The sequence below is a fragment of the Inhella proteolytica genome (assembly GCF_016093275.1).
In the GTDB taxonomy this organism is placed as follows: Bacteria; Pseudomonadota; Gammaproteobacteria; order Burkholderiales; family Burkholderiaceae_C; genus Inhella; species Inhella proteolytica.
In genome coordinates this window covers 108,617-219,019 of the sequence record NZ_JAEDAK010000005.1, presented here as the reverse complement: position 1 = coordinate 219,019, position 110,403 = coordinate 108,617, and the positions used below count along the sequence as shown (strand labels likewise).

The window sequence follows — 110,403 nt, the reverse complement described above, 5'->3', positions numbered from 1 at the left end:
CGACCCTGGCATCAGCGCGGCTCGCGTGCAGGCCACAGCGCCAGGCCGCCGGCCACGCTCCAGGCCTGGCCGAAGCCCAGGCGGCGCAGCGCACGGGCGGCCAGGGCACTGCGGTTGCCGCTGCGGCAGATGAAGTACAGCGGCGTCTGGCGCGGCAGCTCGGCCAGCCAGTCGGGCAGCTCGGCGGCCAGTTCCGACCAGGGCAGCGCGCGCATCGGCACGCCGGCCGGCGCGGGCGCGGTGCCCAAGCGCTGCTCATAGGGTTCGCGCACATCCACCAGCAGGCCGCCGGGTTGGAGCGCGGCCGCAACCAGCTCCACGGGCTCGCTGCCCTGCGCGCAGTCCACGCGGGCGCCGCAGGCCAGGGTCTGGTACTCGGTGGGGCCGAGGTGCTGCTCCAGCTGGGCCTTGGCGCGGGCAAAGCCGGCGTCGTCCAGCTGGCCGCTCAGCACGCCGTCCAGTAGGGGCTGGGCAGCGCGCTCCACCGCCAGGGTGCAGGCCAGGCGGTGTTCGTAGTCGTGCCCGGGCAGCAGCAAGGTGTGCGGGCCCACGGCCTGCAGCAGGGTGCGCAGCGAGGTGCCGTAGGCCGCCGGGGCCGATTGGGCGAAATCGCTGCGGCCCAGGGCGCCGGGCAGCACGGTGTCGCCCACGCAGGCCAGGCGCAGGCCCTGGGGGCCATGCAGCAGGTAGGCGGTGGAATCCTCGGTGTGGCCGGGCAGGGGCAGGCGGGTGAGCCAGCTGGCGCCGAGCTCCAGCGCCTGCAGGCTCTGCGGCCAGCCCAGGGTATCGGCCGGCTGCAACAGCTCGGCCGGCAGGGCCTGGCGCAACTCGGCGGCGGAAGAGGCGTGATCGCCATGGCTGTGGGTGTCCAGCACGGCGAGCAGGCGCGCTTGGTGGGCGCGCAGCCAGGTCAGCAGACGCGGCGTGAGCTCGGGCAGGGGGTCGACGACGACGCAGCGGCGGCTGTCGGGGTCAGCCAGCACGTAGCAGCAGGCGCCGTCCACCACGAAGCGGGTGAGTGCAGGCAGGCGGCCGGGGGTGGCGGCGCCGGGCAGCTCGCCACAGGCCTGCAGCGCCTGGGCGCAGGCGGCCAGGCGGGAGCAGGCGGCGTCGATCAGGGCGGCGTCATCGGCCGCGCCAAAGGACAGGCGCACTGCCGCGGCGGTCTGCCAAGCCGGCAGGCCCATGGCTTGCAGCACATCGCTGGGCTGTGCGCGCGCAGCGCCGCAGGCCGAACCGCCGCTCAGGCGCAGGCCGGCGGCGTCGAACAGATCAAGCAGTTGGCGGGCGCTGAAGCCGGGCACGGAGAAGTTCAGCGTGGTGGGCAGGCTGAGTTCCAACGGGGCGTTGAGCACCAGGCCCGGAAAGGCGGCGCGCAGGGCCTGGGCCAGGCGTTCGCGCCGCGCCTGCAGCTCGGCCGCCGGGGCGAACACGCCGCCCTGCTCCAAGGCGCTCAGCACGGCACCCAGCGCGGCAATGCCGGCCATGTTCTCGGTGCCCGAGCGCAGCGAACCTTCCTGGCCGCCGCCGGCCATCAGCGGCGTGAAGGGCGCACCTTCGCGCACATAGAGCAGGCCCACGCCCTTGGGGGCGTAGAGCTTGTGGCCGGAAAAGGGCGCGTAGTCGATGCCGCGCTCCAGCAGGCGCAGGGGCAGCTTGCCCAGGGCTTGCACCCCGTCCACCAGCCAAAGCGCGCTGCTGCCGGCAAGCGCGGCGGCAATGCCGTCGAGGTCGGAGATGACGCCGGTCTCGTTGTTCGCCGCCATGGTGCAGACCAGGCCGGCCTGGGGCGCGTGGGCGCGCAGCCAGGCGAGGTCATGGCGGCCGTAGGGGCCGACCGGGATGGCGCGGACCTCCAGGCTCAGGCCGAGCAGCGCATTCCAGTGGCGCAGGGCCTCGGGCACGGCCTTGTGCTCGGTGGCGCCGTAGAGCAGCAGGGCGGGGATGGCTTCGCCGGCGGCGCGGCGCTCGCGCAGCGCGTTCAGGGCCGAGAGCACGGCGGTCTGGATGCCTTCGGTGGCGCCGCTGGTGAAGAGCAGCTGGCCGCTCGGCGCCTGCAGCACGCGGCGGGCGGTGGCGCGCACGCCATCCAGCAGGGCGCGCGCCTTCAGGCCGGCGCCATGGATGCTGCTGGGGTTGCCGAACGCCTCGGCCATGACGGCCAGCGCGGCGGCGCGGGCCTGGGGCAGGACGGGGGTGGTGGCGTTGGCGTCGAGGTAGATCTCCATGGGGCCGGAATTCTGTTCGCCGGGGTGGAGAAGCCGAGTGCAAACTCTCGCTTGATTTCCCGTATCAATGGAATTTGATTCCCATCAAGATGCCAAAGACGAAACTGGATTCCATAGACCGCAAGATCCTGGCCCTGCTGCAGGAAAACGCCGAGCTGCCGGTGGCCGAGCTGGCCGAGCAGGTGGGGCTGTCGCAAACGCCCTGCTGGCGGCGCGTGCAGCGCCTGAAGGAGCGCGGCGTGATCCGGCGCAGCGTGATGCTGGTGGACCCGCAGCAGGTGAACGTGGGGGTGACGGTGTTCGTGTCGATTCGCACCAGCACTCACTCCGAGGCCTGGTTCCAGCAGTTCAAAGCCGCGGTGGAGCTGATCCCCGAGGTGGTGGAGTTCTACCGGATGAGCGGCGAGGTGGACTACCTGCTGCGCGTGGTGGTGCCGGACATCGCCGCCTACGACAAGGTCTACAAGCGCCTGATTGCCGGCACGCAGCTGTTCGACGTGAGCTCGAGCTTCGCGATGGAGGAGATCAAGTTCACCACCGCGCTGCCGCTCGCTTATGCGGAGTGATCAGCGCAGTGTGAAGTCGGTCGCCGTCAGCCCCGGACGCAAGGCTTCCAGCAGGGGCAGCAGGGGCTTGAGCTCGCGGTAGCGCGCCGCCGTCTTGGTGGCGTAGGCCAGGAAGCGCGGCAGATCTTGCGCATAGGCGGGCTTGCCGTCGCGGATCTTGAGCCGGCAGAACAGGCCCAGGATCTTCAGATGGCGCTGCAGCGCGCACCACTCGATGGCGCGCCAGCATTCGCCGAAGTCGGCGTCCCAGGGGATGCCAGCCTTGCGCGCCTGCTCCCAGTAGCGCACCGCCCAGTCGAGCTCCTGCTCTTCGTCCCAGCTGATGAAGGCGTCGCGCAGCAGCGAGGCGATGTCGTAGCCGGCCGGGCCCTGCAGGGCGTCCTGGAAGTCCAGCAGGCCGGGCGCGCCGCCGGCTTGCGCGGGCTGCATCAGGTTGCGCGGCATGTAGTCGCGGTACACAAAGCCCTGCGGCTGCGTGGCAAAGGCGCCCACCAGGGCCTGGCAGACCGCGTCCCAGTACTTCTGCTGCTGGGTGGTCCAGGTTTGGCCGAACTCCTGACGCACGCACCATTCGGGGAAGAGCTCCAGCTCGCGGCGGATCAGCGCCTCGTCGTAGGGTGGCAGGCCGCTGTCATCCACCTTCGCCTGCAGCTGCACCAGGGTGGCGATGGCCGCGCGCATCAGGGCGTCGGCGTCCCCGGCCGCCGCGGCCTGGGCCTGCTGCAGCAGCGGCAGGTAGGTGGAGCGCCCCAGGTCCTCCAGCAGTAGGAAGCCCTGCGCCAGGTCTTGCGCATGGCAGGCCGGCGCGTGGCCGCCGGCAGCAAGCAGGCGCTGCTGCACATCCAGAAAGGGCTCCAGCCGGTTGTGGGCGGGCGGGGCGTCCATCACGATGAAGCTGCCCTGCGCACCCTGCACGCGCCAGTAGCGGCGCGCGCTGGCATCGGCCGCGGCGGGCTCCAGGGTGTCGGGGCGCAGGGCCAGGGGCAGGGTGGCCAGCCAGGCGCGGCAATGGGCCTCGCGCTCGGGCGCGAACCAGGAAGAAGAGGACATGGGGAGCAGCGGAGGCACAGTGCCCGGCGGGCGCTGGTGATAATGAATTCTAGAAAGCCCCATCCGAGTCAAAGCGGCACCGCCCGCGTCTGCGCCGTGCCGCGTTCCTCCGCCCTGCCCCCCTCGCTGCTCACCCCCCTGCTGCTGGCCCTGCTGGCCGGCCCGCTGCACGCCCAGACCACAGCGCCCGAGCTGCGCACCATCAAGACCCTCAGCGCCCGCGATGGCAACCGCGGTGCGATGGTGCTGCGCGCCCAGCGCATCGATGCCCTGCTCGGCCAGCGCCTGATGGCGCAGGGCGAGGTGGAGCTGCGCCACGCCGACACCCTGCTGCGCGCGCCCAGCCTGGTTTACGAAGAGGCCAAGGACGAGGTCAGCAGCCCCGGGCCGGTGGAGCTGGAGCACCTGGGCAACCAGGCGCGCGGCCATCACCTGCGCCTGCAGCTGGAGGCCTTCATCGGCGAGCTGCTGGAGCCGCAGTACCGCATCGCCCAGACCGGCGGCAGCGGCAAGGCCAGCCGGCTCGACTTCCTGGGCGACAAGCAGCTGCGCGCCGCCGATGCCAGCTACTCCAGCTGCCCGCGCGAAGAGAACGTCGAACCCGACTGGGAGCTGCAGACCCAGCGCCTGGAACTGAACCTGAAGGACAACGTGGGCGTGGCGCGCGGCGCCGTGCTGCGCTTCCTGGGCGTGCCCATCCTGGCCGCGCCGGGTTTCTCCTTTCCGCTGGGTGATGAACGCAAGTCCGGCTGGCTGCCCCCGCATGTGGGCGCGGACAACCGCAGCGGCATCGAGCTGGCCGTACCCTACTACTTCAACCTCGCGCCGAACTACGACGCCACGCTCACGCCCTTCGCGATGACGCGGCGCGGCTTCGGCGCCGACGGCGAGCTGCGCTGGCTGGGCGAGGACCTGAGCGCCGAGCTCTCCGGCAGCCTGCTGCCGCACGACCGCGCGCTGGGGCAGGAACGCTGGTCGGCCCAGCTGCGCGCGCGCGGCGAGCTGCTGCCCGGGCTGCGCACGCGCGTGGCCATGGAAACCGTCAGCGACGACGACTACTGGAAGGACCTGCGCCGCCGCATCAGCAGCCCGACGCCGCGCCTGCTGGCGCGCGAATGGCTGGCCGAGCGCAGCGGCCACTGGGGCACGCCCACTGCCGGCGCCAACTGGCAGGGCTATGCGCGCATGCAGGCCTGGCAGGTGCTGCAGACCGTCGAGACCGCCACCCGCATCACCGCTCCCTACCAGCGCGAGCCCCAGCTGGGCCTGCGCCTGCGCAGCGGCAGCGAGTTCGACCTCGGCCTGCTGCCGGCCCGCCAGCGCACGCGCCTGGAAGGCTCGCTGGAGCTGGAGTACAACCGCTTCACGCTGCCGCGTACCGCACAGGCCGGTCAGTTGGCCGGGGGCGAGCGCGTGCACCTGCTGGGCGACCTGAGCCTGCCGCTGGGCGACACCGCCTGGTGGTTCACGCCGCGGCTGCGCGTGAACAGCGCCGAGTACCGCGTCAGCCAGGCCCTGGCCGACGGCCGCCGCCGCGCCAGCCGCACGATTCCGAGCTTCTCCATCGACACCGGCCTGGCCTTCGAGCGCGACAGCAAACTGCTCGGCCGCCCGGTGCTGCAAAGCCTGGAGCCGCGCCTGCTCTATGTGCAGACGCCCTACCGCGCGCAGGACCAGCTGCCCAACTTCGATTCGGCGCCACGCGATTTCAACGTCGACTCGATCTACAGCGTCAACGAGTTCACCGGCATCGATCGCGTGGCCGACGCGCGCCAGCTCGCCTTCGGCGCGGTGAGCCGCTGGGTGGACGCCAACGACGGTGACGAGCGCCTGCGCCTGGGCCTGGTGCAGCGCTACCAGTTCCGCCCGCAGCGCATCACCGCCGAGGCCGACGGCGTGAACCGCCGCTTCTCCGACCTGCTGCTGGCCGGTGCCGCCCACCTCAGCAGCCCCTGGTGGGCAGATGCCGCCGTGCAATACGACCCCGACGGCCAGCGCAGCGTGCGCACCGTGCTGGCGGCGCGCTACCAGCCCGGGCCCTTCCGCACCGTCAGCCTGACTTACCGCCTGACGCGCGGCCAGAACGAGCAGATGGATCTGGCCTGGCAATGGCCGCTGTGGGGCCGCAGCCTGAAGAGCAACGGCAGCTGCCAGGGCGCCTGGTACAGCGCCGGCCGTGTGCAGTACAGCCTGAAGGACAGCCGTGTCACCGATTCCCTGCTCGGCGTGGAGTACGACGCCGGCTGCTGGGTGCTGCGCATGGGCGTGGAGCGGCTCTCCACCGGCCTGGCTGAATCCAGCACGCGATTCCTGCTGCAGCTGGAGCTCGTCGGCCTGTCCCGCTTCGGCTCCAATGCGCTGAAGGTCCTGAGGGACAATGTGCCCGGTTACCGCCCCCTGGCCAGCGACAAGGCCCCCTGAATTCACCCATGAATCCGTTTAGCTTGCGCGCCCTCGTGCTCGCGCTGTCGCTGGCCTTTGCCGCCAGCGCCCAGGCCCAACCCGCCAATGCCAAGCCGCCGCTGGACACCCGGGCAGGCCCGACCCAGGCCGCCGCCGCCGCCGAAGACGCCGCTGCGCGCGCGCGCCGCCAGCCGGGCGACCACATCGCCGTGGTGGTGAACCAGGACGTCGTGACGGCGGGCGAGATCGCCCAGCGCACTCAGCGCGCTCGCGAAGAGGCGCGCATGCGCGGCGAGCCCGTTCCCGATGCCGAGACTGCGCGCCAACAGGCGCTTGAGGCGCTGATCGAGGACCGCGTGCTCGTCACCTATGCGCGCGAATCGGGTGCCCGGGTCGACGAAGCTGAGCTGGACCGCGTGGTCGGCAATGTGGCGGCCCAGAACCGCCTCAATCTGGAGCAGCTCAAGGAGCGCCTGAAGGCCGACGGCGTGGACTTCAAGCGCTTCCGCGAGAACCTGCGCGACCAGATGCTGACCGAGCGTGTGCGTGAGCGCGAAGTCGTGGGCCGCATTCGCGTCACCGACGGCGAGATCGACAAGCACCTCGCCGAACGCGAAGCCGCCGCCGCGGCCAAGGCGCCGATCAACGTGGCGCAGATCCTGATTCCGGTGCCCAGCACCGCCAGCGAGACCGAGCGCAGCGCCCTGCGCCAGCGCGCCGAGCGGGCCCTGGCCCGTGTCAAGGGCGGCGAGGACTTCGCCGCGGTGGCCCGCGAGCTCAGCGAGGACGGCAACCGCGCCAAAGGGGGCGAGATCGGCCTGCGCCCGGCCGACCGTCTGCCCGATCTGTTCAGCCAGGCCGCCGCCAGCCTGAGCCCGGGCCAGATCACGCCGAATCTGCTGGTCTCGGAAGCCGGCTATCACGTGCTCAAGCTGCTGGAGCGCCAGGCTGGCGCCGCCGCCAACCAGGTCACGGAAACGCACGCCCGCCACATCCTGATCCGCGCCTCCGAAAAGGTGCCGCCGGAAATGGCCGTGACGCGGCTGCGCGAGATGAAGCGCCTGATCGAAAGCGGCCAGGTCAAGTTCGAAGAGCTGGCGCGCCAGTACTCCGAGGACGGCAGCGCGCCGCAGGGCGGCGACCTGGGCTGGGCCGCACCGGGCATGTTCGTGCCCGAGTTCGAAGAGGTGATGAACCGCCTGGACCTGAACGGCCTGTCCGAACCGCTGCAGTCGCGCTTCGGCTTCCACCTGATCCAGGTGCTGGAGCGCCGCACCAAGGAAATCGAGCCGCGCCAGCTGCGCGACCAGGCCCGTGCCCAGCTGCGTGAACGCAAGTTCGAGGAAGCCTACAAGGAGTGGGTCAAGGACCTGCGCGCCCGCGCCTTCATCGAGATGCGCGACAACAGCGGCAGCTGAGACCCGCCGCATGCAGCACCAGGCCCGCAAGCGCTTTGGCCAGCATTTCCTGACCGACAGCGGCGTCATCGACGCCATCGTGCGCGCCATCGCCCCGCGGCCCGGCGACGCCATGGTCGAGATCGGCCCCGGCCTGGCGGCCATGACCCAGCCCCTGGTCGAACGCCTGGGGCGGCTCACCGTCATCGAGCTGGACCGCGACCTCGCCGCGCGCCTGCGCCAGCACCCGCAGCTCGACGTGATCGAGAGCGATGTGCTCAAGGTCGATTTCGCCCAGTTGCCCGAGCGCCTGCGCATCGTGGGCAACCTGCCCTACAACATCAGTTCGCCCATCCTCTTCCACCTGCTGCCCTTTGCCGGCCGCGTGCTGGACCAGCACTTCATGCTGCAAAAGGAAGTGGTGGACCGCATGGCCGCCAGCCCGGGCCACAAAGACTACGGGCGCCTGTCGGTGATGCTGCAGTGGCGCTACGACATCGAGGCCCTGTTCGACGTGCCGCCCGAGGCCTTCGACCCGCCGCCGCGCGTGATGTCGGCGATCGTGCGCATGACGCCCTGGCCGCAGCCCGCCGCACTCGACCCGGCGCTGCTGGAGGAACTGGTGGCGGTGGCGTTCTCGCAGCGCCGCAAGCTGCTGCGCCACAGCCTGGGGCGCTGGCTGGAAGCGCGCGGCTTTGCCGGCGCCTTCGATCTGCAGCGCCGTGCCGAAGAGGTGCCGGTGGCCGAGTTCGTCACCCTGGCGCAAAGCCTGCAATGAAAAAGGCGCCCCGCAGGGCGCCTTGTTTCTTCTGGCAAAAGCCGGTTTAAGCGGCGCTTAGCCAGGCGGTGGTGTCGAAAGCCGAGCTCATCAGCGGCATGTTCAGGCCGAAGTTCGGGTTGCCGCCGGCCTTGTTGGCCGCGCTCTTGGGCAGGGGCTTTTCCAGCGGCGCCGTGGTTTCCAGCGTGCGCGATTCCCAGATGCCCGCTTCCTGCGCCGGGTATTGGCAGGAATAGAAGCAGCGGAACTGCACGCGGCGGTCGCTCCAGTAATCGGCGGCCTCGCGGAACACGTCCAACAACTGCTCGCGCGACTCGCGGTCGAACTTGGCGTTGTCGGGCAGGTGCTCCAGCACCACCACGAAGCCCGGCTGCGGACCCGACTTGTGCACCAGGTCGGTCATGCAGTCATATAGGGCGTCCAGGTTCTTGCCGAAGTGCTCGGGGAACAGGAAGGCGGCGGCGATGCGCTCAATCACCTCCTGCTTGGACGCTGCATCGGCCAGATGCGCATACAGGAAGTGCTGGCCGGATTCGGCCGCAGCCTGCTGCAAGTCCTCCACGCGGTAGGCGCGGATCGCCTGCACCACATTGGGGCGGATGCTCTGCAACAACATGCTCATGTCCTCGACAAATCAACAAAGAACGGGGTGGGATCGCTGCCAGCGTTGGCCGTTTCAGTGAACGATACGGCGGAAGCTGCTGTAGTGATCCTCGGTGTAATAGCAAACTTCAGGCTTTTCCGGGGGTATACCGCCACACACCAGACGCCGCGCACCTCGGTGGCGCAAACCGGGCGTCTTGACGGTGTATTCGCGGTAATGCCCGCGCGGCTTTTTGGGCAGCTGGCGCTCGCGGTTGCCGAACACGGTGCCGTCTTTGGCGTAGGGGAAGGGCCCCCCGGCCAGCACCAGTTCATGCGTCTTCTGCGCCTGCTTGGGCAGATCAGACAGGGCCACCACCGCCAAGTCGGACGCGCTGCTGTCGCGAGCCTGCACTGGCTGGGCAGCCAGCCAAGCTCCTATCAGCAACGCACCAGCGACCTTCACGCCTTTGCGCCACTGCAGAGCGGCCACCGCCTTCTCTACCATCAAAGCCACGGGTTTACCCTGAAATCGAGGCCGAAATGGTAGCGAAATTGGCCCGAAAGCTCAAGCCATCCGTTCCCCGGGAAAGTGGGCATAGGGCGTTAGTTAGCGTGCGCCCACATTCAAACTTGTCTTTGCAAATCAATGACTTGCAGCAATAAGCGGGGCGCGGGGCGAGCTACAAAGAATTTGAGTGCGCGCCCCGCTTTCTCTCCGGATAAACCCCCTTGGCATGGCTTTCGCATAGGGCGCAGCACTGCTGATTTGCTGCAGCGCGACAAACTTCCGCACGGCAGGTTCAGCGGCCGGCGTTGGCGTCTGCCACCGTCAGGGCCGTCAAATTGACGATGCGCCGCACCGTGGCCGAGGGCGTCAGGATGTGCACCGGCTTGGCCGCCCCCAGCAGCACCGGACCCACCGCAATGCCACCGCCGGCTGCCGTTTTGAGCAGGTTGTAGGCGATGTTGGCAGCATCAATGTTCGGCAGCACCAGCAGATTGGCCTCGCCGCTGAGCGTGCTGCGCGGCATCAGCTTGGCGCGGTAGGCAGCGTCCAGTGCGGTGTCGCCGTGCATCTCGCCGTCCACCTCCAGCCAGGGCGCGCGCTCCTGGATCAGGCCCAGAGCCTCTCGCATCTTCAGCGCCGAGGGCTGGTTGCTGGAGCCGAAGTTCGAATGGCTCAGCAGCGCCGCCTTGGGACGCAGGCCGAAGCGGCGCATTTCTTCGGCGGCCAGCAGGGTGATCTCGGCAATCTGCTCGGCCGTGGGGTCGTAGTTGACGTGCGTGTCCACCAGCATGATCTGCCGGTTCGGCAGGATCAGCCCGTTCATGCAGGCATAGGTCTTGACGCCCGGGCGCTTGCCGATGATCTGGTCGATGTAATTGAGGTGCGTGGTCGTCGTGCCCCAGGTGCCGCAGAGCATGCCGTCGGCATGGCCCTTGTGCAGCAGCATGCTGCTGACCAGCGTGAGGCGGCGGCGCATCTCGATCTTGGCCAGCTGCTCGGTCACGCCCTTGCGTTCGCCCAGCTGGTGGTAGGTCTGCCAGAAGTCGCGGTAGCGCGGGTCGTCCTCGATGTTGCAGACCTCGAAGTCCTTGCCCGGGCGCACGCGCAGGCCGAAGCGCTCGCAGCGGCGCGCGATCACAGCGGGGCGGCCGACCAGGATGGGATGTGCCAAGCCCTCATCGACCACCACTTGCACCGCGCGCATCACACGCTCGTCCTCGCCCTCGGCAAACACCACGCGCTTGTTCTTGGCGCGCTTGGCGACGTTGAAGATCGGCTTCATCGTCGTGCCGCTGGCGTAGACGAAGCTCTGCAGCTTCTCGCGGTAGGCGTCGAAATCGGCAATCGGCCGCTGCGCGACACCGCTGTCCATCGCCGCCTGGGCCACCGCCGGGGCGATGCGCTCCATCAGGCGCGGGTCGAAGGGCTTGGGGATCAGGTACTCGGGGCCGAAGGAGAGCGTCGCCCCGGCATAGGCCGCGGCCACCACCTCGCTCTGCTCGGCCTGGGCCAGCTCGGCAATCGCGTGCACCGCGGCCACTTCCATCTCGTCGGTGATGGTGGTGGCGCCGCAGTCCAGCGCACCGCGGAAGATGTAGGGGAAGCAGAGGACGTTGTTGACCTGGTTCGGGTAGTCGCTGCGGCCGGTGGCCATGATGGCGTCGTCGCGCACGGCCGCCACCTCTTCCGGGGTGATCTCCGGCGTCGGGTTGGCCAAGGCCAGGATCAGCGGCCGCGCCGCCATGGCCTTCACCATCTCGGGCTTGAGCACGCCGCCGGCGGAAAGCCCCAGGAACACGTCGGCGCCGCCGATCACCTCGGCCAGCTTGCGCGCCTCGGTCTTCTGGGCGAACTGGATCTTGTCCGGGTCCATCAGCTCGGTGCGGCCCTCGTAGACCACGCCGGCCAGGTCGGTGACCCAGATGTTCTTGCGCGGCACGCCGAGCTTTACCAGCAGGTTCAGGCAGGCCAGCGCCGCGGCGCCGGCGCCGCTGGTGACGAGCTTGATCTCGTCCAGCTTCTTGCCCAGCACCTTCAGGCCGTTCAGCAGCGCCGCGCCCACCACGATGGCGGTGCCATGCTGGTCGTCGTGGAAGACGGGAATCTTCATGCGCTCGCGCAGCGCGCGTTCGACCTCGAAGCAGTCCGGCGCCTTGATGTCTTCCAGATTGATGCCGCCGAAGGTGGGCTCGAGCGCGGCAATGATCTCGACCAGCTTCTTCGGGTCTTTTTCGCGCAGTTCGATGTCGAACACGTCGATGCCGGCGAACTTCTTGAACAGCACCGCCTTGCCTTCCATCACCGGCTTGGCGGCCTCGGGGCCGATGTCGCCCAGGCCCAGCACGGCGGTGCCGTTGGTGACGACGGCGACCAGATTGCCGCGCGCGGTGTAGCGAAAGATCGAGCTCGGGTCTTCAACGATGGCCTCGCAGGCCGCCGCCACGCCGGGCGAATAGGCCAGGGCCAGATCGCGCTGGTTCACCAGGCCCTTGGTGGCCATGATGGCCAGCTTGCCGGGGGTCGGGAACTCGTGGTACTCCAGGGCGGCCTGGCGGAGTTGGGCGCGTTGTTCTTCGGAAGTCGGCATGGCGCGGCGGGACAGCTGAGGGGGGTTGGGGAGTGTGCCGCAGCGCCTACGATCCCGCACCCCGGCGGCCCCCGCCCGTCATGCCGAGCCTGCATGTCCCTTGGTGAGTTTGATTTGATCCGGCGCTTCTTCCAGCGCCCCGGCGCCCAGCCCGGCGTGGCCGTTGGCATTGGCGACGACTGCGCGGTGCTGACCCCCACGCCCGGCCAGCAGTGGCTGGTTTCCAGCGACATGCTGGTGGAGGGCCGGCATTTCCTCCCCACCGTCAACCCGGCGCACCTGGGCCACAAGGCGCTGGCGGTGAACCTCAGCGATCTGGCCGCCTGCGGCGCCACGCCACGCGCCTTTTTCCTGGCGCTGGCGCTGCCGCGCGCCGATGCCGCCTGGTGCGAGACCTTCGCCCATGGGCTCTTCGAATTGGCGGATCGGCATGGCATTGCGCTGGCGGGGGGCGACACCACCGCCGGCCCTTTGAATATCTGCATCACCGTGATGGGCGAAGCGCCGACTGGCCAGGCGCTGTTGCGCAGTGGCGCCCAGGTGGGCGACGAGATCTGGGTCAGCGGCCAGCTGGGCGACGCACGCCTGGCGCTGGAAGCTTTCCGCGGCACGCTGAGCCTGCCGGGTGAAGGCTTCGCGCAGGCCCGGCAGGCAATGGAATGTCCGCAGCCGCGCGTGGCCCTGGGCCTGGCGCTGCGCGGCCTGGCCACGGCGGCCATCGATGTGTCGGACGGGTTCCTGGGCGACCTCGGTCATGTGCTGGCGGCCTCGGGCGTGGGCGCCACGCTGCAGGCCGAGGCCCTGCCGCGCAGCGCTTTGCTGGCCGCCCAGCCGCTGGCCCTGCAGCGCCTGTGCACGCTGGCGGGCGGCGACGACTACGAGCTCGTCTTCACCGCCCCGGCCGCGCGCCATGCGGCCGTGCGGGCGGCGGGCCAGTCGGCCGGGGTGACCGTCACGCCGGTGGGCCGCATCGAGGCCGAACCGGGGCTGCGCGTGCTCGATGCCGCCGGGCAGGCCTTCGAGCCCGGCCTGCAGTCCTTCGACCATTTCAAATGAGGCCGACTTTCCGCTTCATGGCCGCCCACCCGGCGCGCTGGATCGCGCTGGGCTTTGGCTCGGGCCTGGCGCCCAAGGCGCCCGGTACGGTGGGCACGCTGTGGGCCTGGGCGGTGTTCGTGGCCGTCGAGCGCCTTTTCGGCCCGCAGCCCTGGGGCTGGATCGTGCTGGCGGGCACGCTGGTGGGCGTGTGGGCCTGCACGCGCTGCGCCCAGCACATGGCGGTGGCCGATCCGGGCGCGATCGTCTGGGACGAGGTGCTGGCGTTCTGGCTGGTGCTGTGGCTGGTCTGGCCCGCCTCGCTGTGGCAGCAGGCCCTGCTGTTCGGCCTGTTCCGCTTCTTTGACGCCGCCAAGCCCGGCCCGGTGGCCTGGGCGGACGGGCTGTTCAAGGCGCGCCGGGAAGAGCCGATCGGTTGGCGCCAGGGTTTGGGGATCTTGCTGGATGACTTCGTCGCCGCCGGCTGTACCCTGCTGCTGTGGGCCCTGGGGGTGCGGGCCGTCCAATTGCTGGGGGTGTAGCCATGTTTGCCGACGAAACCGAACTGATCCAACGCATCGCCGTGGCGCTGATCCGCCGCAAGGAGCGCATGGGCGTGGCCGAGAGCTGCACCGGCGGCCTGATCGGCGCGGCCTGCACCTCGCTGTCCGGCAGCTCGCAGTGGTTCGAGCGCGGCGTGGTGAGCTACAGCGACCAGAGCAAGACCGAGCTGCTGGGCGTGCCGCCGGCGCTGATCACCCTGAACGGCTCGGTGAGCGAGGCGGTGGCCACGCACATGGCGCGCGGCCTGCTGGCCCACGCACCGCTGGATTGGGCCCTGGCCGTGACCGGCATCGCTGGCCCCACGGGCGGCAGCGAGGGCAAGCCGGTGGGCACGGTGTGGCTGGCCCTGGCGCATGGCTGCGAAATGGTGCGCGTCTGGCGCGAACAATTCCAAGGCGACCGCCATGCGGTGCGCCTGGCCACCGTGCACGCCGGCCTGGCCGCGCTGTGCGAGGCGGTGGAAGAACGAGAGAGCTGAGAGCCTGTGAACAAATCCTGCGCGCCCGCTCGTGCGCCCCAGCAGGCGCCTGCCGTCGTTGCAAATGCTCGCCATAGCCCGAGCTATGGCTGCGCTTTGCGCCTTGTCCGACACCTTCTGGAACGCCCGCTCGGGCGCGCCGGATTCATTCACAGGCTCTGATCCTTGATCCACCCCGCTTCCTGGCTGGTAGCCGCCAGCGCGCTGATCGTCGGCGCGCTGGGTGCCGCGCATCTGTTCTTCACCTTCCACGGCCCGGCCTTCCACCCGCGTGACCGCCAGCTGCTGGAGCGCCTGCAGCAGGTCGCGCCCGTGATCAGCAAGCAGACGACGATGTGGCGCGCCGGCCTGGGCTTTCATGCCAGCCACAGCCTGGGCGTGCTGCTGTTCGCCGCCTGCTTCGCCTACCTGGCGCTGGCCTGGCCGGGCGTGTTCTTCGGTTCGATGTTCCTGATGGGCCTGGGCCTGCTGGCGCTGACGGCCTACTTCCTGCTCGCGCGGGCCTATTGGTTCCGCGTGCCGCAGCTGGGCATCGCGCTGGCGCTGGCCCTGTATGGCGCGGCGCTGAGCTGGAGGGCGTTGGGATGAGCTACGCCGTCAAGGAATGCTTCTACACGCTGCAGGGCGAGGGCGCGCAGGCCGGGCGGCCGGCGGTGTTCCTGCGCTTTGCCGGCTGCAATCTGTGGAGCGGGCGCGAGCAGGACCGCGCGCAGGCGGTCTGCAATTTCTGCGACACCGATTTCGTCGGCACCGATGGTGCGGGTGGCGGCAAGTTCGCCACGCCCGAGGCGCTGGCGGAATGGGTGGCCTCGCGTTGGCCCGGGGGCGGCAAGCCCTATGTGGTGTGCACGGGCGGCGAGCCGCTGCTGCAGCTGGACGAACCCGCCATCGAGGCCTTGCACGCGAACGGCTTCGAGGTGGCGGTGGAAACCAATGGCACCCAACCGGCGCCGGCCGGGCTGGACTGGATCTGCGTCAGCCCCAAGGCCGATGCGCCGGTGGTGCTGACGAAAGGCCACGAGCTCAAGCTCGTCTACCCCCAGCCGCTGGCACCGCCGGAGCGCTTCGCCGGCCTGGAGTTCGAGCACTTCTTCCTGCAGCCGCTCGATGGCCTGCAGAAGAACAAGCACACGCGCGCAGCGATCGACTACTGCCTGGCCCACCCGCAGTGGCGGCTGAGCCTCCAGACCCACAAGCTGCTGGGCATTCCCTGAACGGAGGCACGCCATGGCCGGTTTCCGCATCCCCGGGCCCAGTGGTGCCGGCCCGCTGCTGGCGCAAGCCGCCGGCACCTTGGCGGGCGCGTTCTCCCTGCCCATTCCCGACCCGCTGGAGGCTGCCCGTAGCTGGGTGCGGCGTGAGCTGCGCCAGGGCCTGAGCAACCAGCTTGAGCGCGTGGGCGCACTGGCCGTGCAGGCGGCGGTGGAGGAGATCCGGGCGCTGGGGGACGACATCGGCCAGAAGCTGGCCTGGATCGCCGCCCTGCCCGACGGCATCCGCAACCAGGTGGCCTACGAGGTGTTCGCCGCCGGCTTCAGCCACTACCTGCCCAAGAAGCTGCTGCGCCAGTACATCTGGGGGCGCGGCGCGGGCCTGACGCTGAGCCTGCAGGAGATGATGGACTGCAACCCGCTCATCAATCTGCAGCGCTCGCGCGCCTTCATGACGCTGCTGGAAGGCGGGCAGACGAAGCTGGCCGACGACGACCGCCTGCCCCAGCACCAGCAGGACTTCGAGCTGCGCGTGCCGGCCGGCGCGCTCACCAACGGCACATTGGGTCAGTTCAGCGTGCTGGCCAAGGGCCAGCTGCTGCTGCGCCGCAATGGCGAGTGGACGGCCCAGGGCAAGATGAGCTTCTTCGACACCTGGGACTTCGACCCCAAGGACTTCACGACCGGCGGGCGCAGCCTGCAGGGCGAGCTCAAGACCCGCTTCGCCCACTACACGCTGCCCGGCCAGGCCTTCGACATCGACAGCGAGCAGACCGCCTTCAGCCAGACCCAGCTGGATCGCACGATCCAGTGGCAGGGCGGCGAGCCGAAGTCGACGCCGGACCGCATCGCCGCCCTGGACGTGGCCTTGAAGGAGGCCGACTGAAACCCGGGCGCCGCCGCGCCGCCTGGGCGGGTCTGGGCCTGCTGGTGGCCGGCGTGCTGGGCTGGAAGCCTATGAACCAACTCTGGGAAAAGCATCGCCTGCGCGCCCTGCTGGGCGAACCCGGGGCAGCGCTGCTGGAAGGGGCCGAGCTGCGCATCTGGCAGCCCGACCCCGACCATGCGCCCCAGGCCTACTACCTGCGCCGGCGCCTGGGCCCAGAGGGCCTGGCCGGTCTGGCCGCGCAAATTGGTATTCAACAGGGCCTGAAGCTGGGCCCGGCGCCCGCCGGGCCGCAGGGCGTGTGGCAGCTGCCGGCCGGGTTGAACTGGCCGGACTGGCAAGCCACGGCCCGCACGGGCGCACAGCAGGCGCAAGGGCAGCTGGGCACGCTGGGCGTGTGGCTGCGCGAGCAGGATGGCCACTTGCAGGCGGTGCTGCTGCCCTGAGCCGCGCGTGGCGATTGCCATCGTCTGGCCGGCGCGCTACTGTCAGCCATCGCGTCCGTGCGGGAGCTTGACCATGCGCACTGCGCTCCGCCACCTGCTGATCCGCTTGCTCGGCCTGGCCGCCCTGGCCTTGTGCATGGCCCCGGCGCAGGCGCAAGCCAGCAACTGCCGCAGCCTGGTGGCCTCCGGCAACCCACAGTACCCGCCCTATCTGTGGCGCGACCCCGAGAACGACAACCGGCTGATTGGCGCCAACGCCGAGTTGATGGAGTGGCTCGGCAACGAGATCGGCCTGACGATCGAGCTGCGCCACATCGGCAACTGGGCACGCGTGCAGGAGGAGATGCGCGCCGGCCGCATCGACCTGATCGCCGGCGCCTTCTTCACCCTGCCTCGCACCGAGTACATGGACTACGCGCACCTACCCTTCCGCGAGACGCGCTCCGTGGTCATCCAGCGCGAGGGCCAGACCTTCCCCTTCCAGCGCTGGGACGACCTGATCCCTAAGAAGGGCCTGACCGTCATCAACAACAGCTTCGGCCAGACCTTCGACCGCTTCGCCGCCGAGTCGCTCAGCCTCAGCAAGGTCGGCAGCCTGGACCAGGCGCTGCAGATGCTGGAACGCGGGCGCGCCGACTACCTCGTCTACGAGGACAGCCCGGCCGAGGCCTTCATTGCCCGCCTGGGCATCAAGGGCCTGCGCCTACTGCCCACGCCGATCGCCCAGGAGCAGCTCTACATCACGATCTCGCACCGCTCGGACTGCAACACGCCCGAGCTGCGCGGCGCCATCACGCGCGCGATGTTCAAGCTGCGCCAGAACAAGCTGATGAACAGCTTTGTCGACCACGCGGTCCAGCTCTGGAAGCAGCAGGAGCGCAAGGGGCCCTGAGCGGCGAGGCACCGGGTCACCCAGCCGTCACAGGCCCGACACCGCATCGCCCTAGGGTGCGCGGCGCGCGCAGCAGTTGCGCTGCGCACCACCTCAGGGACCCCCATGCGAACCAAACTTCTTCTGCTCGCCCTGCCGCTGCTGCTGCAGGCCTGCGGCGGCGGCAGCGATGCCCCGACTTTCAAGACCCTGGACGGCAAGGCGCCGCTCGTCATCGGCCACCGCGGTGCCAGCGGCGAGCGCCCCGAGCACACGCTGGAGGCCTACCAGCTCGCCATCGAACAGGGGGCCGACTTCATCGAACCCGACCTGGTGCTGAGCAAGGACGGCGTGCTGCTGGCGCGCCACGAGCCGATGCTGGACAGCACGACCGACGTGGCCAGCAAGTTCCCCGCGGCGCGCAAGAGCATGCGGCTGGTCGATGGTGAGTCGACCAGCGCCTACTTCGCCAGCGACTTCACGCTCGCCGAGCTCAAGACCCTGCGCGCCGTGCAGGCGCGCGCCGGGCGCTCCAAGGCCTTTGACGGGCAGTTCAGCATCCCGACGCTGGACGAGGTGATCGCGCTGGCCAAGGCGCAGTCCGCCAAGACCGGCCGCACGATCGGCATCTATCCCGAGATCAAGCACTCGACCTTCCACGCCGAACTGTTCGGCGCCCATGTGTTCGAGGACAAGCTGCTCGCCACCTTGCACGCGGCCTATGGCAATGCCGCCAGTGCACCGGTGTTCATCCAGTCCTTCGAGGTGGCGAACCTGCAGTACCTGGCCGGCAAGACGCAGATCCGCCGCGTGCAGTTGATCGACGCCGACGACGTCAAGGCGGATGGCTCGATGTCCCTCGTCGCCCCCTACCGCCAACCCTATGACTTCGTCGTCAAGGGCGATGCGCGCACCTTTGCCGACCTGCTCAGCCCCGCCGGGCTGGATTTCGTCAGGACCTATGCGCAGGCCATCGGTCCCTGGAAGCCCTACCTCGTCAAGACCGTGGACGACGGCGTCGAGCGCACCGGCGACAGCACGCGCACCGTGCACGACCGCCGCGTCGACGGCAGCACCGGCGTCATCGAGGCTGCGCATGCGCGCGGGCTGCTGGTGCATACCTGGACCTTCCGCGACGACGCCGGCACCCATGGCTTCAAGGATGGCAAGACCGAGTTGGCGTACTTCATGAAGCTGGGCATCGACGGGGTGTTCACCGACTTCCCGGCCACCGGCAGCGCCGCGCTCAAGACCTTGGAGTGAGCCGCAGCGCTTGACTTGAAGCCCGCTTCAAGTTGCACAGTGCGGGCCTTGTTATCTTCCAGGTCCGCATGTCTCCCACGGCTCCCACCCCACTTGATCCCGGCCAGCGCGCCGCCATTCTGGGCGCCCTGGCCCTGGTCTCGATGCTGGCCTTCGAGGCAGTGGCGGTGGCCGCCGCCATGCCGGCCATTGCCGCGGCGCTGGATGGCCTGAGTCAGTACGCGCTGGCCTTTGGCGGCACGCTGGCGCTCTCGGTGCTGGGCATGGTGTGGGCGGGGCCGGTGTGCGACCGCCAAGGCCCCTACCGCGCCAGTCTCTACGGCCTGCTGGTGTTCGGCGCCGGCCTGCTGGTGGCCGGGCTGGCGCCGGGCATGCTGTGGGTCAGCGCGGGCCGTGCCGTGCAGGGCCTGGGCGTGGGCATGCTGGGCGTAGCGCTCTATGTGGGCATGGGCCGCCTGCTGCCCGCCGCCCTGCACCCGCGCCTGTTCGCCTGGATGGCCGCCGCCTGGGTGCTGCCCGGACTGCTCGGCCCTTGGCTGGCGGCGCGCCTGGTGGAGCTGTGGGGCTGGCGCGCGGTATTCCTGGGCGTGGCCGCGCTGCTGCCGCCCACCGCCTTGCTGCTGCTGCCGGCCCTGCGCCGCCTACCTGCGCTGCCGGAGGGCGCGCGCGCCGGGGCACCACTGCTTTGGGCCGGCCTGGCCGCCGGTGCGGCGCTGGCCCTGCATGGCGCCGAACAGCTGGGCGCGCTGGCCTGGCTGGCCCTGCTGGCGCTGGCGCCGGCGGCGGCGCGCCTGCTGCCCGCCGGCAGCCTGGGAGCGCGGCCGGGCCTGCCGGCCGTCATCGCCCTGCGCGGGCTGATGGCGGCCTCGTTCTTCTGCACCGAGGCCTTCGTGCCCCTGTACCTGAACCGGGTGGCGGGCTGGAGCCTTTCGGAGGGCGGCCTGGCGCTGAGCGCCGCGGCGGTGAGCTGGAGCCTGGGCAGCGCCATCCAGGCACGCCTGCGCCACGAGGCCGCCCGCCGGCGCGGCCTGCAGGCCGGCCTCGCCCTGCTGCTGGCCGGGCAGCTGCTGCTGACCTGGCCGATGCTGGGCGGCGGCGCTCCGCATTGGGTGCTGGCCGGCTGGGCCTTGGCCGGTCTGGGCATCGGCCTGGCCTGGCCGATGCTCTCGGTGCTGACGCTGGCGCTCTCGGCCCCGGCCGAGCAGGGCCGCAATTCCTCGGCCCTGCAGCTGGCCGATGCCTTGGCCACCACCGTGGCGCTGGCCCTGGCCGGGGTGCTGTTCGCCGGTGGCCAGGCCGGCCCCCAGGCCTATGGCGCCGTGCTGGCCTGGACGCTCGGCCTGGCCCTCTTGGGTCTGCTGGTGACGGGCCGCGCCGCCGCGCCGGCGCGCTGACGGGCATCAAACCCAGCGCCGCGGGCTGCGGGCACACTGGCCTGCCTCGCCCGACCATGCGCCGCCTCACCGCCCTCGTCCTCACCGTGCTGCTCGCGCTGGGCCTGCCGGCCCGGGCCGAGCGCCTGCGCGTCTGCCTGGGCGATGTGGCCAACCCTCCGTACCGCCTGGCCGACGAGCAGGGCAAACTGCTGCGCCGCGGCCTGGACTTCCTCTTCTTGGACCTGCTGGCGCTGCGCACCGGGGTCGAGATGGAACCGGCCTTCCTGCCCGCCAAGCGCTGCCTGTTGGAACTGAAGAGCGGCCAGCTGGATGCGGTGCTGTCCATCAGCCATGTGCCGGAGCGCGAGGACTTCGGCCTGTACCCGATGCGCGACGGCCAGCCCGACCCCAGCCTGGCCCTGCGCACGCAGCGCTACTACTGGTATGTCCTGCGCGAATCCACGCTGCACTGGGACGGCCGGCAGCTCAGCGGCCTGCCCGAGCGCGTGCCAGTGGGCGCGCAGCTGGGCTACTCGATCGCCGGCGTGTTGCGCGAGCAGGGCTATGCGGTGGACGACGCCGTGCGCGCGGTGGAGGCCAATGTGGAAAAGCTGCTGCGCGCCCGCGTGGCGGCGCTGGCCCTGCAGAACAGCGAGGCCGAGGGCCTGCTGCAGCGCCGGCCCGAATGGGCGCCGCTGCTGCGCCGCCTGGAGCCCGCGCTGCAGGAGCGCCCCTATTACCTGGTGCTGGGCCGCCACCTGGCGCGCACCAGCCGCCTGAGCCCGGCACAGTGGTGGGCAGCGATGGCCGAGGTGCGCGACTCGACCGAGTACCGGCGCGCCGATCAGGCCGCGCACCCAGGGCCCTGAGCCCGCGCCACCGCGGGTGAACCCGCTGAGGATCTGCCCCAAGGGCGGCCCAAAGCCGCAAGGCCATGCCGCTTTGGCGCAAGCCCGGCCCTGGGAAGACCGGGGCGGCCTGCCTACGCTGACCGCACCCCCAGCCCTTCCGGAGCCCGCATGCGCCGTCTCACTGCCCTGCTCGTGTCTGCCTGCCTCGTCAGCCCCGCCTTTGCCGGCAAGCTCTACCTGATGGGCGGCGCCTACGGCGACACCAACACCGATCTGTTCGTCAACGGCCTGCGCAAGGCCACCGGCATCGACAGCGCCTTCACCCCGAACCTGGCCAGCACGCGCAACTGCGGCACCGACTGGGCCAGCACGCGCTGCCCGCGCATCGCCGTCGTCACCTCGGCCGCGGCCTCCTATGCCGTGGGCGCGGACGCCTTCCAGAACGACCTGCTGAACAGCGACGGCAGCCTGGCCAAGCGCGGCTACTACAACCTCTTCCAGACGCACGGCTTCTCGCCCAAGTTCATCACCGCCCACATCGACAACTACACGACGCATGCGCGTGCCGGCACGGCCGAGGGCAATGCCAACCTGACCATCCTGCAGCAGGCCGATGTGGTGTTCTTCGCTGGTGGCGACCAGGCCAAGCACGCCCGCACCTGGCTCAAGGACGACGGCAGCGACAGCGATCTGGCCGCCACCCTGCGCGCGCGCTGGAACGGCGGCGCCGGCAACCTGGTGGTGGCGGGCGATTCGGCCGGCAACCATTTGCTCAACGCCACCATGCACGGCGTGGGCATCAGCTACGGCTATCTGTACTACGGCGCCGACCTGCCCAGCCCCACCGCCATCCCGAACTACCTGAACTTCGGTGATGCCCGCGAGGGCACCAGCGCGCTGCGCTTCTTCGAGAACGGCGGCACCATGAAGGGCCTGGGCCTTCTGCCCACCGCGCTGCTGAGCGACACCCATTTCGACCGCCGCTCCGGCCGCCTGGGCCGCCTGGCCGCGGCGATGCGCGCGCTGAACATCCGCCAGGGCCTGGGCGTGGACGAGAACACCGGCGTGCTGGTGGACCCGGCCGCCAGCACCGCCCAGGTGTATGGCGCGGGCGTGCTGGTGGTGGTGGACAGCCAGGCCGCCACCGTGCAGGCGGCCAGCACCTACAAGGTCAGCAATCTGCGCGTCAGCCTGCTCTCGGCCGGCGACCGCTACCACTACGGCACCCGCACCGTCACCAGCGCGCGCGCGGCCATCGGCACGCGCTACTACAGCGGCGCCTACGACTCGGCCGATGTCTTCGGCGCGCTGGAAACCTCCAAGAGCCTGACCCGCCTGGTGGACCAGAGCGCCAGCTACAACCTGGGCAGCGCCCCGCGCCCGGTGTACGACAGCGGCCCGCAGTACCCCAGCAGCGCCCCCACGCTGCGCCTGCGCTTCACGCGCGACGCCAGCACCCGCGGCTACTACGGCAGCGGCCGCTACACGGTCGAGAAGGCGCGGGTGGACTTCGAATAGGGCGCGGGCGGATCAGCGCCCTGCCACGGTGGCGGTGCGCTGGCCGGCTTCGGCCACCAGCGCGCGCAGCGCCTCCAGGCCCTCGCCGCTCACCAGCGGCAGGTTGCCGTGGCCCTTGGCCGGGATGCGCAGGTAGCGCTTCCAGCCGGCCTTGCTGGCCTGGGCCAGCGAATCGCCGCACTGCACCGGCAGGGTCTCGTCGGCCTCGCCGTGCATCACCAGGGTGGGCGCCTGCACCTTGGGCATCTCGTCCACCGGCTGCGGGCGCTGCAGGAAGGCGGGGTCGAACTTCAGCTCGACGAAGGGCTTGGCGTACCAGGGCACCAGCTTGTCGAAGTGGCCGCGCGCTTCTTCGAAGCTGGAGATGCCGGCCGCCACCATCAGGCCTTCCACCGGGCGGTTGGCGGCCAGGTGCACGGCCGCCACGCTGCCCAGCGAGTAGCCGAGCACCAGCGTGGGCTGGCCGGGCTTGCGCTGCTGGTCGTAGATGCGCAGCGCGTCGGCGCGCATCGTTTCGAAGCGGGTCTGGCCGCCGCTGGCGCCGGTGCCGCGCACGTCAAAGCTCACCACATCCACTTCCAGCTTCTGCGCCAGCTCGTGCATCAGGCGGGCGTTGTCCCAGAGGTTGTTGCCGCCGCCGTAGAAGTAGATCAGCGTGGCCTTGGGTGCCGGGTGGTTCAGGCGCCAGCCCTTCAGGCTCTGGCCGGGCAGATCGGGCAGCGCCAGCTCCAGATTGCTGCGCGTGATGCGGTCGCTGACCCAGTCGCTCTTGCGACCGCGAAGGAACTGGTCCTCGGTGATGTCGACCGTCTTGAGCGCGCAGGCGCCCAGCAGCAGCGGCAGCAGGGCCAGGGAAAGGCGACGGAGCGAGGGACGGGCCATGGCAGGTTCGACAGCGCGGTTGAGAAGAAGGGCGCGATTCTGACCACCTGCCGCCCGCCCCCGGACGCCGCTGCGCCGAACTGAGGGCCGCGGGGGCTGAAGCGGCGCTGGCGAGGCGCCAACCGCCGCCGCGCCAACCGCAGTTCGCACCCCGGCGGCCGCAGAACGTCGCAAGTCCGGCCAGCACCACAGAGGGCTGCCCAGAATTTGCCCGCCCCGGCTTCTTCGTGCCCACCCATGCCTGCCACACCCCCCCCCGGCCTGCGCCGGCGCCAGCTGCTCGCCAGCCTGAGCGCCCCGCTGTTCAGCGCCTGCGCCCCCACCCTGCCGCCGGCCACCGCGGCCTCTTCGGCCGAAGCTCCGCTGCGCCTGCCGCCGCCGCGTGCCGGCCGCAGCCGGCCGCTGGTGGCTGTGCTGGGCGAGAACCGCTACACCGAGCTGACCGACTACGTGATTCCCTACGGCGTGCTGCAGGCCAGCGGCGTGGCCGATGTCGTGGCCCTGGGCACGCAGGCCGGGCCGATCCGCCTGTTCCCGGCGCTGCAGCTGCAGGCCCAGGCCAGCATCGCCGCGTTCGATGCCCGCCACCCCGAGGGCGCGGACCTGCTGGTGGTGCCCGCCGTGCACCATGACGACGACCCCAGCCTGCTGGCCTGGGTGCGCGCCCAGGCCGCCAAGGGCGCCACCGTGCTGGGCGTGTGCGACGGCGTCTGGGTGCTGGCGCGCGCCGGCCTGCTGCAGGGGCGCCAGGCGGTGGGCCATTGGTACGCGCGCGACGCGCTGGCCCGCAAGTTCCCGGACACCCGCTGGGTGGCCGACCGCCGCTACCTGGCCGATGGGCCCGTCATCACCACCACCGGCGTCACCGCCTCGCTGCCGGTCTCGCTGGCGCTGGTGCAGGCCATGGCCGGCCCGGCGGTGGCGCAGCCGCTCGCGGCGCGCCTGGGCCTGCCGGACTGGAGCGCCCGCCACCGCAGCGCCGATTTCCAGCTGCGCGCCCGCCACCTGGGCGCCGCCGCCGGCAACTGGCTGCGCCTGTGGGACCGCGAGCAGCTCGGCCTGGCGCTGCAACCCGGCCTGAACGAACTGGGCCTGGCCCTGCTGGCCGACGCCCACGCGCGCACCTGGTGCAGCGAGGTGCTGGGCCTGGCGGCCGGCCCGGTGCGCAGCCGCGGCGGCCTCGTCTTCCTGCCCGACCGCAGCGGCCCCGAGCCCGGCCTGCAAGCGCTGAACCTGGCGGCGGACCAGACCCCGGTGGCGGTGCTGCAGGCCGCGCTGGCGCGCATCCGCGCCCGCCATGGCGCCGCCACGGCGGAGTTCGTGGCGCTGCAGCTGGAGTACCCGGGCGCCTGAGCCGATCAGGTCAACGCGGCCAGCAGCTCCCGCTCACGCGCCGGCGCCAGCCCGGCCTTGTCGAAGACCTGCTGCGCCGCCGGCAGGGCCTGCCACCAGGCCAGGATGTCGCGCGCCGTCTCGGCCACCGGGCGCGTCCGCAGGCCCCAGGCCCGTGCACGGGCATTGCGGTTGCGCATGAAGTGCGCGTACTCGCCCTGCGCCGGCAGCCACAGCGGCAGCTCGCTCCAGGGCGTGACGCCGGCCGCCTGCAAGGCCTCGTCCGGCACCCAGACCCAACGCGGCTGGCGCTGCAGCGCGGCGGCCATCTCGTCCAGCACCGTGCCCAGGCGCAGTTCGTCGCCGCCCGTGTGCACGTTCACCGCGCCCTGGCGGCCATCTATCAAGGCCTGCAGCGTGAAGGCGGCCAGGTCGCGCGCATCGATCCACTGCACCGGCGTGTCCGGCCGGCCCGGCGCCAGCACCGGCTCGCCCGCCTGTGCGCGCGCCAGGCGCACCGGCCAGTAGGTGAAGCGCTGCGTCGGGTCCTGCGGGCCGATCACCAGGCCGGGCCGGATGCGCAGGCAGGCGTCCGCGCCCCAGGCCTGCAGCGCCGCCGCCTCCGCCATGGCCTTGAGCGGGCCGTAGCTGCGGCCGTTCACCGTGCCGCTGAGCAGGTCGGGGTCGTCCGCGGCCAGGCTGCCCAGCGGGCTGTCCTCGTCGTTCGGCTGCGCGAAGCTGGCGTAGGCCGAGACGCTGGATATGAGCACATAGCGGGCGGCACGGCCGTCCAGGGCCTGGGCCAGCTGCGTCACCTCGCCGGGCAGGTAGGCGCAGCAGTCCAGCACCGCGTCCCATTGCCCTTGGCGCAGCGCGCTGAGCTCGGACCGGCGGTCACCTACGCGCACTTCCACGCCAGCGGGCCAGGCGCTGCGGCTCTGGCCGCGGCTGAAGACGGTGACGGCATGGCCGGCGGCAAGCGCGGCTTCGAGCAGATGGTGGCCGACAAAGCGGCCACCGCCGATGAGCAGAAGGTTCATGGGCACGAGCCTAGGGGGGAGCCGGGAACGCGCCAGAAGTCAGCGCCCGCTTGCCGGCTATGCTGATCGCGCTCCCTCCCAACCCGGCGCATGCTGAAGATTTCCACCGATCAGATCGGCACCCTGGCCGCCCAACGCCTGCAAGGCCTGCAGGCGCGCGTGCTCACCCATGTGCGCCGCCACCTGCCCCAGGTGTGCGCGCAGTACGACCCCTACCAGCTCGAAACCCTGGTGGGGCAGTTGCTGCGCAGCGCGGCCGAACGCGGCATCCACAAGGAAGCCAACCAGGTGGTGCTGGTGGACGTGATGCTGTGCGCGGCGGTGCAGGGCAGCCCGGCGCTGAAGAGCCGGCTGATGCAGATCCTGGACGACCCCGCCCTGGGCAACGAGCAGGACCGCATCGAGGTGCTGCTGGGCGCCGCCCTGCGTGAACCCAAGGCCCGGGCCCAGGCCCCGACCCAGGCCAGAACCCCGGAGGCGCGCCATGGATGAGTTGGCCCTGGCCGCACAGGCCGCCCAAGAGGAATTCAGCGCCGCCAGCGAGGGCAGCCCGGTCAGCCCCTGCCCGGCCGAGAGCGAAGGCTTCTCGATCAATCGCGCGCTGGCCCAGGTGCGGCGCTGGCTGCTGGGCCACTTCACGCAGCAGAACAGCAACTCCTGCGTCGTGGCCTCGAGCCGCAACATGATCCACGAGCTCACCGGGGAGAACATCCCCGAAGAGGATCTGCAGCAGGAAGTGCGCGATCTGATGGGCAAGCCCGATCACGACTTCGAGACCACGCCGATCAACCCGGCCTATGCCGCCCAACTGCTGGAAAAGCACGGCGTCAAGACCCAGACACACCGCAACATCGCCTCCGAGGACCTGCCCGCCACGCTGGACGGCAAGCCCGCGCTGATCGGCTTCAAGGACCCCGGCCACCGCGTGATGCTGGAGGGCGTGGACATCGACGAGGACGGCAACCGCACCTACAAGGTGCGCGACCCCGACCCCGCCTACGGCGGCCGCACGCGCGAGATGTCGCAGGAAGAGTTCGACGCCAAGTACAACCCGCAGGCCATCGTCATCGTCTGCGAACGCGCCCCCTGACGAGAACCCCATGAGCACGCCTCCCAACTTGCCGCAGGGCCTGATCGACGCCGCCGCGCCCTACCTGCACCCCGAGCACACGCGCTGGTGGCGCCGCGACGTCACGCGCAGCTACGGCGGCGGCTGGCCCGTGAGCGGCTTCTACTGGCTGATCGACCAACAGAACCGCTCGCTGCACGTGATCGAGCAGGACGGGCGCTTCACCGCCCTGGCCGGCCCGCAGGCGCTCGGCCTGGCCAGCGAGCTGCTGCGCAGCCAGCCCGGCCTGCCCTGGGAACGCATGGGCCTGGCCGCCTTCGCCCGCACCCTGGTGGCCTGGCTGCGCGACCCGCGCGTGCAACTCACCGACGCTGCGTTCTACCGCCAGCCCGAGTTCATCCTGGAGAGCTGGCTGGCCGGGCCGACCTACGGCTTGGACGCGCTGCGCAAGCTGCAGCGCGAGCCCGAACTGCAAACCCATGCGGACGGCCGCTGGACCCTGCAGTTCACCGCGCTGAACCATGTGGGCGGTGCCGAGGCCTGGGAGGCGAGCGGCCAGCTGAGCCCCTTCAGCGTGAGCAGCCTGCAGCCGCGTGAGCTGGTGCCGGCGGGGGGGTTCTACTTTCCGGATGAGCTCTGAGGCGCTGAAGGTGCAAGCGGTTCAGGGCAGCCGGAACCCCGCCACCGCCTGCACCAGCTGGTTGGCCTGATCGCGCAGGCTGGCCGCCGCCGCCGCGCTCTGCTCCACCAGCGCGGCGTTCTGCTGCGTCGCCTGATCCATCTGGCTGAGGGACTGACCCACCAAGCCCACGCCCTCGCTCTGCTCGGCGCTGGCCACGCTGATCTCGCCCACGATGCCGGTGACGCGCTGGATGGCGGCCACCACTTCACCCATGGTGGCGCCGGCACGGTCCACCAGCTGCGTGCCCTGCTCCACGTGCTCCACGCTGGCGCTGATCAGGGTCTTGATCTCGCGCGCGGCCTCGGCGCTGCGCTGCGCCAGGCTGCGCACCTCGCTGGCCACCACCGCAAAGCCTCGCCCCGCCTCACCGGCGCGCGCGGCCTCCACGGCGGCGTTCAAGGCCAAGATGTTGGTCTGGAAGGCGATGCCGTCGATAACGCCAATGATGTCGGCGATGCGGCGCGAGCTGTCGTGGATGCCGCGCATGGTGGCCACCACCTCGCCCACCACCTGGCCGCCCCGCCCGGCCACGTCGGAAGCGCCTTGCGCGAGCTGGTTGGCCTGCGCCGCGTTGTCGGCGTTCTGACGCACGGTGGCACTCAGCTCATCGGTGGTGCTGGCGGTCTGCTGCAGATTGCTGGCGGTCTGCTCGGTGCGGCTGGAGAGGTCCATATTGCCGTCGGCCACCTCGCTGGCCGCCACCTGCACGCCATCGGCCGCCTGGCGCACTTCACGGATGAGCTCCAGCAGCTTGGCGCGCATGTGCTGCATCTGGCCGAGCAGATGACCGATCTCATCCCGCCCATCCGCTGCGATTTCCAGGCGAAGGTCGCCAGCGGCGATCGCGCTGGCCAGCTCGTCGGCCTTGGCAAAGCCGTTGCGAATGCGCCTGAGCAGGCTCAGGAACATCCAGGTGGCGGGCACACCCACCAGCAAGCCCAAGCCCATGAAGGCGACCAGGATGCGCTGGCTCAGCGTGCTGGCGGCTTGTGCGTGATCCTGCGCGAGCGCCTCCTGGTGCTGGCGCAGCTTCTCCAGGCCGTCGAACAGGGCCTGCCCCTCGCGCCGTCCGGCAGCCAAGAATGCGGCCATGGTGGGGGGCGAGAAGTCACCCGCACGCACGGCGCTGACCGTGGCATCGACCCGCTCCACCCAGGCCTTGCGCAGGCCCTCCAGCTCGGTGACGAGCCGGCGGACCTGGGGTTCCTCGCGCACGGCTTGGTACACCAGCGGCCACAGGGCCTGGTTGGCGCTGCGACGCTGGTCAAAGGTATCCAAGTGCAGCGCGAGTTCGTGGCCGTGGATGCTGAGCAAAGGGCTTTCAGGCGCGTGCTGGAACATCAGCAGCACCTCCAGCCGGTTGGCCTGGTTGGCCTTGATGATCTCGTTGATGCGGTTGATCGTCTGCATGCGCACGCCGGCCACTTCGTTGAGCTGGCGAGAAGTGCTGAACAGGCCCCAAAGGGCCACGCCCGCCATCAGCAGGAAGGCGACCCAGAACAGCGCCATCACGGTCAGAAAGCGCTGCGAGATGCGAACGTTGTTGAGCATGGTCAGCCGTCGAGGGGCACAAAGAGGACGGGCAGGCTAGCCCGACGAGCTGACACGAGGCTTGATACGAGGCCAGAGCGGCCGCCGGAGGGACCGGGGGCCTCAGCGCAGGGTCGTCCGCACCCGGCGCCGCGGGTCAGGGGCTGCGATCCGAGTCCAGCACCACCACCACCCCCAGGGCCCCCACGGACAACAGCCTGCCGTTCACCGTGGTGTACGAGGCCACGCCCAGCGAGTGGTAGCTCGACACGAAGGCCGCCACATCACCCAGGCGCAGCATGGCCGCAAGCTGGTTGCGTTCGGCCACGGCCTGCTTGATCTGAGTGCGGTGGCGCTCGGGCGACGGGTTGAACAGCACCGCGGCGGCCACCACGGCGACCAGGGTGGCCAAGGCGGCGAGACGAGAGGCAGAGGTACGCATGGCGTCATCATGCCCGCTCAGGGGCAGGGGGGCGCCCCGGCTCTCTGTCGCGGTCAACGCGGCACCGTCGAGCGCTCGCTCCAAGGCGCCTCGCGGACCGGCGCGGTGGCGATGCCCACCAGCGGACGGCGGTTCCAGTCGATCACGGAATCGTTGTGCAAGCGGCGAACCACCCACAGGAAGTAGATCGAGGCCGGCACCCCGAGCAGATCAAAGGGCAGCGCCGCGGCGTCGTGGTTCTTGGCCAGGGCGACGATCAGATGCATCGCGGCGCAGGTGGGAAACACCAGCCCCAGCGACAGACCGGACAGCGACCAGGTGCGCTCCAGCACGTAGCGGCGAACTTGGGTTGCCAGCAAATACCAGCCCACCAAACCATAGGCCACCGTCACGAACAGGTTGGCGAACAGGGTCAACGGGGCGAGCGCAGGGCTGGCGGCGCCATCGGCCAGGCGCACCAGGCCCTGCGGGGTGCAAATCTCCGCCTCTGGCAGCACCGGCGCGGGGCTGTGCAGGGACCAGCCCGCCAGCAGGCCCACTCCCCCGAGGCAGGCCGCTGCCACGGCGGCCATATGCACCGGGTTGACCACGAGGATGCGGTCGCCCAGGCCGCCCCGCATCGCCTCCAGGCGCAGCGCGCAGAACACCAGGCCCGCCGGCAGACCCAGCAGAGTGATCCCGAACAAGGCCGGCGAGACGCCGCCGCCCGTGAGCACGCACCAACCATGCACCAGGTGATGCGGCCCGCAGCTCGCCGCCATCAGCGAGAAACCCAGCCCGAAGCGTGACAGGCCGCGCGTGCGGTACTGGCTGTAGGCCTCCCAGGCACTCAGCAGGCCCAGGACGCTGTAGGCCAGGCCAACGAGCAGATTGCCAATGCCGACGACGAGCACCATCATCGTGCGGCTCCGGTCCGGCCGCCCATCGGGGCGCCGATGTGAAACAGGAATTCATCGATGAAGGCGCGGTGGGCACGCCGCGTGCGGCTGCCAGCGGCGGGTTGCAGGCGGGCCTTCCAGCCGCTGGGAGCTTGCCAAAGGGGCTGGCCAAGCAGGGCCGGGATCTCGCCCGCAGCCAACGGACGTGCAAACAGATAGCCCTGCGCCACCGGGCAGCCCATGTCACACAAGGCAAGCGCTTGCTCGACCGTCTCGACACCCTCGGCGATCACATGCTTGCCCATGGCATAGGCCAGACTCAAGATGGAGGAGACGATGGCCAGATCCCCCGTCTCGTCCGGCAGACCATCGATGAAAGCGCGGTCGATCTTGAGCACTTCGACCGGAAGCTCACGCAAGCGACTGAGCGAGGAATGCTCGGTGCCGAAGTCGTCCATTGCCACATACACCCCAAGCTGGCGCACCTGGGTGAGGATCTCCACGACGTCGCTGTTGCGGCGCATGAGCGCGCTCTCGGTCAACTCCAGACAGAGCGCCGTGGGCTCGGTGCCAGTTTGCGCCAGCAGATGCTGCAGCTCAGTCACGAAAGCCGGGTTGTCCAGCTGACGCGGCGAGAGGTTGACCGTCATCGACAGCGTTGGCTCCAAGACGCGCCAGGCCGCGAGCTGATGGCAGGCGCTGCGCAGCACCTGCCAGCCCAACTCGTCGACCAGGCGGCATTCTTCGGCAATGGGTATGAACTCGGCCGGGGACATGGCACCCAGCTCGGGATGCTGCCAACGGGCTAAGGCCTCCACGCCCACCACGCGCCCGGTCACCAGGCTGACCTGGGGTTGATAGTGCACATGCAGCTGCGCCTCACGCAGTGCGATGCGCAGGTCCGATTCGATGCGCAGCCGCCGCAGCACGCGCGCGTGCAGCTCCTCATTGAAGCGCTCCATGCGGTTGCGTCCGCGGCTCTTGGCGGCGTAGAGCGCGGTGTCGGCGTCACGCAGCAATTGCTCGGCCGGCTGCGACCCGGGACGGCACAGGGCCACTCCGATGCTGACCGTGCTGACGACTTCCCGCCCGTCCAGTCGCATGGGCTCGGCCATGGCCGCCAGTACGCAGTGACTGAGCTGGGTGACGGCGGCCACTTCGGTGTCAGGGAGCAACACCACCAGCTCGTCGCCCCCAAAGCGGCTGACGGTGCCGCAACCCGTGCTGCCGGCTTCGACGCAACGGCTGATGCGCCGGCACATTTCGCACAGCAGCTGGTCACCGGCTTCGTGTCCCAGCGAGTCGTTGACGAGCTTGAAGTTGTCGACATCGATGAAGAGCACCGCCACCTGGCCCCGACCGTCACGTGGCTGTGCCAAGGCAGCGGTCAGGCGGTTCAGCAGCACGCCACGTGTGGGCAGGCCAGTCAGCTGATCATGCGTGGCGGCATGCATCAACTCGGCCATCGCCGCCAAGGTTTGCTGCGGCGAGGCAGCCTGCGGATCCGCAGGATGCAGCAAGGCTTCCCCAAGGGCCAACAAGGAGTCGGTACGGCGGGCACTCAGGCGCCGCGCCGACAGGTCCAGGTTCTCGGAATCTGGCGCCTCAGCCATGTGACCGGTCCATGCACACCCTCCCTGCGGCTTCTCTCACCGGCAACGCGCGCCGGCCGGAAGCCTTTTTGTCCGCCGAGCCGGCGGGAGACAAGGGCTGAATGATTGCGGTCTTGGGCCCGGCGTGGCGCAGCAACCCTACGCTCACCATGGGCTTTGCCAGACGGGACGGGTGTGCGGTCGAGACCAAGACGGAGCTCCCTGCATCCTGTGCAGGGGCAAGCGTCCGCAGGTCAGCCCAGGGGTCGCTCAGGCCGATGGCCCGCTGGCCGTGCAGACCCACGGGCGCGCCGCGCCGGATGGTCCTTGCACTGGCAACCCCGCTATCGTGGCGCGGCCCGGGTGGGCCGGCGGTAGACCGGAGGCTTTGCGACCCCGGCTTTCGCACGGGTTTGCCCTTCTGCAATCGGTGGCGTCGATTGGTGCACGGACGGCTGCAGGGTGGCAAGCGGCCGGACGGCGGTGCAGGGCGGCGTTTCGTGAACTATTGACGGGGGCGAGAGCGATGCAGACCGTGCCTTGCGCACGGGGGGCTCCGGCCAGGCTCTGGCAGCCGCCCAGCCAGGCCGCGCGGGACGCGGCCTGTCGTTCAACCGAGGTCGGAAAGTCCTCAGGACCGAGGACTGCCATCCTCGGTGCGCCCCCAGCCACCGGCCTCGAGACGGCCGGTGTCGTTCGATGGGCGTCGGACCGTCCTCAGGACGGTCCTCGGTCCCATCTCACCCACGCTCGCGCTCGTAGGCGCTCGCGCTTCACAGGGCGTCGCGCTGTCCTCAGGACAGCGCTCGGTCCCTGTTCAGCCACACTGCCCCACGTAGCCGCAGGCGGTGCAGAAGTCGCAGCCGTCCTTGTGGATCAAGGTGGCATTGCCGCATTCCGGGCAGGGCCGGCCGGGTTGGACCTGCAGGCTGCCGGCCGGGCTCACCACGCCCTGCGGGGCCGGGGCTTGCAGCACGCCCATGTCGCGCAGCGGATAGCCCTGCTCGTCCAGCACGCCCAGCATGGCGTAGCGGTGAATGACCAGGCGGGCCAGGTAGGCCACGGTACTGGGCCAGGTCTTCTGGCGGCGCTCGCCCTTCAAAGAAGGCTCGAAGGCCATGAAGTCACCCAGGGGCTCGGCGTAGTTCAGGAGCTTCCTCAGCTTCATGCCGATCCAGGCCGGGTCGACGACGCGCATGTCCAGGCTCAGCGTGCGCGCCAGGCCGTCGAGTGCGCGTGGGTAGCGGCCCGAAAGGGCCATGGCGCAGGGCCGGGTGTGCAGCTGGCCGTCCGGGCCGGGCAGGGTGACTTCCTTGAGCGTGAGCGTGAAGTCCTCGTGCGTGGCGGGGTTGACCACGTCCACCGCCCAGGCCAGGGTGCCGTCGGCGCCGGTCTGCGGTTCGCTGCGGCTGAACAGGGCATCGAGCACCGGGGTGGGCTTGCCTTCCTGCAGCGAGCCGAGCTGCTCGCAGCGCCAGCGCAGCAGCGCGCCCAGCGCCGCCACCACGCCAGGGAAGCGGCGCGGCTGGCCATGTGGGGGGAAGGGCATGTCGAAGGCATGCTCCTCGGCCACGGTGGCGAGCTGCTCGAGCTTGAGCTGCAGCCAGCCGGCGTCGTCGGCGCGCAGGTCCATGCTCAGGGTCTTGGCCAGCGCGCCCAAGCCCCGTGGCTGCTCGGCGCCGTTGACCCAGACCTCGAACACGCGGTTGCGGCCGGCCTCATCGGGCCACTCGCCGATGAAGAGGGCGAAGGAGCCATGCGGGTGCCGCACCATGAAGGTCCAGCCCGGGTTGCCGGCGGGCAGATCGGGCCGGCCCGGCCAGCGCAGCGAGGCCAGCACGGGCTGGCTGCTGGCCTTGAGCACCAGGCGCTGATTCGGGTCGCTGACTTGCAGCGGCGCGGGCGGCGGCGTGGGCGTCGTCGACAGCACCGAACCCAGCACCGCATTGGGCCGGTAGGTGGCCAGGCCCTTCAGGCCCAGCTTCCAGGCTTGCAGGTACAGATCCTGGAAGTCGGCAAAGGGGTAGTCGGCCGGCACGTTCACCGTCTTGCTGATGGCCGTGTCGATGTAGGGCGCCACGGCGCCGACCATGGCGGCGTGGTCGGCGGCGCTGATTTCCAGCGCGCTGACGAAGGCCGGCGGCAGCGGCGTGTCGGCGCCGTGCAGGTGGCGGAACAGGCGGTAGGCGTGGTCCTCCACCGCGTATTCCTTGTGCGAGCCATCGGCCTGGCGCTTCTTGCGCTGGTAGGTCCAGCTGAAGGCGGGCTCGATGCCGTTGCTGGCGTTGTCGCAGAAGGCCAGGCTGATGGTGCCGGTGGGGGCGATGGCGAGCAGGTGCGAGTTGCGCAGGCCCACTTCACGGATGCGCTTCTTCAAGGCCTTGGGCAGGCGGTTGGCAAAGCGCTCGCCGGCCAGCATCAGGTCGGCATTGAAGAGCGGGAAGGCGCCACGCTCGGCGGCCAGATTGGCGGAGGCGCGGTAGCTGGCATCGCGCATGACCTCGGCGATGCGCGCGGCCTGGGTGCGGGCGGCCGGGCTGTCATAGCGCAGGCCCAGCATCACCAGGGCGTCGCCCAGGCCGGTGAAGCCCAGGCCGATGCGGCGCTTGGCCATGGCTTCCTCGCGCTGCTGCGGCAGCGGCCAGAGCGTCAGGTCGAGCACGTTGTCGAGCATGCGCACGGCCACGTCCACCACGGCGCTGAAGCGGTTCTCGTCGAAGGCGGCGTTGGGGCTGAAGGGGTCGACGACGAAGCGGGTCAGGTCGATCGAGCCCAGGCAGCAGCAGCCGTAGGGGGGCAGGGGCTCTTCGGCGCAGGGGTTCGTCGCCGTGATGGTCTCGCAGTAGCCGAGGTTGTTGTCCTTGTTGATGCTGTCCAGGAACAGCACGCCGGGCTCGGCGTGGTCGTAGGTGGACTGCATGATCTGATCCCACAGCAGGCGGGCGCGCAGGCGGCGGTAGACCCACTGGCCGTCTTCGCGGCGGTAGGCGCCGGCTTCCTTCAGGGTCTTGCCGGGCTCGGCCTTGTGCGTGAGCTCCACCTCGGCGTCGTCCACCACCGCCTGCATGAAGGCGTCGGTGACGCCGACCGAGAGGTTGAAGTTGCGCAGTTCGCCGCCGTCCTTGGCGTGGATGAAGGCCTCGATGTCGGGGTGGTCGCAGCGCAGCACGCCCATCTGCGCGCCGCGGCGTGCGCCGGCGCTTTCCACCGTCTCGCAGCTGCGGTCGAACACCTTGAGGTAGCTGACCGGGCCGCTGGCCGAGCTTTGCGTCGAACCCACCCAGGCGCCGGCCGGGCGGATGCGCGAGAAGTCATAACCCACGCCGCCGCCGCGGCGCATGGTCTCGGCGGCTTCGGCCAGGGCCTGGTAGATGCCGGGGAAGCCCTCCTCGGGCGTGCTGATGCTGTCGCCGATCGGCTGCACGAAGCAGTTCACCAGCGTGGCGGCCAGGCCGGCGCCGGCGGCGGACTGGATGCGCCCGGCCGGCACGAAGCCCTCGCGCAGCGCCTGCTCGAAGGCCGCGGCCCAGCGCGAACGTGCCTCGGGCGCTTCGGCCTGCGCCAGGGCGGCGGCCACGCGCGTCTGCACGGCTTCGATGCTCTGCTCGTCGCCCTTGGCGTACTTCTCCAGCAGCACCTCGCGGCTGATCGGCTGGGTCTGCAGTTCACTCAAGATGTTTTGGCTCATGACGCTATAGATAGTGTGAGGCGGGCAGCCTAGCCACCACATCTAGTGTCCGCAAGCCGCCCCGGCGGGCATTTGCGGAAACCTTGAAGCGCGTCAAGCGGGCTGCACCCGGCACCCCGCAGATTCCCGCAAGCCGGCCGCCCAGGCAAGGGGGGCGGTGATCCCCCCTGCGCCGGCGGGGGTGCTGCTGGCATGATCGCCGCACCCCCTTCCGCCCGCTTCGGGAGCTCGATGTGTTCCGCCTCCAAGCCGATCAACTGCAGCGTCTTGAGCAAGGCCTGGCGGCCCAATACAGCCAGGAGCTGCAGGCCCATGCGCGCGAATTCGCCCCAGCGCTGACCCAGCTGATGGGTGCGCCCGCCCTGGCCGCCGTGGTGGAGCGGGCGCAGCAGCGCGCCGCCGCCCATGGCCTGGATTGCCGCGGCGCCGTGCGCTTCTATCTGGAGCTGATGCTGCTGCTGGGTAGCGCCTTTGAGAACGACCCGCAGTACCAGGCCCTGCTGGGGCCCACGCTGGCCGACCGCGAAGAGGGCGCACTGGCGCGTGCCGACCGCCTGCACGAGATCCTGCTGGCCTACATCGACGCCGTCTCCGGCCCCACCCACGCGCTGGAGGCCGCGGCCGCCCAGGCCGGCCTGCAATGGGAGTTCGAGCGCCTGCAGGCGCTGGCCCAGCGCCCGCCCGGTGAATGGGTGGGCGCGCTGGCGGCGGCCTGGCCGGCCAAGGCCAAGGTGGTGGGCCCGGCCGCGCTGGAGGCCCTGGTGCGCGCCGCGCAGGCCCAGGCGGCCGAGTGGGCGCAGCAGCGGGGCCCGGCCTGGCACGCCGCCGGGCCCCTGCTGGCGGCGCTGATGCTGAGCTTTGGCCGGGGCTGGCTGCAGGACCCGCAGTTCGGCTGGCTCTCCCAAACCCTGCAGGGCCCGGTGGGCGAGGCCGCCGAGCCGGCGCTGCGCCGCCTGCACCGCCGCTACCTGGCATTCCTGCAGCAGACGCGCGACCTGCTCGCTGCAGCCTGACCACGAGGCGCCCCATGCCGATCTCCGGAAGCCCCCGCCCCGCCAAACCCAGCCAGACGCCCGGCGCCAAGGAGGCCCTGGGCAAGGCAGCCCAGACCTGCGCCAAGGCTGCCAAGCTGCCGCAGCTGATCGACGACGGCGCCAAGGCCCTGACCGGCTCGGACGCCTACAAGGGCTGCCCCCAGGCCGTGAAGGACGAGATCCTCAGCAAGGCCTTCACCGACGAGGAGAAGGGGCAGATCAACGAGGTGCTCGACAAGATGGGCGGGCTGATGGCCTGTGCCAACCACCCCATCAAGCACATCGGCCGCACGGCCAAGGCCATCAGCCGCGACGACAGCGGCTGCCAGGCCGAATCCAGCACCTACGGCGAATGGTTCGAGGACCAGGGCACTTTGATCCTGACCGACGTGGCCAGCAACCCGCTCGATTTCAAGGACAAGGCCACGCAGTTCAAGGGCACGCTGGCGCACGAGCTGACACATGGCCTGACGAACGGCTTCGACCCGCGCACCTGCACCGCCTACGACAACATGGCCGACAACCCGCTGATGCAGGAATGGGCCAAGGCCACCGGCTGGGACCCGACCCTGAGCAACCTGGCCGACCCGAGCAAGGCCCCGACCGACTACGCCCAGACCAATGCCGCCGAGGACCTCTCCGAGACGGTGATGATGTACCTGTACGCGCCCGACGAGCTGAAGAAGAAGTCCCCCGAGCGCGCCGCCTTTGCCAAGAAGCTGCTGGAGGGCGGGCCCTGAGGGGCGCACCGCGCGCGAGCATGGAGAACCGAATGGTGCTGACCGACAACCTGTGGCGCGGCCTCAAGCCCGGGCAGAGCAGCCAGGCCGAGCTGCTGGCCGTGCTGGGGCCGCCCGAGGCCCAGCATGCGAACGTGGCGTATGGCTCGCTGCAGGGCTTGGAGCGCCTGGACTACGGCGCCCAGGGCGGCTCCGCCTACCTGCACGCCGAACGCCTGCTGCTGCTGGCCCTGGCGCCCACGCGCGCCAATGGCCTGCAGGTGGCCATGGAGCCCTGGCGCCAGGCCCTGGGCCGGCCCGAGAACAGCCACATGCTGGCCAGCCGCATGGCCAAGAACGCGCGCATCGTGCTGCACAGCAGCCGCGGCCTGGCCCTGCATGTGCTGGCCGAGCGGGTGCGCCTGGTCGAGCTCTTCCCGGCTCTGACCGAGGCGCAGTACCTGGAGCGGCTCTACGCCCAGCCGCCCGTGTTCACGAAGTAGCAGACAAGCGGAACACCGCCACCGCCTGCACCAGCTGGCCGGCCTGGTTGCGCAGGCTCTCGGCCGCCGCGGCGGATTCCTCCACCAGCGCGGCGTTCTGCTGCGTCACCTGATCCATCTGGTTCACCGCCAGGCTGACCTGGCCGATGCCGCTGGCCTGCTCCGCGCTGGCGGTGCTGATCTCGGCCACGATGGCGCTGACGCGCTGGATGGACTGCACGATCTCGCTCATCGTCTGGCCGGCCTGGTCCACCAGGCTGCTGCCCTGCTCCACGCGTTCCACGCTGGCGCCGATCAGGGCCTTGATCTCGCGCGCCGCTTCGGCACTGCGCTGCGCCAGGCTGCGCACCTCGCCCGCCACCACCGCGAAGCCGCGGCCCTGCTCGCCGGCGCGCGCCGCTTCCACCGCGGCGTTCAGCGCCAGGATGTTGGTCTGGAAGGCGATGCCGTCGATGACGCCAATGATGTCGGCGATCTTGCGGCTGCTGGCCTGGATGCCTTGCATGGTGTCCACCACCCGGCCCACCACCGCGCCGCCCTGCTGCGCCACCGCGGAGGCGGTGTGCGCGAGCTGGTTGGCCTCACGCGCGTTCTCGGCGTTGTGGCGCACGGTGGCGCCCAGCTCATCCAGGGTGGCCGCAGTTTGCTGCAGCGCGCTGGCCTGTTCCTCGGTGCGCTGGCTGAGGTCCGCATTGCCCTGGGCGATCTGGGCGCTCGCGGTGGCCACGGATTCGGCATTGCCGCGCACCGTGGAGACGGTGCCGCCCAGCGTGGCCTGCATGTCGGCCAGCGCAGCCAGCAGGGGCGAGAACTCGTCGCGCTCGGGGTCGCGCACCGTCTGCGTCAGGTCGCCCGCGCGCACCGCCTCGGTCACGCGGCGGGCCAGCTGCATGCGGCGGCGCAGTGCGGCTGTCACCTGCCACACGCACAGGCCCAGGCCCAGCACGGCCAGGGCCACCAGGCCCACCACGGTCCAGAAGATCGCGATCGCATCGACGCGGATGCGCACCAGCTCCTGGGTGAGCATGCGGGTCTGGAACTCGACCGCAGCGGCAAGCTCGCGCAGCAGCGCATTGCGGGCCGGGATGGTGTGTTCCACCAGGTGCGCGAACGCCGCCTCGCGCTGCCCGGCGCGGATCAGCGCCAGCGTGCCCTCGCCCTGCTGCCAGAACGCCGCCAGCAGCGGCGGCGTGGCGGCGAATTGCTGGCGCCCGGCCTCGGTGAACAGGGCGGTGCGGTAGGCCTCCACCAGCTCGTCGATGGCCTTGCGCTTCTCGGCCACATCGGCCAGCGCGGTGTCACGCTCGTGGTCCGTGCGCGCCAGCATGGCATGGCGCAGCTGCAGGGACACCCGCGTCACCGCCAGCTCCAGGGCCGCAACCCGCTGCAGCTGCGGCACGCGGCTCTCACCCGTGCGGCCGGCCAGGCCGTTCACTTCCTGCACGGCCTGGGTCACAAAGTAGGCGGCGGCCAGCAGGGCCAGCGCCAACACGCCACTCAGGGCAAACAAGCGCTTGGCAATGCCCCAGCGTTTCCAAAAACTCATTCGCTACCTCCATGGGTCGGGCCTGCAGTGGCCACCCGAAAAAGGTAACGAAAGTTTGGGCCGCTGGGGCGTGGGTTTACGCCGATGCCGCCACAGGCATCGACAGCCTTTTCACCGCCTTCACGAAGCGCGCCAGCGTGGGCGACAGCTGCCCCGGCGCCAGGCGCACGTCCAGCAGCTGGAAGCTGCCGCGCCGCGCCACCGCATGCGCCAGGGCGGCGGCCAGCTCGCTGCGCGTGCGCACCACCTGGCCCTCGCCGCCCATGCCGGCGGCCATGTGGGCGAAGTCCCATTGGCCGAGGTCGTGGAAGCCGCCCTCGGGCATGAAGGTGCGCAGCATCTCCCAGCCGCCGTTGTTGAAGACGATGACGATCGGATCCAGCCCCAGGCGGCGCGCGTTGCCGAGCTCCCAGCCGGTCATCTGGAAGGCGCCGTCGCCCACCAGGATGATGGGGCGCTCGCCGGTGGCCGCCTGCAGGCCCAGGCCGGCCGGCACGCCATAGCCCATGGTGGCGTAGTAGCCCGGCGCGATCAGGCTGGCGGGCCCGACCTCCATGGCGGTGAACAGGCAGTCGCCCACATCGCTGGCCAGGGGCATGGGGCCTTGCTCGGCCATCAGGTCGTTCAGCGCCGCGGCCACGTCCTGCGGCTGCACGGGTTGCTCGTCCCAGGCCAGGTCGCGCGGGTAGCGCGGCGGGGCGGGCGGCGGGGCCACGGGTTTTTGTGCCTGCGGGTCCAGGCGCGCCAGCAGCGCCTCCACCAGCGCCGCCAGCGGCAGGCCGGGGTAGACGGCATGGCCCATGTGCACGGCGTCGTCGTAGGCGTGGATGGCGTGGCGGAAGTCGATGCGCTTGGCCGAAACGGCGAAGTTGGTGTCGCTGACGATGGCACCGAGCAGCAGCAGCGCGTCCGAACCCTCGACGCGGGCACTCAGGTCCGGATCGCCCGCCAGGCCGAGATACGTTCCCGCCAGCGGCACGCCCTGGCCCACCAGCAGGCCACGGCCCATGAAGGTGGTGACGACCGGCAGCGCCAGGCGGCGCGCCAGCTCGGCCACGCGGGCTTCCAGGCCAAAGCGGCGCACTTCCACGCCCACCACCAGCAGCGGGTCCTTGGCGGCGCGCAGGCGGGCCAGCAGTTCGTCGGCGCAGGCGGCGGCGCGCTCGGCGTCCCAGGCCTTGGGCTGGAAGGCCGGCACCGGGCCGCAGGGCAGGGCCGGGCAGTCGCGCGGGATCTCCAGGTACACCGGGCGCGACTGCTGCAGCGCCACGTCGAGCACGCGGGCGATCTCGGCCGGCGCGCGCTCGGGGTCGTCCAGGCGCGCCCGCGCCGCGGTCACTTCCTCGAACAGGCGCCACTGCGAATCCAGGCTCTTGACCTGGTGGTGCAGCAGCAAGCCGCTGCCGGCCTCGTGCGCGGCCGGCGCGCCCGAAAGCACCACCAGGGGCACGCGCTCGGCAAAGGCGCCGGCCACGGTGTTGACGAGATTGAAGGCCCCCGCGCCGTAGGTGACGGCGGCCACGCCCAAGCCACCACGGGCACGCGCCGCGCCATCGGCCGCGAAGCCCACGCCAGGCTCGTGCGAAAGCGTGCGCAGCGGCAGCCGGCCGTCGCGTTCGATCTCGCGGAACAGCGGCAGGGCGAAGTCGCCCGGGATGCCGAAGATTTCGGTGGCGCCGCGCGCCTTCAGGGCTTGCAGCAGCTGGGAAGTGATCGTGTCCATCAGGAAGGGCGGCGCGTCGCGCGCCAGATCAGCAGGGCGATGAAAAGCGCAATCGCCGCCACGCTGCCCCAGGCCCCGGCCTGGCGCAGCGCCTGCTCTGCGGCCGCATCACCGGCCAGGCGCAGGGCCAGGCTGGCGTGCAGCAGCACGAGTGGAAGGTATTGCGAGGGGTGAAAGGGCAGGCGGATGCGCAGCAGCGCCGGGCCGATCAAGGGCGCATGGCCGAACACCATGGCGAACACGAAGCCCAGCAGCAGGGCGTGCAGCGCGGCGTCGTACACCCAGGTGCCGGCCGGCAGGCCATGGCGGGCGATCAGCGCGCCGGCCAGCGCCAGCCAGGCGTAGCCCGAGAGCAGGCAGATGGCGACGTAACGCGTCAGGCCTGCCGTGCGCACGGTGTGGCGGGCGATGTCATGGCGCAGCAGCCAGACGGCCAAGCCGAGCAGGCTGGCGCCCAGCAGGGGCAGTGCCCAGGGCGCCTCAAACAGCGCCGCGGCGCAGCCCAGCGCGCAGGCGCTGGCCAGCCACCAGAAAGCCGCCTGCGCGGCCGGCCCGCGCGGGCGCAGGCGTGAAAGCTCCAGGCGCTCGGCGGCAATCGTCAGCACCAGAAAGCCCAGCCAGGCCGGCAGCGTGGCGCCGAAGACAAAGCCCAGCGCCCAGCCCAGGCTGCCGAGCAGCTGGCTGGCGGCGCCGGCCACCAGCAGCGCGGCATGGGGCTCGGGCTGGCGCGCCCACAACCAGGTGGTGAGCACCAGCATGCCGACGGCCGAGGCCGCGAACAGCGCCGGCGCCGGACCGCCGAGCAGCAGCGCGGCGCTGCCGGCCCCCGCCAGCAGCGGCACGGCATAGCCCCACAGCGCGCCCAGGGCCACCGCGCGCTCCAGGGCGATCAGCACGCCAAAGAAGCCCAGCAGCATCAGCGGCCCATGCGCACCGGCCGCGGCCGGCACCGGCGCGCCCAGGCCCAGGCGGGCCAGGCCGCCGCTCAGGCCCAGCACCAGGGCGATCAGGCCCAGCGCCAGCAGCGGCAGGCGCTGCCAGGCCACACCCGCACGGGCCGCGCGCGCGGGGGGGCGCGGGGTGGCGGGCAAGGGCAGCTTCAGTTCGTGGGCCATTGCAGCTGCGACCGCGCCTCGGGGCTCATGCGCTCCGGGCCCCAGGGCGGCTCCCACACCAGGTCCACCTCGGCTGGCGGCAAGCCGGGAAAGGCGGCGTCCAGCGCGTCCAGCGCCTGCTCGGCGATCCACTCGCCCATCGGGCAGGCGGCACTGGTCATGCTCAGGCGCACGCGCAGGCCCTCGGGCCGCCAGTCCAGGCCGTAGACCAGGCCGAGGTCGACGATGTTGATGCCGACCTCGGGGTCGATGACGGTGCGCAGGGCGGCGAGCGCGCGTTCGGTGTCCATGCGGCAAGCCTAGGCCGCCGGGGCCTGGCCCGCCTTGCAGGAGATCAAGCCCTCAGCAGGCCGCCACCTCCACTGCGCGGCCCTCGCGCACGCTGCGCAGCAGGGCCTCCACCAGGGCGATGGTGTCGTGCGTCTCGGCGTCGGTGGGCCAGAGCGGGTCGGCCGGCAGGCCGCGCACGCGCGCGGCAAAGGCCTCGGCTTCGAGCCGGAAGCCATCGCCGGGCGGCACGTTCTCGCGCCGGCCCAGGTAGTCGCCCTGGTCGATCACCTCGATCCAGGCCTTGTCCGCGCTCACATGGTTGTAAAAGCCGCAGCTCAGGCCGGCGCGCGCGCCATGGATGCGCACCTGGCGGTGTGGCGAACTATCGAAGCGACAGGCCAGGGTCGCGGTCAGGCCGTCGGCCCAGAGCAGGCTGGCGGCCAGGCCATGGTCCACGCCGCCCTGTTCATGGGCCAGGGCCTGCACGCGCAGCGGCTGGCGGCCGGCCAGGGCGCGCATCAGGCTCAGCGGGTAGACGCCCAGATCCCAAAGCGCGCCGCCCCCGCAGGCCCGGTCGTAGCGGTAGTTGCCGGGCAGATCGAGCGGCACGCCGAACTCGCCCGCGACATGGCGCAGCGGCCCCAGCGCGCCGGCGCGCACCCGGCGCAGCAGCTCCAGGGTCTGCGGCTGGAAGCGGTAGGGGAAGGCCTCCATCAGTACCCGGCCCGCCTGCCGCGCCGCCGCCTGCAGCTCGCGCACCTGGGCGGCGCCCAGGGTCAGCGGCTTTTCGCACAGCACATGCTTGCCCGCCGCCAGCGCGCGCAGGGTCCAGGGCTGGTGCAGGTCGTTGCTGAGCGGGATGTAGACGGCCTCGATGCCGGGGTCTGCCAGCAGAGCTTCGTAGTCCGGCGCCACCTTGGCCACGCCATGGGCGGCGGCAAAGGCCCGCGCACGCGCCGGGTCGCGCGCGGCGATGGCGGCCAGTTCGATGGCGGGCGAGGCGGCCACGCCGCGGGCGAATTCGTGGGCAATGCGGGCGGCGCCCAGGATGCCGAGTCGGAGTGCGGTGTTCATCGCGGCAGTCTCGCCGAGCGCGCCATCACCGCCGGGTGCCGCAGCGAGAGGCGCCCTCCTACCGGCGAACGGGCCCTTGTCCGACACCGCCGGGCGCACCGCCGCACCAGACTGGCCCATGCGGCGTTCGGCCCGCATGCGGACCCTCCATGGCCACCCCTCACTCCTCCGACCCCTGGCAAGAAGACCCGGACCTGCGCCGCCGCCGCGCGCGCGAACCCGGCGCCGGCCGGAGCACGCAGCCGCCCCGGCGCACGCCCGCCAGCCCCGGGTGGCGCCTGCCTCTGGTGCTGCTGCTGGCCCTGCTGCTGGGCTTGCTGTGGAGTCCGTTCGGCCGGCCCTTTCTGCCCTTCTGACCGCGCAGGCTAAACGGCGGGCCCTGCCGCCCCCGCCCGCTGGAAGCCCGGCTGGCCGCCTGTGATGACCTGTGCGCCGGGCGCTTCACGGCGGCCGACCTCTTGGCCGGTTACGCGCTGCTGCTGGCCGAGCGCTTCGGGCGGGGTCTGTGCAAGCCCGCTTAGGGCTTGCGCTTGCCCTCGGGGCAAGCTTGAGACTGGCGGCCAAGTCCTCCGCAAGAGCCCGCCAAAGCCCGCCATGCCCACCCCCTGCCCCTCAGCGCTGCATGCGCTCCACCTGTCCCATCAGCTCCACCACCCAGTCCACGAACACGCGCAGCCGCGTGCTGAGGTGGCGATTGGGCGGGAAGGCGATGTAGAGCGGGATGCGCTCCAGCTCCCAGTCGGGGAACAGGCGCACCAGCTGACCGCTGGCCAGCAGCGGTTCCACCATCACGCTGGCGCCCACCATCACCCCCAGGTCGGCCAGCGCGGCGGCCATGTAGGCGTCGCCGTCGTTGACGGCCAGACGCGCCTGGCCTCGCACCTCCACCACCTCCTCACCGCGACGCAGGGTGTCGGGGATGACCTGGCCGGTGCGGGCCGAGAAGTACTGCACCACCGGAAAGCGCGCCTCGTTGAGCTGCGCCGGGTGGGTGGGCGTGCCGTGGCGTTCCAGGTAGCGCGGCGTGGCGCAGACGAGCAGCTCGAACGCGCCGATGCGCCGCGCCACCAGGGTCGGGTCGCTGATCTCGCCGCCGCGCAGCACGCAGTCCACGCGCTCGGCCAGCAGGTCCACCGGCCGGTCGCTGACGCCCAGCTCCAGCTGGATGTCGGGGTAGCGGGCGTAGAAATCCGGCAGGGCCGGAATGATCATGCTGCGGCCGATGCTGCCGGGCAGATCCACGCGCAGCTTGCCGTGCGGCGTGCGGCCCTGGCGGTTCAGGCTGCCTTCCAGCTCGTCCAGCTCGGCCAGCAGGCGGCTGGCGCGCTCGTAGTAGAGCGCGCCGTCCGGCGTCACGCCCACGCGCCGCGTCGTGCGGTTCAGCAGCTGGGTGCGCAAATGGGCTTCCAGTTCCTGCACACCGCGGGTCAGCGTCGCCTTCGGCATGCCCAGCGCCTCGGCGGCCGCGGTGAAGCTGCCGGTGTCGACGACGCGGATGAAGGCCTGCATGGCAAGAACGCGGTCCATGGCGGGGGTCAGCTGGGGTTAGATGGCAGGATTGTTGGCCGCTTTGGAACAAAGCTGCCATGAATACGGTCTTTATTGATTCAACCCCGCCATCTATCGTTCAGCCCATCATGAACCTGCCCCCGTTCCCCCTGCTCAAGCCCGCCCTGCCGCTGGCCGGCAAGCCCTGGCTGCTGCTGAGCCTGGGGCCGAGCAGCTTCATCGAAGACCGCGACCCGCTGCCGCTGGCGCGGGCGCTGGCCGAGGCCGGCGCGCGGGTGCAGCCGGGCCGCTACCCGCTGGCGCCGGCTCACCCCTTCCCGGCCGCGCTGGACGCCGCCTGGGCCCAGCTGCAGCAACTGGCCGCCGCGCGGCCACGCGGTGCGCGCCTGGGCGTGGCCGGGGTGGAGTCCGGCGGCACCCTGGCCGCGGCCCTGGCCCTGCGCGCCCGCGACGAAGGCCTGCCGCTCGGCGCCCAGATCCTGGTCTCGCCCACGCTGGACCCGATGCTGGCCAGCGCCGCCGCGCGCGACGCGCATCTGGGCGATTGCCAATGCCCGCTGGCCGCCGGCTGGCGCGGCTACCTGGGCCCCTCCTGCGACGCCGCCCACCCCTACGCCACGCCGCTGAGCACCAGCCGCTTGCAGGGCCTGGCGCCGGCGCTTCTGATCACCGGCGGCGCGCGCGACCCGCTGCGCGACGACGCGCAACGCTATGCCGAGCGCCTGCGGGCGGCCGGCGTGGCGCAAGCGCTGATTCCCGTGGGCGGCAGCTGGCTGGCACGGGCCGGCTTCCCGCCCGATGAACAAGAAGACCCCGATGACGGCGTCGATGCCTGGACTCCCGTGAGCCAGGCCGTGCGCGACTTCCTTTCGTCCGCCTGAACTAGTTCCCCCCGTTCCCGCCTCTTGCAGATCGCGCCGATGCCCCCGGCGGCGAGGGGCCTCTCTTTGCCTGTTTCCAGGAGCCCGCCATGAACGCCCCGCTGAACTTCCCCTTGAACCCCCTGCCGGCCCCGCAGCGCCGGCGCCGCATTGCGCTGGCGCTGTCGCTGGCGCTCGGCACCACGCTGCTGGGCGGCTTCCTGGCCGCCTATCCGGGCACCGCGCCCCAGGCCATGGCCCAGGCTGCGCCGCAGGCCATGCCGGTGGCGGTGGCCACGGTGGGCGCACAGACCCTCCAGGCCTGGCAGGGCTTCAGCGGCCGGCTGGAGGCGGTCGAGCGCGTCGAGCTGCGGCCGCGCGTGGCCGGCACCGTGCACAAGGTGCACTTCCGCGAGGGCGCGCTGGTGAAGGCAGGCGATCTGCTGGTCTCGCTGGACCCCGCGCCCTATGCGGTGGAGGTGGCGCGCCAGCGCGCCCAGCTGGAAGCCAGCCGCGCCCGCGCCGCCCATGCCGAGCGCGAGACCGCGCGCGCCCAGACCCTGTGGACCGAGCGCGCGATTGCCCAGCGCGAGCTGGACGACCGCCTGCTGGCCCGCGCCGATGCCCAGGCCCAGGTGGCCGCCGCCCAGGCCGCGCTGGCCGCCGCGCAGCTGAACCTGGACTACACCCAGCTGCGCGCGCCGGTGGCCGGGCGCATCGGCAAGCTGGAGGTCACGGTGGGCAACCAGGTGGCCGCCGGCCCGGGCGCGCCGGTGCTGGCCCGCCTGGTCAGCGTCAGCCCCATCTACGCCAGCTTCGACGCCGACGAGCGCACCGTCCAGCAGGCCCTGGCCGGCGCGCAGCGCCCGGAGCAGGTGCCGGTGCAGATGCGCAGCGCCGCGGGTGAGGCGCTCACCGGCCGCCTGCAGCTGGTGGACAACCAAGTCGACGCCAAGAGCGGCACGCTGCGCCTGCGCGCCGTGTTCGACAACGCCGACGGCCGCCTGACCCCGGGCCAGTTCGCCCGCCTGGAACTCGGCCAGGCGCAACAGCGCACGGCCCTGCTGGTCAACGAGCGCGCGGTGCTGACGGACCAGGACAAACGCTTCGTCTGGGTCGTCGGCGCCGACGACAAGGTGCAGTGGCGCGAGGTGCAGCTGGGTGGGCCCGCGAACGGCCTGCGCGAGGTGATCAGCGGCCTCAAAGCCGGCGAACGCATCGTGCTCAGTGGCCTGCAGCGCGTGCGCCCGGGCAGCCCGGTGGCCCCCACCGTCATCGCCATGGATGCCAAGCCCGAGCTGATCGGCAAGACCGAGGCCCAGGCCGCCCCCACCAAGGGTTGAACCACCATGAACTTCTCGAAATTCTTCATCGACCGGCCGATCTTTGCCGGCGTGCTCTCGCTGCTGATCTTCCTGGCCGGCCTGATCGCCATGCAGGCCCTGCCGATCAGCGAGTACCCCGAAGTCGTGCCGCCCTCGGTGGTGGTACGCGCCACCTACCCGGGCGCCAACCCGAAGGTGATTGCCGAGACCGTGGCGACCCCGCTCGAAGAGGCCCTCAACGGCGTTGAGGACATGCTCTACATGGGCAGCCAGGCCACCACCGATGGCCTGATGACCCTGACCGTCACCTTCAAGCTTGGCACCGACCCCGACAAGGCGCAGCAGCTGGTGCAGAACCGCGTGGCCCAAGCCGAGGCGCGCCTGCCCGAGGAGGTGCGGCGCCTGGGCGTGACGACGGTGAAGTCCAGCCCCGACCTGACCATGGTCGTGCACCTGACCTCGCCGAACGAGCGCTACGACATGACCTATCTGCGCAATTACGCGGTGCTGCAGGTCAAGGACCGGCTGGCGCGCATTCCCGGCGTCGGCCAGGTGCAGCTGTTCGGCTCGGGCGACTACTCGATGCGCGTCTGGCTGGACCCGCAGAAGGTCGCCCAGCATGGCCTGAGCGCTTCGGATGTGGTGCGCGCCGTGCGCGAGCAGAACGTGCAGGCCGCCGCCGGTGTGGTCGGCGCCTCGCCCGGCCTGCCCGGCGTGGATCTGCAGCTCAGCGTCAACGCCCAGGGCCGGCTGCAGACGGAAGAAGAGTTCGGTGACATCGTCATCAAGAGCGGGGCCGACGGCCAGGTCACGCGCCTGAAGGATGTGGCCCGCCTGGAGCTGGGCGCGGCCGACTACGCGCTGCGTTCGCTGCTGAACAACAAGCCCGCCGTGGCGGTGCCGATCTTCCAGGCGCCGGGCGGCAACGCGCTGGCCATCAGCGACGGCGTGCGCGCCACCATGGCCGAGATCGCCAAGACCATGCCCGAGGGCGTGGCCTACGAGATCGTCTACGACCCGACGCAGTTCGTGCGCGCCTCGATCAAGTCGGTCGTCACGACCCTGCTCGAAGCGGTGCTGCTGGTCGTCATCGTCGTCATCGTGTTCCTGCAGACCTGGCGCGCGTCCATCATTCCGCTGCTGGCCGTGCCGGTGTCCATCGTCGGCACCTTCGCGGTGATGCAGGGTTTCGGCTTCAGCATCAATGCGCTGAGCCTGTTCGGCCTGGTGCTGGCGATCGGCATCGTGGTCGACGACGCCATCGTGGTGGTCGAGAACGTCGAGCGCAACATCGCCAATGGGCTGACGCCGCGCGAGGCCACCTACCAGGCGATGCGCGAGGTCAGCGGCCCCATCATCGCCATCGCCCTGGTGCTGATCGCCGTGTTCGTGCCGCTGGCCTTCATCAGCGGCCTGACCGGTCAGTTCTACAAGCAGTTCGCGCTCACCATCGCGATCAGCACGGTGATCTCGGCGCTCAATTCGCTGACGCTCAGCCCGGCACTCTCGGCCCTGCTGCTCAAGCCGCATGGCGCGCCGAAGGATGCGCTCACCCGCGGCATGGACAAGGTCTTCGGCCGCGGCTTCGCGCTCTTCAACCGCGTGTTCGAGCGCGGCAGCCGTGGCTACGGCCAGGGTGTGGGCAAGATGATCGGCCGCAAGAGCCTGATGCTGGCGCTGTATGGCCTGGGCCTGCTGCTGACCCTGGGCCTGTTCAAGGCCGTGCCCGGCGGCTTCGTGCCCATGCAGGACAAGCAGTACCTGATCGGCTTCGCCCAGCTGCCCGATGGCGCCACCCTGGACCGCACCGAGGACGTGATCCGCCGCATGGGCGAGATCGCGCTCAAACACCCCGATGTCGAGAACGCCATCGCCTTTCCGGGTCTGTCCATCAACGGCTTCACGAACAGCAGCAACTCCGGCATCGTCTTCGTCAGCCTCAAGCCCTTCGCGCAGCGCAAGGGCAAGCAGCAGAGCGGCTTTGCGGTCGCGGGTGCGCTGAACCAGCAGTTCGGCGCCATCCCCGATGCCTTCATCGCCATGTTCCCGCCGCCGCCCGTGCAGGGCCTGGGCACCACCGGCGGCTTCAAGCTGCAGATCGAGGACAAGGCCGGCCTGGGCACGGCCGCGCTGGACAAGGCCACCAAGGACTTCCTGGCCAAGGCCCAGGTCGCGCCCGAGCTCGGCGGCTTGTTCAGCAGCTTCCAGGTCAATGTGCCGCAGCTGTATGCCGACCTCGATCGCGTCAAGGCGCGCCAGCTCGGCGTGCCGGTGACCGATGTGTTCGACACCCTGCAGATCTACCTGGGCAGCCAGTACGTGAACGACTTCAACCGCTTCGGCCGCACCTACAGCGTGCGCGTGCAGGCGGATGCCGAGTTCCGTGCCAAGCCCGAGAACATCGGCCAGCTGCAGGTGCGCTCACAGGCCGGCGAGATGATCCCGCTGGCCGCGCTGATGCAGGTCAGGCCGAGCTTCGGGCCCGAGCGGGCGATGCGCTACAACGGCTTCCCGAGTGCCGACATCAATGGCGGCGCCGCGCCCGGCTTCAGCTCGGGCCAGGCCCAGGACGCGGTGACGCGCATCGCCGCCGAGACCCTGCCGCCCGGCATCGGCTTCGAGTGGACCGAGCTGACCTACCAGGAGATCCTGGCCGGCAACAGCGCCGCCTGGGTGTTCCCGCTCGCCATCCTGCTGGTCTTCCTGGTGCTGGCCGCGCAGTACGAAAGCCTGACGCTGCCGGTCGCCATCTTGCTGATCGTGCCCATGGGCCTGCTGAGCGCGATGACGGGCGTGTGGCTCAGCGGTGGCGACAACAACGTCTTCACGCAGATCGGGCTGTTCGTGCTGGTGGGGCTCTCGGCCAAGAACGCGATCCTGATCGTCGAGTTCGCCCGCGAACTGGAGTTCCAGGGCCGCACACCGCTGCAGGCCGCCATCGAGGCCAGCAAGCTGCGCCTGCGTCCGATCCTGATGACCTCGGCCGCCTTCGTCATGGGCGTGCTGCCCCTGGTGCTGAGCACCGGCGCCGGTGCCGAGATGCGCGGTGCCATGGGCGTGGCGGTGTTCGCCGGAATGATCGGCGTGACCGCCTTCGGCCTGGCCCTGACCCCGGTGTTCTATGTGCTGCTGCGCCAGCTGGCCGGCAACCGGCCGCTGCGCCACCACGGCGGGCAGATCGCCGGTGCCACCGGCACGGTCCCGACCCTCGCGCTGGCCGACAAGGAGTGATGCGATGAACGCAAGATTGACCGCCCTGCTGGCGGCCCTGGTGCTGGCCGGCTGCGCCAGCACCGCGCCCCTGAACGACACCCCGGTGGCGACGCCGACGGCCTGGAAGGCCGAGGGCTGGACGACCGCGGCCCCCGCTGCCGCCGCGCAGGCGCGCGGCGCCTGGTGGCAGGTCTTTGCTGACGCCCAGCTTGACGCGCTGATCCAGCAGGCCGAGGCCCAGAGCCCCACGCTGGCCCAGGCCGCCGCACGGCTGGCGCAGGCCCAGGCGCTGCTGGGTTCGGCCCGCGCCGCGCAGCTGCCCAGCCTGGGATTGAACGCGGCGGCCCAGCGCGCCGGCACGGCGGGCCAGGCGGCCAGCGGCTTTGCCCTGGGGGCCCAGCTCGGCTACGAGATCGACCTCAGTGGCCGCCTGCGCGGCGCAGCGGACGCCGCCCGGCTCGATGCCCTGGCGCAGGCGCAACTGCTGCAATCGACGCGCCTGCTGCTGCAGGCCGACATCGCCCAGGCCTACTTCCAGCTGCGCGCCACCGAGCGCGAACACCAGCTGGTGCGCGACACCGCGGCCAGCTACCGCGACGCCTTGCGCCTGACCGAGCGCCGCGTGCTGGCGGGCGAGGCGGCCGAGCTGGAACTGGCGCGCCTGCGCAGCGAAGCCGCCGGCACCGATGCCGAGGCGGCGCAGCTGGCGCAACGCCGTGCGCTGCTGGAGAACCTGCTCGCGCTGCTGAGCGGCCAGCCGGCCTCCAGCCTGAAGCTGGAAGGCAGCGCGGCCGTCGCGCAGCTGCCGGCCATTCCGCCCGGCCTGCCCAGCACCCTGCTGGCGCGCCGGCCCGATGTGGCCGCAGCGCAAACCCAGCTGCTGGCCGCGCAGGCCCGGCTGGGCGTGGCACAGCGCGCCTGGCTCCCGCAGCTGGCGCTGACGGCCCAGGGCGGCCTGGCCTCCGCCGATCTGAGCGATCTGCTCAAGGGCGCGGCACGCAGCTGGAGCCTGGGTGCCCTGTTCGCGCTGCCGCTGTTCGATGGCGGCGCCCGCCAGGCCGGTGTGGACGGCGCGCGCGCCCAGGCCGAGGCCGCGCTGGCCACCCACCGCCAGGCCGTGCTGGTGGCCTTCAAGGACGTCGAAGACCAGCTCGCCACCTTGAGCGGGCTGCGCCAGCAGCAGCTGGCGCTGGCCGAAGCCGTCAGCGCGGCCGAACGGGCCGCGGCCTTGAGCGCGGCGCGCGAACGCGGCGGCATCGTGGCGCCGCTGGAGCGCCTGGATGCCCAGCGCAGCGCGCTGCGCCAGCGGCGCGCCGCGCTGCAGGTCGAGGCCGCGCAGGTCCAGGCCACGCTGGGCCTGGTGCGCGCGCTGGGAGGCAGCTGGGGCTAGGCGGCGTCAGACCAGGGTCTGGGCGGCAGTCAGCAGGCCGCCCGGTCCAGCAGCGCGCCGCCGCATTGGCAGGGGCAGTCGGCGCAGCCGGCACCGCCGCCGCGCATGGGGGTCTTGGTGATGCGCACGCAGCTTTCGCCCGCGGCGGCCGGGCGCTCCTGCCAGTGGTAGCAGCTCGGGCGCGTGGCCTCGATCAGCTCCTGCAAGGAGCCCAGCTCGCGTCGGTCCAGCAGCTCCAGCGTGGCGCCCACGCGCAGGCCGTCAAAGGCGCTGAAGACCGGACGGTGGCGCTCGGCCAGGGGCGCTTCGCGCAGATCGAGGAGGGTGACAGGCATGGCGGAGCTCCCGCTGGCAGGGGCTGGCAGTCTGACGCCGCGCTGACGCGCGCGCCTTGCTCTTTGTCAAATGCGCTTACATCGGCAGCAGCGGCCCCAGCGCATCCAGGGTGTTCTTCAGCACCAGGCCGTACTCGGTGTCGCCCTCCATCTGCAGCGCGCGCTCGAAGAACAGGCGGTCGGCGTCGTCCTGGCCGCGCAGCAGGCGCCACAGCGCATCCGTGCGCGCGCTCAGGCGCAGGCGTGCGGGTTCCTGACCGCCGGCGGCCACGAAGCGCTCGCCCTGCAGGCGCAGGCGCACGCGCAGGCCCAGCTCCTGCAGCTCCAGCTCCACCACGGCGCCGCCCAGGGCGCGGCGCTGCTCGGCGTCCAGGCGCGGCAGCAGCAGGCGTTGCAGGGCCAGCGCGGCCAGCCAGGACGGCGGCTGCGGCGGCAGGGCGCGCACCCGGGCGCGCCAGGCTTCGGGCAGGGGCGGCAGCTGCCAGTGGGCGGTCGGGGCGCTCATACCAGGGCCTCGCGGTTCAGGAACGGCACCGGCTCCAGGCCCGGCTGGCGGCGCGCAAAGCCGTCCACCAGCCCGCCCGGCAGCGGCAGCTCACGCAGTTCGGCCAGGGCGGCGGCGGGCGCCAGGCCCTGGTGGAAGACGGCGTCGAACAGCTCCACCACGCGGGCGAAGCCCTGGCCGCAGGGCGACAGGCGCAGCGAGCCCACCCCCGCCTTGGCGCAAAGCGGGCCATGCCCAATCAGGCATTGCAGCGCCGCACTCTGGGTCTGGATGCCGTTCAACGCCAGGAAGGGCTGGCCCTCGGTGGTCTTGAGCAGCAGGCCATCGGCGTCGTCGCGGCAGCGGAACTCGCAGTCATCCTTGCGCAGGCGGTGGTGGCGGGCGGTGAAGCAGCGCGCCGAGAAGGCCAGCGGCAAACGGCCGAAGGCGAACACCTCGGTGCGGATCGGGCCGTCGATGCCCAGCACCGGCTCGGGCGGCGGGTTGATCAGGGCCAGCGCGTCCAGCGCCAGCTCCACCGGCGCCACCCATTGCGTGGCGCCCAGGGCCGCATGCTCTTCCAGCGCGGCGCGGCTGTAGATGTTCAGGTGAGGGCCGAGCCAGAAGGCCGGGCGACCGGGGTCCTGCGCGGCGGCACGCGCCAGCACGCGCAGCGCGGCGGCGTCACCGGCCTCGACGGCGAATTCCTCCTGCTCGCAGGTGCGGCGCAGCGTGCGCAGCTCGGCCTCGCTCATCACCAGGGCCTGGGTGGCGATCACCACCTCCTTGCCCGCTTGGCGCAGGTCACGCCCCAGGTCCAGCCAGTCGTCCAGCTTGAATTCATTGCGCCGCGAGCAGACCAGCTCACCCAGCACCACGGTCTGCGCCGGACCATCGGCCATCTGGGCGTAGAAGTCCATCAGGGTGGCGCGGGGCCACCAGTACAGCAGGGGGCCGATGGTGAGTTTGAACGGGGTAGCAGGGCTCATGACAGGGAGGGCGGGCGACCAGCCGAGGACGCGTCAGCTTAGGCAGCCCACCCCGCGCCGGCCTTGATGCAGGCCAGCTTTTCAGCGCCCCGTCAGCAGCCACTGCACGGCGCGCTCCAGGCCGGCGTCGCGCTGCGCTTCGAGCGCGGCGGGGCTCAGCAGCGGCACGTCGATGTGCACCGGCACGCCCTGGGCCTCGAACCATTCGCCCTGCGGGCTCAGGTAGATCTCGTTCGAGAGGCCGAACAGCAGCTGGCCGCCGGTGTGGCGAGGCAGCACGTCGGAGAGCGCACCGCCGCTGCGCTCGCCGATCAGGCGCACCTGCGGCAGGCTGCGCAGGGCCAGGGCCAGCACCTCGGCGGCGCTGAAGGTGGTGCTACTGGTCAGCACCGCCACCGGGCCGTCGAAACGCAGGGCGCCCTGTGGCTCCAGATAGACCGGGTGCAACGGGGTGCGCTGCTCGCCCGAGCGCGCCTGCTTGCTGTAGGCCAGATGGCGCGGGGCGGCGCTGAAGCGCGAGGCCAGGCGCACGGCATGCTCGTCGTAGCCACCCACGTTGAAGCGCAGGTCCAGGATCATGCCGCGCGCGCCCTGGGCATCGCGCATCAGTTCATCCAGCGAGGCCTGCAGTACCGGCGTCTCGCGCGCCAGGTCATCTGCGTCACCCGCCAGGCCGGAGAGCCCGAGCAACTGCACGAGCACCAGGCCGTCGGCGCGGCGCTGCCAGCGCAGCAGGCTGTTGGCTCGGCTTTGGAGGGGCGCGCCCGGCGCAGCGGCAAAAGGCAGGTCGATGAGTGCCTGCTGCGCCTCGCCCACGAAGGTGGCCTGGGCCTCCTGCTGCGGCGGGCTCAAGGGTTCGCTCAAGCCCTCTTTCTCCAGGAACAGCGCGGCCAGTCGTTCGGGCAGCATGGGCTTGCGGGTCTTGGCAAACACCTGTTCGCCCAGGAACAGCGCGGAATGCCCATCACCCAGCGGCGCCACCAGCTCGGCCAGCACCTCGAACAGTTGCGCCTCGCTGGACTGCGCGTTCAGCCGGCCCCGCAGGGCCTGGCGCTGCGCGGCCCAATCGGTGCCGCTGAGGCGGAAGTCGTGGTACAGCTCGTCGAAGCTGGACCAGACCCAATCGAATTCGCGCAACGCGTCGGCTTGGTAGCCGGGTTCGCCGGCACGCAGCCAGCGGCTGCCCTGGCAGGCGGCCGGCAGCGCGGCCATGCGGCGCCCCGGGCGGCCGGGGGTCAGGGTCTGGCCGGGCTCCAGCCATTCCACGGCTTGGCCGTCGGCGCTCAGGCGCAGGCGCTGGGCGGCCTCGGCGCTGCCCATTGGCTGTGGCTCGAAGCCGAGGCGGCAGGCGGCGCGTGTGGTTTCGTAATGCGTAAGGCGCCAGCCACCTGCCTCGCGCGCCACCTGCAGCAGGCTGCCGTAACCAGGGAACTCCCACACGCCTTCCAGCGTGGGCGGGGGTGGCGGGGGAGCGGGGGCGTCACCGGAGCCGCAGGCGCTCAGCACGCACAGGCTGAAGGCCGCCAGCAGCGGAGCGCAGGCACGGGGGAGGGTTCGCAACAACATGGCAGGCAAGACAAGCAAAGGGATGGCCATGCTGGCCGCCACCGCCCGCCCCGCTATGGCACGCGGGGCCCAGTTTGTGAAAGCCCTGCAATACCCGTGTCGCCACGCGCCCCTAGCATCGCGCCCATGGAGCCGAAGCCCCCCCGCATCCTGCTGGTCGAGGACGACCTGCGCCTGGCCGCGCTGATCGCCGACTACCTGGGCGAACAGGGCCTGCAGGTGCAGCAGCTGCACCGCGGTGACGCCGTGCTGCCCTTCCTGGCCCGGCAGACGGTGGACCTGATCGTGCTGGACCTCATGCTGCCCGGCGTGGACGGCCAGACCCTGTGCCGCCAGCTGCGCCCCCAGCACCGCATGCCGGTGCTGATGCTGACCGCCCGCGGTGACGAGCTGGACCAGGTGCTGAGCCTGGAGCTGGGCGCCGACGACTACGTCATCAAGCCCGTTCAGCCGCGCCTGCTGCTGGCGCGCATCCGCGCCCTGCTGCGCCGCCCGCAGCCTCGGGAGGGCCTGGTGTGGACGCACGGCCCGCTGCGCCTGGACCGCATGGCCCGCCGCGTCAGCCTGGAGGGCCGCGAGCTGGAGCTGACCGGCAGCGAGTACGAGCTGCTCGATCTGCTGAGCCGCCGCGGCGGCGAGACCCTGAGCCGCGACGACATCCTGCTGGCCCTGCGCGGCTTCGAGTTCGACGGCTTTGACCGCTCCGCCGATGTGCTGGTCTCGCGCCTGCGCCGCAAGCTCGGGGCCTGGGGCGCCCACGCCATCCAGACCGTATGGGGGCGCGGCTACCGCCTGCAGCCGGCCAGCCCATGAGGGCATCCTTCCGCTGGCTACCGCAGCTGCTGCGCCTGGGTCTGCCCCTGCTGCTGGCCCTGCCGCTGGGATGGCTGGCCATCGACTGGCTGACCGTCAACCTGGCGCCGCAGCGCGTACACGCCTACGGCCAGGCCAGCTACCAGGGTGCGATGCGTTTGTTCGCCGACCAGCTGGCGCTGCGCCCCGGCCTGCCCGAGGCCGAACTGCGCACCCGCGTGACCGCCCTGCAGCAGCGCCTGCAAGGCCTGCCGCTGGAGCTGCGGCCGCTGGCCAGCCTGACGGCCGAGGAGCGCGCCGTGCTGGCGCGCGGCGAGGTGGTGTATCGCGCCTTCGCGGACGAGGTGCTGCACGCCCTGCCGCACACCGAACAAGCCCTGTGCCTGCGCCTGCCGCCCCTGCCCTCGATGGCCGACATCCATCTGCTGGTGTTCGGCGCCCTGGCCCTGCTGGTGCTGCTGGGCGTAGGCCTGCTGCAGCTGCGCCCGCTGCTGCGCGACGCACGCCGCCTGCGCCAGGCCGCCGAGGCCCTGGGCCAAGGCGCGCTGGGTACCCGCGTGGGCCGGCTGCACCACCCCGGCTTGCAACCGGTGGCGCAGTGCCTGGAAGTGCAGGCCTCGCGCATCGAGCAGCTGCTGGGCGCGCAGCGCGAGCTGCTGCACGCCGTGGCCCACGAACTGCGCACCCCGCTGGCGCGCGCCAGCTTTGCGCTGGCCTTGCAGCCCAGCGCCGCCCCAGCCAAGGCCGCGGCGCTGCAGCAGGAGCTGGGGCAGGACCTGGACGAGATGGGCCGCCTGCTGGACGAGCTGCTGAGCTACAGCCGCCTGGACCTGGCCGATGCCAGCCAAGCCCTGCAGCCCTTGGCGCTGGCGCCGCTGCTGCAGGCCGTGGTGGCGGCACACCCGCGTCGCTTCGTGCCGCAGCTGGAGCTGCCACCCGCGCTGCAGGTGCTGGGCCAGGAGCCCCTGCTGCGCCATGCGCTGCTGAACCTGCTCTCCAACGCCGATCGCCACGCCCGCAGCCAGGTGCGCATCCAGGCCGCACCGGGCGCCCAGGGCACCGTGCAGCTGCGCGTGGAGGACGACGGCCCCGGCATCCCCGCGGCCGAGCGCGAGCGCGTGTTCGAGCCCCTGGCGCGGCTGGACGACAGCCGCGGACGCGAGACCGGCGGCACCGGCATGGGCCTGGCCCTGGTGGCCCGGCTGGCCCGGCGACTGCAGGGGCGCGCCTGGGCCGAGGCCAGTGCGCTGGGCGGCGCCTGCCTGGTGCTGGAGCTGCGCGCCGCGCTGCACTGAAGGCGCTGCGCAGGCGTCACGCGCCTGTCATCCGCTGTGAAGAGACTGCCGGGCTTCGCGCTGCCTGTGGGCGGCCGCCCCTTCATGCAACCCGAGCGCCCGCACCCGGCGCATGCCCCGATGTCCAAGCACCGCCCCTTGCCCCTCGCCCTGCTGCTGCTCGGTCCCGCCCTGCTGAGCGCCTGCAACAGCCAAGACGAAACCCCGCCCATGGCCAGTCGCCTGATCGACGGCGTGGTCGAAGGCGTGCAGTACAGCGCCAGCCCCTCCGGCCTGAGCGGCCGCACCACGGCGGCCGGCGGCATCCTCTGCAAGCCGGGGGACAAACTCAGCTTCCGCGTGGGCGGCGTGCCGTTGGGCAGCAGCGACTGCCAGAACACCCTGACCATCGGCGAGCTGGCCGGCACGCAGACGCTGAGCGACGCCCGCCTCGTCAACCGCCTGGTGTTCCTGCAAACCCTGGACGAGGACGACGAACCCGCCAACGGCATCCGCATCCCCAGCCCGGTGGCCGATGCTTTCGCCGGCAAGAGCCTGAACTTCGCGCTGGCGCCCGAGGCCTTCGACACCGCCTTCAAGGCCCTGCTGCCGGCGGCACTCATCGATGTCTACGGCCAGAGCTACGCCGCGCGCAGCCTGGGCGGCCTGCGCCGCGCCGCCACCGTCGAGCACTACGAGTCCTCACTCGCCGGCCTGCTGGGCCGCAGCGGCACCAGCCAGAGCGCCCAGGAAAGCGCCGGCGGCGCCGTGCTGATCACCAAGTACGAGCTGCAGGCCGAAGCCAGCCAGTACGTGCCCTACGAGGGCAGCAACGCCGCCGCGCGCAAGGACTTCCCGCAGGGCTTCTACCCCGCCGTGGGCTCGGGCCTGGCCTTCAAGGGCCGCGCCGCCGACGGCAGCCTGGAGTTCTGGGGCATCACCGACCGCGGCCCCAATGGCGACAGCCCCAACGCCCCGCGCCCCGACGCACCGGGCAGCACCAGCGTCACCAAGATGTTCCCGGCCCCCAGCTTCACGCCCTCGCTCGGCGTGATCAGCGTGGGCAGCGGCGGCGCCCGCCTGAGCAGCCTGCTGCCGCTCAAAGCCGACGCCAGCACGCGCCTCAGCGGCCGGCCTCTGCCCTTCAATGCCGTGGGCAGCAGCGCCGAGATCCCGCTCAACGACCAGCTGCGATTCGACGCCACCAAGGGTGGCTTTGACGCCAAGGGCCTGGACAGCGAAAGCCTGGTGTTCGACGCCAACGCCAAGGCCTTCTGGACGTCCGACGAGTACGGCCCCTTCATCGTCAAGATCGACGCCGCCAGCGGCGTGGTGCTGAAGCGCTACGAGCCCGGCAGCGGCGCCGGCAAGCTGCCCGCCGTGCTGGCGCTGCGCCGCGCCAACCGCGGCATGGAAGGCCTGGCGCAAGACAGCGCCAGCGGTCGCCTGCACGGCTTCCTGCAAAGCCCCATCGACCCGCTGGACGCGGCGGGCAAGTCCATTGAGGTCGTCGACAGCAGCGACCTCGACCAGGACGGCAAGAAGGACGACAAGGTCAAGGTGCGCGACTTCGCGCAGTTCGCGCGCTGGATCGAGTTCGACCCCGCCACCGAGACCTCCAAGCTCTACGCCTACCCGCTCAGCTACCCGCTCGCAGCCCAGGGCGGGAAGTGGGACCGCAACCGCACCGGCAGCGCCAAGCTGGGCGATCTGGTGGCGCTGGGCGGTGGCCGCTTCATCGTCATCGAACAGGGCGCCGACGCCAGCGGCGCGGTACGCAACGTCCTGATGCTGGTGGAACTGCCCGCCAACGCGACCGACATCGCCGCCATCGGCCCCGAGCTGGAGCGCAACAGCATCGATGGGCTCACGCCCAGCGTGGTGAGCTGGGCCAATGTGGTCAAGCTGAAGAAGACCGTGCTGCTGGACCTGAACCAGGCCGGCTGGCGCGCCGAGAAGGCCGAAGGCCTGGCCGTGGTGGACGGCCAGACCCTGGCCCTGATCAATGACAACGACTTCGGCCTACGTACCAGCCTAGTGGACGCCAGCGGCAAGCCCATCGACGGCGACCCCACCGCCTGCACGGTGGACGCCAATGGCGTGCTGCTGGCCAGCGGCTGCACCAGCGGCGCGGCGGGTGTGCGCGTGCTGCGCGGCAACGAAGTGGACCGCCGCACCCGCCTGTGGCTGCTGAAGTTCCCGAAGGCGCTGAGCAGCTACACGCTGCCCTGAGCGGACGGGGCCGCGTCAGCTCCATGGCCTGTCATAGGCCCCCAAGGTGTGCTGCTGCCCCTCCGCCCAGCGCGCCAGCTCGCCGCTCCAGGCCGGCTGCACGCTGTAGCGCCCCTGGCCCTGTGCGGCGGCCCAGGCGCTGTCGATGGCCTGGCGCCAGACCTGCGTGACGGCGGCCACATAGGCCGGGCTGCGCTGGCGGCCTTCGATCTTGATGGCGGCCACGCCGGCCTCGATCAGCTGCGGCAGCAGGGCCAGGGTGTTCAGGCTGGTGGGTTCTTCCAGCGCGTAGTCGTGCGGCGTGCCGTCCAGGTCGAAGCGGCCCTTGCACAGCGTCGGGTAGGCGCGCGGTTCCTCGGCGCCGTAGCGGTCGATCAGCACGCCGTTCAGGCGCGCTTCCACGCCCTGCTTGGTCTCCACCCAGCGCACGGCGCTGGCCGGTGAGCACACGCCCGCGGTGTTGGGTGACTGGCCGGTGGCGTAGCTGGAGAGCGCGCAGCGCCCTTCCACCATCACGCACAGGCTGCCGAAGCCAAACACTTCCACCGGCACCGTGGTGTGGCGGATCAGGTGCTGCACCTGGCTGAGCGTGAGCACGCGCGGCAGCACGGCGCGCTGGATGCCGTAGCGCTCGCGGTAGTACTCGATCGCCTCGTAGCTGGTGGCCGAGGCCTGCACGGACAGGTGCAGGCGCAGGTTCGGGTGGTGGTCGCGCGCATGCGCCAGCACCGCACTGTCGGCCACGATCAGCGCGTCCGCGCCCAGGCGGGCGGCGCGGTCCACGGCGCGCCGCCAGGGGCTGTCGTCGCGCGCATCGGCGTAGGTATTGAGCGCCATCAAGACCTCGCGGCCTTGCGCGTGGGCCTGGCGCACGCCCTCCTGAACCTGGGCCTCGTCGAAGTTCAGGCCGGCGAAGTTGCGCGCATTGGTGGCGTCCTTCAGGCCGAGGTAGACGGCGTCGGCGCCGGCCTGCAGCGCCAGCGTGAGGGCGCGCAGCGAGCCGGCCGGGCAGACCAGCTGGGGCTTGCGCAGTGCGGGCATGGCGTCGCTCATCGCCGCAACGCCCTCAGCCCCGGCAGCCGCAACCGCCGCCACCACCACCGCAACCGCCTTCGGGGCGCGGTGCCACGCCGGCCGGCGCGGGCTGGCTGCGGGCAATGCGCACCTGCCAGAGCTCGGGGCCGGACTGCAGATAGCTCCAATCGAACTGGCCGCCGCGCAGGCGCGCGAACTGCATGAACAGGGGCACCGGGTCGTGGTCGTTCACCAGCTCGAAGGCTTCGCCCACCGACAGGCCGTCGAAGGCGGCAAAGATCAGCGGGTGGCGTTGCGCGGGGGCAAGGCGGCGGACGTCGATGGTCGGGGTGGCGAGGGTGCTCATGCGCGGGCTCCAGATGCGAGGAGCGCAGGCTACGGACCCCGGCGCGCGGGCGCCTTGAAGCAGTTCAAGCCGCAGGTTGGCGGAGGTAGGCCAGCCAGTACACCCCCGCCACCAGCAGGGTGCCGCCAAGCAGATTGCCGACGGTCACCCAGGCCAGATTGGCCGCCAGCGCGGGCAGGGCCAGCGTGCCCTGCCCGTCCAACGCCCAGGCGTACGGGAGAAAGAACCAGTTGGCAATGCAGTGCTCGGCGCCGATGGCCACGAAGGCCGTCACCGGGAAGACGATGGCCAGCACCTTGTCCGCCACGCTGCGCCCGGCCAGGGCCAGCCACACCGCCAGGCAGACCAGCGCGTTGCACAGCACCCCGCGCGCCAGTGCCTCGGTGGGCGAGAGCGTCGCCTTGCCCTGCGCGATGCGCAGCGCCGTCTCGCCCAGCTGGCCCTGGGCCAGGGCATCCAGGCCCGCCAGCCAGGCCAGCCACGCACAGCCCGCCGCGCCCAGCACATTGCCGGCATAGGCCAGCAGCCAATGGCGCAACAGCAGCGGGGTGGACACGCGCCGGCTGGCCCAGGCCATGGCCAGCAGGTTGTTGCCGGTGAAGAGCTCCGCCCCGGCCACCACCACCAGGATCAGGCCCAGACTGAAGCCCAGGCCGCCGAGCGCCCGCGTGGGCCCGAAGCCCAGCGTCGAGCCCGTGCTCAGCACCAGATAGAACAAGGCCCCCAGCGCGATGAAGGCCCCGCCCAGCACGGCCAGCACCAACAGGCTCAGCGAACCGGCCTGCGCCTTGGCCACGCCCAGCTGCTCGACCTTCAGTGCGATCTCGCGCGGGGCGTAGGCGTCGGGGGTGTCGGGCATGGGCGGGTCTCGTTCAGGCGCTCAGGCCAGGGGCCGCGCAGCCCGGCATGTCAATCGCGTCGACCATCGTTGCGGCCGAGCGTGCGTTCCTGCAGTTCGCTGGGGCTCTTGCGCTGCCACACCACCAGGTATTCCTTGCGCTTGGCCTCGATGTCCGCACGGTTGGCCTGGAACCACTGCTGGGCCGCGGGCGTCATGCCGACCAGCTGCGTGCCCTCGCGCCAGCTCTTGAAGTCCGCCATGCCTTGGTGGAACTCGGCGGGCGCGCTCTTCTTGATAGGCCACAGCGAGAAGCGTGCCTTCCAGGCGCCCATGCGCGGGGTCACCATGCTGTAGTAGGTCAGCCCGCCGGCCAGATCGGCCTCCATGAAATCGGCCGCCTCCGACACCACCATGAAGCGCCGCTTGCCCGGGGCGGTCTGGTAGCTCAGCTTGGTGCCGTTGGCCATGATGCCGATGAACACCAGCTCGTCGTTGGTGACGTCGTACACCGAGGCATTGATCGCCGAGCCGACGAACGAGGAGCGCATGAACACGACCTGCGCGGTCTTGTCGGTGGGGGCCGCAATCGTCTGGCTGGCCGCCACCTGCATGGGGTTGGAGGCGCAGCCGCCCAGGAGCAGCGTGGCCAGCAGCAGCAAGGCATGAATGAATCGCACGGCAAGGTCCTTCTGAGTGAGTCGAGCGGGCAGGATAGCCCCGCACCTGCGTTCAGCGTGCGCAGCGCGTGGCCGCCTCGCCCGGCCAGTTCAGCGCCGGGTCGGCCGGCTCCAGCGCCGCGCGCAGCGATTCACGCAGCGCCCCGTGGTTGCCGAACTCGACGCGCGCGCGGTACTCGATGTCCACCACCACCCAGCGCCCCTGCTCGCGCCGCAACAGCGCGCGGTCGCTCCAGCGGAACACCGGCGGCTGCGCGCCGGTGTCGGCCTCGAAGCGCAGCTCCACCGCGGCCTGGCCGGCCCGCTGTGTCACCGCACCCAGGCGCAGGCGCTGCGGGCCCTCGAAGACCGAGGAGAACAGATCACCCTCGACGAACGGCGGCTTCTCGTCCGGCTGCGCGGCGGCGGCGCGGTCGCGCAGCTCGCCCGCAGCCTGCAGCAGGCAGAGCAGCTCGCGGCCCAGCCAGGGGCGCAGCTGCTTCAGCTCATCGCCGCGCGGCGCACCCGTCATGGCGCTGGCCATGCGCCATCGGTAGAAGGCTTCGATGGTCTGCTGCGGGCTGCTGGCCAGGGCGGCCGCGGGCAGGAGCAGCAGGGCCAGGGCGGTGGTGAGGGCGGCGCGCATGGGCGGATTGTGGGCGGCCGCACAGGCGCATCAGCGTGAACGGACGCGAGGGCGTCAGGCTTTGGCAGAGCCCATCGAACGACGCCAATTCTTCGGCGCTGAGGATGTTTGGGCCGTCTTCCTCGCTTCTACAGACGCCGCGCGAACAGCACGATATCCAGGGTCTCCACCGAGGCATTCGGCGGGCTGGGCATCTCGCTCAATTCCTCCACCGCGAAGCCGGCCTCGGCCAACCGGGCGCTCACGTCAGCGGGGCGGCGATAGATCGTGCACACGCGGTCGCCGCTGCTGGTGTTCGTGAAGCCGCTGGCGGCAGGGTCGCCGGTCAGCGTGGCCAGCAGCAGCGGGGCTTGGGGCCGTAGCAGGCGGTGCAGGCCGGCCAGCACGCGCTGCGCGTCGGCGTCGTCGAAATAGCTCAGGCCGAAGAAGAAGGCCGCGCCGTCGAAAGGTGGAGCCAGCGCGGACAGGTCGCGGCAGTCCGCGCGCAGGGTGTGCAGGCCGGGCACGCGCGCCTGGGCCTGCGCCAGCATGTTCGGCGCGCCGTCCACACCCCAGATCTCGGCCTGCGGATGGCGCTGCCGCAAGTGCGCCGCCACATTGCCCGGCCCGCAGGCCAGGTCCAGGCAACGCCCACCGCCGGGTGGCAGCGCGTCGGCCAGGCGCTCGTAATGCGGCAGGTACTGCGGCAGGTCGAAGTACTTCTCGGCGTAGCGCGCCGCGTGCCGGTTGAAGGTGGCGACGGACTCGGCGTTGTAGTCCTCGTCCATGGCTCAGGCGTAGCGCTTCAGCAGGAAGAACCGCTCGGGGTTGGCGGGAATGCCGCTCACCCGGCCGACGGTCTCGAAGCCCAGCTTGGCGTAGAAGTGCGGGGCCTGGAAGTCCAGGGTGTCGAGCTGTGCGGCCACGCAGCCGCGCTGGCGTGCCTCGGCCTCCGCCGCCGCCATCAGCTGGCGGCCCAGACCCTGGCCGCGCGCGTCCTCGGCAACCCAGAGCAGGTCGATCAGGAACTGGCGGTAGATCGTGCGGCCGGACAGTCCTCCCAGCAGACGGCCCTGCGCATCGCGGACCTCGACCGCCAGCGGGCGCGAAGTCTCTGCGCCGAGGTGAGCGGCGTTGTGGGCGCGCACGCCGGCCAGCAGTTCGGCCACCAGGGTTTCGGGAGGGTCGGAGAACAGAGTCAGGGCCACGGCCGGGAGCGGGTTGGAGAGGGGGCCGGAGGATAGGCGGGGCGCGCGCCTCGGGCTCTAAGTCTGTGAAGACCGCGCTGCACAGGTCTTGCGCAGCACGTCCCTAGGGCCCAGGCAGCCCCGCCAGCGCGGGCGGCACAAAGCCCTGGTCCGTCAATGCCCTCACCACCCCCCGCAGCAGCATGTTGTGCGTGAAGCCCAGCGTGTACTGGCGCGCGCCGGGCCGGACGGGTTGCAGCATGCCGCGCTCCACCAGCTTGCGAATCTGATAGGTCCGCTGGCTGGCGCTCAAGCCGGGCAGGGCCGCCTCCAGGTCGCCGGCCTTCACCAGGCCGGCGCGAATCGTGGTCTGCAGCACCGCCACTTCTTGCGGAGTGATGAGGCGGCGTTCGCGCGCATGGGCCACGGTGGGCAGCAGCACCGTGTTTTGCAGATGGGTGTAATCGGCCAGCCGGTTGACCTTTTCCAGCTCGTCGCGAACCCCACCCAGCACATAGGTGCACCACTGCTCCAGGGCTTCCGGCTTGCCGCTATCGGCGCCAGCCAGCATGGCGTAGTAGCGGTTGCGGTCGGCGCAGAGCACCGCCGCGGGGTTCAGCAGGCGGCCGGCCGCACTCACCTGGAGGCCGTACTTGATCAGCATGGCGTAGGTCAGCAGGCGCACCACCCGCCCATTGCCATTGCTGAAGGGGTGCACCCAGGCGAAGCGGTGATGCGCCAGGGCCACCTTCATCAGGTCGTACTTGGGTGGGTCCGCCTGGTTGATGAAGGCCACCAGCTCGGCCATATAGCCCGGCACCTGCACCGCATCAGGGGGCAGGTGCTGCGCCTGGGCAATGCGCACCGGCCCGCTGCGGTAGCTGCCGGGCGTGCGGTCACCCTCGCGCTCCAGGCCCTGCACGGTGGTGACATGCAGGCCCCGCAGCAGGTGCTCACTCAAGGTCGAGCCGGGCTCGATGGCGTCTTCCACCTGGCGCATCGCCAGCTCGATGTTGTCGATTTCGCGCAGGGCATCGCTGGAGGTGCTTGCGGGCGTCACGCGGGTTTCCACATAGTCGGCCAGCGTGGTGTGGTTGCCCTCGATGCGCGCAGAGGCCAGGCTCTCCAGCAGATGGAATACCTGCTTGAGCTGCAAGAACACCGGCGCCGGCGTGCTGCCTCGGATTTCCAGCCTGCGCAGATGCTCCAGATCGGTCAACACATCCAGCAGGGGCGAGTCGAACCGAGGGTTCAGCAGCTGCAAATCATGGTGCAGGAACTGCGGCATGGGCAAGCAGCATCTGGAATCGAGTCGAAATACTATCTTCAATTTTCGGCTTTCAATTCCTTTATAGACAACAACTTGCATTCATTCTGAGCAGAACAACAAGTTGAATGACGGCGCAGCACAACTTGAATTTCCAGCTCGGCCATGTGAAACATCGGCACCCGATTCAAGCCCGCCGCTACGCTGCATCAATGCCCCTTCCCCCCAACCCTTCGGCCGCCCCAGGCCGCATCCCCGCCGCCGTGTGGGTGCTGGGTTTCGTCAGCCTGCTGATGGACATCTCCTCGGAGATGGTGCACAGCCTGCTGCCCCTGTTCCTGGTGGGCACGCTGGGTGCCAGCGCGCTGGTGCTCGGCCTCATCGAAGGCCTGGCCGAGGCCACCGCGCTGGTCGTCAAGGTGTTCTCCGGCGCGCTGAGCGACTACCTGGGCCGGCGCAAGGGCCTGGCCCTGTTCGGCTACGCGCTGGGGGCGCTCACCAAGCCCTTGTTTGCGCTGGCCCCCACCACGGGCTGGGTGCTCACGGCCCGCCTGCTGGACCGGCTGGGCAAGGGCGTGCGTGGCGCCCCGCGCGACGCCCTGGTGGCCGACCTGGCCCCGCCCGAGCTGCGCGGCGCGGCCTTCGGGCTGCGCCAGTCGCTCGACACGGTGGGCGCCTTCCTCGGCCCGCTGCTGGCGGTGGGGCTGATGCTGCTGTGGGCGAACGACTTCCGGGCCGTGTTCTGGGTCGCCGTCATTCCGGGGCTGCTGGCGGTGGGCCTGCTGCTGTTCGGCATCCGCGAGCCCGCGGGCCCGGCGGCCGAGCAGCGCAGCAACCCCATCCGCCGCGAACGCCTGCGCCAGTTGGGCCGCGGCTACTGGTGGGTGGTGGCCCTGGGCGCGGTGTTCACGCTGGCGCGCTTCAGCGAGGCCTTTCTGGTGCTGCGCGCCGAGCAAAGCGGCATCGCCCTGGCCCTGGTGCCGCTGGTGATGGTGGCCATGAACCTCGTGTACGCGGCCACGGCCTATCCCTTCGGCCGACTGTCAGACCGCATGAGCCATCACCAGCTGCTGGCGGCCGGCCTGCTGGTGCTGGTGGTGGCAGACCTGGTGCTGGCCACGGCCGGGCATTGGGCCGGCGTGCTGGCGGGCGTGACGCTCTGGGGCGTGCACATGGGCATGACCCAGGGCCTGCTGGCCGCCATGGTGGCGGCCGAGGCCCCGGCCGCGTTGCGCGGCACCGCCTTCGGCTTCTTCAATCTGGTGAGCGGTGTGGCCCTGCTGCTGGCCAGCGCGCTGGCCGGGCTGCTCTGGGATGGGTTCGGTTCCGCCGCCACCTTCTACGCCGGCGCAGCCCTCAGCGCCGTGGCCGCGGCCCTGGTGCTGCGGCGCCACCCGGCCCGGGCCTGAGCGGCGCCACAGCGGCCTGCTCAGTCCGCCCCCGCCAGGGCCGGGCCAGTCGCCCGCATCGCCTGCGCCAGGCCGGCATTCCCCTGGGCCTCCAGCCCCCGGATCGCGCCCTCGCGGTCCGGTGTGGCGTGGTGCTGGCTCAGCTTGCGCTTGCCCTCCAGGCGCGTGACACGCACCTCGATGCCGACGATGTGCTGCAGGATCTCGGCCAGGAAGTCGGGCGGCGCGTCGCCCATCTTCCAGGGCGTGGGCTGGCTGGCCTCGTGCTGGCGCGTCAGGCGGGCCAGCGCGCCGCGCAGGAACTTCTCGTCGCCGTCGCGCGCCTGCAGGCTGCCGTGGGCGTGCACCACCTCGTAATTCCAGGTCGGCACGCGGCGGTGCGTCTCCTGCTTGCCCGGGTACCAGTTGGGTGAGATGTAGCCCTGCACGCCGCGGAACACCACCAGCACCGGCTCGCCCTCGCGCACCGTCTGCCACACCGGGTTGGCGCGCGCCACATGGGCCAGCAAGCGCAGCGCGCCGCCCTCGTCCTCTTCCAGCCAGAAGGGCAGGTGCTCGGCATCCAGGCCCGCGGCGCCGTGCGTCACCAACATCCCCAGCGGGTTCTCGCGCACGATGCGCTCCAGTTCTTCCACACGGGGTTCGGCAAATTGCGGGGGCAGGTACATGGCGGTGCGGGAAGTGGGTGAGCAAGTGCTTGGGCACGGAAAGCCGGCCGGCGCCGACGCAGCCCGGACTGTGCCGCCAAGCCGGCCCGCTGAAAATGACCAGTTCCGCACCGAATCACCAGACCAGTTGAAGGCCATGCCGCCATGCCAATAGCCGGCGCACGCCGGCCCGGCCGGAGCCGGGCGCTGTATGAAGAGGTTCGCGCCCGCATTGCCGACGGCAGCTTTGCCGCCGGCTCGGCCCTGCCCTCTACGCGCGCGCTGGCGGCCGAGCGCGGCCTGTCGCGCGCCACCGTGAGCGGCGTGTACGAGCAGCTGGCGGCCGATGGCTTCATCGAAAGCCGCGCCGGCGCCGCCAGCCGGGTGGCGGCCGGGGCGGCGGTGCCGCCGGTTCGGTCCAGCGCCGACACGGCCTTGTTGGCTGGCCAGGCCGCCCTGGCCGGCCCGCTCTCGGCCATCGGCGAGCACATGGCCGGCCTGCAGTTCCCCGCGCCGGTGCCGCCCCGGCCGGGTGAGATCGACTTCGGCTACGGCGCCCTCTCGGGGCAAGACTTCCCCACCGCGGCCTGGCTCAAGGCCCTGCGCGCCGTCGAGCGCCAGCGCAGCCCGCGCCTGGCGTACGAAGACCCGCTCGGCAATCTGGCGCTGCGCCGGGCCCTGCAGGCGCATCTGGCCCAGACCCGCGGCCTGCGCTGCGCGCTGGAGCAGCTGATGATCGTCAGCGGCTCGCAGCAGGCGCTGGACCTGTGCGCGCGCCTGCTCGTCAACCCCGGCGACCGGGTGGCGGTGGAGAACCCCGGCTACCGCATCGCCCACCACGCCTTCGAGGCCTACGGCGCCCGCCTGCTGTGCGTGGACGTGGACGCGCAGGGCCTGCGCACCGCGCAGCTCGCCGCCCTGGGCCCGGCGCGCCTGGCCTACGTGACGCCCACGCACCAGTTCCCGCTCGGCGCCTTCCTGCCCATCGCGCGCCGCCTGCAGCTGCTGGACTGGGCGGCCCAGCACCGCGCCTGGGTCATCGAAGACGACTACGACAGCGAGTACCGCTACGCCCTGCGCCCCGAGGCCACGCTGCAGTCGCTCGACACGCAGGGCCGGGTCATCCATGTGGGCACCTTTTCCAAGACCCTCTCGCCCCAGCTGCGCCTGGGCTACCTGGTGCTGCCGCCCGCGCTGGTGCAGCCCTTCGCCGCCGCCAAACGGCTCAGCGACCGCCATGCCGCCACCGGCCCGCAGCGCACGCTGGCGCGCATGCTGGAAGACGGCAGCTACAGCCGCCATGTGCGCCGCCTGCGCCGATTGCAGCAGGCCCGCCAGCGCGCGCTGGTGGAGGCGTTGCAGCGGCATCTGGGCGATCAGGCGGAACTGCAGGGCGCCGCCGCCGGCCTGCATCTGGTGCTGTGGCTGCCTGGCCTGAGGGCCAGCCAAGAAGCTGCGCTGGTGGCCGCCGCGCTGGCGCGCGGCGTGCGCGTGTACGCCCTGGGGCCTTACTTCCATCCGCACAGCCCGGCAGCGAGCCGGGAGCGGCCGGCGGGGCTGGTGATGGGCTATGCCTTGCTGGAGTTGGAGCGGATTGATGTGGGGGTGAGGCGCTTGGCGGAGGCGGTGCGGGAGCTCAAGCAGAAGGCGGCTTTGTAGCGTCGAGAGCGTTCAACAATGCCTAATCGGAATAGCCGGCTCGGCCTATCGCCGCTTGCCCAGCTTCACCTGCCAACACATTCAAGGGAGACATGGATGGAACAGCAATCGCTCTTGTACGACGAACGCTTCCTCGAGAGTTATGCCGGCTCGATAGTCACCGACCCCTCGACTGCCATCGTGGAGCTTGTCGCCAACTGCTGGGACGCCTATGCCACCGATGTCCGGATCTCCTTGCCAAGCCTGAAAGACCAAAGGCAGTTCAAGATCGAAGACAACGGCAAGGGAATGACAAGAGCAGAGTTCCAGCACATCTGGAGAACCATCGCGTACAACCGGCTCGCGGCACAGGGCGAGAGGTCGGATCCGCCGGTTGACGTCGTTGGCATCCCACGAATGGTCTTCGGTAAGAACGGTAAGGGCCGATTCGCCAGTTTCTGCTTTGCCAGTGAGTACGTCGTCACGTCTCGAAAGGACGGCCAAGAGTTCGTCTGCAAGGTGCGGCGCACCGCTACAAATCCGCTGGTCCTGGATGAAATCTCATTCAGAGCTGAGGGCGTTAGCGGCCACGGCACGACCATTGAAGGTACCGGAGCGATACCACCGCTCCTCTTCACCGAAGAGAAGGCACGTGAGCTGATTGGTAGCAGGTTCTTGGCCAACCCAGCTTTCAAGGTCTACATCGGTCGTAGGCAGATCGGCTTCAAGGACATCCCCGCGCTGCTATCCCAGCAGACAGTGGAGGTGGAGGGCTACGGCAAGGTCCAGCTCCTGCATATCGATACGAAAAAGGCTGACAAGACGACCAAGCAACACGGGATTGCTTGGTGGGTCCAAAACCGCGCTGTAGGTCAGTGCAAGTGGAGTCGGAGCGACTACGAGCGGATTCTTGACGGTCGCACGTCAGAGGCCAAGCGATTTACCTTCATCGTGCAAGCTGACTTCCTGAATGGACAGGGGGCCGTACTCGACGATTGGAGTGGCTTCAAGGAGCCAAACGATGCATGGCTCAAGACTCGCGAAGTTGTTCAAGATCGCATTCGCCAGATCATCTTTGAGGGCGGAAAGGCTGAGAGGGAGTCACGCCGTGGCGCGGTCATTGAACGCATCGGCAACACGGTGAACACCCTTTCGCCGGTCAGCAAAGACAGGGTTGAAAGCTTCGTCAACGAAGTTGTCGACCTGTGCCCAAACTTTGGAGAGAACGAGATCGTCCAGTTGTCCACGATCCTCGCCAAGCTTGAGCAAGCGAAGTCCCGGTATGGGCTGTTGGATCTTCTTCACAGGTGCGATGCCAACGACTACGACTCTCTTCACGCCATCCTTGCTGAGTGGACCATCGGCATGGCCAAACTGGTCTTGGACGAGATTCAGAATCGGCTCAAACTTATTGGCGAACTCCGTACCAAGCTGAAGCAGGTGGGCCTTGACGAGGTGCATGAACTGCAGCCGCTTTTTGAGCGCGGCCTATGGATGTTCGGCGCCCAGTTCGATTCGATTGAGTTCACCTCAAACAAGGGCATGACCACCGTTATCAAAACAATCTTCAAGGATGAAGACGGCAAGGGCTCCCTCAGACGGCCTGACTTCGTAGCCCTTCCTGATAGCAGCGTCGGGTTCTATGCCCGCGCGTCCTACGACGAGGAAAGTCATGACGAAGACGGTGTTGAGCACCTAGTAATCATTGACCTGAAGACCACGGGGCTTGCCCTCGGCAGCAGAGAGAAGGATCAAGTCTGGAAGTACGTCAAAGAGCTTCGCGCTAGAGGCTACTTGCGGAAGACAACCCGCGTTGATGGCTTCGTGCTGGGCGACCGAATTGAACAGGGTGAGAACGAACCCCGCACCGAAGGCGACGAAGTGAAGATCGTTCCGATGCTCTACGACACCATTCTTATCCGTGCCGAGAAGCGATTGCTGAACCTTCACACTAAGGTCAAGGACGCACCGTTTCTTGTGGATCAGCAAGACGAATTGCGGAAGTTCCTTGAGCCCATTCCCGTGATGCAAGCTGAACTGGTTGAAGAAGGGGTTGCACCGCAATGAGCAAGAAGCTGCTACTCGTCGACTTTGAAAACAAGCAGAAGGTTGACCTGTCGCGGCTCGACGAGGGCTTCCGCGCAATCATCTTCGTTGGGGCGAGCCAGAACCCACCCAAGGCTTCAAGGAAGCAGGCTACGGCCCATAGGTTTAGTCGGGTGGACTTTCTGAAGATTTCTGGCGCGGGCAAGAATGCCCTGGACTTCCATATCGCCTTCGAGTTGGGACGTACCTTCGAGACTGCCCCTGACACACAGTGCTTTGTCTTGAGCGGCGACAAGGGTTTTGACCCGCTGCTGAAGCACCTTAACGGCAGCGGTATGCAATGTCGCAGAGTTGAGAGCGTTGATGAACTTGCGCCAGCCCCTGTCGTTGCGACAGGTGTCGTTGGGCAAATCGTTTGCCCGCATTGCAGGAAGGCCAGCACGATTCCTCATCATGGTGGCCATTGGTGCTCCAACTGCGGCCGGTTTGCTTCGCCACCGGACCCTAGCCTGTTGCCCTCGAACCGGCCTGAGTTCCGCCAGTCGGAGCAGCGACATCGCAACCCCTTCACAAGGTTCATGGACGCAGAGCGAGCTCGCCTTAACCTTCCGGTTTGTGGGTGGTGCCATCAGCAAACCGACATGACTGGGGGGATCTACGACGACGGTGAATGGATGTGCGGTTGGTGTATCTCCGCTCATGCCCGCTAGATGCGGGCACAACGAGTTTGAAGCAACGCAGTTCGGTGGCGAGTCGAAAGATGCTGGCCACTCAGCCTGCCGCGAAGGTCCGTTGACAGCCTGAAGCCCCTCACCCCCGCGCCCCCCGCCTCTCCACCAACAAATACACCACCGGCACCACAAACAACGACAACAAAGGCGCCGTGATCATCCCGCCCACCATCGGCGCCGCAATCCGGCTCATCACCTCGCTGCCCGTGCCGCTGCCCCAGAGGATGGGCAGCAGGCCGGCCAGGATGACGGCCACGGTCATGAGCTTGGGGCGGACGCGCAGCACGGCGCCTTCGCGGATGGCGTCGAGCAGGTCGGCCTCGGTGCATCGCCCGGCGGCCAGTCGGGCCGCCCAGGCCTGCTTCAGGTAGATCAGCATGATCACGCCGAACTCGGCGGCCACGCCGGCCAGGGCGATGAAGCCGACGCCGGTGGCGATGGACTGGTTGAAGCCCAGCCAGTACAGGAACCAGATGCCGCCGGTGAGTGCAAAGGGCAGCGTGGCCATGATCAGCGCCGCCTCCGCTGCGCTCTTGAAGCAGAGGTGGAGCAGCACAAAGATGATCAGCAGCGTGGCGGGCACGACGATCTGCAGGCGCGCGCTGGCGCGCTCCAGGAACTCGAACTGGCCGGAGAAGGCGAAGGCGATGCCGGGCGCGGGCTGCACCTGCCGGGCCACGGCCTGGCGCAGGTCGGCGACGGTGGAGGCGAGGTCGCGGCCGCGCACGTCCACGAAGACCCAGCCCGAGGGGCGCGCGTTCTCGCTCTTGAGCATGGGCGGGCCGTCGCTGACGCGCACGGTGGCCACCGCGCCCAGGGTGATCTGCTCGCCCAGGGGCGTGAGGATGGGCAGGGCCTGCAGGGCCGGCACGGTGTCGCGCCATTCGCGCGGGTAGCGCAGGCTGATGGGGTAGCGGGCGCGGCCCTCCACGGTTTCGCCCACGGTCTCGCCGCCGATCAAGGTGGCCACCACCGATTGCACATCGGCGATGTTCAGGCCGTAGCGACCGGCGGCCTCGCGGTCGATGTCGACATCGACATACCGGCCGCCGGTCAGGCGTTCGGCCAGGGCCGAGGCCACGCCGGGCACGCCCTGCGCGGCCTTCTCGATCTGCTGGGCGACGCGCTCGATCTCGGCCAGGCTGGCGCCGCTGACCTTGATGCCGATGGGGCTCTTGATGCCGGTGGCCAGCATGTCGATGCGGTTGCGGATGGGCGGCACCCAGATGTTGGCGATGCCGGGCAGCCGGACGGCGCGGTCCAGCTCCTCCACCAGCTTCTCGGGCGTCATGCCGGGCCGCCATTGCTCGCGCGGTTTCAGGCGCACGGTGGTTTCGAACATCTCCAGCGGCGCGGGGTCGGTGGCGCTCTCGGCGCGGCCGGCCTTGCCGGTCACCGTGGCCACCTCGGGCACGGTCTTGATCAGGCGGTTGCTCTGCTGCAGCAGCTCGGCGGCCTTCTGGGCCGAGAGCCCAGGCAGGGCGGTGGGCATGTAGAGCAGATCGCCCTCATCCAGCGGCGGCAGGAACTCGCCGCCCAGGCGGCTGGCGGGCCAGAGCGCCGTCAGGAAGATCAGCGCGGCCACCAGCAAGGTGGTCTTGGGCCAGGCCAGCACGGCTTCGAGCAGCGGGCGGTAGGCCTTGATCAGCAGCCGGTTCAGCGGGTTGCGCTGTTCGTCGGGGATGCGGCCGCGGATCCACAGGCCCATCAGCACCGGGATCAGGGTGACGGCCAGGCCGGCGGCCGCGGCCATCGCATAGGTCTTGGTGAAGGCCAGCGGGCCGAACAGCCGGCCCTCCTGCGCTTCCAGCGTGAACACCGGGATGAAGGAGAGCGTGATGATGAGCAGCGAGAAGAACAGGGCCGGGCCGACCTCGACGGCGGCCTCGGTCATCACGCGCCAGTGTTCCTCGCCCTTGAGCGCTTGGCCCGGGTGAGCGTGCTGCCAGGCCTCGATGCGCTTGTGCGCGTTCTCGATCATGACCACCGCCGCGTCCACCATGGCGCCGATGGCGATGGCGATGCCGCCGAGCGACATGATGTTGGCGTTCAGGCCCTGCTGGCGCATCAGGATGAAGGCGACCAGGATGCCGAGCGGCAGCGAGACGATGGCCACCAGGGACGAGCGCAGATGCCAGAGGAAGAGCGCGCAGACCGCGGCGACGACGAGGAACTCCTCCAGCAGCTTGTTGCGCAAGTTGAGGATGGCGCGGTCGATCAGCTGGCTGCGGTCGTAGCTGGTCACCAGCTCCACGCCCTGCGGCAGGCTGGTCTTCAGCTCCTTCAGCCGGGCCTTGACGGCGGCGATGGTCTCGCGCGCGTTCTTGCCCGAGCGCAGGATCACCACGCCGCCCACCACCTCGCCCTGGCCGTCCAGCTCGGCAATGCCGCGGCGCATCTCGGGGCCGATCTGCACCGTGGCCACATCGCCCAGGCGCACCGGGGTGCGGCCGGCGCGCTTGAGCGGGATGGCGCGGAAGTCGTCCAGGCTCTGCAGGTAACCGCTGGCGCGCACCATGAATTCGGTCTCGGCCAGTTCCAGCACGGCGCCGCCGGTCTCCTGGTTGGCGGCGCGCAGGGCCATCAGCACCTGCTCGTGCGTCAGGCCCTGGCTGGCCAGGCGCAGCGGATCCAGCAGCACCTGCACCTGGCGCACCATGCCGCCCACGGTGGCCACCTCGGCCACGTTCGGCAGGGCCTTGAGCTCGTACTTCAGGAACCAGTCCTGCAGCGAGCGCAGCTGCGCCAGGTCGTGGCGGCCGCTGCGGTCCACCAGGCTGTACTGGTAGATCCAGCCGACGCCGGTGGCATCGGGCCCGAGGGCCGGGCGCGCCGTGGCCGGCAGCCGGCCCTGCACCTGGTTCAGGTACTCGAGCACGCGCGAACGGGCCCAGTACAGATCGGTGCCGTCTTCGAACAGCACGTAGACGAAGCTGTCGCCGAAGAAGGAGAAGCCGCGCACCGCCTTGGCGCCGGGCACCGAGAGCATGGTGGTGGAGAGCGGGTACGTGACCTGGTTCTCGACGATCTGCGGCGCCTGGCCGGGGTAGCTGGTGCGGATGATGACCTGCACGTCGGAGAGATCGGGCAGGGCATCGACGGCGGTGTGGCGCACCGCGAACAGGCCCCAGGCCGCGAGGCCCAGCGTGGCCAGCAGCACCAGGAAGCGGTTGGCCACGGACCAGCGGATCAGCGCGGCGATCATGGCTGGCTCCCGGTGGGCTGCGGCCGGATGCCCTTGAGGCTGGCCTCGGAGTCGATCAGGAACTGGCCGCTGGCCACCACCTGCTGGCCTTCGGCCAGGCCGGATTGGATGAGCGTCAGCGAGCCCAGCTCGCCGCCCAGCAGCACCTCCACCGGGCGGTAGCGGCCCTGGCCCTCGGCCAGCATCACCAGCGCGCGCTGGCCGGTGCGGATGACGGCCTCGGTGGGCACGGCCAGCGCCGCTGCCTGCGTGGCGCCGAGCAGGCGCACCTGGGCCGACAGGCCCGGGCGCAGCGCGCCGCCGGGGTTGGGCAGTTCGATGCGCACGCGCAGGGTGCGGGCGGCGTCGTTCAGCGCGGGCAGCAGCGCGGCCACCTTGCCGTCGAGGGTCTCGCCCGGGCGGCTGGCCAGCTGGATGCGCGCGGCCTGGCCGACGCGCACCGCGGCGGATTGCGCCTCGGGCACGCCCGCCTCCAGCCAGACGGTGCCCAGGCCCTGGATGCGCGCCAGCGTGGCGCCCGCCATCAGGTTCATGCCGGCACGCACCTCCAGTTCCTGGATGACGCCGGCGCGCGGCGTGCGGATGGCGACGCGGCTTTGCACCTGGCCGCTGGCCAGCACGCTGCGGATCAGCTCCTCGGGCATGCCGGCCAGGCGCATGCGTTCCTGGGCTGCGGCCAGCAGCTCGGCTTGGCCCAGGCGCTGCAGCGCCAGCGCTTCCTGCTGCACGGCGGCCCATTCGGGCAGCAGCAGCTCGGCCAGCAGGGCGCCGGCCGGCAGCACATCGCCGGGGGCGAGCGCAGGCACGCGCTCGACGAAGCCGCCGCTGCGCGCCTGCACCACGGCCAGCTCGCGTTCGTTGAATCCGAGCACGCCGCTGGCATGGATCTCCTGCGCCCCATGCGTGCGGGTGACGGTGGCCAGGCGCAGGCCCAGGTTCTGCGTGATGCCGGGATCGATGCGCACCGTGCCGGCGGCCTCGTCGGCGTCGGCGTACATGGGCACCAGCTGCATGTCCATGAAGGGCGACTTGCCGGGCTTGTCGAAGCGGGTGGCGGGGGACATCGGGTCGTACCAGTACAGCACCTTGCGTTCGGGGGCGGCGGGGGTCGGGGCGGTGCCGGCCGTGGCGGCGGCGTGGGGCGCGGCACTGCGTTGGGCCCACAGGTAGCCGGCGGCGGCGCCGGCGCCCAGCAGCGCGGCGGCGGCGGCCAAGGCGTAGGGCAGCTTGCTCATGGTTGGGCTCATGGTTGGGCTCCTGGTTGGACGTCGGTGGGTTCCGGGGCGGTGGTCAGCTGCAGGCGCGCGGCCATGGCGTCGCGCTCGCCCTCCATCGCGATCGCCTTGAGCAGCAGCTCGGCGCGTTCGCGGCGGGCGGCCACCACCTCGGTCAGGCTGGCGCGGCCGCTGCGGTAAGCGGCCAGCGTCAGGGCGATGCGCTGCTCCGCCAGGCTCAGCAGCTCGCCGCGGGCGCGCGCCACGGCGCGCTGCAGGCGCTGCCACTCGGCCAGGTCGGCGGCCAGCATCTGTTCGTGCTCGCGGCGCATGGCTTCGCGCTCGGCGTCCACCGCGCGGCGCTCGGCCAGCTTGGCGGCAATCTGCGGCTCCTGGCGGCTCTTGGGAAAGAGCGGCAGGTCCACGCTGAACATCACCGAGACCATGTCGCCAAAGCCCGGGCCGCGGCGCTGGTAGGCCAGCTCGACGCCCCAGTCGGGCTGCTTCATGGCGCTGGCCTCGCGCACTTCAGCGTCCAGCGTTTTCGCCATCGCGTCCACGGTGCGGAACTCGGGGTGCTGGTGCAGGCGCTGGTGCAGGGCTTCGGGCTGCGGCTGCCAGGCGGGCAGATCGCCCGCCAGCGCTTCGGCCGCGGCAGGCCCCACCCAGCGGCGCAGCTGCGCCACGGCCTGGGCGCGGCGGGCCTCCAGCTCGTCGCGCCGCTCAGCCAGCATGGCGGCCTCCTGGCGCGGCATCAGGGCGTCGGCCGCCATGCCCTTGCCGCCCTGCAACTGGGCTTGCACGGCGCTTTGGAAAAGCTGGTTCTCCTGCTCCAGCGCCTGCAGCTGGGCGAGCTGGTTTTCAAGCGTGCGGCGCTGGATCCAGGCCAGGCCGGCCTCGCGCCGCGCCAGCACGCGGGCCAGGGCCTGTTCGGCTTCGGCGCGCTCGATCCGGGCCTCGGCCACGGCCACGCGGGCGGCGCGCTTGGCGCCGCTCGGCAGCTCCTGCATCCAGGCCAGGCGCTGCATGGTCATGCCCTCGCGCCGCAGGCTGTAGCGCTCGGGGCCGGCGATGGGCAGGTTCTCGATGCCGAGGCTGAGTTTGGGGTCGGGCAGTTCGCCGGCGCTGCGCGCGGCCTGGCGGCTGGCTTCGATGCGGGCGGTGGTGAGGGCCAGCGTGGGTGCCTCGCGCTCGGCAAGGTCGAGCGCCTGCTGGAAGCTCAGCGGCGCGGCGGCCTGTGCAGCGCAGCACAGCGCCGCGGCCAGGATGGCAATGGATTTCATGGAGACCCCGAGGGAGTCGCGCCGCGCCGCCGGGGCGGGCGCAGGCCGGCCAGCGTGGCCGGAGCCGGATCAGCAGCGGATCAGGCGGCGCGCGGGGGGCGCAGCGGCGGAGCGGACTGCGGGCCGGCGTGGCCCTGGCAGGCCAGGGCGACGACGCCGCGCTGCGGCGCGGGCGCCGGCCAGGCGCTGTCGCTCTGCGGGGCCAGCACGCTGGCGGGGTGGCAGTCCTGCCCGGGCTGGCAATGAGCGGCCAGCGGGTCGCCGCAGCAGTCCATGTCGGGTGGGCAATGCGCCTCATGCGCATCGGCCTGCATGGCCGCCTGCGGGGCCATCTCCATCGGGCAGGGCGCCGTGGGGCGCAGCCCGGCCCAGCCGTACGCCGGCACCGCCAGGCTGACGAGCAGGAGCACGAGAAGGCGCAGGAGTTTCACGGCGCGTTTTTACCGCTCGGGGCCCTGGCAGGGATTGCCGTGCATCAAGAAAGCAGGCGGGTGCTGCGCAGGCGCAGCGCGTTGGCGATCACCGAGACCGAGCTCAGGCTCATGGCCAGGGCCGCGACCATGGGCGAGAGCAGCCAGCCGCTGAAGGGGTAGAGCAGGCCGGCCGCCAGGGGCACGCCCAGGGCGTTGTAGACGAAGGCGAAGCCGAGGTTCTGGCGCATGTTGGCGATGGTGGCCTGCGACAGCTGGCGCGCCATGGCGATGCCGCGCAGATCGCCCTTGACCAGGGTGAGGCCGGCGCTGTTCATCGCCACGTCGGTGCCGGTGCCCATGGCGATGCCGACATCGGCCTGCGCCAGCGCGGGGGCGTCGTTGATGCCGTCGCCCGCCATCGCCACCACATGCCCTTCGGCCTGCAGGCGCTGCACCAGGGCCAGCTTGTCGGCCGGCTTGACCTCGCCGTGCAGCTCGGTGATGCCGAGCCGCTCGGCCACGGCGCGCGCGGTGGTCCAGCCGTCGCCAGTGGCCATCACCACGCGCAGACCGGCGGCCTGCAGTGCGGCCAGGGCCTCGGGGGTGCTGGGTTTGACGGGATCGGAAACGGCCAGCAGGCCGAGCAAATTCCCATCCGCTGCCAGGTGCATGACGCTGGCGCCGCCGGCACGCAGGGCCTCAGCCTGGGGCCGCAGCGGCGTCACGTCCACGCCCTGCTGTTCCATCAGCGCGGTATTGCCCAGGGCCAGCGCGCGGCCCTCCACGCGGCCGTGCACGCCGATGCCGGAGCTGGATTCGAAGTCCTCGGCCGCGGCCAGTGGCAGACCCTGGGCGCGCGCCGCGACCACGATGGCGGCGGCCAACGGGTGCTCGCTGCCCTGATCCAGGCTGGCGGCCAGGCGCAGCACCTCGTCCGCCGCCACGCCGTCGACGCCCAGCGCGCGCTCGAAGCTCGGCTTGCCCTCGGTCAGGGTGCCGGTCTTGTCGACGATCAGGGTGTCGACCTCGCGCAGGCGTTCGATGGCGGCGGCGTCGCGAAACAGCACGCCCTGGGTGGCGCCGCGGCCGGTGGCCACCATGATGGACATGGGCGTGGCCAGCCCCAGCGCACAGGGGCAGGCAATGATGAGCACGGCCACGGCGTTGATGAGCCCATAGACCCAGCGCGGCTCGGGCCCGAGCAGGCCCCAGGCCAGCAGGGTGAGCAGCGCGATGCCCACCACGGCGAGCACGAACACGCCGGCCACGCGGTCGGCCAGGCGCTGCATCGGCGCCTTCGAGCGCTGCGCCTGCGCCACCATCTGCACGATCTGCGCCAGCAGGGTCTGCGAGCCGACCTTTTCCGATTGCATGACCAGCGCGCCGTTGGTGTTCAGCGTGGCGCCGATCAGCTTGTCACCCGGCTGCTTGCTGACCGGCAGCGGTTCGCCGGTGAGCATGGATTCATCGACCGCGCTGCGGCCTTCGAGCACCAGGCCATCGACCGGCACCTTCTCGCCCGGGCGCACGCGCAGGCGGTCGCCCACATGCACATGGCTGAGCGGCACATCGGCCTCGCTGCCGTCGGGCTCGATGCGGCGCGCCGTCTTCGGCGCCAGGCCGAGCAGGGACTTGATGGCGGCCGAGGTCTGCGAGCGCGCCTTCAGCTCCAGCAGCTGGCCCAGCAGGGTGAGCGAAATGATGACGGCCGCCGCCTCGAAGTACACCGCCACCCGGCCCATGGCCTGGAAGCCGGCCGGGAACCAGGCCGGCACCACGGTGGCGGCCAGGCTGTAGACAAAGGCGGCGCCGGTGCCCAGGCCGATCAGCGTCCACATATTCGGGCTGCGCTGGCGCACGGAGTCCCAGCCACGGCTGAAGAAGGGCGCGCCGGCCCAGAGCACGATGGGCAGGGTCAGGAGCAGCTCGACCCAGCTCTGCGTGGGCATGCTGAACCAGTTCAGGCGGTGCCCGGCCATGGCCAGCAGGGTGACGAGGACGGTGAAGGGCAGGCTCCACCAGAAGCGCCGGCTGAAGTCCTTCAGCTCGGGGTTCTCGTCCTCTTCCAGGCTGGGCAGCAGGGGCTCCAGGGTCATGCCGCATTTGGGGCAGTTGCCCGGGTGGTCCTGGCGCACCTCGGGGTGCATGGGGCAGGTGTAGACGGTGCCGGGTGCGGCAGGGACCGGCAGTGCAGGCGCGGCGTGATGGTGCGCGTGGCCGTGCGCGTGGTCATGCTCCATGGAGTGCTCGTGATGCGCAGGGTGCGCATGCGGGTCGGGCTGGTTTCGCGTGTCCATGGCCGTCCGATCAGAGTCTGGTTGTGTGGAGCCTCAGGCTTGACCCGATGGCAAGGTCAAGCCTGGTGCTAACGCGGCCAGAAGCGCGGCCCAGAGGGTCCAGGCGAGGGCCCCCATCACCAGCAGACCGATGGCGGCGCGCGATCGCCAGCAGGGAGGCGTGTCGCGGGGCTGGGGTGATGAGGGGGTGTTCATGGCCGCCTCACTTGCCAGGCTGAGTGGCCGCAGCGTCCATGCGCTCCATCATCATCTTCATCATGGACTGCATCATGTCCATGCGCTTTTCCATCATGGCCTGGCGATTGGCCATGTCGCCAGGCTTGGCGGTGCCCATCTTGGGGCCCATGCCGGCGCCCATACCACCCCCCATGCCGCCCATGCCGGACATGCCGGACATGCCCTCCATCATGGCCATGCCCTCGCGCATCAGGCGCATCTGCTCGGCCATCAGGGCCTGACGTTCCTCGGGGCTGCGCGCGGCCATCATCTTGTCGTGCTGGGCGCGCATGGCCTTCATGTGCTCGTCCATCTTGGCCATGCGATCGCCCATGGCGGATGCCGATGCCTTGGGCGCGGGGGCGGCGGCGGACGGGGCGGATGCGGGGTGATGGGCGGCGTGATCCTCGGGCTTGGTTTGGGCGGCGGCGGACAGCGCCAGGGCCAGGGTGGCCAGCGCGATGGCAGGGGTGCGGAGCATGGTGAATTCCTCGGTGAACTGGGGGGTGCGAGCGCGCGGGTGCGCGGACGCAGGACGCTGCAAAGTGCCGCGCCCTACCGGTTCAGCTTGAGGAAGCGGATCGACAGGGGCGGATCGCCCGGCGGTGCCACAGCGTCCAACAGCTGCAGTCCGGGGCCCGGCAGCGGGAGCTGCCATGGGCGGAAGGAGGCTGGCAGCGCGGCACCGAGATCTGGCAGCCAGCTCAGGCCGGCGCTCCAGGCACCGGCCTGGGTGTCATCGCAGGTCTTCAGGCACAGCACCTCGCCGGCATCGGAGGGCTGCGGCGCGCCTGAGTGCTCATGGGGATGCTCGTGGGCGTGCACGTGCCGCACCGGCTCGCTACCCAACTCCGCGCCCCGCGCCTGCAGCAGGCAGGCATGCGCCAGGCTTTGGGCAATAGCGAACAGCCAAATACCGACCAACCACCGGGCCACCAGGGCCTGGGTGCGAGGGCGAAGGCGGAAGGAGGTGGGCATGGTGGGTGCGGTGCTCCGCTGATGCTTGGCGCATCGGCACCCGAGAGCTTGCGCCAAGTCAAGCCCCGGCCGCAAGGGGCCGGGCGGCGGCGGCAGGTGGGGCCGGAGCTGGCGTGAGGACTGGACCCAGCCCCGCCTCCTGGTGCCGCACAAACCGCCGGCGGGAGAACGATGCATTTCCCGTTCGGCCCTCGATGACAGGGGCATCGCTTCCTAAACTGAATTTCATTCAGAAGCGGAGCCCATCAATGACCAAGGTCCTGGTGCTGAATTCCTCAAGCTGGGGCCATGGGGAAACCATGGCGGAGGCCGTGGCCCAAGGCGCGGCCAGCGTGGCTGGCGGGCAGCGACGGGTTCCGCAGCGTCTCGCAGAACGAATGGGATGACGCGTTCTTTCAGGGCCAGCACGTCGCCACCGTCACCACCGCGCCCATGCGGGGGCGCAGCACGCTCGCCGCTTGAACGCCGCTGAACCCCCGGCCCGGAGCGCACACGGTGCATCACCGGCCAGCCCGAGTGCAGCGCAGCTGCAGCCGAATGCCTGAACCGCCGGGCACCCAACCTTGACCTTCCCCTCGCCGTAAGGCCAAGCATGCGCGAACTCGTGCCTGTCGGATCCAGGTCCGTTCCCGCCCTTCCCGGAGATTTCCATGTCCCTTCCCATCTGGACGCGCCGCCGCCTTCTGTCTGCCGGTTTCGGCGGTCTCTCTCTCACCACGCTCGCCGCCTGTGGCGGCGGTGGGGGTGGTTCCGGCAACCCGCCCGCCCCGGCACCGCCCGACTACCGCCCGGTGGCCCAGCCCTTCCCCCTCTCGCTGCACAGCGCCGTGGCCCTGGACGCCCGCTCCGTCGCCGTGGTGGGGGGCTCGCGCGGCCAGCCCAGCTTCTCGGCCTCGGTGGACCTGTTCGACACCGAGGCGCAGCAATGGCGTATGGGCGCGAGCCTGAGCACCGGGCGCTCCCAGTCGCAGGTCCTGGCGCTGGACGCACAGCGCCTCTTTGTGCACGGTGGTGCGCGCTCGCTGTCGGGCTCGCGCACGGCCGAGTGGGTGGACCTGGGCCGCGGTACCAGCCAGCCCGCGCTGGCCTCACCCAGCCGGCTGGCGCATACCGCCACGCGCCTGCGCGACGGGCGCCTTCTCGTTGCCGGGGGCAGCAGCTCCGAGGGCTACTTCGGCGGCGTGAGCCCGACGCTGGAGCTGTGGGACCCGCAAACCGGTCAATGGCGTTTTGCCGCACGGCCGCTGCAGCAGCCCCGCCAAGGCCACAGCGCCACCCTGCTGGGAGACGGCCGTGTGCTCTTCGTGGGCGGCTTTACCGGCACCGGCATGGCCGCCAGCGCCGAGCTGTGGGACCCCGCCACCGAGACCAGCCAGCTCTTCAGCGACCCCGCGCTGGGCCGCGCCGGCCACGCCGCCCAGCTGCTGCCCAGCGGGGACCTGCTGCTGGCCGGCGGCGAGACCGGTGCCACGCCCCAGGCACCCAACCCGGGCGTGCTGCTGCTGCGCCGCGAGCCCTGGCGCGTGGAAGCCCTGGCGCCTGCCCTGCCCAGCCTGGCGGCTGCGTCGGCCATCACCCCGGGGGGCGCCTTGCTGCTGTTCGGCGGGGTGGATCCATCGGGTCAGGCCGTGGCTGCCGCCCTGCAGGCTGGCCCCGGCGTGCGCGCCCTCCCTCCGCTGCCCAGCCCGCGCGAATGGTTGAGCGCCACGGCCCTGCCCTCAGGGCGGGTGCTGCTGCTGGGCGGAGAGAACCGCGGCGCGCTGGCCACCAGCGGGCTGCTGTTCGGGTGAGCCTGCAGGGCCAGGGCTCGGCGCGCCCTGGGCAGCCCTCAGCGCCAAATGCGCTTGGGGCGCAGGCCACGGCCGATGGATCGTGGCCTGCAGTCTGTCGCACCGGGTTTGCGTCCCGCCTACGTCCTGCGCAGGATCCGGCGAAGCCGGTCCGCACTGGCGACACCTGGCCAACACCGACCCACCGGTAGCCCGATTTGAAGACCCCACGCACCCTTGCCGCCCTGAGCCTCTGCGGCCTCGCCACGGCCTGCGCGCTGAACCCACCGTCCCCCACCCTGCAAGCACCCGAGACCCCGGGCCAGCTCGACCGACACGCCCAGTACTTCTCCGATTCCGTCGAGTTCTTTCACGACAACGGTGGGGTGACCTGGAACCGCAGCGCCATGCTCGCCAACACGCAGAAGCACGTCTGCGGCCACTTCCGCCGCGAACTCGTGCCGGGCAGCCTGCGGGTCTATCCGATCAAGGACTACGGGGCCATCGCCACGGGTGTCCATCGCTTCTGCAAGTTCAAGTCCGGGGCCTGCGAGGGCGCGGCCGAGTTCGTCATCGTGTGGCATCAAGAGCAGGGCCGGTGGCAGATCACCCGGGTGCTGAGCTTCGGGCGCCGGGCGGTTTGACTGAGTGAGGGGCAGACCTTCATCGGCGGCCGCTCTTCTGGTCGACCACTTGCGAGGCAAGAATCGTCAGCGGTCTACCTCTACAACCTGCTGCGGGAGCCCCCCTTGGCACGAACCGACAAGCTCACCAAATTGGTCGCAGTCGTTGTTCAGTTTCCAGAACTCGCTGACAAAGACGCTGAGCGCCTCGCCGTGATCAGGGCGCGCGGCTCCATCCGCAGTGAAAACGAGCTCTACCTTGTTCGTCACCACGTCGATTTGCTTGAGGGTGCGCAAGAGCAGACCAAGGAACTTCTGCGGCTATACGAGTTGGTCGACAGGTATGAGCGCGAGCGCCCAGGAAGGGCGCTGAATGCGGCAGCTCAGCCAGGCTGACGGTCCGACGCACCACTTGAACTCGCACAGGAAGTCCCGCACATGGCATCAGGCTACTCAGGCACCCCCCTGGCCAAGAAGCTCGGCATCAAGGACGGCAGCCGCGTGCATGTGGTCGGCGCACCCGAGGGCTACGCCGCGTGGCTGGCACCCTTGCCGGCGGCGGTGCAGTTCGAGCCCTGGCTGACGCCGGACACCGACATCGTGCATCTCTTCACCGCCCAGCGCGCCGAGTTGCAGAAGGCGCTGACCACCTTGCGCGCGCAGCTCAAACCGAGTGCGATGGTCTGGGTGTCCTGGCCCAAGAAGTCCGCCAAGGTGCCCACCGACATCACCGAAGACACGGTGCGCGAGCTGGCGCTGCCGCTGGGCTTCGTGGACATCAAGGTCTGCGCCGTCACCGAGGTGTGGTCCGGCTTGAAGCTGGTGGTGCGCAAGGAGTTGCGCTGAGGCGTGGCGCGCATCAAGGCGGCCAGGCGGTGCGCATGGGTGCCCGTACCCCGGGGGGTGCGGAAGGCGCCTCCAATACCGACCTTTCGGCCGCGCGCCGCTGCCTCTCACCCTGTCCAAGCAACCCTCCGAACCATGAACCTCCAGACGAACTGGCTGGGCCTGCTGTTGCCCGCCCTGCTTCACCCCGCCGCGCAAGCCAGCGTGCCCAGCCACTGCCTGGCCGATGAGGTGGCCGTGGTGAATGCCTGGATGGGCCCGATGCGCGCCGCGGCGGAGGGCTACGTCAATGCCCGCAGCGGCAAGTTCCTCTCGGTGTGTGCGGACCGGGCCGAAGAACCGTTCCAGAAGCTGGTGTACCGCTACGGCGCCGCGGGCCAGGTGGAACTGGAAGAGGTCGCGAGCCCCACCCGGCCCTTCGCGGTCTTCAGCCGCCCCACCGGCCCGCGCATGGGCCAGGACCTCGTCTACTTCAGCAAGGGCGCCATCACCTACTACGTGGCCATCGCCGTGGGCCAAGGCAGCGGCGTGAGTCTCAAGGTCTTCGACCGCAAGAAGCTCATCGTCGACCGCTTCTCGGGCAATGCCGAGGGCGCGGACTTCTCACTCGGCCCGGCGCGATTGGACGTGGACCGCCCACGCTCGCCGGTCGTGCAGCAGCGGCAGCCGCCGCATGCGTTCTGATCAGCCCGGCCTTCCATCCGCCCGCGGGCGGCCGAGCCAGCTGCCGTAGCGCAAGGCCCAGCTCACACAAGCCAGCGCCCAGCCGCCGATCGCCGCCAGTGTGAGCGGCGTGGCCTGCGCGGGCCACAGGGCCGCCAGCACGCGCGCCAGCACCGCCGCCTGCAGCAGCAGGTAGAGCGCCCAGGCCGGGCCGTCCACGGCCAGCGGGCGGCCGCTGTGGCCGGCGCTGACGCGGGTGATCATGGCGATGAGCGTGCAGCCCAAATAACCCATGGTGAGCGCATGCAGCGGCGCCAGGCCCAGGCTGGCCTGGCCGGCGGCCTGCAGCGCGTTCGACGCCGCGCCGAGCGCAAACGCCAGGCCGAGCCAGACGAAGCCGCCATGCAGCATGGCCAAGAGGCGCAGGCCTTTGCCGCGCAGGCTGTGCAGCAGGCCCCAGCGCAGCGCCAGCCACAGCAGCAGGCCCGCGGCCGCGGCCTGCACCAGCGCCAGGGCGGCCAGCAGCAGGGCCGGCAGCGGGCTCCAGAGCGCGCTCGCAAAGCCGGCCAGTGCGGTGGCACCCAGGGCGCTCAGCATGGCCACCAGCAGCCACTCGGGCCGCCAGGCCTCCAGCGCCGGCAGCACGGCCTGGGTGAAGAAGGGCAGCATGCGGTGCGAGACGGCGGTGAACACCGGCGCCAGGAAACCCCAGAGGGCCAGCTGGATGGCCGCGCCCAGCAGCGCCGCCTGGCCCTGCCAGAGCGCGAAGGCAGCCAGGGCCAGGGCGAGCAGGCCGTAGGCCGCGGCGCCAGCCACGATCTGCGCATGCAGGCGGTCGGCCACCTGGCTGGCGCGCAGGATGTGCAGGTAGCGGCGCAGCAGCAGCGCCCAGCCGCCGGCCGCCACGGCCACACCGGCCGCCGCCAGCGGCGCGCCGAAGTGAACGCCCGGCAGCACCAGCAGCCAGCCCATCAGCAGCGCCAGCACGCCGGGCAGCAGGTCGCGTGCGTCCACCTCGGGCTGGGCCAGCCAGCGCGGGCCGGCGGTGAACAAGAAGCCGACGATGAAGAGCGGCATGAAGCTGAAGGCCAGCAGCAGGCCATGGGCCTGCGCTGGCGCCACCGCCCAGGGCGGCTCCAGCCCGCAGGCGCGCGCCAGCAGCACCGCGCCCCACCACAGCGCGCTGAGCGCCAGCCACACCGCGGCGCTGAAGAAGCCCAGGCGGTGCGGTGCGCTGAGCAGGCGCGCCAGGCGCCAGCCGCTCTGCGGAGGCGCGGGCGGCATGGGCGGCGGGGCCTGCATGTGCAGGGGAAAGGTGGCCACGGTGGTGGGCTCAGACTCCGGGGGCAGTCCCCAGGGCGATGCCGGGGGTGAGCAGGCGTTCCATCAGCTGGCGCACGCTGGTGATGTGCTCGCCAAAGGGCATGCCGCCGCGGCCGCGGAAGAACAGGCCGCCGCGGGTGTCGCCGCGCAGCGCGGCGGCCAGGCGTTGGTCGATGCAGAACTGGCCCCAGCCCTTCATGCCGTCGCGCAGGCCGCATTGCTGCAGGCAATCAAAGGCCAGGGTGCAGCGGCTCTTGACCTGGGCCACGGCCTGCAGCCGCGCTTCGGCGCCAAGGTATTTCTTCAGCCAGGGCGTGAGCACGGCGCGCGCCGGCAGGCCGGCCACGCTGGTGATCTCGACCAGGTCTTCTTCGCGCGCACCCGCCAGCACGCGCTTGAACTCGATGTCGGCGTCGCACTCGTCGGTGGCGACGAAGGCGGTGCCGAGCTGGGCGGCGTCGGCCCCCAGGGCCTGCACGCGCTGGATGTCCTCGCAGCGGCGGATGCCGCCGGCGGCGATCAGCGGCACCTGGCCTTCGACGCCGGCGTCGCGCAGCAGCTGGCGCACCGCTGGCAGCACGGTTTCGAACTCGAAGCGGGCGTCGTTGACGTCGGCGATCTTGGCCGCGCCCAAGTGGCCGGCGGCATGGCCGGGGTGCTCGATGACGATGGCGTCGGGCAGGCGCTGCTGGCGCTCCCATTTCTTCAGCACCAGGGCCACGCCGCGGGCGTCGCTCAGGATCGGAATGAGCGCGGTCTTGGGGTGTTCCTTGGCCAGGCCGGGCAGGTCCAGCGGCAGGCCGGCGCCCACCACCACGGCGTCGATGCCGTTCTCCAGCGCGGTCTTGATGGAGGCGGCGTAGTCGCTGACCGCGCGCATCACGTTCACGGCCACCAGACCGGCGCCCTTGGCGATCTCGCGCGCGGCCTGGATCTCGCGCGCCAGCGCTTCCTGGTTGGCGGCCTGGATGACGGCCTTCTTGGTCTCGTTCTCCGGCAGGCCCTCGCTGCGCGCCATCAGGTCGGGGTGGTGGCGGCGCAGGTCCACCGAGGAAATGGTGCCCACGCCCCCCTGCGCGGCCACGGCGCCGGCGAGGCGGTGGGCCGAGACGCCGACCCCCATGCCGCCCTGCACGATGGGCAGGAGCTGACGCCCCGCCAGGCTGAGGGCGCGCAGACCGGCGCGCGCGCGCGCCAGGTCCAGGGAGGCAAAGGCAGTCATGGCTCAGGTCCGGAAATTGCGGACCGCGAGCCTAGGGTTTCTGCCGGCGCGGGTCTTTGATGCAGTTCAAGCTGTCGCTTCGACCGAGCGCTTATTGCGGCCCGACCGCGCCCCCGGCCGGCCAGCTGCTGGGGCCGATGCGGCGAACTGTCATCTCGTAGACCTTGCGCGGTTCCTGGCCCTCGGCGATGCGCTCGCCGATCTCCGTCCACACCCCGTCCTTCAGCGTGGCGGTGTAGCGCAGGCGCGCGTTCGGGCCGGCGGCCGTGCTCCACACGAAACCGTCCGGCTTCAGCTCGAAGGGATGGTCGCCCTCGAAGCCCATGGCGTAGGAATAAAAGCCGTAGCTCTGCGTTTGCGGGCGCCAAGAAATGGTGCCGAAGGCGTTGAAGCGCAGCTTGCCCTCGGCGTCGTAGCCGCGGCCTTCCACCACGCGCAAGGTGCCGTCGAGCATGGGGCCGAAGCGTTCGGTCTGCGTCAGCTCAAGCCATTGGCCGTTGGGCAGCAGGGTGCGGGCGCTGCCGCGCCATTCGCCTTCGAAGCCGGCCAGTGCGCTCAGGGCCTGGCGCTGGGCGGCCTGGCGCACGGCGGGGTCGTAGGGATTCTGGGCGCGGGCTGCTTCGGGCAGGCCCAGCAGGCTCAGACCGAGGCACACCAGCACGCAGGCCAGCAGGGCGGTGCCGCGCGGCGGCTTGTGGGATTGGGTAGGCATGCCCACAGGCTAAGCCAGCGGGGCCGCACTTGCCTCCCCCCTGGGGAGGAGCCCGGGCCGAGGGCTTTCCATAATCGGCGCGTGGTCCAAGCCGCCCGCCCTTTCCTGGAGTTCCAGCGCCTGGATGCGTTGCAGCTGCCCCTGCCCGACCTGATGCGGGAGCTGCAGCGGCATCTGGACCGCTGCATCGGCCTGGATTCGCTGGTGGTGCACTGGTACGACGAGCAGGCCGGCATGAACGAGTTCTATGCCGACCCGGGCTGGAATGCCGAGGCCATCGAGGCCTATGTGGCCGACAACCGCCACGCCCAGGCCGTGCACCGCCGCATTGCGCTGCAGCGCCTGCAGGCGCGCCAGGTCTATGGCCTGGACGAGCAGGTGCTGCGCGGCCGCGAGGTGTACGACACCGTGGTGCGCCCGCTGGGCCTGGGTGCGGTGCTGAGCTTGCCCTACTGGCAGCCGGGGCTGCGCGCCATCGTCAGCTGCGTGCGCAGCGCCAGCGGCCCGCACAAGGGGCGCTTCGCGCCAGCCGACCTGCGCCAGGCCGAACGCCTGCAGGGCGCGCTGGGCGGGCTGCTGGCACGCGAGGCGGGCCCGCCCGCGCCGGCCCTGGTGCAGCCCGGTGCCGCGCTGATGGTGCTGGACGCCGACGGCCGCCTGCTGCAGGCCTGTGCCCGCGGCCGCCGCCTGCTGGCCTTGCTGGAGGCCAGCCCGGCGGGCGCAGATTTCCAGGCCCGGCTGCAGCAGGCGCTGGGGCGGTTGGAGACAACGGCCGATGCCACCGAGTTCGACCTCAGCTTGAGCGACGGCCGCTACCGCTTGCGCCTGCGCCCACTCGGTGCCCTGGGCACCGCCCGCCCCTGGGTGGCGGTGGAGTGGGACCGCCTGAGCCACCCCGAGCTGAAACTGCTGACGCTGGCGCGCGAGGCGTCCTTAAGCCGGCGCGAGCTGCAGGTGGCTCAGGCGCTGCTGGGCAGCGCGAGCGTGGAGGCCATCGCGCGCCAGCTGGGCGTGGCCGAGTCCACGCTCAAGACCCTGAGCCGCTCGCTCTACCAGCGCCTGCAGGTGAGCGATCGGCAGGGCCTGTGGCGCAAGTTCGCCGCGGCTTAGAAACCCGCTGACTTCGCCATTCGGCCACTGTGCCGATTTCGGGCCCGCGCGCGCCGAGCCGCCTCAAGCCAGAAGCGCCCGCGCTCCGCACAGTCACGCCCCGTTGCACCCCGGCCCACAAGGCCCGGGCCGCGGCCGATCCGTTCCCGTTTTCCACCTCCCCCCCTGCCCGCCGCTGCCGCCGTGGCCGCCGCGCGCCTCCCCCTTTTCGGAGTTCCCATGCAAGCGAAGAAGTCCCGCCTGTTCCTGGCGGTGTGCGCCGCGCTGGCCGCCACCGGCGCCCAGGCCCAACAAGAACCCCAGACGCTGCTGGAGCGCGTCGAGGTCACCGGCTCGTCCATCAAGCGTCTGGCCGACCAGGGCGCGCTGCCGGTGCAGGTGATCAGCCGCCTGGACATCGAGCGCAGCGGCGCCAAGAGCGCCGAGGACCTGATCCAGGCGCTGCCCTCGATGCAGGGCTTCACGGTGGCGGCCGAGTCCGTCAACGGCAGCGGCGGTGGGGTGCAGAACGCCTCGCTGCATTCCTTGGGCGCGCGCTACACCCTGGTGCTGCTGAACGGCCGCCGCCTGGCCGCCTACAACGCCGGCTCGGCAGTGAACCTGGCCAGCATTCCCCTCGCCGCGGTGGAGCGCGTGGAGGTGCTGACCGATGGCGCCTCGGCCCTGTACGGCTCGGACGCCGTGGCCGGCGTCGTCAACTTCATCCTGCGCCGCGGGCAGACGGACTGGGTGCTGAACCTCAGCCACAACCAGCCCGAGCAGAAGGGCGGCGCCAGCAGCAGCTTCTCGCTCTCCAAGGGCTTCGGCGACCTGGACAAAGACCGCTTCAGCCTGCTGATGACCTACGCGCACGACGAGCAGAAGGAACTCAACGCTGCCGACCGCCCCTTCGGCGCCTCGGGCATCCGCGAGTTCACGCATGGCGGCCAGCGCTATGCGCTGTACCAGCTGGCGGTGAACACCACGCCGGCCTCCGTCACGCTCGGCTTGAAGAACCCCATCGTCAAGGACGGCGAGCCCTACAGCGCCGTGACCTTCTCACCGAACTACCTGAAGAACGGCCAGTGCGCACCCAACACCGCGCTGACCACGGTGGGCCCCGACAAGGCCTGCTACTTCGACTTCGCCGCCACCGTGCAGCTGATCCCGGACTCGACGCGCGACAGCTTCTTCAGCGCCGGCCAATTCAAGCTGGACAAGAACACCACCCTGTTCGGTGAGGTGGTGCTGTCGCAGTTCGACCAGCGCGCCCGCTACGCGCCGGCGGCGCAGGGCATCGCGCTCTCGCTGGCCGACCCGCTCTACAAGGAGTACGTGCTGCCGCACCTGGCGACGATGGGCGTGGACCCAGCCAACGTCAGCCGCGCCACCACCAACAACCGCTTCGTCGATGCCGGCGGCCGCGCCAATCTGTACCAGACGCGCGCCCAGCACCTGGCCTTTGGCATCGAAGGGCAGTGGCGCGACTTCGACTACAGCGCCAGCCTGGTGCACTCCACCAGCCAGCAGGACAACGACTACGACGGCGGCTACATGAGCCGCAACTGCTACGCCGGCCTGGTGAGCGCCGGCAAGGTCAACCCCTTTGCCGCGGCCGGTGGCAACGCCGCCTTGTTCGCCCCCTGCGTGCTGCACGAGCGCGCCACCCGCACCGAGACGGCGCTGGACGTGCTGAGCCTGCGCGGTTCGGGCGAGCTGTTCAGCCTGCCGGCCGGCGGCGCCCAGCTCGGCGTGGGCGTGGACCTCGCGCGCCAGCAGTACGACTCCCTGCCCAGCCCCATCAACCAGGGCCCCAACAAGATCGGCGGCGCCAACGACACCGTGTTCGGCTCCTCCCCCGGCGCGCTGCCGGTGGGCGCCTCGCGCAACAACTGGGGCGCCTTCGGCGAGCTGCTGATGCCGCTCTACAAGGGCGTGGACCTGACCGCCGCCGTGCGCTGGGACGACTACGCCAAGGCCCGCAACCGCTACCTGTTCAAAAGCGACGGCACGCTGGACGCCCCGGGCAGCCAGGGCAATGCGAACAGCAAGTCCACCTACAAGCTGGCGCTGCGCGTGGCGCCCACGCGCGAGTGGCTGCTGCGCGGCTCGCTGGGCAGCGGCTTCAAGGCCCCGAACCTGGACGAGATCACCCAGCCGCTGCAGGACTTCGGTGTCACCAGCGGCAAGTACCCCTGCCCGGTGAAGGCCCCCGACCCGCGCGCGGTGGATTGCCGCGGTACCACCCAGTACGACCTGCTGACCGGTGGCAACCCCTTGAGCGGCGCGCTGGGCCTCAAGCCCGAGGAGAGCCAGAACCGCACCATCGGCTTCCGCCTGGAGCCAACGCGCAACCTGAGCTTCGGCATGGACGCCTGGTGGGTCAAGATGAAGAACCAGATCGTCGCCCTGCCCGAGACCTTCCCCTTCAAGAACCCGGCCGGCTACGACGGCCTGTTCCGCACCGTGTTCGACGCCGGCCTGGGCGCCAACAAGCTGGCCACCCTGCTGCCCAACTTCAACCTCGGCCGTTCGCGCTACAGCGGCATCGACTGGGAGCTCAGCAGCAGCAGCGACCTGGGCATCGGCAAGCTCAAGATCGAGTGGAACGGCACCTACATGCTGCGCTCCGAGGTCGAGATCGGCGGCGAGGTGGAAAGCAGCGTGGGCCGCTTTGACGGCTACAACAACGTCACCGCCCGCATCGTGCAGCGCCTGGCCGCCACGCTGAAGCAGGACGCCCTGTTCAGCCACACCCTGGCGTGGAACTGGCGCTCGGGTTACCACGACGCCGTGCAGACCGCGGAAGACGGCTCGATCAAGGTGGTGAATGCCGACGGCACGCTGGGCGACTACGCCACCGTGGTGCGCGACGTCGCCGCCTTCAGCACCCTGGACTGGCAGACCCGGCTGGACTGGAACAAGCACCTGAGCCTGACCCTGGGCGCCAAGAACCTGCTCGACCGCGACCCACCGCTGTCCATCCGCACCTCGGGCGGCGGCAACCAGGCCGGCTTCGACCCGCGCTACGCCAGCCCGCTGGGGCGGCAGTGGTATGTGACGGCGACGGTCAGGTACTGATCAGGCTGCGGCAATGCCGCAGGAGTTCGGCCGCCTGCGCGGGGTCGAACTCCCCATGCTGCACCTTGCGCACGCCCAGCTCGTGCAGGCGCAGTTGCAGCGTGGGTGCCAGCCCAAGGCGCGTCAGGCTGTGGCGCACGCATTCGAGTGCGCAGCCGTCGATCGCCAGCACCGTGCGGCCGCTCTCCACGGCGCGCTGCGCCAGCCGCACCAGCGGCTTCACGTCGCCACCCAGGCCGGCGATGCAGGACATCTCGGCCAGGCCCTCGCGGTCCAGGCGCACGGCCAGGTGGTTGGCCAGTTGGGCGGCGCTGGAGCAGCCCGAGCAGGAATAAACCAGCGGCAGTTCAGCGGCGGCGGGCGGACCGGACATGGCGCAAAGCTTGCCGCCCTACCGCGCGGCGCGCCTTGAAGCACTTCAAGCCCGACCCCGACGGCGACACTGCGCGCGATGTCCTCGCCCCTCCCGCCCGACGACCTGCTCAAGCTCGTTACCCAGACCATGCCTTTCGGCAAGCACCAGGGCCTGCTGCTGGCCGATCTGCCCAGCAACTACCTGGCCTGGTTCGCGCGCGAGGGCTTTCCCAAGGGCGAGCTGGGCCGGCTGCTGGCGCTGATGCACACCATCGACCACAACGGCCTCAAGGATCTGCTGCGACCGCTGCGCGACGGCCGGCGCTGAAGCCGGCGCACAGCGCCCATCCAGGTGAGCCAGCAGAACCATCCTCCCGCGGGTATCCCCCAGGCAGATTGGGCTTGATCTGAACGTTTACGTTTGTAGACTGAACGCCGTTTACAACCATAAACGCAAGCATGCGAATCAGTGAAGCGGAGCTCCATGTGATGGAGTTCTTGTGGGAGCGGGGCTCGGCCACCTCGGAAGATCTCGTCGCCGCTCTTGGGCCCGCCCAGGGCTGGCAGCCAGGCACGGTCAAGACCTTGCTGAACCGACTGCTGGGCAAGCAGGCGATTGCCGCCGAGAAGGACGGCCGCCGCTTTCTGTACCAGCCGCTGCTTCAGCGCGAGGACTGGCTGCGCGCCCAGAGCACGACGTTGCTGGATCGCTTCTTCAACGGCCGGCTCTCTGCGCTGGTAACGCACTTCGCGGACCAGCGACCGCTCAGCCCCGAGGACCGCCGCGCGCTTGCGGCCTTGCTGAAGGATCAGCCCGATGCCTAGCCTCCTGGTGTTCCACGGCACCCCCTTGCCCCTGCTGTTCTGCCTGGCGATCGCCTTGGTGGCCCTGCTGCGCCCGCTGGCCCGCGCCCTTGCTGGGCCGCAAGCGCAGTACTGGGTGTGGTGGGCGGTGCCGCTGTGCGTGCTGGCGGCTGCACTGCCGCCGCCCCCGGTTTCGATGGCAGCCGCGCCGCCCGCCGCCGTCCAGGCCCTGGACCAGGCCAAGCGCCAGGCCCTGTCTGCGCTGCAACTGCGAGCTCCGGCCCCTGCCGCCCCCAAAACCATGCCGGATGCGGCTTCCGGCAAGAGCTGGCAGCCCGTCCTGGCCGCGGCCTATGGCTTTGGGGTCCTGCTGCTGAGCGCCGCATTCGCGCTTCAGCATCGACGCTGGGCACGCGAGCTCAGCTGGGACCGTGAGCGCGGCCGTTGGGCGCTGCCCGCTGGCTTCAGCCCCGCAGTGGTGGGCCTGCTGCGACCACGTCTGGCCTTGCCGGTGGACTTCGAGCAGCGCTTCACGGCGACCGAGCAGCAGCTGATCCTGGCCCACGAACGCGTGCACGCGCAGCGCTGCGACACGCTGTGGAACCTGTTGGCCACCCTGCTGCTGGTGCTGAACTGGTTCAACCCGCTGGCCTGGTGGGCCCTGCGCCGCTTCCAGCGCGACCAGGAGTTGGCTTGCGACGCCAGCGCACTGGCGGCACTGGATCGCAGCGCCCGCCAACCCTATTGGGACGCCTTGCTGAAAGCCCACGCCCTCAGCCCATCCTCCGCACTCGCTCATGGCTGGCGCTCGGCTCACCCCTTGATCGAGCGACTGCGCTGGGTCAAGCAGGGAACGAACCGACGATCACGTGTCCTGCTGGTCAGCGCCGCCCTGCTGGCCGCCCTGCCCGCATTCGGGGTGTACGCCACCCATGGCGCGGCCGTGCAGCCGCTGGGAGACCCCACGGTGGTTGCGGCGGGGGCGGTAAGGGTGCTGGCTCGTTCGCAGGTTGACGGCGGTACCTGGGCGGAGAGTTGGACGGACTTCAAACCGAAGCTCAGCCAGGTGGCGCAATCCACCCACACCCTGGATGGCCAACCCATCTACGCCGAGCTCATCAGCATCCAGACCGATCACGACGGCAACCTGGCCGGCTGGGTCGTGGTGGGCGAGCAGGGCGCCGTTTCCCTGCCGCGGCACCCAGGGCGGCCAGACCCCGCACAGTTGGGTGGCCAGATCACGTCGCTCAAGCCCGGCTCCTGGCAGGCCACGGAACTCCAGACCCGGGCCGGCCATCGGGTGCGGTTCGAGTACTTGCTGATGCCCAGCCAGGCCCAGAGTCCTGCCCGCTAAGGCAGCCCGCGCCAGAAGAGCGCCACAAGAGCGCCTGACCTTCAGGGAGGTTTATGTCGACTGCAACGACAGGGCTGAGTGCGTTGATGCCGCCCAGCCTGCTGCTACTGAGCACCGCCGTGCTGGCCTGGATGTGCGCCGGCACCTTGGCCAGGCTGTTGCCGAAGCTCTGTGCCGAAGCCAATCTCTGCCTGCTGGCCTGGATCACGGGGCATCTTGCCGGTGGAGCCCTTCTGTTCGGGTTGGCGCTGCACACCTGGACGAGCGCGCCCATCCAACTGAAACCGGGACTGCTGCTTGGGCTGCTGACCATGACCCTGCCGCCCGCACTGACCTTTGCACTGGTCGACCGGGCCCTGCGGGCGGACACCCAGCGCCAAGTCGCGCAGTGGCAGCGTGACGGCCTGACGGGCTTGTTGACGCGACGCGCCCTGATGGAGCGTGCCGGCACCTTGCGACGCAGCGCGGACGGCAGCGGGATCGCCGTCATCCTGCTGGACCTGGATCACTTCAAGTGCATCAACGACCGGCATCTGCACAGCGGCGGCGACCGGGTGCTTGTGCATGCGGCGCGCCAGCTGCAGGCTGGACTGCGACTGACGGACCTGGTGGCGCGAATCGGCGGCGAGGAGTTCTGCATCCTGCTGCCGGGCGCCAGCTCGGCTCAGGCACTGGAACTTGCCGAGCGCTTGACCACCGAAGCCAGGGCGCAACGCGTGCGCATGGCGGATGGCAGTGAGCAGCGCTACACCTTCTCGGCAGGCTGCGCGGAATCAGCCGCCATGCCCGACGACGATGCGGCGTGGGCCGGCCTGCTGGAACGCGCGGACCGCGCGCTGTACGCAGCCAAGCGGTCGGGGCGGGATCGCGTGGTGCCGTGGAGCACCGAGCTGGCGTGCACTCAGGCTTCGGCGGGCGAGCACTCATCCAGCCTGCCCACTCCGAACAGTGCGCCGCCGCACGCAACGGGCTCGGCGCTGCCGTCGGTCTTCGCCTAAGTTCCAGCAGGCGCAGATGCACCGGGTGGCGGGCTGCGCAGGCCCTCCCGGTGCCGCTCGGCGCCGTCGTCGCCGATCACCTCCCAGCCCGCCTTGGAGCCGACGAACAGGTGGTGCCGCACGCGCAGACCCTCGCCGCCGACGCTGATCGTGCCGGCTGGCACGAACAGGGTGTTCGCATCGTTCTCGCCCGGCACGCGCGCGCCGCAGTGGCGGCAGAACCAGGTATGCCAGTCGGCCCCCGGCTTGCTCCACTGCGCAATCGCCTCCTGGCCCTGCAGCCAGCGCAGGCGCTTCTTGGGCACGACCAGCACGGCGATGCCGTTGGCACCGGTGGCGCGCCGGCAGATCGAGCAGTGGCACACGTAAATGCCACCCGGGTCGCCGTCGATCTCGAAGCGGACGGTGCCGCAATTGCATTCACCTTGCAGCATGGCTTGGCTTCCTCCGGTAAGGCGGGAAGGCATCAGCACCACCCCTTTGCTCGTGCACGCTCGGCCTCCAGGCGCTTCTGCAGCTTCAGCTGATTGGCATGGTTCAGCGCCGCGAAGTCCGGGTGACGAGCGAAGTAGGGCCCCAGCCAACCGGCCTCATGGGTGAACGCCAGCGTCCAGGCCAGATTGGGCGGAAAGACATAGCAGTCCGACCAGGGCGGCCCCTGCGGGGGCTGAGACAGCAGCAGCGCCTGCTTGCGGTCATTGGCCAGCACGACGAACTCGACCCCAGTCTGCTGCCGGTACGTTGACATCGCCTCCGCTCCGGAAAGCGAGGGGTAACGGCCGCCACTGAACACATGCCAGAGAAAGTCCTTGGTGTTCATGCCTTGGCGATCCTTGCCATACACCGCCAACCAGTCCTGCGCCCATTGCGCCGCTTCGGCCGGGGAGTAGGCACGGATCAGCGCTACTTCGGGGATCGGCGGGCATTCACGACGGCTCATGGCGCCAAGCTCCCCTGACCGTCATCCGCCACCACCCGATCCCGCCCCGCCCGCTTGGCCGCATACAGGCGCGCGTCGGCACGCGCATAGAGCGCGGCGGGCAGGTCGGGGGCGGCGGCCATCTCGGCGCGGCCGGCCAGGCCGATGGACACGGTGATGTGCAGCTCGGGGTGCAGGGCGGCCCAGTCCTGGCGGCGCAGGCGTTCGCACAGGGCTTCGCAGGCCTGCAGCGCGCGCTCGCGGTCGCCGTGCAGGAAGAGCAGGCCGAACTCCTCGCCGCCCAGGCGCAGGGCGAGGTCGGCGCGGGCCTCGCGCAGCGGCTGGGCCAGGGCCTGCAGCACGGCGTCGCCCAGGGCATGGCCGAAGCGGTCGTTGACCTGCTTGAAGTGGTCGACGTCGATCAGGGCCAGCTGCAGGCCGGGGCTGCGCGGCCACTCCAGCGTCAGGCGTTCGTCGAACTGGCGGCGGTTGGCCAGGCCGGTCAGGGCGTCGGTGCGGCTTTCCTCGGCCAGGCGGGCCAGCAGGCGGGTCTTCTCGCGGTCGGCGGCCTGCAGGCGCTCGTGCAGGCTGCGCAGTTCGGCGTGGGCGCGCTCCAGCTCCAGGCGGCGCAGGCGCTGCTGGTTGGCGTCGGTCTGCGCGGCCAGCAGTTCGGCCTGCACCTGCAGGGCGCGGCGGCGGCGGTCGGAGTCCTCGTTGAACTGGGCACGCTCGGCCTCATGCGCGGCCTCCAGATGCGCCAGGGCTTCCTGGTGACGGCCGGCGCGCTTGTGCAGCTGGCTGAGCTGCCAGTGCGCGCGCTGCAGGGTCAGGCGGTCGCCGGTCTGGGTGCACAGGGCCAGCGCGCGCTCGAACTGCGCGGCGGCGCGCTCCTGCTCGCCGCATTCCAGCAGCACCAGGCCCAGGCCGATGCGCGCGGTGGTCTCGCCGGCCGGGTGGCTGCGGCCGGCGTGTTCCGCGGCGGCCTGCTCGCCCACGGCGCGCGCCTCGTTCAGGCGGCCCAGCTGGGCCAGGGGCTCGGCCAGATTGGTGCGCAGCAGGGCGGCGGAATCGTGCAGGCCATGGGCCTCGGCCAGTGCCAGGGCCTGCTCGAACTGGGCCAGGGCCTCGGCCGGCCGGCCCAGGTTCTTGAGGTTGATGCCCATGTTGTTGCGCACCGCCAGCTGCAGGCGCGCCAGGCCCAGGGCCTCGAAGCCTTCGAGCGCCTGGGCGTACAGGGCCAGGCCCTGCTCGGCGTCGCCGCCGCGCGAGATCGCCACGCCGCAGGAGAGCAGGGCCTCGGCCTGGGCCTGCGGGTCCTGGGCCTGGCGGGCCAGGTCGAGCGCGTGGCGCGCCCATTCGAGCGAGTCGTCGTGCAAGCCGGTGTGGGCGTAGGCGATGGCCAGGGTGCGCGCCAGGTCGAAGCGCAGGCGCGCCGGGGCGGCCGTGCTGGCGCGCTGCGCGGCCAGCAGGCGCTCCAGCCCGGCCAGCTCGCCGTGGCAGACCTCGGCCAGGCCGCGCACGCGCGCCAGGGCCAGGGCGGCGGCCTGCTGCTCGGCCGCGGGCAGGGCGGCTTCCAGGGTCTGCAGCTCGGCCAGGGTGTCGGCCGGTCGCACCAGGGCCTGGCCGGCCAGACGGGTGAGGTCGGATTCGAGGGCGGGGCTCAGCATGGGCGGCATCATCCGTGGTCTTGTTCCAGGTCAAAGCCGCCCGCTTTGCGGAGGGCCGAACTAGGGCAATCCCCAGGCCGGGTTGACCCAGTTCAATCACGCCCCGGGGCCTGCCATCGCACACTGCGGCCCGAGCATGGAGACCAAGACCCCCACCCCCGAGCTGCTGCGCACCAACGCCCTGGTGTGCGCACGCGCCGAGCGCGCGCTGTTTGCGCCGCTGGGCCTGGCCTTGCGGGCCGGCGAGGCGGTGTGGCTGCGCGGCGCCAATGGCAGCGGCAAGACCACCCTGCTGCGCACCCTGGCCGGCCTGGGCCAACCCTTTGCGGGCAGCTTCCACTGCCCGCGCCCGCCGCGCTACCTGGGCCATGCCAACGGCCTGAAGGACGAGCTGACGGTGGCCGAGAACCTGCGCCTGGCCGCGGCGCTGCAAGGCCAGCCCTGCGGCGCCGCCGAGCTGAAGACCGCGCTGCAGGCCCTGGGCCTGGGCGGCCTGGCGCGCCGGCCGGCCCGCCAGCTCAGCCAGGGCCAGCGCCGCCGCACGGCCCTGGCCCGCCTGGCCCTGCCCGCACCCGCAGCGCTGTGGCTGCTGGACGAACCCTTCGACGCGTTGGACCAGGAGGGCCTGGCCACGCTGCGCGGCCTGCTGCAGGACCTGCTGGCCGCGGGCAGCGCGCTGCTCTTCACCAGCCACCAGGAACTGCCCGGCCTGGCCACGCGCGACGTGCAGCTGGAAGCAGCGCCATGAGGGCCTTCTTCTGGCTGATCCTGCGGCGCGAGCTGCGCCTGGCGCTGCGCCGGCCGCTCGAAGCCCTGCTGCCGGTGGTGTTCTTCGTCGTCGCCGCCAGCCTGTTCCCGCTGGGCATCGGGCCGGAGCCGGCGACCCTGCGCCACATCGCCCCGGGCGTGCTGTGGGTGGGCGCGCTGCTGGCCACGCTGCTCTCGCTGAACCTGCTGTGGGGCGCCGACTGGCAGGACGGCAGCCTGGACCAGTTGCTGCTGGCCGGCCAGCCGGCCTGGCTGCTGGCCCTGGCCAAGGCCGCCGGTCATTGGCTCACGCACGGCCTGCCCCTGCTGCTGGCCGCGCCCCTGCTGGGCCTGATGTTCGGACTGCCCGCCGCGCCCCTGGGCCTGCTGTGGCTGGGCCTGCTGCTGGGCACGCCGGTGCTCAGCCTGCTCGGCGCCTTTGGCGCCGCGCTGACCCTGGGCCTGCGCGCCGGTGGTTTGCTCAATCTTTTGATCGTGCTGCCCCTGGCCATGCCGGCGCTGATCTTCGGCAGTGGCGCCGTGGGCGCTTTTGAAGCCGGCCTGCCCGTGGGCGGCCATTACTCGCTGCTCGGCGCGCTGCTGCTGGCCACCCTGCTGGGCGCGCCGCCGGCCACCGGCGCGGCCTTGCGCATTGCCGTCGCGTAAACCTATGAGTCGCTTCTACACCTTCGCCGCCCCGGTGCGCTTCTATGCGCTCACCGGCGCCCTGCTGCCCTGGCTGTGGCTTGCGGCCGCGCTGCTGGGCGCGGCCGGGCTGTACATGGGCTTCTTCGTCGCCCCCACCGATGCCACGCAGGGCGAGGCCTACCGCATCATCTTCATCCACGTGCCCGCGGCCTGGCTGTCGATGCTGCTCTACCTGGCCATGGCCTTCTGGGCGGCGATCGGCTGGGCCTTCAAGGCGCGCATGGCCTCGATGCTGGCGCGCGCCATCGCGCCCACCGGCGCGCTGTTCACGCTGCTGGCGCTGGTCACCGGCGCGCTCTGGGGCCAGCCGACCTGGGGCACCTGGTGGGTGTGGGACGCGCGCCTGACCTCGGAGCTGATCCTGCTCTTCCTGTTCCTGGGCTACATCGCGCTCGTCAACGCCATCGAAGACCCGCAGCGGGCCGACCCGGCCGGCGCCCTCTTGGCCCTGGTGGGCGCGGTGAACGTGCCCATCATTTACTTCTCGGTGCGCTGGTGGAACACCCTGCACCAGGGCGCCACCATCAGCCTGACGGCCGCGCCCAAGATGGCCGAGACCATGCTGCAGGCCATGCTGCTGACCACCCTGGCCTGCTGGGCCTACGCCTTCGCGGTGGTGTTCATGCGGGCACGGGCAATCGTGTTGGAGCGTGAGCGGGAGGCCGGCTGGGTTGCTGCGCTGCGGGGGAGTGCGTCATGAACTGGGGTTCGGTGTCGGAGTTCTTCGCGATGGGTGGGTATGGGCTCTATGTGTGGGGCTCGTATGGAATGGCTCTGGTTGTCTTCGTGGTCGAACCCTTGTTGGCTCGGGCGCGGCATCGGCGGGCTTTGGTGGGGGATGAGGAGCTGGGCGAATGAGTGCCGCTTGTTCATCTCGGTGCAGCCATCCGGGGCTTCACCCTCGAACCCCGACCCGCATTTCTTTGTCTTGCCAAAGAAACGCGGGGCAAAGAAAGGCGCCAACCCACACAGTCGCCCTAGGGGCGAACTGTGATGGCGGTGCTTGGGCTCACACTGACACGAGCCCTTCTCTGACTTCCATGGGCAGGACGACGAAGGCGCCCGGGGTACCGGTCGTCCCGGGCAGCGAGGACCATGGCCTCCGCGCTCCGAAGAACAGACCCCCAACCAGCGCAACGGGCCGCCTGATTGCTCGTTGGGGGTCCGTTCATCGCAGAGAGCCCGTGATGGTTTGCGGTGGTCTAGACGGCCGGTACTCCGGCCAGCTTAGCGGGCAGGTTTTCGCAGTCCCAGGAGGGGTGTGGGAGCCATGTGAACCGGACGTGCAGTCGCGCGCCGCCCTAGGCGGCGTGCGTGCATTCAAGCGCCGCTCGATGCCCCGCGTTTCTTTGGCGCAGCAAAGAAATGCGGGTCGGGGTGTGGGGTTGAAGACCCCACGGGCTCGCCGGCAGTAAGAGGAAGCAAGACAAATGAGCAGCACCATCAAACCCCGCCACCGCCGCCTCGCCCTGATCGGCCTGATCGCCCTGGCCCTCGCCGCCATCACCGCCCTGGTGCTGAACGCCTTCCAAAGCAATCTGGTGTTCTTCTACTCACCCACCCAGGTCGCCGCGAATGAAGCCCCGAAAGGAAGAAGCTTCCGCCTCGGCGGCCTCGTCGAGCCCGGCAGCGTGCAACGTCAGGGCGTGCAGGTGAGCTTCAAGGTCACCGACAACCTGCACCAGATCCCCGTGCGCTTTGAAGGCGTGCTGCCCGACCTGTTCAAGGAGGGCAAGGGCGTCGTCGCCCAAGGCCAGCTCGGGGCCGATGGCCAGTTCACCGCGCGCGAGGTGCTGGCCAAGCACGACGAGAACTACATGCCGCCCGAGGCGGCCGATGCGCTGCACCAGGCCGAGCAGGCCCGCGAACGCGCGCAGCGCAGCATGGGAGCGCCCAAGTGATCCCCGAGCTCGGCCATTTCGCCCTCTGGTTCGGCCTGGGCCTGGCCGCCCTGCTGGCCGTGCTGCCACCGCTCGGCGCCCAGCGCGACCGTGCCGACTGGATGGCGCTGGCCACCCCACTCAGCCGTGGCCTGGCGCTGGCCGTGCTGCTCGCCTATCTGTGCCTGAGCTGGGCCTTCGTGCAGCACGACTTCTCGGTCGCCTACGTGGCGCAGCACAGCAATTCCGAGCTGCCGCTGCCCTACCGCCTGGCCGCCGTGTGGGGCGGGCATGAGGGCTCGCTGCTGCTCTGGGCCCTGCTGCTGGTGGGCTGGATGACGGCCCTGCAGCGCAAGGCCGGCAGCCTGCCGCCGGCACTGCTGGCGCGTGTGCTGGGGGTGATGGGCGCCCTGGCCTTCGGCTTCCTGCTCTTCATGCTCAGCACCTCCAACCCCTTCGAGCGCCTGCTGCCCATGCCCGAAGAGGGCGCCGACCTCAACCCCCTGCTGCAGGACCCCGGCATGGTGCTGCACCCGCCCATGCTCTACATGGGTTACGTGGGCTTTGCGGTGGCCTTTGCCTTTGCCATCGCCGCGCTGCTGGCGCCCGAGGACGACCTGCAGCGCTGGCTGCGCTGGGCCCGGCCCTGGACGGCCGCCGCCTGGGCCAGTCTGACGGTGGGCATCGCCCTGGGCAGCTGGTGGGCGTACTACGAACTGGGCTGGGGCGGCTGGTGGTTCTGGGATCCGGTGGAGAACGCCAGCTTCATGCCCTGGCTGGCCGGCACGGCGCTGCTGCACTCGCTGGCCGTCACCGAAAAGCGCGGCGCCTTCCGCAGCTGGACCCTGCTGCTCGCCATCCTGGCCTTCTCGCTCTCGCTGCTCGGCACCTTCCTGGTCCGCTCGGGCGTGCTGTCTTCAGTGCATGCCTTTGCCACCGACCCCAAGCGCGGCCTCTTCATCCTCGGCTTCCTGGTGGTGGTGGTGGGCGGCTCGCTGAGCCTCTTTGCCGCGCGCGCGGCGCGCATGGGCCTGGGCGCACGCTTCGGCCTGCTCAGCCGTGAGACCACTTTGCTGGGCAACAACGTGATGCTGCTGGCCACCTGCGGCGCCGTGCTGCTGGGCACGCTCTACCCGCTGGCGCTCGATGCACTGGCCGGGCAGAAGATCTCGGTCGGCCCGCCTTACTTTGAATCGGTGTTTGTGCCGCTGATGGTGCCGGTCATCGTGCTGATGGGCGTGGGCCCGCTGCTGCGCTGGAAGCAGGACGAAGGGCCCGCGCTGGCACGCCGCCTGCGCGGTGCCGCGCTGCTGGCCGCCTTGGCCGCCGGCGCCTTCGGCTGGGCCGTGGGCGGCGGGCGGCTCAGCGCCGCGGCCTGGTTCGGCCTGGCGCTGGCGGGCTGGGTGCTGGCCTGCTGCGCGGCCGATCTGACCGAGCGCCTGTGGCCCCGCAACGGCCAGGGCTTCGGCGTCCGCTGGCAGGCGCTGCCGCGCTCGGTGCTGGCCATGCAGTTGGCCCACGCGGGCGTGGGCGTGTTCATCGTCGGCGTCACCCTCGTCAACAGCCTGCAGGTGGAACGCGACGTGGCGCTGGCGCCCGGCCAGGGGGTGGAGGTCGCAGGGTTCCAGTTCCAGCTGGAGCGGCTGCAGCGCATCGAAGGCCCGAACTACGGCGGCGTGCAGGGCCTGATGCGCGTCAGCCGCGCGGGCGAGTTCGTGGCCGAGCTGCGCCCCGAGAAGCGCGTCTACCGCAGCTCCGAGATGCCGATGACCGAAGCCGCCATCCGCGCCGGGCTGCTGCGCGATTTGTATGTGTCGCTCGGGGAACCGCTGGCGGGTAGCAATGCCTGGATCGTGCGCGTCTACGTCAAGCCCTTCATCGACTGGATCTGGGGCGGCTGCCTGCTGATGGCCGCAGGCGGCCTGCTGGCCTGGCGCGACCGCCGCTACCGCCTGAGCGCCCGCGTGGCGCAAGCCCCCGCCGCGGTCCCACCGCCCGAGCGCGTTCCGGAGCGGCCGCTGGGAGGCGCCACACCATGAAGCTCAAGGCCCTGCTGCCCCTGCTCGCCTTCGGCCTGCTGGCCCTGCTGCTGGCGCGTGGCCTGCAGCTCAACCCGCGCGAGATCCCCTCGCCCTTGATCGACAAGCCCGCGCCCGCCTTCGAGCTGGCCGCGCTGCACGAGGGCAAGCCCGCACTAAGGAGCGCCGATCTGCAAGGGCGCGTGAGCCTGCTCAACGTGTGGGCCAGCTGGTGCACGCCCTGCCAGCAGGAGCACCCGCTGCTGGTCGACTTCGCCAAGCGCCAGCCCGGCGTGCAGCTGATCGGCCTGAACTACAAGGACCAGCGCGAGGCCGCGCAAACCTGGCTGCGCCGCCTGGGCGACCCGTACCACGCCATCGGCTTCGACGAGCGCGGCCAGCTCGGCATCGAGTTCGGCGTCTACGGTGTGCCCGAGACCTTCGTCATCGACCGCCAGGGCCGCATCCGCTTCAAGCATGTCGGCCCGCTCACCGCCGAGCTGATGCGCGAGCGCATCGAACCCCTGTTGAAGCAGCTATGAGAGTCCTCCTGCTCCTGTGTCTGTTGCTGGCCGGCACCGCCCGCGCCGATGCGCAGCTCGACGCCCGCACCCATGCGCTGGCCCAGCAGTTGCGCTGCCTGGTGTGCCAGAACCAGACGATTGCCGACTCCCACGCCCCGCTGGCCGTGGACCTGAAGAACCGCGTGCGCGACCAGCTCGCCGCCGGCAAAAGCGAGGCCCAGGTCATTGAGGACTTGACCGCCAAGTACGGCGACTTCGTGCTCTACAACCCGCCCGTCAAGCCCAGCACCTGGCTGCTCTGGGCCGGCCCGGCCCTGCTGGGCCTGGGGGCGCTGGCTGGCCTGGCCTGGACCCTGCGCCGCCGCGCCCAGCAGCCCGCCGCCGCCTTCGAACCCGACCCCGAGGACGGGGAGGACCCGCGATGAACCGCCCCGAACTCGAAGCCCTGCGCGCGCAAGGCCTGGCCCTGCGCGCCGCCGGCGCCCCGGCCGATCAGCAGGCCGAACTGGAGCGCCGCATCGTCGAGCTGGTGCTCACGCCCCCACCGCCGCGCGCGCCCGGTCGATTGCTGGCCGCCTGCCTGGGCGCCGCCCTTCTGCTGGCCGCCGCCGGCTACGCCTGGAAGGGCAACCCCGCCGCCCTGAGCCCTGTGCAGGCGCCCGACCGCACCGAGGAAATGGTGCAGCGCCTGGCCAGCCGCCTGCAGCAGCAGCCGCAAGACCCCGCCGGCTGGGCCATGCTGGGCCGCTCGTACGCCGTGCTCGGCCGCATGGACGAAGCCGTGGCCGCCTACCGCAAGGCGGTGGAACAGGACGGCGCCAATGCCGAGCTGCTGGCCGACTTCGCCGATGTGCGCGCCACCGGCCAGGGCGGCTCACTGGAGGGCGAACCCGCCGAGTTGCTGGCGCGGGCGCTGCAGATCAACCCGGATTCGGTGAAGGCCCTGGCCCTGGCCGGCACGCGCGCACTGCGCGCCGGGGACAAGGCGCAGGCGCGAGTGCACTGGGAGCGGCTGCTGAAAGTGGCGCCGCAGGGGCATCCGCTGCGGGAGATGGCGGAGCGGAGCATGGGAGAGCTGGCCCAGCCCTGAGCCGCGCGGTAGCGCGGCGCCCGCAAAGCGCGAATCAATCGCGGCTCAGGCCGCTTGCCGACGCGTCCGCGCAAGCAGGCCCAAGCCCAGCAGGGCCAGAGAAAGCGTGGCCGGCAGAGGCACCTTGCCATCCTTCTCAAACAGGAAGTTGGGCCCGAACATGCCCGGCGTGAAGGCGCCGAAAGTCGAGGGGAAGGCCAGCGAGCTGCCGCCGTCAAAGGCACCATCCGTCCAGGTGATCTCGGGCGCCGTGCTGAAGGAGTCCACCATGATCCGCTGCCGGTCGGCATTGCCCTGCGGCATCGTCATGACGATGACGTAGTCGCCCGCGGCCAAGCCCACCGATGACAGCAGCGCTTCGTACCGGAAGTCGCCATCCAGCACACCGCCGGTGCCCGCGCCCAGTGTGAGCGAGGCAAGCAGCGCTTGATCGCTGTAGCGGTAGATGCCGATGTCGTGCCGGATCGCCATCCCGTCGCGGTCGTCGTCATAGGCGCCTAGCGAGGTCACCGTGATGGCACTGTTGACGGTGAACCGCCAGCCGTAGAGCTGGTCGGAGCCGGAGGTGGCATTCGCCCCACCACTCATGCTCACCAGGGCCGGCGCGGCACTTGCACATGTGGCGGCGCAAAGCGACAGAGCGCCAAGGGTCAATTTGAGAGCATTCATCGCGATTCCTTTGGGCAAACGTCCAGACCGAACGACAGCCAAGTACACGCATAGGCTGTGCCAGTGCTTCCAAGACTCTGATTTGACTGGCCCTCAGTCCGCTGTCCGGAGAGGACATGTCAAGAGAACCGACGCCCCGATGATCCTTCGGATTCGCTGGGTTTTGCACCGCGACGGCCGGACGCCATCCCTGGGCCGATGGCATCATCATTTCCAGCCCCCCGCTGGAGACCCGCCTTGCGCCGTTCAGGTCACCCCGCTTTTCCTCGCTCCCTGCTTCGGCCTTGGCTGGCGTTCGCCCTCGCCGGGGCCAGCCTGGGCAGCGCCCAGGCGCAACCGGAAATCCATTGGGCGGTGGTGGATTGGCCGCCGGCTTTTGTGCTGGCTCCGGAGAAAAAGCCTTCGCGCATCGAAGAGCTGGGCGATGGCCAGTTCGACCGGCTCTTCCAGGAAATTGCGCAGCGCCTGCCGGAGTTCACACACCGCCCCCAGCTGGTGAATTCGGCGCGGCTCTGGCATTTCATCGGCGAGGGCCAGACCCTGTGCGCCGGGCCCTTGCGCAAGAGCCCGGAGCGCCTGCAGCTGGCCTACCTCACGCCGGCGGTGCGCTTGGCGCCGGTGAGCCTGGTGGTGCGCACGGCCCAGGCCGAGGCGGTGCTGGGCAGCAACGGCCGCGCCTCGATCACCGAGCTGCGCACCCGCCCGGAGCTGCGCGGGAGGCTGGAGAGCGCGCGCAGCTACGGCGCCGCGCTCGACGCCGCGGTGCAGGGCCCCAACCCCTTGCCGCGCGAGACCACCGCACGCGTGGGCCAGACCCTGGAGTTCGTGGCAGCCGGCCGCTACGACTACACGCTGGAGTACGCCTTCGTCGTCGAGCATCTGCGCCGCAGCGGCCGGTTGAAGAGCGAGCTGAGCGCGCTGCCGCTGAAGGAGGCGGGGGACTGGGAGACCGGCTACATCGTCTGCCCGCGCACGCCCTGGGGGCATGAGGCCATCACGGCGATCGACCGCGCCATCCGCCAGGCGTCCACCGCGCCGGGCTTTCGCGAGGCCTATCTGCGTTGGCTGCCGTCGTCCATGCGGCAGGCCCAGCAGGCGGCTATGGACGCTTTCTACGACGCACGCGCCAAGGGCGGGCCGCAGATCGAGTGAAGGCCGGCGCGGCCGCGCCTTCACCCTACTCACAACTGGACACACTCCCGCCCCCAAGACGGAGGGGGCCTGAGCGCAGCCGGACGCCAGGGCTTGCCTAGCATGCGCGCCCTGCCACTCCCCAGCCGGCACGGCGGGGAGGCCATCCGCACGCCAAAAAGAGGGAGCCCCCACGATGTTCGAACGGACCCATGCCCGGGCCTGGTTGGCCCTGGCCGCCAGCCTGGCCCTGAGCGCCTGCGGCGGCGGTGAAGAGACCCCCGCCGAGGCCTCGCCCCGCATCCAGAGCAGCAGCCTGATCCGCAGCGCAGCTGCGGCCGCCGACAGCAGCGTCCCGCCCGCCGAGGCCGCCCGCCAACTGATGAATTTTGGTGAGCAGATGTTCCCGGCGTGGTTCCCCGGCCACGCCAGCACGCAGACCTTCGGCCCCTATCTGTACCGCTACTACGCGGAGAGCGGCAACTACCTCGCCGTGGCGAATGGCCAGGTGTTCGTGAGCGGCACCAGCTTCGGCCCCGCGCTCCTGGAAGTCGGCCCGATCACGGCGTTCTACAGCCCGGTGCCCGGCGGCAGCGCGAGCATGACCACACCCAGCACCGGCAAGACGCCCTGGCGCGTGCGCGCGGCGGCGCAGTTCGAGCTGCGCGACGGCGCCGGCACCCTGGTGGCCGGCCCGCTGAGCTGCAGCAGCGACGCGCCGCAGGCGCTGGTGGTGGCGGCAGACTGCTCCACGCTCACCGGTCAGCGCCTGGGCCTGCATCCGGTCACCGTGAGCAACGGCAGCACCAGCGCCAAGGTGATGGTCAAGGTGATCCCGGTGGCGCAGCCGCTGGGGCAGCAGGGCGCCGCCACCGCCGTGCAGATGGTGGTGACCGTGGACGGCCACGTGCTGGCCTGGGGCAGCAATGCCGATGGCGAGCTGGGGCAGGGCAAGTCGCCCAGCGAGCTGCCGGCCCTGGGCCTGCCCACGCCGGTCAAGAACCCGGAGGGCACGGGCAGCCTGAGCGGCATCGTGGCGGTGTCGGCCGGCGAGGGCGCGGCCCTGGCGCTGAGTGAGGACGGCGAGGTCTATTCCTGGGGCGACAACGGCAGCTCCAAGCTGGGCCGCAGCCTGACCCCCGCGAGCGCCAGCTACGCGGCCTTGCCCGGCAAGGTGCAGGGCCCCACAGGCAGCGGCACGCTGAACCACATCGTGTCGGTCTCCATCGGCGCCAACAACGCCATCGCCCTGCGCGACGACGGCACCGTCTTCAGCTGGGGCGGCTACGCCGGGCATGACGACTCCGCAAGCGCGCGCAAAGTGCCCGGCATTCCCATCGGCCTGGAAGGCAACGGCCGCTTCGGGCCCGCGGTGGCGATCTCGGCGGGCTGGAGCTGGAACGCCGTCCTGCTGGCCGACGGCCGCGTCGTCACCTGGGGTTACTCCAGCAACAGCGAGGGCAATCTCGGCCGGCCGGGCAGCACGGCACCCTACCTGCCCGGTCTGGTGGTGACGGCCGCCAACGGCACGCCGGTGAGCGACATCGTCGCGCTCTCGGCCGGCTACCAGCACGCCCTGGCGCTGGACGGCAGCGGCCGCGCCTGGGCCTGGGGCCGGGGCAGTTCGGGGCAGCTCGGCGGCGGCGTGAACAGCTCCTCGCCCACCTTCGCCAGCCTGGTGAAGGCGCCCGACGGCGGCCCCAGCCTGGCCAACGTCGCCATGGTGGCGGCCGGCGGCAACCACAGCCTGGCCCTGGACCAGGGCGGCCGCGTGTACAGCTGGGGCTTTGCCACCAGCGGGCAGCTGGGCGATGGCGCCAACCGCCTGGCCGGCAACGGCCGCAACCTGCCGGCCCCGGTGGTGGACGTGAGTGGCACGCTGAGCCTGGGCTCGGTGGCCGCGCTGGCCGCCGGCTATGACGGCTCGGTCGCGCTGTTGCGCGACGGCAGCGTGCTGGCCTGGGGCAATGGCGCCAAGGGCGCCCTCGGCCAGGGTGCCAGCGCCAACCCCGACTGGCCGGTGCCGCTGCCGGTCAAGAACGAAGCTGGCAACGCCGCGCTGATGCTCACCCCGGTGTCCTTCTGGACCCTGCTGAATCGGGTGGCCCGCTAGGCCCCCATCGCGGCGCAAAATCGCGCCAATCGCCCCGCCCCGGAGACCCCCATGGCCCAGCCCGACGCCCCCCTCCCGCTGCCCCATGCCCTGGCCTGGCCCACGCTGGCCCAGGCCCGTCAGGAGCTGCTGGACGGCTTTGACGGCAACCATGACGGCGCCATCACGCGCGCCGAGATCGTGGCAGTGGCCGACCCGAGCGGCCAACATGCGGATGCCCTGAACCCGGTGGTGCAGAAGTTGGTGGACCTGATGGATACCAACCGCGATGCGCGCGTGGTGGGCAGCGAGCTGGATGCCGCCTTGCTGCGCCTGGATGTGAACCGCGATGGCCAGCTGAGCCCGGCGGACCTGG

General features: G+C 70.8%; 103 protein-coding genes, 1 pseudogene and 1 riboswitch (1 of these 105 running past the window's edge). Of the genes and pseudogenes, 58 read left to right on the top strand and 46 right to left on the bottom strand.

Features of this window, described 5'->3' with window-relative positions:
• Positions 1-11: 11 nt before the first annotated feature.
• Positions 12-2,228 carry an aminotransferase class V-fold PLP-dependent enzyme gene (locus tag I7X39_RS09450; protein WP_198110906.1) on the bottom strand — a complete coding sequence of 739 codons (2,217 nt, stop codon included), beginning with the start codon at positions 2,226-2,228 and terminating at the stop codon, positions 12-14.
• Between the two features lie 104 nt (positions 2,229-2,332).
• Here I7X39_RS09450 and I7X39_RS09445 point away from each other — a divergent pair, with 104 nt between their 5' ends.
• Entirely contained in the window at positions 2,333-2,794 is a 462-nt protein-coding gene (locus tag I7X39_RS09445) for an Lrp/AsnC family transcriptional regulator (RefSeq protein ID WP_310739903.1), read from the top strand.
• On the opposite strand, the gene I7X39_RS09440 is transcribed toward I7X39_RS09445, so the two are convergent.
• Positions 2,795-3,844: an aminoglycoside phosphotransferase family protein gene (locus I7X39_RS09440; protein WP_198110904.1), complete on the bottom strand. Its 1,050-nt coding sequence runs from the start codon at positions 3,842-3,844 to the stop codon at positions 2,795-2,797.
• A gap of 96 nt (positions 3,845-3,940) precedes the next feature.
• Between I7X39_RS09440 and I7X39_RS09435 the strand changes: the two genes are divergently transcribed.
• From I7X39_RS09435 to rsmA, 3 genes are read left to right on the top strand one after another with little or no spacing between them, the layout of a single operon-like run.
• Complete coding sequence (locus I7X39_RS09435) at positions 3,941-6,265, top strand: LPS-assembly protein LptD (RefSeq protein WP_198110903.1); 2,325 nt, start codon at positions 3,941-3,943, stop codon at positions 6,263-6,265.
• 8 nt (positions 6,266-6,273) lie between these two features.
• A complete protein-coding gene (locus I7X39_RS09430) occupies positions 6,274-7,665 on the top strand; it encodes a peptidylprolyl isomerase (protein ID WP_198110902.1) in 1,392 nt (463 codons plus the stop codon).
• 10 nt (positions 7,666-7,675) lie between these two features.
• Positions 7,676-8,422 carry a 16S rRNA (adenine(1518)-N(6)/adenine(1519)-N(6))-dimethyltransferase RsmA gene (gene rsmA, locus I7X39_RS09425; RefSeq protein WP_198110901.1) on the top strand — a complete coding sequence of 249 codons (747 nt, stop codon included), beginning with the start codon at positions 7,676-7,678 and terminating at the stop codon, positions 8,420-8,422.
• Between the two features lie 229 nt (positions 8,423-8,651).
• Here the strand turns inward: rsmA and I7X39_RS09420 are convergent.
• The 3 genes and pseudogenes from I7X39_RS09420 to I7X39_RS09410 all read right to left on the bottom strand — a co-directional run.
• Positions 8,652-9,038, bottom strand: a pseudogene (locus I7X39_RS09420) (barstar family protein); the annotation flags it as partial.
• Between the two features lie 60 nt (positions 9,039-9,098).
• Positions 9,099-9,512 carry a guanyl-specific ribonuclease gene (locus I7X39_RS09415; RefSeq protein ID WP_198110900.1) on the bottom strand — a complete coding sequence of 138 codons (414 nt, stop codon included), beginning with the start codon at positions 9,510-9,512 and terminating at the stop codon, positions 9,099-9,101.
• 295 nt (positions 9,513-9,807) lie between these two features.
• The gene (locus tag I7X39_RS09410; RefSeq protein WP_198110899.1) at positions 9,808-12,102 is read right to left on the bottom strand and encodes an NADP-dependent malic enzyme; all 2,295 of its coding nucleotides are present in this window, start codon (positions 12,100-12,102) and stop codon (positions 9,808-9,810) included.
• A 93-nt stretch (positions 12,103-12,195) separates the two neighbouring features.
• Here I7X39_RS09410 and thiL point away from each other — a divergent pair, with 93 nt between their 5' ends.
• The 12 genes from thiL to I7X39_RS09350 all read left to right on the top strand — a co-directional run bounded on the left by thiL (position 12,196) and on the right by I7X39_RS09350 (position 22,601).
• Complete coding sequence (gene thiL, locus I7X39_RS09405) at positions 12,196-13,158, top strand: thiamine-phosphate kinase (RefSeq protein WP_198110898.1); 963 nt, start codon at positions 12,196-12,198, stop codon at positions 13,156-13,158.
• Positions 13,155-13,679, top strand: coding sequence for a phosphatidylglycerophosphatase A family protein (locus I7X39_RS09400; protein ID WP_198110897.1), 525 nt, complete (start codon positions 13,155-13,157; stop codon positions 13,677-13,679). The genes thiL and I7X39_RS09400 overlap by 4 nt, the downstream gene beginning before the upstream one ends.
• Before the next feature lie 2 nt (positions 13,680-13,681).
• Positions 13,682-14,179, top strand: coding sequence for a CinA family protein (locus I7X39_RS09395; RefSeq protein WP_198110896.1), 498 nt, complete (start codon positions 13,682-13,684; stop codon positions 14,177-14,179).
• 165 nt (positions 14,180-14,344) lie between these two features.
• Positions 14,345-14,767 carry an LIC_13387 family protein gene (locus I7X39_RS09390; protein WP_198110895.1) on the top strand — a complete coding sequence of 141 codons (423 nt, stop codon included), beginning with the start codon at positions 14,345-14,347 and terminating at the stop codon, positions 14,765-14,767.
• The gene (queE, locus tag I7X39_RS09385) at positions 14,764-15,393 is read left to right on the top strand and encodes a 7-carboxy-7-deazaguanine synthase (protein ID WP_198110894.1); all 630 of its coding nucleotides are present in this window, start codon (positions 14,764-14,766) and stop codon (positions 15,391-15,393) included. Before I7X39_RS09390 ends, queE begins: the two co-directional genes overlap by 4 nt.
• A 13-nt stretch (positions 15,394-15,406) precedes the next feature.
• Positions 15,407-16,276, top strand: coding sequence for a hypothetical protein (locus tag I7X39_RS09380; protein WP_198110893.1), 870 nt, complete (start codon positions 15,407-15,409; stop codon positions 16,274-16,276).
• Between the two features lie 71 nt (positions 16,277-16,347).
• The gene (locus tag I7X39_RS09375) at positions 16,348-16,722 is read left to right on the top strand and encodes a hypothetical protein (protein WP_198110892.1); all 375 of its coding nucleotides are present in this window, start codon (positions 16,348-16,350) and stop codon (positions 16,720-16,722) included.
• A 73-nt stretch (positions 16,723-16,795) separates the two neighbouring features.
• Entirely contained in the window at positions 16,796-17,614 is an 819-nt protein-coding gene (locus I7X39_RS09370) for a substrate-binding periplasmic protein (protein WP_198110891.1), read from the top strand.
• A gap of 105 nt (positions 17,615-17,719) precedes the next feature.
• Positions 17,720-18,856: a glycerophosphodiester phosphodiesterase gene (locus I7X39_RS09365; RefSeq protein WP_198110890.1), complete on the top strand. Its 1,137-nt coding sequence runs from the start codon at positions 17,720-17,722 to the stop codon at positions 18,854-18,856.
• Between the two features lie 68 nt (positions 18,857-18,924).
• A complete protein-coding gene (locus I7X39_RS09360) occupies positions 18,925-20,250 on the top strand; it encodes an MFS transporter (protein WP_198110889.1) in 1,326 nt (441 codons plus the stop codon).
• Between the two features lie 56 nt (positions 20,251-20,306).
• Entirely contained in the window at positions 20,307-21,101 is a 795-nt protein-coding gene (locus I7X39_RS09355) for a transporter substrate-binding domain-containing protein (RefSeq protein WP_198110888.1), read from the top strand.
• Positions 21,102-21,251: 150 nt separating this feature from the next.
• Positions 21,252-22,601 (top strand): cyanophycinase, encoded by a 1,350-nt coding sequence (locus tag I7X39_RS09350; RefSeq protein ID WP_198110887.1) that lies wholly within the window; start codon positions 21,252-21,254, stop codon positions 22,599-22,601.
• A 12-nt stretch (positions 22,602-22,613) separates the two neighbouring features.
• On the opposite strand, the gene I7X39_RS09345 is transcribed toward I7X39_RS09350, so the two are convergent.
• Positions 22,614-23,483, bottom strand: coding sequence for an alpha/beta hydrolase (locus I7X39_RS09345; protein ID WP_198110886.1), 870 nt, complete (start codon positions 23,481-23,483; stop codon positions 22,614-22,616).
• 237 nt (positions 23,484-23,720) lie between these two features.
• On the opposite strand from I7X39_RS09345, the gene I7X39_RS09340 reads away from it, so the two are divergent.
• Positions 23,721-24,836, top strand: a complete 1,116-nt coding sequence (locus tag I7X39_RS09340; protein ID WP_198110885.1) for a DJ-1/PfpI family protein — start codon at positions 23,721-23,723, stop codon at positions 24,834-24,836.
• A 5-nt stretch (positions 24,837-24,841) separates the two neighbouring features.
• Here the strand turns inward: I7X39_RS09340 and I7X39_RS09335 are convergent, their stop codons facing one another.
• Positions 24,842-25,855, bottom strand: coding sequence for an NAD-dependent epimerase/dehydratase family protein (locus I7X39_RS09335; RefSeq protein WP_198110884.1), 1,014 nt, complete (start codon positions 25,853-25,855; stop codon positions 24,842-24,844).
• Between the two features lie 90 nt (positions 25,856-25,945).
• On the opposite strand from I7X39_RS09335, the gene I7X39_RS09330 reads away from it, so the two are divergent.
• From I7X39_RS09330 to I7X39_RS09320, 3 genes are read left to right on the top strand one after another with little or no spacing between them, the layout of a single operon-like run.
• On the top strand, positions 25,946-26,347 hold the full coding sequence (locus I7X39_RS09330; RefSeq protein WP_198110883.1) for a hypothetical protein: 402 nt from the start codon (positions 25,946-25,948) through the stop codon (positions 26,345-26,347).
• Positions 26,340-26,945: a papain-like cysteine protease family protein gene (locus I7X39_RS09325; protein WP_198110882.1), complete on the top strand. Its 606-nt coding sequence runs from the start codon at positions 26,340-26,342 to the stop codon at positions 26,943-26,945. Before I7X39_RS09330 ends, I7X39_RS09325 begins: the two co-directional genes overlap by 8 nt.
• A 10-nt stretch (positions 26,946-26,955) precedes the next feature.
• On the top strand, positions 26,956-27,564 hold the full coding sequence (locus I7X39_RS09320; protein WP_198110881.1) for a hypothetical protein: 609 nt from the start codon (positions 26,956-26,958) through the stop codon (positions 27,562-27,564).
• Positions 27,565-27,585: 21 nt separating this feature from the next.
• Here the strand turns inward: I7X39_RS09320 and I7X39_RS23685 are convergent, their stop codons facing one another.
• From I7X39_RS23685 to I7X39_RS09295, 5 genes are all read right to left on the bottom strand, one after another.
• Positions 27,586-29,157, bottom strand: a complete 1,572-nt coding sequence (locus I7X39_RS23685; RefSeq protein ID WP_198110880.1) for a methyl-accepting chemotaxis protein — start codon at positions 29,155-29,157, stop codon at positions 27,586-27,588.
• Positions 29,158-29,293: 136 nt separating this feature from the next.
• Entirely contained in the window at positions 29,294-29,548 is a 255-nt protein-coding gene (locus I7X39_RS09310; RefSeq protein ID WP_232351845.1) for a hypothetical protein, read from the bottom strand.
• 83 nt (positions 29,549-29,631) lie between these two features.
• A complete protein-coding gene (locus tag I7X39_RS09305) occupies positions 29,632-30,477 on the bottom strand; it encodes a hypothetical protein (RefSeq protein WP_198110878.1) in 846 nt (281 codons plus the stop codon).
• Positions 30,474-32,069, bottom strand: a complete 1,596-nt coding sequence (locus I7X39_RS09300; RefSeq protein WP_198110877.1) for a putative bifunctional diguanylate cyclase/phosphodiesterase — start codon at positions 32,067-32,069, stop codon at positions 30,474-30,476. The genes I7X39_RS09305 and I7X39_RS09300 overlap by 4 nt, the downstream gene beginning before the upstream one ends.
• Positions 32,070-32,379: 310 nt before the next feature.
• A riboswitch (cyclic di-GMP riboswitch) is annotated at positions 32,380-32,476 on the bottom strand.
• Between the two features lie 389 nt (positions 32,477-32,865).
• A complete protein-coding gene (locus I7X39_RS09295; protein WP_198110876.1) occupies positions 32,866-35,736 on the bottom strand; it encodes an adenosylcobalamin-dependent ribonucleoside-diphosphate reductase in 2,871 nt (956 codons plus the stop codon).
• A gap of 233 nt (positions 35,737-35,969) precedes the next feature.
• Here I7X39_RS09295 and I7X39_RS09290 point away from each other — a divergent pair, with 233 nt between their 5' ends.
• From I7X39_RS09290 to I7X39_RS09280, 3 genes are read left to right on the top strand one after another with little or no spacing between them, the layout of a single operon-like run.
• Positions 35,970-36,749 (top strand): hypothetical protein, encoded by a 780-nt coding sequence (locus I7X39_RS09290; RefSeq protein ID WP_198110875.1) that lies wholly within the window; start codon positions 35,970-35,972, stop codon positions 36,747-36,749.
• 14 nt (positions 36,750-36,763) lie between these two features.
• Positions 36,764-37,510, top strand: a complete 747-nt coding sequence (locus tag I7X39_RS09285; RefSeq protein ID WP_198110874.1) for a hypothetical protein — start codon at positions 36,764-36,766, stop codon at positions 37,508-37,510.
• Positions 37,511-37,530: 20 nt separating this feature from the next.
• Complete coding sequence (locus tag I7X39_RS09280) at positions 37,531-37,992, top strand: hypothetical protein (RefSeq protein WP_198110873.1); 462 nt, start codon at positions 37,531-37,533, stop codon at positions 37,990-37,992.
• On the opposite strand, the gene I7X39_RS09275 is transcribed toward I7X39_RS09280, so the two are convergent.
• The 5 genes from I7X39_RS09275 to I7X39_RS09255 all read right to left on the bottom strand — a co-directional run bounded on the left by I7X39_RS09275 (position 37,982) and on the right by I7X39_RS09255 (position 43,720).
• Positions 37,982-39,538 carry a methyl-accepting chemotaxis protein gene (locus I7X39_RS09275; protein ID WP_198110872.1) on the bottom strand — a complete coding sequence of 519 codons (1,557 nt, stop codon included), beginning with the start codon at positions 39,536-39,538 and terminating at the stop codon, positions 37,982-37,984. The two genes, I7X39_RS09280 and I7X39_RS09275, sit on opposite strands and share 11 nt — an antisense overlap.
• A gap of 76 nt (positions 39,539-39,614) precedes the next feature.
• Positions 39,615-41,261 (bottom strand): indolepyruvate/phenylpyruvate decarboxylase, encoded by a 1,647-nt coding sequence (gene ipdC / locus I7X39_RS09270; protein WP_198110871.1) that lies wholly within the window; start codon positions 41,259-41,261, stop codon positions 39,615-39,617.
• The gene (locus I7X39_RS09265) at positions 41,261-42,376 is read right to left on the bottom strand and encodes a DUF8744 domain-containing protein (RefSeq protein ID WP_198110870.1); all 1,116 of its coding nucleotides are present in this window, start codon (positions 42,374-42,376) and stop codon (positions 41,261-41,263) included. Before I7X39_RS09265 ends, ipdC begins: the two co-directional genes overlap by 1 nt.
• Complete coding sequence (locus I7X39_RS09260; RefSeq protein WP_198110869.1) at positions 42,361-42,666, bottom strand: metal-sulfur cluster assembly factor; 306 nt, start codon at positions 42,664-42,666, stop codon at positions 42,361-42,363. The genes I7X39_RS09265 and I7X39_RS09260 overlap by 16 nt, the downstream gene beginning before the upstream one ends.
• Before the next feature lie 52 nt (positions 42,667-42,718).
• Complete coding sequence (locus I7X39_RS09255; RefSeq protein WP_198110868.1) at positions 42,719-43,720, bottom strand: Gfo/Idh/MocA family protein; 1,002 nt, start codon at positions 43,718-43,720, stop codon at positions 42,719-42,721.
• 149 nt (positions 43,721-43,869) lie between these two features.
• On the opposite strand from I7X39_RS09255, the gene I7X39_RS09250 reads away from it, so the two are divergent.
• Positions 43,870-44,076 carry a hypothetical protein gene (locus I7X39_RS09250; RefSeq protein ID WP_198110867.1) on the top strand — a complete coding sequence of 69 codons (207 nt, stop codon included), beginning with the start codon at positions 43,870-43,872 and terminating at the stop codon, positions 44,074-44,076.
• Between the two features lie 256 nt (positions 44,077-44,332).
• Here the strand turns inward: I7X39_RS09250 and I7X39_RS09245 are convergent, their stop codons facing one another.
• Positions 44,333-45,247, bottom strand: coding sequence for a LysR family transcriptional regulator (locus I7X39_RS09245; protein WP_198110866.1), 915 nt, complete (start codon positions 45,245-45,247; stop codon positions 44,333-44,335).
• A gap of 110 nt (positions 45,248-45,357) precedes the next feature.
• Here I7X39_RS09245 and I7X39_RS09240 point away from each other — a divergent pair, with 110 nt between their 5' ends.
• The 4 genes from I7X39_RS09240 (at position 45,358) to I7X39_RS09225 (ending at position 52,017) form a co-directional block, all read left to right on the top strand.
• Complete coding sequence (locus tag I7X39_RS09240; protein ID WP_198110865.1) at positions 45,358-46,110, top strand: alpha/beta hydrolase fold domain-containing protein; 753 nt, start codon at positions 45,358-45,360, stop codon at positions 46,108-46,110.
• Between the two features lie 89 nt (positions 46,111-46,199).
• Entirely contained in the window at positions 46,200-47,432 is a 1,233-nt protein-coding gene (locus I7X39_RS09235) for an efflux RND transporter periplasmic adaptor subunit (RefSeq protein WP_198110864.1), read from the top strand.
• A 6-nt stretch (positions 47,433-47,438) separates the two neighbouring features.
• Positions 47,439-50,645: an efflux RND transporter permease subunit gene (locus tag I7X39_RS09230; protein WP_198110863.1), complete on the top strand. Its 3,207-nt coding sequence runs from the start codon at positions 47,439-47,441 to the stop codon at positions 50,643-50,645.
• A 4-nt stretch (positions 50,646-50,649) separates the two neighbouring features.
• Positions 50,650-52,017, top strand: coding sequence for an efflux transporter outer membrane subunit (locus I7X39_RS09225; RefSeq protein ID WP_198110862.1), 1,368 nt, complete (start codon positions 50,650-50,652; stop codon positions 52,015-52,017).
• A gap of 29 nt (positions 52,018-52,046) precedes the next feature.
• Here the strand turns inward: I7X39_RS09225 and I7X39_RS09220 are convergent, their stop codons facing one another.
• The 4 genes from I7X39_RS09220 to I7X39_RS09205 all read right to left on the bottom strand — a co-directional run bounded on the left by I7X39_RS09220 (position 52,047) and on the right by I7X39_RS09205 (position 55,391).
• Positions 52,047-52,352 carry a DUF2249 domain-containing protein gene (locus I7X39_RS09220; protein ID WP_198110861.1) on the bottom strand — a complete coding sequence of 102 codons (306 nt, stop codon included), beginning with the start codon at positions 52,350-52,352 and terminating at the stop codon, positions 52,047-52,049.
• 76 nt (positions 52,353-52,428) lie between these two features.
• Positions 52,429-52,857 carry a ubiquinone anaerobic biosynthesis accessory factor UbiT gene (gene ubiT, locus I7X39_RS09215; RefSeq protein WP_198110860.1) on the bottom strand — a complete coding sequence of 143 codons (429 nt, stop codon included), beginning with the start codon at positions 52,855-52,857 and terminating at the stop codon, positions 52,429-52,431.
• Positions 52,854-53,825, bottom strand: a complete 972-nt coding sequence (locus tag I7X39_RS09210) for a U32 family peptidase (protein WP_198110859.1) — start codon at positions 53,823-53,825, stop codon at positions 52,854-52,856. The genes ubiT and I7X39_RS09210 overlap by 4 nt, the downstream gene beginning before the upstream one ends.
• A gap of 81 nt (positions 53,826-53,906) precedes the next feature.
• Positions 53,907-55,391, bottom strand: a complete 1,485-nt coding sequence (locus tag I7X39_RS09205; RefSeq protein ID WP_198110858.1) for a S41 family peptidase — start codon at positions 55,389-55,391, stop codon at positions 53,907-53,909.
• Between the two features lie 126 nt (positions 55,392-55,517).
• Here I7X39_RS09205 and I7X39_RS09200 point away from each other — a divergent pair, with 126 nt between their 5' ends.
• Genes I7X39_RS09200 through I7X39_RS09190 form a run of 3 tightly spaced genes read left to right on the top strand, consistent with a single transcriptional unit; the run spans position 55,518 to position 59,710 of the window.
• Positions 55,518-56,204, top strand: a complete 687-nt coding sequence (locus I7X39_RS09200; protein ID WP_198110857.1) for a response regulator — start codon at positions 55,518-55,520, stop codon at positions 56,202-56,204.
• A complete protein-coding gene (locus tag I7X39_RS09195) occupies positions 56,201-57,499 on the top strand; it encodes an ATP-binding protein (protein WP_198110856.1) in 1,299 nt (432 codons plus the stop codon). Before I7X39_RS09200 ends, I7X39_RS09195 begins: the two co-directional genes overlap by 4 nt.
• 36 nt (positions 57,500-57,535) lie before the next feature.
• Positions 57,536-59,710 carry an esterase-like activity of phytase family protein gene (locus tag I7X39_RS09190; protein WP_310739901.1) on the top strand — a complete coding sequence of 725 codons (2,175 nt, stop codon included), beginning with the start codon at positions 57,536-57,538 and terminating at the stop codon, positions 59,708-59,710.
• A gap of 15 nt (positions 59,711-59,725) precedes the next feature.
• Here the strand turns inward: I7X39_RS09190 and ubiU are convergent, their stop codons facing one another.
• The 8 genes from ubiU to I7X39_RS09150 form a co-directional block, all read right to left on the bottom strand.
• Positions 59,726-60,751 (bottom strand): ubiquinone anaerobic biosynthesis protein UbiU, encoded by a 1,026-nt coding sequence (ubiU, locus tag I7X39_RS09185; RefSeq protein ID WP_232351844.1) that lies wholly within the window; start codon positions 60,749-60,751, stop codon positions 59,726-59,728.
• A gap of 25 nt (positions 60,752-60,776) precedes the next feature.
• Entirely contained in the window at positions 60,777-61,091 is a 315-nt protein-coding gene (locus tag I7X39_RS09180; RefSeq protein ID WP_198110854.1) for a DUF2249 domain-containing protein, read from the bottom strand.
• 64 nt (positions 61,092-61,155) lie between these two features.
• On the bottom strand, positions 61,156-61,950 hold the full coding sequence (locus I7X39_RS09175; protein ID WP_198110853.1) for a formate/nitrite transporter family protein: 795 nt from the start codon (positions 61,948-61,950) through the stop codon (positions 61,156-61,158).
• Positions 61,951-62,000: 50 nt separating this feature from the next.
• Positions 62,001-62,609 (bottom strand): hypothetical protein, encoded by a 609-nt coding sequence (locus I7X39_RS09170; protein ID WP_198110852.1) that lies wholly within the window; start codon positions 62,607-62,609, stop codon positions 62,001-62,003.
• A gap of 52 nt (positions 62,610-62,661) precedes the next feature.
• Positions 62,662-63,234 (bottom strand): YqhG/Tai3 family protein, encoded by a 573-nt coding sequence (locus I7X39_RS09165; RefSeq protein ID WP_198110851.1) that lies wholly within the window; start codon positions 63,232-63,234, stop codon positions 62,662-62,664.
• Between the two features lie 128 nt (positions 63,235-63,362).
• Positions 63,363-64,001, bottom strand: coding sequence for a class I SAM-dependent methyltransferase (locus I7X39_RS09160; protein WP_198110850.1), 639 nt, complete (start codon positions 63,999-64,001; stop codon positions 63,363-63,365).
• 3 nt (positions 64,002-64,004) lie between these two features.
• Positions 64,005-64,421, bottom strand: coding sequence for a GNAT family N-acetyltransferase (locus I7X39_RS09155; protein WP_198110849.1), 417 nt, complete (start codon positions 64,419-64,421; stop codon positions 64,005-64,007).
• A gap of 103 nt (positions 64,422-64,524) precedes the next feature.
• Positions 64,525-65,688 carry a Fic family protein gene (locus tag I7X39_RS09150; protein WP_198110848.1) on the bottom strand — a complete coding sequence of 388 codons (1,164 nt, stop codon included), beginning with the start codon at positions 65,686-65,688 and terminating at the stop codon, positions 64,525-64,527.
• A gap of 191 nt (positions 65,689-65,879) precedes the next feature.
• Between I7X39_RS09150 and I7X39_RS09145 the strand changes: the two genes are divergently transcribed.
• Entirely contained in the window at positions 65,880-67,076 is a 1,197-nt protein-coding gene (locus I7X39_RS09145; protein ID WP_198110847.1) for an MFS transporter, read from the top strand.
• Between the two features lie 20 nt (positions 67,077-67,096).
• Here I7X39_RS09145 and I7X39_RS09140 read toward each other — a convergent pair whose 3' ends face one another.
• Positions 67,097-67,744, bottom strand: a complete 648-nt coding sequence (locus I7X39_RS09140; protein ID WP_198110846.1) for an FMN-binding negative transcriptional regulator — start codon at positions 67,742-67,744, stop codon at positions 67,097-67,099.
• 144 nt (positions 67,745-67,888) lie between these two features.
• Here I7X39_RS09140 and pdxR point away from each other — a divergent pair, with 144 nt between their 5' ends.
• The 3 genes from pdxR to I7X39_RS09125 all read left to right on the top strand — a co-directional run bounded on the left by pdxR (position 67,889) and on the right by I7X39_RS09125 (position 72,117).
• Positions 67,889-69,382, top strand: a complete 1,494-nt coding sequence (gene pdxR, locus I7X39_RS09135; RefSeq protein WP_198110845.1) for a MocR-like pyridoxine biosynthesis transcription factor PdxR — start codon at positions 67,889-67,891, stop codon at positions 69,380-69,382.
• A 96-nt stretch (positions 69,383-69,478) separates the two neighbouring features.
• The gene (locus I7X39_RS09130) at positions 69,479-71,428 is read left to right on the top strand and encodes an ATP-binding protein (RefSeq protein ID WP_198110844.1); all 1,950 of its coding nucleotides are present in this window, start codon (positions 69,479-69,481) and stop codon (positions 71,426-71,428) included.
• Positions 71,425-72,117, top strand: a complete 693-nt coding sequence (locus tag I7X39_RS09125) for a PIN domain-containing protein (RefSeq protein WP_198110843.1) — start codon at positions 71,425-71,427, stop codon at positions 72,115-72,117. Before I7X39_RS09130 ends, I7X39_RS09125 begins: the two co-directional genes overlap by 4 nt.
• Positions 72,118-72,217: 100 nt before the next feature.
• Here I7X39_RS09125 and I7X39_RS09120 read toward each other — a convergent pair whose 3' ends face one another.
• From I7X39_RS09120 to I7X39_RS09090, 7 genes are all read right to left on the bottom strand, one after another.
• Entirely contained in the window at positions 72,218-75,343 is a 3,126-nt protein-coding gene (locus tag I7X39_RS09120; protein ID WP_198110842.1) for an efflux RND transporter permease subunit, read from the bottom strand.
• Complete coding sequence (locus I7X39_RS09115) at positions 75,340-76,590, bottom strand: efflux RND transporter periplasmic adaptor subunit (protein ID WP_198110841.1); 1,251 nt, start codon at positions 76,588-76,590, stop codon at positions 75,340-75,342. Before I7X39_RS09115 ends, I7X39_RS09120 begins: the two co-directional genes overlap by 4 nt.
• On the bottom strand, positions 76,587-77,840 hold the full coding sequence (locus I7X39_RS09110; RefSeq protein ID WP_198110840.1) for a TolC family protein: 1,254 nt from the start codon (positions 77,838-77,840) through the stop codon (positions 76,587-76,589). Before I7X39_RS09110 ends, I7X39_RS09115 begins: the two co-directional genes overlap by 4 nt.
• An 80-nt stretch (positions 77,841-77,920) precedes the next feature.
• Entirely contained in the window at positions 77,921-78,271 is a 351-nt protein-coding gene (locus tag I7X39_RS09105; protein ID WP_198110839.1) for a hypothetical protein, read from the bottom strand.
• Between the two features lie 44 nt (positions 78,272-78,315).
• Positions 78,316-80,493 carry a copper-transporting P-type ATPase gene (locus I7X39_RS09100; protein WP_232351858.1) on the bottom strand — a complete coding sequence of 726 codons (2,178 nt, stop codon included), beginning with the start codon at positions 80,491-80,493 and terminating at the stop codon, positions 78,316-78,318.
• A gap of 259 nt (positions 80,494-80,752) precedes the next feature.
• Positions 80,753-81,247, bottom strand: a complete 495-nt coding sequence (locus tag I7X39_RS09095) for a hypothetical protein (protein WP_198110837.1) — start codon at positions 81,245-81,247, stop codon at positions 80,753-80,755.
• A 74-nt stretch (positions 81,248-81,321) separates the two neighbouring features.
• Positions 81,322-81,744, bottom strand: a complete 423-nt coding sequence (locus I7X39_RS09090) for a hypothetical protein (protein WP_198110836.1) — start codon at positions 81,742-81,744, stop codon at positions 81,322-81,324.
• Positions 81,745-82,394: 650 nt separating this feature from the next.
• Here I7X39_RS09090 and I7X39_RS09085 point away from each other — a divergent pair.
• The 5 genes from I7X39_RS09085 to I7X39_RS09065 all read left to right on the top strand — a co-directional run bounded on the left by I7X39_RS09085 (position 82,395) and on the right by I7X39_RS09065 (position 85,666).
• The gene (locus I7X39_RS09085) at positions 82,395-83,534 is read left to right on the top strand and encodes a Kelch repeat-containing protein (protein ID WP_198110834.1); all 1,140 of its coding nucleotides are present in this window, start codon (positions 82,395-82,397) and stop codon (positions 83,532-83,534) included.
• A gap of 197 nt (positions 83,535-83,731) precedes the next feature.
• Entirely contained in the window at positions 83,732-84,157 is a 426-nt protein-coding gene (locus tag I7X39_RS09080; RefSeq protein ID WP_198110832.1) for a nuclear transport factor 2 family protein, read from the top strand.
• Positions 84,158-84,262: 105 nt separating this feature from the next.
• Complete coding sequence (locus I7X39_RS09075; RefSeq protein ID WP_198110830.1) at positions 84,263-84,532, top strand: hypothetical protein; 270 nt, start codon at positions 84,263-84,265, stop codon at positions 84,530-84,532.
• Between the two features lie 42 nt (positions 84,533-84,574).
• Positions 84,575-84,982, top strand: a complete 408-nt coding sequence (locus tag I7X39_RS09070) for a DUF3052 domain-containing protein (protein ID WP_232351843.1) — start codon at positions 84,575-84,577, stop codon at positions 84,980-84,982.
• 135 nt (positions 84,983-85,117) lie between these two features.
• Entirely contained in the window at positions 85,118-85,666 is a 549-nt protein-coding gene (locus I7X39_RS09065; RefSeq protein WP_198110828.1) for a hypothetical protein, read from the top strand.
• Here the strand turns inward: I7X39_RS09065 and I7X39_RS09060 are convergent, their stop codons facing one another.
• The 3 genes from I7X39_RS09060 to I7X39_RS09050 form a co-directional block, all read right to left on the bottom strand.
• Positions 85,667-86,968, bottom strand: a complete 1,302-nt coding sequence (locus I7X39_RS09060; RefSeq protein ID WP_198110826.1) for an NnrS family protein — start codon at positions 86,966-86,968, stop codon at positions 85,667-85,669.
• 10 nt (positions 86,969-86,978) lie between these two features.
• Positions 86,979-88,190 (bottom strand): NAD(P)H-dependent flavin oxidoreductase, encoded by a 1,212-nt coding sequence (locus I7X39_RS09055; RefSeq protein WP_198110824.1) that lies wholly within the window; start codon positions 88,188-88,190, stop codon positions 86,979-86,981.
• A 91-nt stretch (positions 88,191-88,281) separates the two neighbouring features.
• A complete protein-coding gene (locus tag I7X39_RS09050) occupies positions 88,282-88,902 on the bottom strand; it encodes a DUF1579 domain-containing protein (RefSeq protein ID WP_198110822.1) in 621 nt (206 codons plus the stop codon).
• Positions 88,903-88,983: 81 nt separating this feature from the next.
• Here I7X39_RS09050 and I7X39_RS23680 point away from each other — a divergent pair, with 81 nt between their 5' ends.
• Entirely contained in the window at positions 88,984-90,012 is a 1,029-nt protein-coding gene (locus I7X39_RS23680; protein WP_198110820.1) for a helix-turn-helix transcriptional regulator, read from the top strand.
• Between the two features lie 219 nt (positions 90,013-90,231).
• The gene (locus I7X39_RS09040) at positions 90,232-93,072 is read left to right on the top strand and encodes a TonB-dependent receptor domain-containing protein (RefSeq protein WP_198110818.1); all 2,841 of its coding nucleotides are present in this window, start codon (positions 90,232-90,234) and stop codon (positions 93,070-93,072) included.
• Here I7X39_RS09040 and I7X39_RS09035 read toward each other — a convergent pair.
• Positions 93,062-93,445, bottom strand: coding sequence for a putative zinc-binding protein (locus tag I7X39_RS09035; protein ID WP_198110816.1), 384 nt, complete (start codon positions 93,443-93,445; stop codon positions 93,062-93,064). The genes I7X39_RS09040 and I7X39_RS09035 overlap by 11 nt on opposite strands.
• A 78-nt stretch (positions 93,446-93,523) precedes the next feature.
• On the opposite strand from I7X39_RS09035, the gene I7X39_RS09030 reads away from it, so the two are divergent.
• The 4 genes from I7X39_RS09030 (at position 93,524) to I7X39_RS09015 (ending at position 96,582) form a co-directional block, all read left to right on the top strand.
• Positions 93,524-93,754, top strand: coding sequence for a DUF3820 family protein (locus tag I7X39_RS09030; RefSeq protein WP_198110815.1), 231 nt, complete (start codon positions 93,524-93,526; stop codon positions 93,752-93,754).
• A 131-nt stretch (positions 93,755-93,885) separates the two neighbouring features.
• Positions 93,886-94,251: a BlaI/MecI/CopY family transcriptional regulator gene (locus I7X39_RS09025; RefSeq protein ID WP_198110813.1), complete on the top strand. Its 366-nt coding sequence runs from the start codon at positions 93,886-93,888 to the stop codon at positions 94,249-94,251.
• Positions 94,244-95,584: a M56 family metallopeptidase gene (locus I7X39_RS09020; RefSeq protein WP_198110811.1), complete on the top strand. Its 1,341-nt coding sequence runs from the start codon at positions 94,244-94,246 to the stop codon at positions 95,582-95,584. Before I7X39_RS09025 ends, I7X39_RS09020 begins: the two co-directional genes overlap by 8 nt.
• Positions 95,585-95,670: 86 nt before the next feature.
• Positions 95,671-96,582, top strand: coding sequence for a GGDEF domain-containing protein (locus I7X39_RS09015; RefSeq protein WP_198110809.1), 912 nt, complete (start codon positions 95,671-95,673; stop codon positions 96,580-96,582).
• Here the strand turns inward: I7X39_RS09015 and I7X39_RS09010 are convergent.
• The 3 genes from I7X39_RS09010 to I7X39_RS09000 are packed head-to-tail and all read right to left on the bottom strand — an operon-like array spanning position 96,579 to position 99,168.
• Positions 96,579-97,016, bottom strand: a complete 438-nt coding sequence (locus I7X39_RS09010; RefSeq protein ID WP_198110807.1) for a GFA family protein — start codon at positions 97,014-97,016, stop codon at positions 96,579-96,581. The two genes, I7X39_RS09015 and I7X39_RS09010, sit on opposite strands and share 4 nt — an antisense overlap.
• Positions 97,017-97,048: 32 nt before the next feature.
• On the bottom strand, positions 97,049-97,522 hold the full coding sequence (locus tag I7X39_RS09005; protein WP_198110805.1) for a DUF4275 family protein: 474 nt from the start codon (positions 97,520-97,522) through the stop codon (positions 97,049-97,051).
• Entirely contained in the window at positions 97,519-99,168 is a 1,650-nt protein-coding gene (locus I7X39_RS09000) for a GGDEF domain-containing protein (RefSeq protein WP_198110803.1), read from the bottom strand. The genes I7X39_RS09005 and I7X39_RS09000 overlap by 4 nt, the downstream gene beginning before the upstream one ends.
• 136 nt (positions 99,169-99,304) lie before the next feature.
• On the opposite strand from I7X39_RS09000, the gene ccmA reads away from it, so the two are divergent.
• The 9 genes from ccmA to I7X39_RS08955 all read left to right on the top strand — a co-directional run bounded on the left by ccmA (position 99,305) and on the right by I7X39_RS08955 (position 106,135).
• The gene (gene ccmA, locus I7X39_RS08995; RefSeq protein WP_198110801.1) at positions 99,305-99,916 is read left to right on the top strand and encodes a heme ABC exporter ATP-binding protein CcmA; all 612 of its coding nucleotides are present in this window, start codon (positions 99,305-99,307) and stop codon (positions 99,914-99,916) included.
• On the top strand, positions 99,913-100,581 hold the full coding sequence (gene ccmB / locus I7X39_RS08990) for a heme exporter protein CcmB (RefSeq protein ID WP_198110798.1): 669 nt from the start codon (positions 99,913-99,915) through the stop codon (positions 100,579-100,581). Before ccmA ends, ccmB begins: the two co-directional genes overlap by 4 nt.
• Positions 100,582-100,585: 4 nt before the next feature.
• Complete coding sequence (gene ccmC, locus I7X39_RS08985) at positions 100,586-101,323, top strand: heme ABC transporter permease CcmC (protein WP_198110796.1); 738 nt, start codon at positions 100,586-100,588, stop codon at positions 101,321-101,323.
• Complete coding sequence (gene ccmD, locus I7X39_RS23195) at positions 101,320-101,481, top strand: heme exporter protein CcmD (protein ID WP_198110787.1); 162 nt, start codon at positions 101,320-101,322, stop codon at positions 101,479-101,481. The genes ccmC and ccmD overlap by 4 nt, the downstream gene beginning before the upstream one ends.
• 584 nt (positions 101,482-102,065) lie before the next feature.
• The gene (ccmE, locus tag I7X39_RS08975) at positions 102,066-102,524 is read left to right on the top strand and encodes a cytochrome c maturation protein CcmE (protein ID WP_198110976.1); all 459 of its coding nucleotides are present in this window, start codon (positions 102,066-102,068) and stop codon (positions 102,522-102,524) included.
• A complete protein-coding gene (locus I7X39_RS08970; protein ID WP_198110785.1) occupies positions 102,521-104,542 on the top strand; it encodes a heme lyase CcmF/NrfE family subunit in 2,022 nt (673 codons plus the stop codon). The genes ccmE and I7X39_RS08970 overlap by 4 nt, the downstream gene beginning before the upstream one ends.
• Entirely contained in the window at positions 104,539-105,063 is a 525-nt protein-coding gene (locus tag I7X39_RS08965) for a DsbE family thiol:disulfide interchange protein (protein WP_198110783.1), read from the top strand. Before I7X39_RS08970 ends, I7X39_RS08965 begins: the two co-directional genes overlap by 4 nt.
• Entirely contained in the window at positions 105,060-105,470 is a 411-nt protein-coding gene (locus I7X39_RS08960; RefSeq protein WP_198110781.1) for a cytochrome c-type biogenesis protein, read from the top strand. Before I7X39_RS08965 ends, I7X39_RS08960 begins: the two co-directional genes overlap by 4 nt.
• Entirely contained in the window at positions 105,467-106,135 is a 669-nt protein-coding gene (locus tag I7X39_RS08955) for a tetratricopeptide repeat protein (protein ID WP_198110779.1), read from the top strand. Before I7X39_RS08960 ends, I7X39_RS08955 begins: the two co-directional genes overlap by 4 nt.
• 45 nt (positions 106,136-106,180) lie before the next feature.
• Here I7X39_RS08955 and I7X39_RS08950 read toward each other — a convergent pair whose 3' ends face one another.
• Positions 106,181-106,804, bottom strand: a complete 624-nt coding sequence (locus I7X39_RS08950) for a PEP-CTERM sorting domain-containing protein (protein ID WP_198110777.1) — start codon at positions 106,802-106,804, stop codon at positions 106,181-106,183.
• A 237-nt stretch (positions 106,805-107,041) separates the two neighbouring features.
• Here I7X39_RS08950 and I7X39_RS08945 point away from each other — a divergent pair, with 237 nt between their 5' ends.
• The 3 genes from I7X39_RS08945 to I7X39_RS08935 all read left to right on the top strand — a co-directional run.
• Complete coding sequence (locus I7X39_RS08945) at positions 107,042-107,956, top strand: hypothetical protein (protein WP_198110775.1); 915 nt, start codon at positions 107,042-107,044, stop codon at positions 107,954-107,956.
• A gap of 175 nt (positions 107,957-108,131) precedes the next feature.
• The gene (locus I7X39_RS08940) at positions 108,132-110,048 is read left to right on the top strand and encodes an RCC1 domain-containing protein (protein WP_198110773.1); all 1,917 of its coding nucleotides are present in this window, start codon (positions 108,132-108,134) and stop codon (positions 110,046-110,048) included.
• Positions 110,049-110,099: 51 nt separating this feature from the next.
• Positions 110,100-110,403, top strand: the start of a protein-coding gene (locus I7X39_RS08935; RefSeq protein WP_198110771.1) for an EF-hand domain-containing protein. The gene runs 467 nt beyond the window's last position; 304 of the gene's 771 nt are visible here — the first part of the coding sequence; it begins with the start codon at positions 110,100-110,102; the stop codon falls past the right edge of the window.

What these genes read in the sequence shown, in the direction of transcription:
- I7X39_RS09400 (WP_198110897.1), top strand. Translation starts at nt 13,155, where the DNA reads ATGAGGCCGACTTTCCGCTTCATGGCCGCCCACCCGGCGCGCTGGATC.
- I7X39_RS09300 (WP_198110877.1), bottom strand. Translation starts at nt 32,069, where the DNA reads ATGGCTGAGGCGCCAGATTCCGAGAACCTGGACCTGTCGGCGCGGCGC.
- I7X39_RS09340 (WP_198110885.1), top strand. Translation starts at nt 23,721, where the DNA reads ATGCCTGCCACACCCCCCCCCGGCCTGCGCCGGCGCCAGCTGCTCGCC.
- I7X39_RS09250 (WP_198110867.1), top strand. Translation starts at nt 43,870, where the DNA reads ATGGCCACCCCTCACTCCTCCGACCCCTGGCAAGAAGACCCGGACCTG.
- I7X39_RS09245 (WP_198110866.1), bottom strand. Translation starts at nt 45,247, where the DNA reads ATGGACCGCGTTCTTGCCATGCAGGCCTTCATCCGCGTCGTCGACACC.
- I7X39_RS09345 (WP_198110886.1), bottom strand. Translation starts at nt 23,483, where the DNA reads ATGGCCCGTCCCTCGCTCCGTCGCCTTTCCCTGGCCCTGCTGCCGCTG.
- I7X39_RS08960 (WP_198110781.1), top strand. Translation starts at nt 105,060, where the DNA reads ATGAGAGTCCTCCTGCTCCTGTGTCTGTTGCTGGCCGGCACCGCCCGC.
- I7X39_RS09140 (WP_198110846.1), bottom strand. Translation starts at nt 67,744, where the DNA reads ATGTACCTGCCCCCGCAATTTGCCGAACCCCGTGTGGAAGAACTGGAG.
- I7X39_RS09230 (WP_198110863.1), top strand. Translation starts at nt 47,439, where the DNA reads ATGAACTTCTCGAAATTCTTCATCGACCGGCCGATCTTTGCCGGCGTG.
- I7X39_RS09165 (WP_198110851.1), bottom strand. Translation starts at nt 63,234, where the DNA reads ATGCGCGCCGCCCTCACCACCGCCCTGGCCCTGCTGCTCCTGCCCGCG.
- I7X39_RS09380 (WP_198110893.1), top strand. Translation starts at nt 15,407, where the DNA reads ATGGCCGGTTTCCGCATCCCCGGGCCCAGTGGTGCCGGCCCGCTGCTG.
- I7X39_RS09305 (WP_198110878.1), bottom strand. Translation starts at nt 30,477, where the DNA reads ATGATGGTGCTCGTCGTCGGCATTGGCAATCTGCTCGTTGGCCTGGCC.
- I7X39_RS09195 (WP_198110856.1), top strand. Translation starts at nt 56,201, where the DNA reads ATGAGGGCATCCTTCCGCTGGCTACCGCAGCTGCTGCGCCTGGGTCTG.
- I7X39_RS09225 (WP_198110862.1), top strand. Translation starts at nt 50,650, where the DNA reads ATGAACGCAAGATTGACCGCCCTGCTGGCGGCCCTGGTGCTGGCCGGC.
- I7X39_RS09085 (WP_198110834.1), top strand. Translation starts at nt 82,395, where the DNA reads ATGTCCCTTCCCATCTGGACGCGCCGCCGCCTTCTGTCTGCCGGTTTC.
- I7X39_RS09375 (WP_198110892.1), top strand. Translation starts at nt 16,348, where the DNA reads ATGAACCAACTCTGGGAAAAGCATCGCCTGCGCGCCCTGCTGGGCGAA.
- ccmA (WP_198110801.1), top strand. Translation starts at nt 99,305, where the DNA reads ATGGAGACCAAGACCCCCACCCCCGAGCTGCTGCGCACCAACGCCCTG.
- I7X39_RS09050 (WP_198110822.1), bottom strand. Translation starts at nt 88,902, where the DNA reads ATGCCTACCCAATCCCACAAGCCGCCGCGCGGCACCGCCCTGCTGGCC.
- I7X39_RS09350 (WP_198110887.1), top strand. Translation starts at nt 21,252, where the DNA reads ATGCGCCGTCTCACTGCCCTGCTCGTGTCTGCCTGCCTCGTCAGCCCC.
- I7X39_RS09450 (WP_198110906.1), bottom strand. Translation starts at nt 2,228, where the DNA reads ATGGAGATCTACCTCGACGCCAACGCCACCACCCCCGTCCTGCCCCAG.
- ccmC (WP_198110796.1), top strand. Translation starts at nt 100,586, where the DNA reads ATGAGTCGCTTCTACACCTTCGCCGCCCCGGTGCGCTTCTATGCGCTC.
- I7X39_RS09130 (WP_198110844.1), top strand. Translation starts at nt 69,479, where the DNA reads ATGGAACAGCAATCGCTCTTGTACGACGAACGCTTCCTCGAGAGTTAT.
- I7X39_RS09020 (WP_198110811.1), top strand. Translation starts at nt 94,244, where the DNA reads ATGCCTAGCCTCCTGGTGTTCCACGGCACCCCCTTGCCCCTGCTGTTC.
- I7X39_RS09255 (WP_198110868.1), bottom strand. Translation starts at nt 43,720, where the DNA reads ATGAACACCGCACTCCGACTCGGCATCCTGGGCGCCGCCCGCATTGCC.
- I7X39_RS09030 (WP_198110815.1), top strand. Translation starts at nt 93,524, where the DNA reads ATGTCCTCGCCCCTCCCGCCCGACGACCTGCTCAAGCTCGTTACCCAG.
- I7X39_RS09395 (WP_198110896.1), top strand. Translation starts at nt 13,682, where the DNA reads ATGTTTGCCGACGAAACCGAACTGATCCAACGCATCGCCGTGGCGCTG.
- I7X39_RS09370 (WP_198110891.1), top strand. Translation starts at nt 16,796, where the DNA reads ATGCGCACTGCGCTCCGCCACCTGCTGATCCGCTTGCTCGGCCTGGCC.
- I7X39_RS09120 (WP_198110842.1), bottom strand. Translation starts at nt 75,343, where the DNA reads ATGATCGCCGCGCTGATCCGCTGGTCCGTGGCCAACCGCTTCCTGGTG.
- I7X39_RS09145 (WP_198110847.1), top strand. Translation starts at nt 65,880, where the DNA reads ATGCCCCTTCCCCCCAACCCTTCGGCCGCCCCAGGCCGCATCCCCGCC.
- I7X39_RS08955 (WP_198110779.1), top strand. Translation starts at nt 105,467, where the DNA reads ATGAACCGCCCCGAACTCGAAGCCCTGCGCGCGCAAGGCCTGGCCCTG.
- I7X39_RS09090 (WP_198110836.1), bottom strand. Translation starts at nt 81,744, where the DNA reads ATGCCCACCTCCTTCCGCCTTCGCCCTCGCACCCAGGCCCTGGTGGCC.
- I7X39_RS09410 (WP_198110899.1), bottom strand. Translation starts at nt 12,102, where the DNA reads ATGCCGACTTCCGAAGAACAACGCGCCCAACTCCGCCAGGCCGCCCTG.
- ccmB (WP_198110798.1), top strand. Translation starts at nt 99,913, where the DNA reads ATGAGGGCCTTCTTCTGGCTGATCCTGCGGCGCGAGCTGCGCCTGGCG.
- I7X39_RS09260 (WP_198110869.1), bottom strand. Translation starts at nt 42,666, where the DNA reads ATGGACACCGAACGCGCGCTCGCCGCCCTGCGCACCGTCATCGACCCC.
- I7X39_RS09240 (WP_198110865.1), top strand. Translation starts at nt 45,358, where the DNA reads ATGAACCTGCCCCCGTTCCCCCTGCTCAAGCCCGCCCTGCCGCTGGCC.
- I7X39_RS23685 (WP_198110880.1), bottom strand. Translation starts at nt 29,157, where the DNA reads ATGCTCAACAACGTTCGCATCTCGCAGCGCTTTCTGACCGTGATGGCG.
- I7X39_RS09055 (WP_198110824.1), bottom strand. Translation starts at nt 88,190, where the DNA reads ATGACTGCCTTTGCCTCCCTGGACCTGGCGCGCGCGCGCGCCGGTCTG.
- I7X39_RS09360 (WP_198110889.1), top strand. Translation starts at nt 18,925, where the DNA reads ATGTCTCCCACGGCTCCCACCCCACTTGATCCCGGCCAGCGCGCCGCC.
- I7X39_RS09355 (WP_198110888.1), top strand. Translation starts at nt 20,307, where the DNA reads ATGCGCCGCCTCACCGCCCTCGTCCTCACCGTGCTGCTCGCGCTGGGC.
- I7X39_RS09010 (WP_198110807.1), bottom strand. Translation starts at nt 97,016, where the DNA reads ATGCTGCAAGGTGAATGCAATTGCGGCACCGTCCGCTTCGAGATCGAC.
- I7X39_RS09115 (WP_198110841.1), bottom strand. Translation starts at nt 76,590, where the DNA reads ATGAGCCCAACCATGAGCAAGCTGCCCTACGCCTTGGCCGCCGCCGCC.
- I7X39_RS09210 (WP_198110859.1), bottom strand. Translation starts at nt 53,825, where the DNA reads ATGAGCCCTGCTACCCCGTTCAAACTCACCATCGGCCCCCTGCTGTAC.
- I7X39_RS09110 (WP_198110840.1), bottom strand. Translation starts at nt 77,840, where the DNA reads ATGAAATCCATTGCCATCCTGGCCGCGGCGCTGTGCTGCGCTGCACAG.
- I7X39_RS09430 (WP_198110902.1), top strand. Translation starts at nt 6,274, where the DNA reads ATGAATCCGTTTAGCTTGCGCGCCCTCGTGCTCGCGCTGTCGCTGGCC.
- I7X39_RS09070 (WP_232351843.1), top strand. Translation starts at nt 84,575, where the DNA reads ATGGCATCAGGCTACTCAGGCACCCCCCTGGCCAAGAAGCTCGGCATC.
- I7X39_RS09025 (WP_198110813.1), top strand. Translation starts at nt 93,886, where the DNA reads ATGCGAATCAGTGAAGCGGAGCTCCATGTGATGGAGTTCTTGTGGGAG.
- I7X39_RS09295 (WP_198110876.1), bottom strand. Translation starts at nt 35,736, where the DNA reads ATGAGCCAAAACATCTTGAGTGAACTGCAGACCCAGCCGATCAGCCGC.
- ubiU (WP_232351844.1), bottom strand. Translation starts at nt 60,751, where the DNA reads ATGCCCGCACTGCGCAAGCCCCAGCTGGTCTGCCCGGCCGGCTCGCTG.
- I7X39_RS09335 (WP_198110884.1), bottom strand. Translation starts at nt 25,855, where the DNA reads ATGAACCTTCTGCTCATCGGCGGTGGCCGCTTTGTCGGCCACCATCTG.
- I7X39_RS09220 (WP_198110861.1), bottom strand. Translation starts at nt 52,352, where the DNA reads ATGCCTGTCACCCTCCTCGATCTGCGCGAAGCGCCCCTGGCCGAGCGC.
- I7X39_RS09265 (WP_198110870.1), bottom strand. Translation starts at nt 42,376, where the DNA reads ATGGCCCACGAACTGAAGCTGCCCTTGCCCGCCACCCCGCGCCCCCCC.
- I7X39_RS09015 (WP_198110809.1), top strand. Translation starts at nt 95,671, where the DNA reads ATGCCGCCCAGCCTGCTGCTACTGAGCACCGCCGTGCTGGCCTGGATG.
- I7X39_RS09040 (WP_198110818.1), top strand. Translation starts at nt 90,232, where the DNA reads ATGCAAGCGAAGAAGTCCCGCCTGTTCCTGGCGGTGTGCGCCGCGCTG.
- I7X39_RS09100 (WP_232351858.1), bottom strand. Translation starts at nt 80,493, where the DNA reads ATGGAGCATGACCACGCGCACGGCCACGCGCACCATCACGCCGCGCCT.
- I7X39_RS09035 (WP_198110816.1), bottom strand. Translation starts at nt 93,445, where the DNA reads ATGTCCGGTCCGCCCGCCGCCGCTGAACTGCCGCTGGTTTATTCCTGC.
- ccmD (WP_198110787.1), top strand. Translation starts at nt 101,320, where the DNA reads ATGAACTGGGGTTCGGTGTCGGAGTTCTTCGCGATGGGTGGGTATGGG.
- I7X39_RS09125 (WP_198110843.1), top strand. Translation starts at nt 71,425, where the DNA reads ATGAGCAAGAAGCTGCTACTCGTCGACTTTGAAAACAAGCAGAAGGTT.
- I7X39_RS09365 (WP_198110890.1), top strand. Translation starts at nt 17,720, where the DNA reads ATGCGAACCAAACTTCTTCTGCTCGCCCTGCCGCTGCTGCTGCAGGCC.
- I7X39_RS08965 (WP_198110783.1), top strand. Translation starts at nt 104,539, where the DNA reads ATGAAGCTCAAGGCCCTGCTGCCCCTGCTCGCCTTCGGCCTGCTGGCC.
- pdxR (WP_198110845.1), top strand. Translation starts at nt 67,889, where the DNA reads ATGCCAATAGCCGGCGCACGCCGGCCCGGCCGGAGCCGGGCGCTGTAT.
- I7X39_RS08940 (WP_198110773.1), top strand. Translation starts at nt 108,132, where the DNA reads ATGTTCGAACGGACCCATGCCCGGGCCTGGTTGGCCCTGGCCGCCAGC.
- I7X39_RS08950 (WP_198110777.1), bottom strand. Translation starts at nt 106,804, where the DNA reads ATGAATGCTCTCAAATTGACCCTTGGCGCTCTGTCGCTTTGCGCCGCC.
- queE (WP_198110894.1), top strand. Translation starts at nt 14,764, where the DNA reads ATGAGCTACGCCGTCAAGGAATGCTTCTACACGCTGCAGGGCGAGGGC.
- ubiT (WP_198110860.1), bottom strand. Translation starts at nt 52,857, where the DNA reads ATGAGCGCCCCGACCGCCCACTGGCAGCTGCCGCCCCTGCCCGAAGCC.
- I7X39_RS09005 (WP_198110805.1), bottom strand. Translation starts at nt 97,522, where the DNA reads ATGAGCCGTCGTGAATGCCCGCCGATCCCCGAAGTAGCGCTGATCCGT.
- I7X39_RS09325 (WP_198110882.1), top strand. Translation starts at nt 26,340, where the DNA reads ATGGATGAGTTGGCCCTGGCCGCACAGGCCGCCCAAGAGGAATTCAGC.
- rsmA (WP_198110901.1), top strand. Translation starts at nt 7,676, where the DNA reads ATGCAGCACCAGGCCCGCAAGCGCTTTGGCCAGCATTTCCTGACCGAC.
- I7X39_RS09415 (WP_198110900.1), bottom strand. Translation starts at nt 9,512, where the DNA reads ATGGTAGAGAAGGCGGTGGCCGCTCTGCAGTGGCGCAAAGGCGTGAAG.
- I7X39_RS09280 (WP_198110873.1), top strand. Translation starts at nt 37,531, where the DNA reads ATGGAGAACCGAATGGTGCTGACCGACAACCTGTGGCGCGGCCTCAAG.
- I7X39_RS09440 (WP_198110904.1), bottom strand. Translation starts at nt 3,844, where the DNA reads ATGTCCTCTTCTTCCTGGTTCGCGCCCGAGCGCGAGGCCCATTGCCGC.
- I7X39_RS09275 (WP_198110872.1), bottom strand. Translation starts at nt 39,538, where the DNA reads ATGAGTTTTTGGAAACGCTGGGGCATTGCCAAGCGCTTGTTTGCCCTG.
- I7X39_RS09065 (WP_198110828.1), top strand. Translation starts at nt 85,118, where the DNA reads ATGAACCTCCAGACGAACTGGCTGGGCCTGCTGTTGCCCGCCCTGCTT.
- ipdC (WP_198110871.1), bottom strand. Translation starts at nt 41,261, where the DNA reads ATGGACACGATCACTTCCCAGCTGCTGCAAGCCCTGAAGGCGCGCGGC.
- I7X39_RS09330 (WP_198110883.1), top strand. Translation starts at nt 25,946, where the DNA reads ATGCTGAAGATTTCCACCGATCAGATCGGCACCCTGGCCGCCCAACGC.
- I7X39_RS09200 (WP_198110857.1), top strand. Translation starts at nt 55,518, where the DNA reads ATGGAGCCGAAGCCCCCCCGCATCCTGCTGGTCGAGGACGACCTGCGC.
- I7X39_RS09320 (WP_198110881.1), top strand. Translation starts at nt 26,956, where the DNA reads ATGAGCACGCCTCCCAACTTGCCGCAGGGCCTGATCGACGCCGCCGCG.
- I7X39_RS09160 (WP_198110850.1), bottom strand. Translation starts at nt 64,001, where the DNA reads ATGGACGAGGACTACAACGCCGAGTCCGTCGCCACCTTCAACCGGCAC.
- thiL (WP_198110898.1), top strand. Translation starts at nt 12,196, where the DNA reads ATGTCCCTTGGTGAGTTTGATTTGATCCGGCGCTTCTTCCAGCGCCCC.
- I7X39_RS09150 (WP_198110848.1), bottom strand. Translation starts at nt 65,688, where the DNA reads ATGCCGCAGTTCCTGCACCATGATTTGCAGCTGCTGAACCCTCGGTTC.
- I7X39_RS09095 (WP_198110837.1), bottom strand. Translation starts at nt 81,247, where the DNA reads ATGCTCCGCACCCCTGCCATCGCGCTGGCCACCCTGGCCCTGGCGCTG.
- I7X39_RS09000 (WP_198110803.1), bottom strand. Translation starts at nt 99,168, where the DNA reads ATGCTGAGCCCCGCCCTCGAATCCGACCTCACCCGTCTGGCCGGCCAG.
- I7X39_RS09205 (WP_198110858.1), bottom strand. Translation starts at nt 55,391, where the DNA reads ATGTTGTTGCGAACCCTCCCCCGTGCCTGCGCTCCGCTGCTGGCGGCC.
- I7X39_RS09175 (WP_198110853.1), bottom strand. Translation starts at nt 61,950, where the DNA reads ATGCCCGACACCCCCGACGCCTACGCCCCGCGCGAGATCGCACTGAAG.
- I7X39_RS09285 (WP_198110874.1), top strand. Translation starts at nt 36,764, where the DNA reads ATGCCGATCTCCGGAAGCCCCCGCCCCGCCAAACCCAGCCAGACGCCC.
- I7X39_RS09235 (WP_198110864.1), top strand. Translation starts at nt 46,200, where the DNA reads ATGAACGCCCCGCTGAACTTCCCCTTGAACCCCCTGCCGGCCCCGCAG.
- I7X39_RS09180 (WP_198110854.1), bottom strand. Translation starts at nt 61,091, where the DNA reads ATGAGCACCCTCGCCACCCCGACCATCGACGTCCGCCGCCTTGCCCCC.